This is a genomic window from Pseudomonas sp. HY13-MNA-CIBAN-0226 (assembly GCF_040310305.1).
Classification (GTDB): Bacteria; Pseudomonadota; Gammaproteobacteria; order Pseudomonadales; family Pseudomonadaceae; genus Aquipseudomonas; species Aquipseudomonas gregormendelii.
On sequence record NZ_JBEOPS010000002.1, the window covers coordinates 170,864 to 286,206 of the forward strand.

At 58.8% G+C, this 115,343-nt stretch carries 94 protein-coding genes and 4 pseudogenes (1 of these 98 cut by a window edge); 66 read left to right on the plus strand and 32 right to left on the minus strand.

The window, feature by feature from the left end; translation table 11 throughout:
* Positions 1-138 precede the first annotated feature (138 nt).
* From AAEZ05_RS02970 to AAEZ05_RS03040, 15 genes are all read left to right on the plus strand, one after another.
* The gene (locus AAEZ05_RS02970; RefSeq protein ID WP_350600492.1) at positions 139-1,038 is read left to right on the plus strand and encodes a LysR substrate-binding domain-containing protein; all 900 of its coding nucleotides are present in this window, start codon (positions 139-141) and stop codon (positions 1,036-1,038) included.
* A gap of 209 nt (positions 1,039-1,247) precedes the next feature.
* Positions 1,248-1,712, plus strand: a complete 465-nt coding sequence (locus AAEZ05_RS02975) for a DUF3429 domain-containing protein (protein ID WP_350646653.1) — start codon at positions 1,248-1,250, stop codon at positions 1,710-1,712.
* Entirely contained in the window at positions 1,709-3,028 is a 1,320-nt protein-coding gene (locus tag AAEZ05_RS02980) for an ABC1 kinase family protein (RefSeq protein ID WP_350646583.1), read from the plus strand. Before AAEZ05_RS02975 ends, AAEZ05_RS02980 begins: the two co-directional genes overlap by 4 nt.
* A gap of 332 nt (positions 3,029-3,360) precedes the next feature.
* Entirely contained in the window at positions 3,361-3,639 is a 279-nt protein-coding gene (locus tag AAEZ05_RS02985; RefSeq protein ID WP_350646584.1) for a hypothetical protein, read from the plus strand.
* Positions 3,640-3,892: 253 nt separating this feature from the next.
* Positions 3,893-5,539, plus strand: coding sequence for a thiamine pyrophosphate-dependent enzyme (locus tag AAEZ05_RS02990; protein WP_350646585.1), 1,647 nt, complete (start codon positions 3,893-3,895; stop codon positions 5,537-5,539).
* Positions 5,540-5,569: 30 nt separating this feature from the next.
* On the plus strand, positions 5,570-7,063 hold the full coding sequence (locus AAEZ05_RS02995; protein ID WP_350646587.1) for an aldehyde dehydrogenase: 1,494 nt from the start codon (positions 5,570-5,572) through the stop codon (positions 7,061-7,063).
* A gap of 171 nt (positions 7,064-7,234) precedes the next feature.
* Positions 7,235-8,527, plus strand: a complete 1,293-nt coding sequence (locus AAEZ05_RS03000; protein ID WP_350600485.1) for an ArgE/DapE family deacylase — start codon at positions 7,235-7,237, stop codon at positions 8,525-8,527.
* Between the two features lie 65 nt (positions 8,528-8,592).
* The gene (locus tag AAEZ05_RS03005; protein ID WP_350600484.1) at positions 8,593-9,936 is read left to right on the plus strand and encodes an OprD family outer membrane porin; all 1,344 of its coding nucleotides are present in this window, start codon (positions 8,593-8,595) and stop codon (positions 9,934-9,936) included.
* A 104-nt stretch (positions 9,937-10,040) separates the two neighbouring features.
* On the plus strand, positions 10,041-11,315 hold the full coding sequence (locus tag AAEZ05_RS03010; RefSeq protein ID WP_350646588.1) for an MFS transporter: 1,275 nt from the start codon (positions 10,041-10,043) through the stop codon (positions 11,313-11,315).
* A 113-nt stretch (positions 11,316-11,428) separates the two neighbouring features.
* Positions 11,429-12,772 carry an amidohydrolase gene (locus tag AAEZ05_RS03015; RefSeq protein ID WP_350646589.1) on the plus strand — a complete coding sequence of 448 codons (1,344 nt, stop codon included), beginning with the start codon at positions 11,429-11,431 and terminating at the stop codon, positions 12,770-12,772.
* The gene (locus tag AAEZ05_RS03020) at positions 12,769-14,373 is read left to right on the plus strand and encodes a flavin monoamine oxidase family protein (RefSeq protein ID WP_350646591.1); all 1,605 of its coding nucleotides are present in this window, start codon (positions 12,769-12,771) and stop codon (positions 14,371-14,373) included. The genes AAEZ05_RS03015 and AAEZ05_RS03020 overlap by 4 nt, the downstream gene beginning before the upstream one ends.
* A 10-nt stretch (positions 14,374-14,383) precedes the next feature.
* Positions 14,384-14,776: a c-type cytochrome gene (locus AAEZ05_RS03025; protein WP_045059528.1), complete on the plus strand. Its 393-nt coding sequence runs from the start codon at positions 14,384-14,386 to the stop codon at positions 14,774-14,776.
* A gap of 26 nt (positions 14,777-14,802) precedes the next feature.
* Complete coding sequence (locus tag AAEZ05_RS03030; RefSeq protein WP_045059529.1) at positions 14,803-15,309, plus strand: RidA family protein; 507 nt, start codon at positions 14,803-14,805, stop codon at positions 15,307-15,309.
* A 50-nt stretch (positions 15,310-15,359) separates the two neighbouring features.
* On the plus strand, positions 15,360-16,268 hold the full coding sequence (locus tag AAEZ05_RS03035; RefSeq protein WP_350646592.1) for a LysR family transcriptional regulator: 909 nt from the start codon (positions 15,360-15,362) through the stop codon (positions 16,266-16,268).
* Positions 16,269-16,621: 353 nt separating this feature from the next.
* Positions 16,622-18,304, plus strand: a complete 1,683-nt coding sequence (locus AAEZ05_RS03040) for an EAL domain-containing protein (RefSeq protein WP_350646593.1) — start codon at positions 16,622-16,624, stop codon at positions 18,302-18,304.
* Positions 18,305-18,660: 356 nt separating this feature from the next.
* Here the strand turns inward: AAEZ05_RS03040 and AAEZ05_RS03045 are convergent.
* From AAEZ05_RS03045 to mhpA, 5 genes and pseudogenes are all read right to left on the minus strand, one after another.
* A pseudogene (locus AAEZ05_RS03045) lies at positions 18,661-19,019 on the minus strand (ExbD/TolR family protein).
* A 67-nt stretch (positions 19,020-19,086) separates the two neighbouring features.
* Positions 19,087-20,304, minus strand: coding sequence for an OprD family porin (locus AAEZ05_RS03050; RefSeq protein WP_502947755.1), 1,218 nt, complete (start codon positions 20,302-20,304; stop codon positions 19,087-19,089).
* 175 nt (positions 20,305-20,479) lie between these two features.
* Positions 20,480-21,853, minus strand: coding sequence for an MFS transporter (locus AAEZ05_RS03055; protein ID WP_350646595.1), 1,374 nt, complete (start codon positions 21,851-21,853; stop codon positions 20,480-20,482).
* Between the two features lie 197 nt (positions 21,854-22,050).
* Positions 22,051-23,052: a fumarylacetoacetate hydrolase family protein gene (locus tag AAEZ05_RS03060; RefSeq protein WP_350646596.1), complete on the minus strand. Its 1,002-nt coding sequence runs from the start codon at positions 23,050-23,052 to the stop codon at positions 22,051-22,053.
* Between the two features lie 44 nt (positions 23,053-23,096).
* A complete protein-coding gene (mhpA, locus tag AAEZ05_RS03065; protein ID WP_045059534.1) occupies positions 23,097-24,575 on the minus strand; it encodes a bifunctional 3-(3-hydroxy-phenyl)propionate/3-hydroxycinnamic acid hydroxylase MhpA in 1,479 nt (492 codons plus the stop codon).
* Positions 24,576-24,660: 85 nt separating this feature from the next.
* Between mhpA and AAEZ05_RS03070 the strand changes: the two genes are divergently transcribed.
* Entirely contained in the window at positions 24,661-25,215 is a 555-nt protein-coding gene (locus AAEZ05_RS03070) for a VOC family protein (protein ID WP_045059535.1), read from the plus strand.
* Between the two features lie 139 nt (positions 25,216-25,354).
* On the opposite strand, the gene AAEZ05_RS03075 is transcribed toward AAEZ05_RS03070, so the two are convergent.
* The gene (locus tag AAEZ05_RS03075; protein WP_045059536.1) at positions 25,355-25,741 is read right to left on the minus strand and encodes a nuclear transport factor 2 family protein; all 387 of its coding nucleotides are present in this window, start codon (positions 25,739-25,741) and stop codon (positions 25,355-25,357) included.
* 167 nt (positions 25,742-25,908) lie between these two features.
* Between AAEZ05_RS03075 and AAEZ05_RS03080 the strand changes: the two genes are divergently transcribed.
* Positions 25,909-26,670 (plus strand): IclR family transcriptional regulator, encoded by a 762-nt coding sequence (locus AAEZ05_RS03080; protein WP_045059537.1) that lies wholly within the window; start codon positions 25,909-25,911, stop codon positions 26,668-26,670.
* A gap of 229 nt (positions 26,671-26,899) precedes the next feature.
* On the opposite strand, the pseudogene AAEZ05_RS03085 reads toward AAEZ05_RS03080, so the two are convergent.
* Positions 26,900-27,175: pseudogene (locus AAEZ05_RS03085) on the minus strand (transposase); the annotation flags it as partial.
* Positions 27,176-27,215: 40 nt separating this feature from the next.
* Between AAEZ05_RS03085 and AAEZ05_RS03090 the strand changes: the two are divergent.
* Positions 27,216-27,494: a hypothetical protein gene (locus AAEZ05_RS03090; protein WP_045059538.1), complete on the plus strand. Its 279-nt coding sequence runs from the start codon at positions 27,216-27,218 to the stop codon at positions 27,492-27,494.
* An 898-nt stretch (positions 27,495-28,392) separates the two neighbouring features.
* Here AAEZ05_RS03090 and AAEZ05_RS03095 read toward each other — a convergent pair.
* Positions 28,393-30,012, minus strand: coding sequence for a methyl-accepting chemotaxis protein (locus tag AAEZ05_RS03095; RefSeq protein WP_045059539.1), 1,620 nt, complete (start codon positions 30,010-30,012; stop codon positions 28,393-28,395).
* Positions 30,013-31,718: 1,706 nt separating this feature from the next.
* Here AAEZ05_RS03095 and AAEZ05_RS03100 point away from each other — a divergent pair.
* The 3 genes and pseudogenes from AAEZ05_RS03100 to AAEZ05_RS03110 form a co-directional block, all read left to right on the plus strand.
* Positions 31,719-31,808, plus strand: a pseudogene (locus AAEZ05_RS03100) (transcriptional regulator); the annotation flags it as partial.
* Positions 31,809-31,985: 177 nt separating this feature from the next.
* On the plus strand, positions 31,986-32,264 hold the full coding sequence (locus AAEZ05_RS03105; RefSeq protein WP_045059540.1) for a hypothetical protein: 279 nt from the start codon (positions 31,986-31,988) through the stop codon (positions 32,262-32,264).
* A gap of 310 nt (positions 32,265-32,574) precedes the next feature.
* Positions 32,575-34,131, plus strand: coding sequence for a methyl-accepting chemotaxis protein (locus AAEZ05_RS03110; RefSeq protein WP_045059541.1), 1,557 nt, complete (start codon positions 32,575-32,577; stop codon positions 34,129-34,131).
* Between the two features lie 220 nt (positions 34,132-34,351).
* Here AAEZ05_RS03110 and AAEZ05_RS03120 read toward each other — a convergent pair whose 3' ends face one another.
* A complete protein-coding gene (locus tag AAEZ05_RS03120; protein WP_152644266.1) occupies positions 34,352-34,705 on the minus strand; it encodes a hypothetical protein in 354 nt (117 codons plus the stop codon).
* Positions 34,706-34,797: 92 nt separating this feature from the next.
* On the opposite strand from AAEZ05_RS03120, the gene AAEZ05_RS03125 reads away from it, so the two are divergent.
* Positions 34,798-36,018: a cyclic di-GMP phosphodiesterase gene (locus tag AAEZ05_RS03125; protein WP_045059543.1), complete on the plus strand. Its 1,221-nt coding sequence runs from the start codon at positions 34,798-34,800 to the stop codon at positions 36,016-36,018.
* 146 nt (positions 36,019-36,164) lie between these two features.
* Positions 36,165-36,284: pseudogene (locus tag AAEZ05_RS03130) on the plus strand (DUF2388 domain-containing protein); the annotation flags it as partial.
* A gap of 75 nt (positions 36,285-36,359) precedes the next feature.
* Here the strand turns inward: AAEZ05_RS03130 and AAEZ05_RS03135 are convergent.
* Positions 36,360-37,526, minus strand: a complete 1,167-nt coding sequence (locus AAEZ05_RS03135; RefSeq protein WP_350646598.1) for an MFS transporter — start codon at positions 37,524-37,526, stop codon at positions 36,360-36,362.
* Positions 37,527-37,620: 94 nt separating this feature from the next.
* Here AAEZ05_RS03135 and AAEZ05_RS03140 point away from each other — a divergent pair, with 94 nt between their 5' ends.
* Positions 37,621-38,514 carry a LysR family transcriptional regulator gene (locus AAEZ05_RS03140; RefSeq protein ID WP_045059545.1) on the plus strand — a complete coding sequence of 298 codons (894 nt, stop codon included), beginning with the start codon at positions 37,621-37,623 and terminating at the stop codon, positions 38,512-38,514.
* Positions 38,515-38,871: 357 nt separating this feature from the next.
* Here the strand turns inward: AAEZ05_RS03140 and AAEZ05_RS03145 are convergent, their stop codons facing one another.
* The 5 genes from AAEZ05_RS03145 to AAEZ05_RS03165 form a co-directional block, all read right to left on the minus strand.
* The gene (locus AAEZ05_RS03145; RefSeq protein WP_045059546.1) at positions 38,872-39,330 is read right to left on the minus strand and encodes a glycine zipper 2TM domain-containing protein; all 459 of its coding nucleotides are present in this window, start codon (positions 39,328-39,330) and stop codon (positions 38,872-38,874) included.
* 14 nt (positions 39,331-39,344) lie between these two features.
* Entirely contained in the window at positions 39,345-39,770 is a 426-nt protein-coding gene (locus AAEZ05_RS03150; protein ID WP_045059547.1) for a hypothetical protein, read from the minus strand.
* Between the two features lie 62 nt (positions 39,771-39,832).
* Positions 39,833-40,510 (minus strand): DUF3313 domain-containing protein, encoded by a 678-nt coding sequence (locus tag AAEZ05_RS03155; RefSeq protein WP_045059548.1) that lies wholly within the window; start codon positions 40,508-40,510, stop codon positions 39,833-39,835.
* A 42-nt stretch (positions 40,511-40,552) separates the two neighbouring features.
* Complete coding sequence (locus AAEZ05_RS03160; protein ID WP_045059549.1) at positions 40,553-41,821, minus strand: OmpP1/FadL family transporter; 1,269 nt, start codon at positions 41,819-41,821, stop codon at positions 40,553-40,555.
* A gap of 68 nt (positions 41,822-41,889) precedes the next feature.
* Complete coding sequence (locus tag AAEZ05_RS03165) at positions 41,890-43,506, minus strand: arylsulfatase (RefSeq protein WP_350646599.1); 1,617 nt, start codon at positions 43,504-43,506, stop codon at positions 41,890-41,892.
* A 276-nt stretch (positions 43,507-43,782) separates the two neighbouring features.
* Between AAEZ05_RS03165 and AAEZ05_RS03170 the strand changes: the two genes are divergently transcribed.
* The 5 genes from AAEZ05_RS03170 to AAEZ05_RS03190 all read left to right on the plus strand — a co-directional run bounded on the left by AAEZ05_RS03170 (position 43,783) and on the right by AAEZ05_RS03190 (position 48,093).
* A complete protein-coding gene (locus AAEZ05_RS03170) occupies positions 43,783-44,601 on the plus strand; it encodes a DUF2092 domain-containing protein (RefSeq protein WP_045059551.1) in 819 nt (272 codons plus the stop codon).
* A 16-nt stretch (positions 44,602-44,617) separates the two neighbouring features.
* On the plus strand, positions 44,618-45,433 hold the full coding sequence (locus AAEZ05_RS03175) for a hypothetical protein (RefSeq protein ID WP_082069172.1): 816 nt from the start codon (positions 44,618-44,620) through the stop codon (positions 45,431-45,433).
* 52 nt (positions 45,434-45,485) lie between these two features.
* Entirely contained in the window at positions 45,486-46,508 is a 1,023-nt protein-coding gene (locus AAEZ05_RS03180; protein ID WP_236695854.1) for an HAD family hydrolase, read from the plus strand.
* 102 nt (positions 46,509-46,610) lie between these two features.
* Complete coding sequence (locus AAEZ05_RS03185) at positions 46,611-47,189, plus strand: hypothetical protein (protein ID WP_045059611.1); 579 nt, start codon at positions 46,611-46,613, stop codon at positions 47,187-47,189.
* Positions 47,190-47,331: 142 nt separating this feature from the next.
* Entirely contained in the window at positions 47,332-48,093 is a 762-nt protein-coding gene (locus tag AAEZ05_RS03190) for a hypothetical protein (RefSeq protein ID WP_045059612.1), read from the plus strand.
* A 72-nt stretch (positions 48,094-48,165) separates the two neighbouring features.
* On the opposite strand, the gene AAEZ05_RS03195 is transcribed toward AAEZ05_RS03190, so the two are convergent.
* The 6 genes from AAEZ05_RS03195 to AAEZ05_RS03220 all read right to left on the minus strand — a co-directional run bounded on the left by AAEZ05_RS03195 (position 48,166) and on the right by AAEZ05_RS03220 (position 54,882).
* The gene (locus AAEZ05_RS03195; RefSeq protein ID WP_045059554.1) at positions 48,166-48,969 is read right to left on the minus strand and encodes a glycosyltransferase family 2 protein; all 804 of its coding nucleotides are present in this window, start codon (positions 48,967-48,969) and stop codon (positions 48,166-48,168) included.
* Positions 48,970-49,173: 204 nt separating this feature from the next.
* On the minus strand, positions 49,174-50,760 hold the full coding sequence (locus tag AAEZ05_RS03200) for a class I adenylate-forming enzyme family protein (protein WP_045059555.1): 1,587 nt from the start codon (positions 50,758-50,760) through the stop codon (positions 49,174-49,176).
* Between the two features lie 39 nt (positions 50,761-50,799).
* Positions 50,800-51,576: an SDR family NAD(P)-dependent oxidoreductase gene (locus AAEZ05_RS03205; RefSeq protein ID WP_045059556.1), complete on the minus strand. Its 777-nt coding sequence runs from the start codon at positions 51,574-51,576 to the stop codon at positions 50,800-50,802.
* 72 nt (positions 51,577-51,648) lie between these two features.
* Positions 51,649-52,806, minus strand: a complete 1,158-nt coding sequence (locus tag AAEZ05_RS03210; RefSeq protein WP_045059557.1) for an acyl-CoA dehydrogenase family protein — start codon at positions 52,804-52,806, stop codon at positions 51,649-51,651.
* 11 nt (positions 52,807-52,817) lie between these two features.
* A complete protein-coding gene (locus tag AAEZ05_RS03215; protein WP_045059558.1) occupies positions 52,818-54,065 on the minus strand; it encodes a thiolase family protein in 1,248 nt (415 codons plus the stop codon).
* A 31-nt stretch (positions 54,066-54,096) separates the two neighbouring features.
* Positions 54,097-54,882: an enoyl-CoA hydratase/isomerase family protein gene (locus tag AAEZ05_RS03220; RefSeq protein WP_045059559.1), complete on the minus strand. Its 786-nt coding sequence runs from the start codon at positions 54,880-54,882 to the stop codon at positions 54,097-54,099.
* A gap of 318 nt (positions 54,883-55,200) precedes the next feature.
* On the opposite strand from AAEZ05_RS03220, the gene AAEZ05_RS03225 reads away from it, so the two are divergent.
* From AAEZ05_RS03225 to AAEZ05_RS03240, 4 genes are all read left to right on the plus strand, one after another.
* The gene (locus tag AAEZ05_RS03225) at positions 55,201-57,252 is read left to right on the plus strand and encodes an alkyl/aryl-sulfatase (RefSeq protein ID WP_350646600.1); all 2,052 of its coding nucleotides are present in this window, start codon (positions 55,201-55,203) and stop codon (positions 57,250-57,252) included.
* 10 nt (positions 57,253-57,262) lie between these two features.
* Positions 57,263-58,726: a coniferyl aldehyde dehydrogenase gene (locus tag AAEZ05_RS03230; RefSeq protein WP_350646601.1), complete on the plus strand. Its 1,464-nt coding sequence runs from the start codon at positions 57,263-57,265 to the stop codon at positions 58,724-58,726.
* 106 nt (positions 58,727-58,832) lie between these two features.
* Complete coding sequence (locus AAEZ05_RS03235; protein ID WP_350646602.1) at positions 58,833-60,605, plus strand: arylsulfatase; 1,773 nt, start codon at positions 58,833-58,835, stop codon at positions 60,603-60,605.
* Positions 60,606-60,608: 3 nt separating this feature from the next.
* Positions 60,609-61,160: a DUF2889 domain-containing protein gene (locus AAEZ05_RS03240; RefSeq protein WP_045059616.1), complete on the plus strand. Its 552-nt coding sequence runs from the start codon at positions 60,609-60,611 to the stop codon at positions 61,158-61,160.
* Positions 61,161-61,346: 186 nt separating this feature from the next.
* Here AAEZ05_RS03240 and AAEZ05_RS03245 read toward each other — a convergent pair whose 3' ends face one another.
* From AAEZ05_RS03245 to AAEZ05_RS03255, 3 genes are all read right to left on the minus strand, one after another.
* The gene (locus tag AAEZ05_RS03245) at positions 61,347-62,474 is read right to left on the minus strand and encodes a CaiB/BaiF CoA transferase family protein (protein WP_350646603.1); all 1,128 of its coding nucleotides are present in this window, start codon (positions 62,472-62,474) and stop codon (positions 61,347-61,349) included.
* 148 nt (positions 62,475-62,622) lie between these two features.
* On the minus strand, positions 62,623-62,988 hold the full coding sequence (locus AAEZ05_RS03250) for a hypothetical protein (protein ID WP_350646604.1): 366 nt from the start codon (positions 62,986-62,988) through the stop codon (positions 62,623-62,625).
* Entirely contained in the window at positions 62,957-64,618 is a 1,662-nt protein-coding gene (locus AAEZ05_RS03255; RefSeq protein ID WP_350646605.1) for a GMC family oxidoreductase, read from the minus strand. Before AAEZ05_RS03255 ends, AAEZ05_RS03250 begins: the two co-directional genes overlap by 32 nt.
* 210 nt (positions 64,619-64,828) lie before the next feature.
* Between AAEZ05_RS03255 and AAEZ05_RS03260 the strand changes: the two genes are divergently transcribed.
* The 6 genes from AAEZ05_RS03260 (at position 64,829) to AAEZ05_RS03285 (ending at position 74,100) form a co-directional block, all read left to right on the plus strand.
* Positions 64,829-65,878: an AraC family transcriptional regulator gene (locus tag AAEZ05_RS03260; protein ID WP_350646606.1), complete on the plus strand. Its 1,050-nt coding sequence runs from the start codon at positions 64,829-64,831 to the stop codon at positions 65,876-65,878.
* Between the two features lie 215 nt (positions 65,879-66,093).
* Positions 66,094-67,923 carry a DUF1302 domain-containing protein gene (locus AAEZ05_RS03265; protein ID WP_045059564.1) on the plus strand — a complete coding sequence of 610 codons (1,830 nt, stop codon included), beginning with the start codon at positions 66,094-66,096 and terminating at the stop codon, positions 67,921-67,923.
* 31 nt (positions 67,924-67,954) lie between these two features.
* The gene (locus AAEZ05_RS03270) at positions 67,955-69,319 is read left to right on the plus strand and encodes a DUF1329 domain-containing protein (protein ID WP_350646607.1); all 1,365 of its coding nucleotides are present in this window, start codon (positions 67,955-67,957) and stop codon (positions 69,317-69,319) included.
* Positions 69,320-69,446: 127 nt separating this feature from the next.
* Positions 69,447-70,523, plus strand: a complete 1,077-nt coding sequence (locus tag AAEZ05_RS03275) for a WD40/YVTN/BNR-like repeat-containing protein (protein WP_350646608.1) — start codon at positions 69,447-69,449, stop codon at positions 70,521-70,523.
* A gap of 27 nt (positions 70,524-70,550) precedes the next feature.
* Complete coding sequence (locus AAEZ05_RS03280; RefSeq protein WP_350646654.1) at positions 70,551-72,992, plus strand: efflux RND transporter permease subunit; 2,442 nt, start codon at positions 70,551-70,553, stop codon at positions 72,990-72,992.
* Positions 72,993-73,164: 172 nt separating this feature from the next.
* Positions 73,165-74,100, plus strand: a complete 936-nt coding sequence (locus tag AAEZ05_RS03285; RefSeq protein WP_350646609.1) for a LysR family transcriptional regulator — start codon at positions 73,165-73,167, stop codon at positions 74,098-74,100.
* Here the strand turns inward: AAEZ05_RS03285 and AAEZ05_RS03290 are convergent.
* Positions 74,085-74,531, minus strand: coding sequence for a GlcG/HbpS family heme-binding protein (locus tag AAEZ05_RS03290; RefSeq protein WP_045059570.1), 447 nt, complete (start codon positions 74,529-74,531; stop codon positions 74,085-74,087). The genes AAEZ05_RS03285 and AAEZ05_RS03290 overlap by 16 nt on opposite strands.
* A gap of 11 nt (positions 74,532-74,542) precedes the next feature.
* Positions 74,543-75,892: a metal-dependent hydrolase family protein gene (locus AAEZ05_RS03295; protein ID WP_350646610.1), complete on the minus strand. Its 1,350-nt coding sequence runs from the start codon at positions 75,890-75,892 to the stop codon at positions 74,543-74,545.
* Positions 75,893-76,158: 266 nt separating this feature from the next.
* Here AAEZ05_RS03295 and AAEZ05_RS03300 point away from each other — a divergent pair, with 266 nt between their 5' ends.
* Positions 76,159-76,530 carry a nuclear transport factor 2 family protein gene (locus AAEZ05_RS03300; protein WP_442963625.1) on the plus strand — a complete coding sequence of 124 codons (372 nt, stop codon included), beginning with the start codon at positions 76,159-76,161 and terminating at the stop codon, positions 76,528-76,530.
* 128 nt (positions 76,531-76,658) lie between these two features.
* Here the strand turns inward: AAEZ05_RS03300 and AAEZ05_RS03305 are convergent, their stop codons facing one another.
* Positions 76,659-77,816: an alpha/beta hydrolase family protein gene (locus AAEZ05_RS03305; protein ID WP_350646611.1), complete on the minus strand. Its 1,158-nt coding sequence runs from the start codon at positions 77,814-77,816 to the stop codon at positions 76,659-76,661.
* A 59-nt stretch (positions 77,817-77,875) separates the two neighbouring features.
* Positions 77,876-78,838, minus strand: a complete 963-nt coding sequence (locus AAEZ05_RS03310; RefSeq protein ID WP_350646612.1) for a LysR family transcriptional regulator — start codon at positions 78,836-78,838, stop codon at positions 77,876-77,878.
* Between the two features lie 276 nt (positions 78,839-79,114).
* Between AAEZ05_RS03310 and AAEZ05_RS03315 the strand changes: the two genes are divergently transcribed.
* The 15 genes from AAEZ05_RS03315 to AAEZ05_RS03385 all read left to right on the plus strand — a co-directional run bounded on the left by AAEZ05_RS03315 (position 79,115) and on the right by AAEZ05_RS03385 (position 99,347).
* A complete protein-coding gene (locus AAEZ05_RS03315; RefSeq protein WP_350646613.1) occupies positions 79,115-80,056 on the plus strand; it encodes a VOC family protein in 942 nt (313 codons plus the stop codon).
* A gap of 15 nt (positions 80,057-80,071) precedes the next feature.
* Positions 80,072-80,425, plus strand: a complete 354-nt coding sequence (locus AAEZ05_RS03320; protein ID WP_350646614.1) for a Rieske (2Fe-2S) protein — start codon at positions 80,072-80,074, stop codon at positions 80,423-80,425.
* A gap of 144 nt (positions 80,426-80,569) precedes the next feature.
* Entirely contained in the window at positions 80,570-81,694 is a 1,125-nt protein-coding gene (locus AAEZ05_RS03325) for an FAD-dependent oxidoreductase (protein ID WP_045059577.1), read from the plus strand.
* A gap of 57 nt (positions 81,695-81,751) precedes the next feature.
* Positions 81,752-83,449: a DUF1302 domain-containing protein gene (locus AAEZ05_RS03330; protein WP_045059578.1), complete on the plus strand. Its 1,698-nt coding sequence runs from the start codon at positions 81,752-81,754 to the stop codon at positions 83,447-83,449.
* Positions 83,450-83,461: 12 nt separating this feature from the next.
* Complete coding sequence (locus tag AAEZ05_RS03335; RefSeq protein WP_350646615.1) at positions 83,462-84,850, plus strand: DUF1329 domain-containing protein; 1,389 nt, start codon at positions 83,462-83,464, stop codon at positions 84,848-84,850.
* 61 nt (positions 84,851-84,911) lie between these two features.
* Positions 84,912-86,006, plus strand: a complete 1,095-nt coding sequence (locus AAEZ05_RS03340) for a WD40/YVTN/BNR-like repeat-containing protein (protein ID WP_350646616.1) — start codon at positions 84,912-84,914, stop codon at positions 86,004-86,006.
* Between the two features lie 4 nt (positions 86,007-86,010).
* Entirely contained in the window at positions 86,011-88,473 is a 2,463-nt protein-coding gene (locus tag AAEZ05_RS03345; protein ID WP_350646617.1) for an efflux RND transporter permease subunit, read from the plus strand.
* Positions 88,463-89,722: an MFS transporter gene (locus tag AAEZ05_RS03350; RefSeq protein WP_350646618.1), complete on the plus strand. Its 1,260-nt coding sequence runs from the start codon at positions 88,463-88,465 to the stop codon at positions 89,720-89,722. The genes AAEZ05_RS03345 and AAEZ05_RS03350 overlap by 11 nt, the downstream gene beginning before the upstream one ends.
* Positions 89,723-89,735: 13 nt before the next feature.
* Positions 89,736-90,317, plus strand: a complete 582-nt coding sequence (locus tag AAEZ05_RS03355) for a cupin domain-containing protein (RefSeq protein WP_350646619.1) — start codon at positions 89,736-89,738, stop codon at positions 90,315-90,317.
* Positions 90,314-91,297: a fumarylacetoacetate hydrolase family protein gene (locus tag AAEZ05_RS03360; protein ID WP_350646620.1), complete on the plus strand. Its 984-nt coding sequence runs from the start codon at positions 90,314-90,316 to the stop codon at positions 91,295-91,297. The genes AAEZ05_RS03355 and AAEZ05_RS03360 overlap by 4 nt, the downstream gene beginning before the upstream one ends.
* 10 nt (positions 91,298-91,307) lie before the next feature.
* Complete coding sequence (locus AAEZ05_RS03365) at positions 91,308-92,297, plus strand: NAD-dependent epimerase/dehydratase family protein (protein ID WP_045059585.1); 990 nt, start codon at positions 91,308-91,310, stop codon at positions 92,295-92,297.
* Positions 92,287-93,069: a cyclase family protein gene (locus AAEZ05_RS03370; RefSeq protein ID WP_045059586.1), complete on the plus strand. Its 783-nt coding sequence runs from the start codon at positions 92,287-92,289 to the stop codon at positions 93,067-93,069. The genes AAEZ05_RS03365 and AAEZ05_RS03370 overlap by 11 nt, the downstream gene beginning before the upstream one ends.
* Positions 93,070-93,115: 46 nt before the next feature.
* Entirely contained in the window at positions 93,116-94,765 is a 1,650-nt protein-coding gene (locus tag AAEZ05_RS03375; RefSeq protein WP_350646621.1) for an arylsulfatase, read from the plus strand.
* Positions 94,766-94,951: 186 nt separating this feature from the next.
* Positions 94,952-97,849: a bifunctional diguanylate cyclase/phosphodiesterase gene (locus tag AAEZ05_RS03380; RefSeq protein WP_350646622.1), complete on the plus strand. Its 2,898-nt coding sequence runs from the start codon at positions 94,952-94,954 to the stop codon at positions 97,847-97,849.
* A gap of 160 nt (positions 97,850-98,009) precedes the next feature.
* A complete protein-coding gene (locus AAEZ05_RS03385; RefSeq protein WP_350646623.1) occupies positions 98,010-99,347 on the plus strand; it encodes an MFS transporter in 1,338 nt (445 codons plus the stop codon).
* A gap of 54 nt (positions 99,348-99,401) precedes the next feature.
* Here AAEZ05_RS03385 and AAEZ05_RS03390 read toward each other — a convergent pair whose 3' ends face one another.
* Entirely contained in the window at positions 99,402-100,739 is a 1,338-nt protein-coding gene (locus tag AAEZ05_RS03390; protein WP_350646624.1) for an MFS transporter, read from the minus strand.
* Positions 100,740-100,834: 95 nt separating this feature from the next.
* Positions 100,835-103,639 (minus strand): EAL domain-containing protein, encoded by a 2,805-nt coding sequence (locus AAEZ05_RS03395; protein ID WP_350646625.1) that lies wholly within the window; start codon positions 103,637-103,639, stop codon positions 100,835-100,837.
* A 381-nt stretch (positions 103,640-104,020) separates the two neighbouring features.
* Here AAEZ05_RS03395 and AAEZ05_RS03400 point away from each other — a divergent pair, with 381 nt between their 5' ends.
* From AAEZ05_RS03400 to madM, 11 genes are all read left to right on the plus strand, one after another.
* Entirely contained in the window at positions 104,021-104,716 is a 696-nt protein-coding gene (locus AAEZ05_RS03400) for a tRNA (adenine(22)-N(1))-methyltransferase (RefSeq protein ID WP_330218105.1), read from the plus strand.
* Between the two features lie 121 nt (positions 104,717-104,837).
* Positions 104,838-105,275, plus strand: coding sequence for a tryptophan-rich sensory protein TspO (gene tspO, locus AAEZ05_RS03405; RefSeq protein WP_045059591.1), 438 nt, complete (start codon positions 104,838-104,840; stop codon positions 105,273-105,275).
* Between the two features lie 118 nt (positions 105,276-105,393).
* Complete coding sequence (gene mdcA / locus AAEZ05_RS03410) at positions 105,394-107,064, plus strand: malonate decarboxylase subunit alpha (protein ID WP_350646626.1); 1,671 nt, start codon at positions 105,394-105,396, stop codon at positions 107,062-107,064.
* Complete coding sequence (locus tag AAEZ05_RS03415; RefSeq protein ID WP_350646627.1) at positions 107,064-107,939, plus strand: triphosphoribosyl-dephospho-CoA synthase; 876 nt, start codon at positions 107,064-107,066, stop codon at positions 107,937-107,939. The genes mdcA and AAEZ05_RS03415 overlap by 1 nt, the downstream gene beginning before the upstream one ends.
* Positions 107,939-108,238 (plus strand): malonate decarboxylase subunit delta, encoded by a 300-nt coding sequence (locus AAEZ05_RS03420; RefSeq protein ID WP_350646628.1) that lies wholly within the window; start codon positions 107,939-107,941, stop codon positions 108,236-108,238. Before AAEZ05_RS03415 ends, AAEZ05_RS03420 begins: the two co-directional genes overlap by 1 nt.
* Positions 108,231-109,082: a biotin-independent malonate decarboxylase subunit beta gene (locus AAEZ05_RS03425; protein ID WP_045059595.1), complete on the plus strand. Its 852-nt coding sequence runs from the start codon at positions 108,231-108,233 to the stop codon at positions 109,080-109,082. Before AAEZ05_RS03420 ends, AAEZ05_RS03425 begins: the two co-directional genes overlap by 8 nt.
* Positions 109,079-109,882 carry a biotin-independent malonate decarboxylase subunit gamma gene (gene mdcE, locus AAEZ05_RS03430; RefSeq protein ID WP_350646629.1) on the plus strand — a complete coding sequence of 268 codons (804 nt, stop codon included), beginning with the start codon at positions 109,079-109,081 and terminating at the stop codon, positions 109,880-109,882. The genes AAEZ05_RS03425 and mdcE overlap by 4 nt, the downstream gene beginning before the upstream one ends.
* A complete protein-coding gene (locus AAEZ05_RS03435) occupies positions 109,876-110,559 on the plus strand; it encodes a malonate decarboxylase holo-ACP synthase (protein WP_350646630.1) in 684 nt (227 codons plus the stop codon). Before mdcE ends, AAEZ05_RS03435 begins: the two co-directional genes overlap by 7 nt.
* A complete protein-coding gene (gene mdcH, locus AAEZ05_RS03440) occupies positions 110,556-111,467 on the plus strand; it encodes a malonate decarboxylase subunit epsilon (RefSeq protein ID WP_350646631.1) in 912 nt (303 codons plus the stop codon). Before AAEZ05_RS03435 ends, mdcH begins: the two co-directional genes overlap by 4 nt.
* A gap of 64 nt (positions 111,468-111,531) precedes the next feature.
* Entirely contained in the window at positions 111,532-111,948 is a 417-nt protein-coding gene (gene madL / locus AAEZ05_RS03445) for a malonate transporter subunit MadL (protein WP_045059599.1), read from the plus strand.
* 1 nt (position 111,949) lies between these two features.
* Complete coding sequence (gene madM, locus AAEZ05_RS03450; RefSeq protein ID WP_045059600.1) at positions 111,950-112,714, plus strand: malonate transporter subunit MadM; 765 nt, start codon at positions 111,950-111,952, stop codon at positions 112,712-112,714.
* A gap of 156 nt (positions 112,715-112,870) precedes the next feature.
* On the opposite strand, the gene AAEZ05_RS03455 is transcribed toward madM, so the two are convergent.
* The gene (locus AAEZ05_RS03455) at positions 112,871-114,133 is read right to left on the minus strand and encodes a hypothetical protein (protein WP_350646632.1); all 1,263 of its coding nucleotides are present in this window, start codon (positions 114,131-114,133) and stop codon (positions 112,871-112,873) included.
* A gap of 504 nt (positions 114,134-114,637) precedes the next feature.
* Positions 114,638-115,343, minus strand: the 3' portion of a protein-coding gene (locus tag AAEZ05_RS03460; RefSeq protein WP_350600465.1) for a multinuclear nonheme iron-dependent oxidase. 158 nt of this gene lie beyond the right edge of the window; the window shows 706 of its 864 coding nt (coding positions 159-864); its start codon lies off the right edge, out of view; its stop codon occupies positions 114,638-114,640.

Here is a 115,343-nt window from a genome sequence, read left to right on the forward strand (position 1 = left end):
AATGGCTGTCATAGGGGGGCGCTCTTTGAATTGTTGTTTTGGCTCAGCTACCCCCCAATTGTTATTATTGCCGAGCCGTCAAACAATCTATATAAACTGCCAAATAAAATGACAATAAAACTAAACGGTTGAGCCCCTATGTCCTTTCCACCGTTGCATGCATTTCGAGTATTTGAATGCGTTGCGCGCCTCGGCCATGTCGGTGCGGCTGCTGCTGAACTCCATGTGACCCCTGGTGCCGTCAGTCAGCAGCTCAGGACGTTGCAGGGCTCGTTAGGTATTGACCTGTTTTACAAACAAGGTCGCCACCTCGTGCTGACGCAAAGCGGGCTAGCGTTGCAACGCTCGGTGGCTCGTGGCATTCACGAAATAACTGAAGGCGTGCGCCAGATAGCGCAGGAGCACTTCAAAGAACCACCAGCAAAGGTGCTGACGATTTCTACCGAACCAATTTTTGGCGCAACCTGGCTGATGCCCAGGCTTTTCGCATTCCGGGCGGAGCATCCTCATATTCAGCTTCGGGTGATTAGCGCCGACGATCTTGGTGATGTGGACTGGCGCAGAGCAGATATCGCGGTGCTCTATGACGCTCCGATCTGGGAAGGGTTCTGGTGGCGCCCCCTTCAACCCTTGCACATGTTTCCAGTCTGTTGCCCACAGTTGTTGCGAGGTCCGCATGGTTTGCGACAACCGTCGGATCTGATTCATCACCGGCTATTGCACGAAGACGACGGCACACAATGGCGGCGCTGGCTGCTGGAAGCCCGTTTGCCGTATCCGGGGGACGCGGACGTCCATTTCGAGGACTTTGGTATCGCACTACAGGCTGCGCGGGATGGGTATGGTGTAGCGTTGAGTGATGAAATCAACTCATCGCGGGACCTGGCAGAGGGGCGGCTGGTGCAGCCTTTCTCAATGAAAGTTCCAGCCGCCATGGATTACTACTGCATTTGCAATGAAGAAAGTCGCGGCGTCCCTGAGGTCGTGTTACTGATCGACTGGCTCATTGAGAAAGCGAGGGCCACTCCATCGAATTAACGATCAACATCCAGATGTTTTTCGAAGGCGTTTTTGAATGGCTGCTTGTGTCTGTGGATTCAACCGGCCTGTCGCAAAGCGCTGCAATCGACCAAAACGGCCGGTCAATCAAGGAAAGGATTAAACCACTGTACCAGTGCAAAGCATTGGCATCAGGCCGCAGCTTTTGGGTCTACAGTCTTGTATATCCGGCACTGGAAGAAACTGAAATGAACCTGTCGTCTTCGATCTCGCCGCCAAGGCATATCATCCTGCTGGGCTATGGCGGTTTGCTACCGTTTTTGGGTCTCGCGCTACTCATCCTCACTTCTCAAGAATATCGACCGTTTTGGGCTGAGGCGCTGGTCAACTATGGCGCTGTCATCCTGAGCTTCATCGGCGCCTTGCACTGGGGCTTCGGTATGTCAGTGCAAAACATGAGTGCCGAACTGCGCCGCGACCGGCTTATATGGAGCGTCATCCCGGCTCTTATCGGTTGGCTCAGCACGTTGCTGCCGGTGCCATTGGGTTGCTTGCTGTTGATCGTCGGATTTGTCGTCCACTTCTGGCAAGACAGACAGTTGGTTCGGGTGGTGAGCCTGCAAGCCTGGTACCTGCCATTGCGATTGCGCCTGACTGCTGTGGCTAGCGTTTGCCTGCTTATTGGCGCAATCGCTTTAGTTGTTTATTCGTGAAACCGCGCCTGCCCGAATCGTCTGCAGTGCCGGGCAGTCGCTTGTCGCGGCTGATGCGTTTTGGCAGTTTGGCCTCGGGCGTGGTGGGCGGCATGCTGGCCGAAGGTGCGCGGCAGTTGGCTCAAGGTAAACGTCCGGCGTTCAGTGACCTGCTGTTGACGCCGGGTAATGCGCAACGGGTGGCCGAGCAACTGTCGCAATTGCGTGGTGCGGCCATGAAAGTCGGACAGTTGTTATCCATGGATGCGGGGGATTTGTTACCGAGCGAGCTTAGCGACATTCTTTCTCGCCTGCGTTCCGACGCGCATCCGATGCCCATGAGCCAGTTGGTAAAGGTCCTTAACGAAAGCTGGGGTAAGGGCTGGGAAGGGCGCTTCGAACGGTTTTCCTTCACGCCATTTGCGGCAGCCTCCATCGGCCAGGTTCATGCTGCGCAAGGCAAAGACGGCCAGCGTCTGGCAATCAAAGTGCAATATCCAGGTGTGCGCGAAAGTATCTCCAGCGATGTGGATAACGTCGCTGCTTTGCTGCGCATGTCCGGGCTGCTGCCTCACGGCATGGACGTCGCACCGCTGCTCCAGGAGGCCAAGCTTCAACTGCAAAATGAAGCGGATTACCTGAAAGAAGCCATGCACTTACAGCGCTTTCACCAACTGTTAGCCGACAGTCCGGATTTTCTGGTTCCTCGCCAGTATGTCGAGTTCAGTACGCCGAACATTCTGGTGATGTCCTTCGTCGACGGCGGCCCACTGGAGACCCTTGAACACGCGCCACAGGCAGAGCGCGACCGCATCATGACATTGCTGTTCGGCCTGCTTCTGCGCGAGGTGTTTGAGTTTCAATGCGTCCAGACCGACCCCAACTTTGCCAACTACCGTTACCAGCCAGAAACCGGGCAGTTAGTGTTGCTCGACTTCGGTGCCACGCGCCTTTATAGCCGCAACAGCACCGAGGCATTTCGCAAACTGCTCGTTGCAGGCCTGCGTGAAGACCGCGCCGCCATCACCGAGGCAGCGCTGGCTGTCGGCTACTTTCAGCCTGAAACCCTGCCCAGGCATCGGTTATTGCTGACTGACCTCATCTGCCAGGCCTGCGAGCCACTGCGGCATCAAGGTGCCTATGACTTTGCGATGTCCGACCTCGCAGGACGCTTGCGCGATGCAGGGTGGCAACTGGGTGCCGATCGCGATTTCTGGCACACGCCACCGGTGGATGTCCTGTTTCTGCATCGCAAGGTAGGTGGGTTGTATATGCTGGCTGCGAAACTGAAGGCGAGGGTGAATGTGCGATGCCTGTTCGAGCCTTACGTAATTTGAGCGTTTCCCGAACAAGTGAAAGGGCTTGGTTGAGCACCCCTTGATTGGGCCTGACCTTGCCCGCTGTTCCGATGAAGCTTGTAGTCCGCAGCGTCGCCCACAATGGCTATTCAGGTTTGGCGACTTGATTACAGACAATGCGATGCCTATGCGCTTTGTTCGCAGGGGCCATCGCACCCGCAAAGCCGCTTTTTTTATGGCGGCTGTGCGCGGGAGACCTTCGGGTCTGCCGGTGTTCTCTGTGCCGGTTCGCCAACCTGCGCACAGCTGCCACCCAATCGTTTGGCGACGACTGAGTGACGGCATTGAGCCAATCAAACAGAGATCTTCAAATGAATCGATACGCCCCCCTTTCCGGAATCGACGCGATTCCGGCCGCACTGCTCATCGACACTCAAGCCCCACTCGACGTCCTCCAAACCATGGCCGATTACCGCATCCGCACGGTCACGCAGGTGCTGGAAAACATCGCCTTCCGCGCCGAGATTGGTTGCGACACTGTCGTGCTGGCGGACTTTTCCAAACTGCTGGCCATTCCGCTGCGTGATGGTTGTGACCTGCTGGAAGTGGTTGGTAAACGGTTACGGGCGCAGGCGTCGGCGGCGGCGTAAATCAAAACGGGCATCTTGAAGGTGCCCGTTTTTTTGTGGAACTGACACCCTGTCCTTTTTTAGCCGGCGTTCGGTGATTTTCAAGCCCAAGAGGATAAGCATCAGCTGTTTATCAGTGCTTATGGGTATGCGCAAAAAGCATTGAAACTAAAAACATTCAGCATTAGACGACATTGTTCGCGATCCTTAGTCTTCGCCACATTCCTGAGGCGCCTAACGCGCCCGGCATCTCAAAACAATCGAGGAATGGGCGATGTTTAAACGCACTGGTGGTCAGCTTGTCGTTGACCAGTTAACTCACGAAGGTGTGCAGACAGTGTTTTGCGTTCCGGGTGAAAGTTATCTGGAAGTGCTGGATGCATTACACGATTCACCGATCAAGCTGGTGGTTTGTCGTCAGGAGGGTGGCGCGGGTTACATGGCCGACGCCCACGCTCGAATCACCGGGAACACTGGCGTGTTCATGGTGACCCGAGGTCCAGGTGCGGCGAACGCCATGGTTGCCATGCACACCGCCTGGCAGGACAGCGTGCCTTTGGTACTGTTTGTCGGGCTCATTCCTCGCGCGGAAACTTACCGCGAGTCCTTCCAGGAGTTCGATCTGGATGGCTGGTTCGGTACTACCAGCAAAGGTGTGTTCCAGATTGAGCACGCCGAACGTATTCCTGAGATCGTATCTCGCGCCTTTGCGCTGGCGCGCACAGGTCGGCCCGGGCCGGTGGTGATCGGGCTGCCGGAAGACATGTTGCGTGATCGAGTGCAGGCGCAGGCCGTCCAGCCCATCCGCTCCCTGCAAGCTGTGGCCGGCCCGGATGCCATTGCCGAGCTGGAAAGTCTGTTGGCCGGTGCTCTGAAACCTTTGGTGATACTGGGTGGTGGGGGCTGGACGCCGCTGGCGACCCGACAGGTCCAGCAGTGGGCCGAGCGCTACGAGTTGCCGGTTGCCGTGGACTTCAATTGCATGGATCTGATCGACCATCGTTCGCCGTCTTTTGTCGGGTCGCTTGGCTATGGACGTTCAAGCGCCATGGCCGATGCCTTGCGTGACGCGGACCTGGTGATTGGCATTGGTTCACCGTTGGGCGACATCGTTACAGATAGCTGGGCGCTGCTCCCTGTGCAATGGAATACAGCCACACTGGTGACGGTATTACCCGATACGGACTGCCTGGGTGCCGCGCATCCCCAAGCATTGCGGATCATCTCGCAAATGCCTGGATTTGCTCGCGCACTCGAGACCTTGACTCCCGCTTCGCCGCTGCCTTGGGGTGAGCGTACTCGAGCGTTGCGTCAGGACGGCGAACGCTATCGTCGGCCACCGCCACTGGGCGGGCGCATCGACCTCAATGTCATTTTCGAGCACTTGCAACAGTCCTTGCCAGAAGATGCGATCGGCACCTGGGGCGCGGGTAACCATGCCGGATGGGCCGGGCGCTACCTGCGGTTCAACGGTTATCCAGCGCAATTGTCGCCACGCAACGGTTCCATGGGCTACGGCGTTCCAGCTGCTATCGCGGCTGCCCTTGCACATCCGCAGCGGCAAGTGGTTTCGGTGGCTGGCGATGGCTGCTTCATGATGAACGGCCAGGAGTTGGCGGTTGCCCGAGGCTTGGGATTGAAGCCGTTGATCATCGTATTGAACAACGGCATGTACGGAACCATTCGAACCCATCAGGAAATTCATCACCCCCGACGCATCAGTGGTACCGATCTGGTCAACCCGGATTTCGCCGCCTACGCCCGCGCGTTTGGTGGTCACGGTGAAACGGTGACCGAGACTGAACAATTCGCCAGCGCACTTGATCGTGCTCTGTCCAGCGACACCTTCAGCATCATCGAAATACGCATCCCTCAGGACCTGCTGGGGCCAGATATGCGCATGAGCGATCTGCACCGCTGATTGTCTTCTCTCTCTCGCTAAGGAATTCCCATGGCTCAATTGACCCATGCTCAATGGCAGCAACGTGCGCTGTCGCTGTCGATTGAAACTCGAGCATTTATCGACGGGCGTTACACCGCGGCGTCGAAGGGTGCCACGTTCGAATGTGTGAGTCCGGTGGATGGCCGCGTACTGGGTCAGGTGGCAAGTTGTGATGCCGATGACGCGCAACTTGCCGTGGCGGTTGCACGCAAGGCATTTGAATCCGGGCACTGGTCACGCAAGGCACCCGTTGCCCGCAAGCAAATCATGTTGCGTTTCGCGGCGCTGATCGAGCAACACAGTGAAGAACTGGCGTTGCTGGAGACCCTGGACATGGGCAAACCCATTGCCCATGCCCTGGGTATGGACCTGGTGGCGACGGTCGACGCGATTCGCTGGAGCGGCGAGGCAATCGACAAGATCTACGACGAAGTGGCTGCCACGCCCCATGATCAATTAGGCCTGGTAACGCGTGAGCCGATAGGTGTGGTCGCGGCGATTGTGCCGTGGAATTTCCCGCTGATGATGAGTGCGTGGAAGCTCGGCCCGGCGCTTGCCACCGGCAACTCGGTGATTCTGAAACCTTCCGAGCGCTCGCCGCTCAGCGCGATTCGTCTGGCTCAACTGGCGCTGGACGCGGGCATTCCTGCGGGGGTGTTCAACGTTTTACCGGGTTACGGGCACACCGTCGGCAAGGCATTGGCGCTGCACATGGACGTCGACACGCTGGTGTTTACCGGGTCCACAGGTATCGCCAAACAATTGCTGGTATATGCCGGTGAGTCGAACATGAAACGTGTCTGGCTGGAGGCGGGTGGCAAGAGCGCCAACATCGTCTGTGCTGATGCTCCGGACCTGAAGGTGGCGGCGCAAGCCGCAGCAGCGGCCATTGCGTTCAATCAGGGAGAGGTCTGCACGGCGGGTTCTAGGCTGCTGGTGGAGCGAAGCATCAAAGAAGATTTTGTTGCCATGGTCATTGAAGCATTGCGGGCATGGGTACCTGGACATCCGCTAGACCCGCTAAGCATGGCGGGTGCCGTCGTCGACCACCAGCACCTGCAAAGTGTCTTGGCGCATATCGATAGAGCGCAAAGACAGGGCGCGATCTTACGTGGTGGTGGTCGGCAAGTGCGTGCAGAAAGTGGTGGTGCCTATGTCGAGCCAACGCTGTTTGATGGGGTCGACAACGCCATGGATATCGCACGTGAAGAGGTGTTCGGCCCTGTGCTCTCAGTTATCTCTTTCGACTCCCTGGAGCAAGCGATTGAGATCGCCAACGACAGTCCTTACGGGCTTGCAGCAGCAGTCTGGACTCGGGATCTGTCGAGGGCGCACCTGGCCGCAAAAGCTCTGCGTGCCGGTAGTGTCTGGGTCAACCAGTACAGTGGGGGTGACATGACTGCACCGTTTGGAGGTTTCAAGCAGTCAGGTAACGGTCGCGACAAGTCGCTGCATGCTTTCGACAAATATACCGAGCTTAAAGCCACCTGGATTCAGCTGTAGCGGATTGTGGTGGCCCGCTCGATGCAGTCCGGCTCGAGCGGGTTTGCAACTCAATTTTTGCTGGCCAATACCATGCTTTCAAAGCATAGATAGTCCAACAAATCAGCATTGGACGGCATGGTTAGCTGAATTTACGATCCTCCCACATCCAGCTACCTGTGGACCTGAATAATGAAAAAAATAAGCATTAGTGCGCTTGAGAAAGACATCGTTGCCGCGGTCGAGACGCTGCGCGACGAGTCGATCGCCTTGCTCAGCGAGCTGGTATCCCACGCCTCTCTGCTGGGTGAAGAACAATCGGCGCAGAGCGTAATGGAAAGAGTGTTTGCCGATGAGCTCGAACTTGAAGTTCAGGCGCTGACGATCGACGAAAGCCAAATCAAGGATCACCCAGGATACTCGCCATCGCTGGTTTCCTACGATGGTCGAGTCAACGTGATCGGCACGCATCGGCCATCAGTGGTGCAGGGCAAGTCGATTATTTTCAATGGCCATATAGACGTGGTTCCAGTAGGGGATGAGCGACTATGGACCCGGCCGCCTTTCCAGCCATGGGTCGACGGCGACAAGCTGATTGGCCGCGGCGCTTCGGACATGAAAGCCGGCATCGTCAGCTACATCATGGCGTTCAAGGCCTTAAAACGACTGGGCTACGAGCCTGCAGCCAAGGTCATTCTGCAGTCGGTGATTGAAGAAGAATGCACGGGGAACGGCGCGTTAGCCTGCCTGGTCGCCGGACACACTGCCGACGCTGCCATTATTACCGAGCCGACCGCAGGTTTGATGACGTGCCAGATGGGCGTGCTCTGGTTGTCCCTGGAAATTAGCGGCAAACCAGCACATGCGGCCCAAGCGACGCAGGGCAGTAGCGCGGTAGATTTTGCATTGGCGATGTTCGCCGGCCTCAAAACACTTGAAAGCGAGTGGAACGAGCCTGCGAACCGGCATCACTGCTACAACCACCATCCTAAACCGATCAACTTCAACTTAGGCAAGATCCAGGGTGGTGAATGGACGTCTTCAGTACCGTCGATGTGCCGTCTGGATATCCGCATTGGGTTTTATCCGGAAAAAACCGTGGAGCAGATCAAGGCTGAGGTCGAAGCTCGACTCGAAGCATTGTTCCTGGCGCATCCGGCTCATCTCTCTGCTCAGTACCACGTCACTTATGGCGGATTTCAGGCGCAGGGTTGTGAGATCGATATGAACCAGCCTGTGATCACCTCGCTACAAAAAACCTATGCCGATGTGATCGGTGAAGCAGTACCCCTGGTGACGTTCGAGGGCGCCACCGACGCGCGGTTTTTCAACTTGTACGGTGGGATTCCCGCAACGTGTTACGGCCCTGTCGGCGGCTCCATTCACGGCATTGACGAATGGGTTTCGATCGACAGCATGATGGATGTCACAAAGGTTCTAGCCGTGTTCATCGCACGCTGGTGCGGCCTCAACCACGCCCAATAAAAAAACAAAAAACGCTTAAGTCCAAGTTTCTGCCTGCCATCACAAAAATTATAAGGCGTTCAGTTATGCATAAGGTTCGTTCGGCACCTCAGGTGGCCGGGTCGCTCGCGGCCGCTCTTTTTCTAGCTTCTATGGGAGTTCAAGCCAAGGAAACCGGCTTTGTCGAGGACAGTTCGCTGATGCTCAATACCCGAATGTGGTACTCGCACGAAATCGGCAGAAAGGACACCTACTTTTCCGCGCAGACCTCTGAAGGACGCAGGCCCGTTAGGGACCGGACAGCTTGGCTGGAAGGCTTCAAGCTCGACTATGTGTCCGGGTTCACCCAAGGCATGCTCGGTTTTGGCATTGATCTGTCGGCCTATTCTGCGATTGCGCTGGAGCGAAGCAAACTGGCGACCGCAGGTGGCAGCAATCGTTTGCTGGTCGACAAGGATGGCAATGTAGTTGATGACTGGAGCAAGGTCGGTGTCGCGGCGTTGAAGTTCAAGGTGTCCGACACGGTGCTTAAAGTCGGCAGACATCAGGTCAAGACTCCCGTAATGGGTTATTCCGATACCCGAACTCTGCCTGCGGCCTTCGACGGGGTCTCGTTGGAAAGTCATGACATTGAAGGCTTGACGATCAAATCCGGATACTTTGACCAGGCAACCCCGCGAACCGGTGCAGGCAGCCAGGACTTGACTCCCAGTTTCGGCTCACGTCTGGTCACCAGCGACTGGGTGGCCTACGCCGGTGCCGACTATCTGGTCAGCAATGGGTGGCGCGCCAGTGCGTATGCCTCGCGTTTCGAGGACATCTGGGATCGGCAATACCTGGGGCTGGGGCAGAAATTCAAGTGGGATGAGATCACCACAGATGTCCAGTTCGACTTCTACAACACCCAGTCCAGCGGCCGGGAAGTGGCGGGAACCATCGACCAGCAGGCGTATGGCCTGAGCATCACCCCGACCTACAAGAACCATACGTTGAAAGTCGGACTGCAGCAGATCAAGGGGGATGAATATTTCGACTATGTGGCCGAATCCAATGCGATCAATCTGCCGAACACAATGCTCTCGTATTACAACGGGCCAAATGAACGCTCATTCCAAGTCAACTACAGCAACGATTTCACGGCGTACGGCGTCCCGGGTTTCAAGACCATTCTCTGGTACATCAAGGGGTGGGGCATTGATGGCACTGACTATGATGGCGGCCGCAACGGCATCTATTCCTCCGTCCTCAAGCAGAGTGATGAAAGCCACTACGAAGTTGGAACCTTCGTCAGTTATGTCGTCCAGTCCGGACAGCTGAAAGGGGTCAACCTACTCAGCGGATACGCCTGGCATCGCGCGAGTGAAAATCAGATCGAAGGCAACCTTGAAGAATTTCGCCTGATCGTCAACGTACCATTCAAAATTTTCTGAAGCGACGCCGCTCGAAAAAACCTATAACAGCTAAGAAAAACGGAGTACGAATGAAATCCACCACACTCCCTGTGAGATCGACTGACGAGCCGGGATCTGTCCCGGTGAGTCTCGATGCGGCGCAGACACGCAAAATCGTGATCGCTGCCTATATCGGTACTGCCCTGGAGTGGTACGACTTTTTTCTGTTCGGCACCGTGGCGGCGATCGTATTCGCGCCGCTGTTTTTCCCTGGTGACGTCCCGGCTATCTCGATCATGGGAGCATTCTTAAGTTTCGGTGTTGGTTTTGCTGCCCGCCCCCTGGGAGCAGTGATTTTTGGGCATATCGGTGACAAATATGGGCGTCGCAGCGCATTGGTCATCACCGTGATGATGATGGGACTGGCCACGACCATGATCGGCTTTTTGCCGACCTACGCCACGGCCGGTATCGTCGCCCCGATTTTGCTGACTATCCTGCGTGCCGTACAAGGTATTGCTGCAGGTGGTGAATGGGGCGGTGCAACATTGCTGGCGATCGAATATGCGCCACCGAAAAAGCGCGGCCTGTACGCTGCCATTGTGCAGCTGGGTTCGCCGACGGGCACCTTGCTGTCGTCGGGTGCCGTCGCCCTGGCCGCTTCTTTGCCGGGCGACGCGTTCCTGGAATGGGCGTGGCGGGTGCCATTTGCGGTGTCCATCGTGCTGGTTGGCGTAGCACTGTGGTTGCGCTGGAAAGTCGAAGAGACTCCGGCTTTTCAACGCCTGGCCAGTGAGAACAAAACCGAGAAAATGCCGGTGCTCGAACTATTCCGCCAAGTTCCTGGACGGCTCGTGCTGGGCATCGCCACCTATCTGTATTGCAATGCCGGTTTCTTCATCATCACCGCGTTCATGATCAGCTATGTCACCAAGACGCTGAACTTGCCTAGCCACGTCATTCTCACGGCGTTGACCTGTGGAGCGGTCATGCAAATGATCACCCTCGTGGTGTCCGGCAAGCTGGCTGATCGGATTGGCTCGACGCAAACGGTGATCATCGGCTACATCATTACCCTGGCCCTGGCTTTCCCGATCTTCTGGCTGGTTGATACCCGTGAACCCATGTACATCAACCTTGCAATGATCCTCGGCCTTGGGTTGTCAACCGTGGCCTACGCCCCCATCGGCAATGTCCTGACTCGGCTGTTTCCCGCGCACTTGCATTACAGCGGTCTGGGGTTGTCGGCCAACCTTTCCGGCCTGATCGCAGGGTTCATGCCGGCTCTGGCCACTGGGTTCCTGATGTTGTCGGATGGCAAGTCATGGGGGCCTGCGCTGCTCCTCAGCCTGATCGCCGCCATCTCGCTGAGCGCTACGGTCATTACGTTATTCGTAACTCGCCATCAGCCTGACTGAGTTTCCCTCAGGGTGATTGGCTATACGGCAATCACCCTTTTTTCAACACGTATGGCTTCTCCTGGTTTCGCCAAGGGCAGGAGAGGTGTGCCTGTTCGTTAAAGAGAGTTCCAATGAAATCCATCTATCCGCTGCTGTTCGTTTCAATGCTGGCCGCTGGACTCACCAGCGCTGCACAAGCCAGCGTGCCCGATGACTGGGTCAAGGCCGCCGCCTTGCTGGAAGAGCCGGCGGTCATCGCGCTGCGGCACAAAATCCACCAGCACCCCGAGCTCGGCAACCAGGAGTTTAAGACTTCCAAGCTGGTCGCTGATCGCCTCCAGTCGCTTGGCATTGATGTCCGGACTGGCGTCGCTAACACCGGAGTTATTGGTGTTCTCAAAGGTGGCAAGCCAGGACCGGTAATGGCCTTGCGCGCGGACATGGACGCATTGCCAGTACAAGAACCTGCAGGTCTGGCCTTCGCGAGCACGGCACGAGCGCAATATCAGAGCAAAGAAGTCCCAGTGATGCATGCCTGTGGGCACGATGCCCATACCGCAATGTTACTGGGGGCGGCGAAGCTGTTGGCCGATCACCGGGAGCAGATTGCGGGTACCGTGGTGTTCGTGTTTCAGCCCGCGGAGGAGGGTGGCGCGAACATCGACAACTTCACCCAGGGCGCCGAAATCGGCGCACGAAAAATGATCGCCGAGGGCGTGCTGGACAATCCGAAAGTCGACGCCATCTTTGGTTTGCACGTCATGGCCGGGCTGCCGAGCGGACACATCCGCTACAAACCGGGGCCGACCCTGAACAGTGCTGATGGCCTGCGCATTACCGTAACAGGACGCCAGGTGCATGGATCGATGCCTTGGAAAGGCGCGGATCCGGTAGTGGCCGGTGCGCAAATGATCACTGCCATGCAGACGCTCATCAGCCGTCGCGCAGACCTGAGTCAAGGCATGGGCGTCGTTACCATTGGTGCAATCAACGGCGGGACGGTCGGCAATATCATCCCGGAAACCTTGTCAATGCTGGGCACGGTGCGCACCAACAACAATGAGATCCGCGACGGCATCCTCAGTCAATTGCCGCCGATGATCGAACATGTTGCCCAGGCTAATGGGGTTACCGCCAAAGTCGAACTCGCGGAGTACGCGCCGGTGCTGATGAACGATAAGCGCCTGACTCGCATGATGGCGGCTTCGATGAAAAAGGCCGCTGATGGCAACGCTAAACTCACCCCGAACTTCTCTCCCGCGAGTGAGGACTTCGCCCATTACGCGAACAAGGTCCCTGCGCTGTTCGTGTTCCTCGGAGCAACTTCTCCGGACCAGGACATGCTCAAAGCACCCGTCAACCACAGCCCGTTTTTTACCGTTGACGATGCCACGCTCAAAACCGGTGTGCGCGCCCATGTCGAGTTCATTCTCAACTATCCGCTGATCGCGGGTTTGGGGGGCAAGTCGTCATGATCGATCAAGCCAAAGTGACACGCCGCACGCTGCTGCGGTGGATAGGCAACACGGCCGGTGCTGCCGCAATGTACCAGGCCATGAGCGCCTTGAGCTTTGCCGGCGAGTCGACCTACGCGGGGGATTTTAAGCTGAGCCAGGCACCGAAAGGTTCGACAGTGCTGGTCCTGGGTGCTGGTCTCGCGGGCATGACGGCTGCGTATGAGCTGCGCCAGGCCGGTTACAAGGTCAAAGTCCTGGAATATAACGCCAAGGCCGGAGGCCGTTGCTGGACCTTGCGTGGCGGTGATCGCTTCACCGAATTGGGGGGTGCCGTCCAGGAGTGCAGGTTCGATCCGGGCCTGTATTTCAACCCGGGGCCTTGGCGAATTCCCTACCATCACTACGCCATTCTGGATTACTGCAAAAAATTCGAGGTCAAGCTCGAGCCCTTCGTGCAGGTGAACCACAATGCGCTCGTGCACAACAGCCAGGCGTTCGCTGGAAAGCCCAAGCGCTACCGCGAAGTCCAGGCCGATTACCAGGGCCATATTGCCGAGTTGCTGAGCAAGGCCGTCAACCAGGGCGCGCTGGATCAGGAAGTTACGGCCGAAGATCGGCAAAAACTCCTGGAAAGCCTTCGGGTCTGGGCTGGCCTTGATGCCGATAATCAGTACCGCCAGTCAACGACCAGCAGCCTGCGTCGCGGCTTTGCCGTGGATGCCGGTGGCGGCCTGATGCCGGCAGCCCAGCCCTCGCCAATCATCGAGCGCCAGGCGCTGCTGCAGTCAGGCATGTGGCTGTACCTGATGGTCGGTCAGTTGCATGAATTCCAGACCACCCTGTTCCAGCCAGTAGGAGGGATGGACATGATTGCCCAGGCGTTCGCCCGCCAACTGCAGGGGGTAATCCAGTTCAATTCCAAGATTACCCGCATCCAGCAGAACGCCCAGGGTGTGAGCGTCACCTGGGAAAGCAGCGAGGGTGGCCAACCCCGGCAGGAGCAGGCGGATTGGTGCGTTTGCACGTTGCCGCTGTCGATCCTGAGCCAGATCCCGATCGACTGCGGCGCGTCGATGCAGGCAGCCATTCGCGCGGTGCCATACAACGCCTCGGTGAAAATCGGCTTGCAGTTCAAACGACGGTTCTGGGAACAGGACGAACATATCTACGGCGGTGTGAGTTACACGGACTCACCCATGCAGCAGATCGGTTACCCCAATTGCGATTACGGCAGTCGTGGCAAAGGCGTGTTGCTGGGTGGCTATCTCTGGGAGAACAACAACGCTTTCGAATTTACTGCCATGACACCTGAAGAGCGCATCAGAAAAGCTGTCGAATACGGCGCTCAAGTTCACCCGCAATACCCAGCCGAGTTTGACAACGGCATCGCCGTCGGCTGGCATCGTGTGCCTTGGAGCAACGGGTGTTATGGAGCGTGGACCGAGGCATCGCGGGAAGCTCACTACAACAATCTGTGTCAGATCGATGGTCGCCTGGTACTGGCCGGGGAGCATGTCTCGCACCTGCCGGCCTGGCAGGAAGGCGCCATCCTTTCAGCACAGGATGCGATCACCCGTCTGCATGCGCACATTGTCGCCCATGCAAGCGCGAAGGTCTGAGGAGCAGTAAATGAAACGACGTTATTCAGCCTTACTGTTGATCTTGTTGGCGAGTGGGCACGCGCATGCGCTGGACCCGCAAGTGTCCGCTCCCGGCAAACATTTTGAGCAACGAGAGGGCGAGGGCCTGTTCAAGGCCATCTGTCAGGGGTGTCACATGGCAAAGGGTCAAGGTGCGCAGGGTGCTGGAGCCTATCCGGCTTTGGCAAACAATCCGCGGCTGTCTGCGGACGCTTACCCGGTGTTCATGGTGGCTCAAGGGCAGGGCGGCATGCCTGCCTTCAAGAGCTTCCTCGACGACGAACAGATCGCTGCGGTAGTGACCTACATCCGCACGCACAACGGCAATGCATTCAATGAACCGGTAAACATGGCAACGGTAAAAGCGCTGACAGGCCGCTGAACTGACCACAAAATTGAGGGAAAACGATGCTTATTAACTCCATCCATCAGGCGCTTGGCGCTACTCTGGGACTATTTATGCTGCTCGCTCAGGCCAATGCCGGTGAATTGATCCGCCACAAAATTCCCAATACCGATTTTCCGGTCGCATTGGCAATTGAGATTCCGGCAAACTCCACGTTGGTGAATTTCAGTGGCGCGGTGCCCGCGATTATCCATGCCGATCAGGATAAAAACACCGTCGCCGCCTATGGCGATACCCAGGCGCAAACGGTAAATGTACTGCAGGGTATCGAAACGTCGCTGAAGCGCCTTGGTCTGGGCATGGCTGACGTCGTGAAAATGCAGGTGTACCTGGTGGGGGATCCGGCGAAGCAAGGCAAAATGGATTTTGCCGGTTTTATGAAGGGCTACACCGGCTTTTTCGGCACTGCACAACAACCGCTCCTGCCGACTCGTTCCGTGTTTCAGGTGGCCGGTCTTGCCAACCCGGGGTATCTGGTTGAAATAGAAGTCACCGCGGTTCGTCCCTGAACGAGTGATACGCTGAGAGCGCGGTCATCAAGCTGCGCTTCATTTCTCGAATGCACAATGGTACAGGTGCCATGAACTTACGCCGTGTCGAGTGTTTTCTCGCCGTAGTCGATTTTGGTACGGTTACCGCTGCCGCCCCGCAATTGCATATGGCCCAGCCGGCCCTAAGTCGTCAGATACAGAGTTTCGAAGGCGAACTAGGCTTCAAGCTGTTCGATAATCAACGCAACCGCCTGCGACTGACACCCGCTGGCCGTGAGCTGGTGCCTTTGGCGCGACAACTGTTGAGCAACGCACGGTCGGTAAAAGCTGCGGCACAGAGCTGGTCGAAGGGGCATATCCAGCGCCTGCATCTGGGCGCTACCTATGCCACGATCGCCGGTCTGATCGCGCCTTTTATCAGCATGTTGAAAGCCGAGGACCCATTGATCCTCACCCATGAGTCGTCGCATTTCGGTTTGCACGAACTGCTGCATAGCGGGATGGACATGGTGGTCTCGCCCATCACTCCGCAGCAAGATTGCGCCACTTTGCAATTAGGCCTGGTGCTGCTTCGAGCCTATGTGAACAGCGACCATCCTTGGGCCATTAAAAAGATGAGCAGGGTTACGCTTGCTGAATTGGCGGATCAGCCCCTGTTGTTGCCTAGCAGCTCCAGTGTCAGTCGGATTGAGCTGGATCTGGCCATGACACGCGAAGGTTTGCGGTATTCGTCGGTCGAAGAGTGTGACCAATCACCCATCATCCAGGCACTGGCGGCTAATGGACGGGGAGTGGGTGTTGTCACGGATTTGCCGCGCTACGGGCTACATGGTGTGCTGATCCAGGCATCGGCACGGACACCGGAGGTGAATCTTGGGGTGACTCTGCATGCCGCATGGGATCGTCAGCATTACAGCACTCTGACGCTGGAAAGCCTGGCGCAGCGCCTTAAGGCTTTCTTGCACAGCATCCATTAGCTCGTTGTAGGCTCTTCCCGAGTGGTCGGCATCAGAACCATTGCGTCGCACCCTCGGACGAAGGTTCTGTGCATGACGCTTCGTGATCTGGTTGTTTGCTCACCGGTATGACCAAGCCAAGCTTCACCGGCCACGCTTTTAGGAAGTCCCAAAATTTAAATGGATACCTGCAACTCCGGGCGTTGAGCTTGACCAGAGCAAAGCGCGGGCTCTGGCGGTGTGATCACTCTGCTTTAATGTGTTGGTCATACGCTTCCAGTTGGCGGAATTGGTCTCGTTAAGAAAAGCGCCCAAAGGACACCCCTCAATGTCATAACAATTTCGATGCTTGACATAACCAGGATGGCGAATCTATGAGCGCACAGACAATTAGCGAAGATGGGAATGAACACCTACGCCTACTTTTCCAGCACACACCTGGATTCATGTGTGTACTTCGCGGCCGGCAGCACATCTTTGAGCTCGCAAACGACGCTTACTATCAGCTGATTGGTCACCGTCAGATTCTAGGCTCCGCGTTAGCTGACGCTCTCCCCGAAGTAATAGAGCAGGGTTATCTGGATAAGCTAGACCACGTCTTTGCTACGGGCGAACCTTTCATAGGGCGCGCTCTGCCGATTCAATTACAATGTGTGTTAGATGGTCCACTGACGCAGTGCTATATCGACCTGATTTACCAACCAATTCGAGCTTCTAGCGGTCAGATATCCGGAATATTTGTTCAAGGCCACGATGTCACAGAAGCGCATAACCTCGCCCAGGATATTTCTTACCAGGCCGCTCACGATTCTTTGACAGGACTGTACAACCGTCGAGAGTTTGATAAAAAAAGTCACGAACTCGACAGGTTTTCTGGCACTCACGCCTTGTTGTACATGGATTTGGACCATTTCAAAATAATCAATGATCGTGGTGGCCATGATGCAGGCGATGCTTTGTTGCGGAAGGTGGCTGCAATTCTAAAACAGCATGTAAGACATACCGATCTCCTGGCGCGCCTCGGCGGTGACGAGTTTGCCCTGATCTTGCGTGACTGCTCTGAAACAGATGCCATAGAACTGGCACACACGTTGCGCAGTAAAATTCGTGACATTCCTTTTTTTTGGAACGAACGGCGTTATAGCGTGACCCTCAGCGTCGGTCTTGTGGGATTTGGTACTCTTCAGTTCCTTCCATTCAGTGAGGCTTTGAGTCTAGCCGATATCGCTTGCTTTCTAGCCAAAGAAAAAGGTCGAGACCGAGTCCAAGTTAGCCACGCCGACGATTTGGAAATCACTGAACGGCAGCGTGACATGGACTGGGTCAATCATATCAAGGATTGCATTAGGGACGATCGAGTCGTACTTTATGGACAACGCTTCACCGCCATGCTGGTGCAGGACCACGGTTCAGTCGAGTGTCGTGAAGTACTGGCCCGTTTGTTGGATACTGAAGGTAATTTGATTTACCCGGGATCGTTTATACCCCCAGCCGAACGCTTTGGCCTTATTGACGAACTAGATCGCCATATTATTCGCAAAGCGTTCTCGAACCTGCAAAGTTTGCCGGTACATCAACGGGCCAAAACTCGCTATTTTATTAATGTATCGGGTGTCACCTTAAGTACCCCTGGTTTTTCTGCATACATTGCACGGATGCTAGCTGACTACGTGGATGTGCAGCCGTGCCAGGTATGCTTCGAAGTGACAGAAACAGCGGCCATCTGGAGCTTGCCGCACACCGCTGCAGTTATCCAACAGCTCGTCGATCAAGGGTTCAGTTTTGCGCTGGATGATTTTGGCAGCGGGATGTCTTCCTTTTCTTATCTTCAGCAACTGCCCGTCCAGTACGTCAAAATAGACGGCGAATTTATCAAAGGGATTCTGACCCATTCGGCAGGTGCCTCTATCGTAGAAGCCGTTGTGAAGGTCGCTCGTGCGATGAATATTTTAACGGTCGCCGAGTCGGTTGAATTTCCCGAGTTCCTGCCCCTATTGCTAGAGATCGGTGTTGACTACGGCCAAGGATACGCGCTGCATCGGCCAGAGCCACTGTAGGTCAGTACTCGTAGAGGGGAAACGCAAGCCAAGAATCATCTGCGAGGCTGATGTTCTAAAACCCGCACCATGTAAAATGTAAAAAAGCCGTTTTGAAGTAAGCGGCCCACAAAACAGCAACTGTCCTGACGCCCCAATATTTAAAAGTGTGCCGTCATTGGTGCGGGCTTACGAGGTGATTACCAAAGCAGTATGTTCATCCGACACTGGGAGTGTTTGCTGCATGTCGTGAAATAGCCAGCGCGGGATGTCGTGCAGGAGGGTTAGGTAGAAGACCCAACGGATACCGTGCGAAGATACACTCTACTTGACCACCTGTTTTATTAACGCGGAATAATTACCGACAACTTGGTAATTCATGCGCGCTTGATCGATGCTATGCCCCGCGCGACTTCGCCGTAATTCCCCGTCATCCGTCGGCAATTGCACGCGTACTTCCGGGTCCTTGGCCTTGGCCGACTTTAGGTTGAAACTCCAGCAGATCGGGCTGGATTTCATCTTGTTGAGAAACAGTTTGCCGGGGCCGTTGATGCTTACCACCAGCGGATCCTTCTGCTCTACCGGCGCCACGGTTTCGGTCTTGGGCACGTTGATCGGAATGGCGCTGGTTAGCACTGCGGCGGTCACGATAAACACCACCAGCATCACATCCACACAGGGGTGTCACCTTGATTTCGCTCAGCACCTCATCACTGTATTGCACAGAGATGACCATATGAGGCCGCCTGCTTCATTTTCTGCGTACCGTCCTGAGCCGTAACAGCGGTGGCGCCAGACAGGGATCACCATAGTGCCAAGGTGTAACCGAGGATTATTCGGTTCTCATCGACAGCGGTGGTCAAGCCATTGCCTGAGCGAAACGTCACGTTGCGCCACCGTATGCTCACGTCCTTTAATACGCCGCTCTGGATGACATACGCGATATCGGTGTCGCGTTCGCGCTCTATGCCATTATCGAGGCTGGCGGTCTTGGCGTGACGGCCGTTGGTGTAACGGGTCATAAAGGTTAGGCCGGGAATGCCTTGGGCTGCGAAGTCATAGTCGTAGCGCAGTTGCCAGGAGTCCTCGTCGGCGCGAGTGTAGGTGTTGTAGGTCACCAGGTTGACCACGTAGGGATCGCCACCGTTGAGAAACGGGAAGGCGCTGGCTCCGGACAACTGCTGCCAGGTGGCGCTGACTTTGTGCGCGCCCTTAACCAACGTGAACATGCTGTTGAAGTTGCGGTTGTCAATGCGCCCGGCGCGTTCGGCGCCGTCGCCGCGGCTGTCGAAGTAGCGCAGGTCGCTGCGCACGCTGAAGCCATTGCCCAAAGGCTGGGTGTGCACCAGACCGACGAAATGCTGGCGATAGATCTGATCGAGCTTACCGTAGTAGTAGCTTAGGTTCAGTTGCGGGTTGAAGGCGTAGCTGCCACCGGCAAAATCGAAGTGATCGCTGCTGGCGATGCCATAACCGATGTCGTCATTGCTCGACGAGTCGCGCAGATTGGTTTTGGTCAGACGTCCGGTATTGACCGTCAGGCCGCTAATTTCCTGGCTGGTCAGCAAGCCGCCCTGGAAAGTGGAGGCCAGCATACGGTTGTCATTATAGGTCGCCACTGGTAGCAGCGGTTGTAGGGTACCGATTTTCAGTACGCTTTTGGATGCGCGTAATTTGCCGGTCAAGCCCAGCGTGCTGAACTCGTCGGCCGGTTCGTGACTGTCGGGGCCATATGGCAGCAGACCGGTTCCCCGCCGGTCAGGGCTGGAGTCGAGCTTGACCCCCAATTTCCCGAGGGCATCAAGGCCAAAGCCGAACGTGCCATTGGTGTAGCCAGACTCGATTCGCGCCGTGAAGCTCTGGGCCCATTCAGCGGCGATGGATTGCGGGGCATTGTCCTGACGGAAATCGCGGTTGAGGTAGAAGTTACGCATTTCAATTCGGGCCTTACTGTCATCGATAAAGTCAGCCTTAGCGGGGGGAGAGAGCGCGGGTGCGCTAATTATGATCATGACCAACATCAGTTTTTTACGGGCGTGAATGTATGCGGGATTCATTATTTTTATTCCCTTGAAGCAGGCTGTTTTTCATTCAGGAAGGTGGTGAGCCAGTTTCCGGCTCACCTCGATTCTTCGGAGCGAACCTTTAATGGTCGCCCTTCGGGTATTAATTTAAAAACGGCGCCACCTCTCTTCTCTAGTGCGCATTGGCAGTAGCCAAGCGAGCGGAGCTTTTCTTGCCAGGTAGGTGACTGCGTACTAGCAACAACGCGATGACGGCGGCGGCCATGCCGGCGCCGAGCATTACCAGGAAGCCTGAGAGGCCGCCAAAAGTAATTACAGCCGCTCCAATGAAGGCACTCAAAATGCCCCCCATCCTGCCGAATGCCAGGGCTGTAGCCATGCCAGTTGCACGAACCTCTGTCGGATAGACATGGGCGCACAAGCCATAGAGCGAGGTCTGTACGGCGTTAACAAAGAAACCGTGGACGCCAAAGCCGGCAATGACTAAACCCGCGTTATGACTGATATCGAGGCCCAACATCGCAAAAGCGCTCAGGGCGGCTAGGGACCCACAGATCAACAAAGGAACGCGTGACCCAAATCTGGTGATGGCATAGGCGCAAAATAGCGAACCTAGCACCCCCCCCAAGTTATGGGCGGCCAGGGCCTGACTGGCCAACGCCATTGACAGGCCTTCGGCCGATAGTACGGCCGGTAGCCAGTTGAAAGCGCTATACAGTGATAGCACGACGCTGAAAAATGCCAGACATATGGCGATAGTGTCCCGCGCGAAAGCCGCCTGAAACAGAGCTTTAAAGCCTAACCTCTTAGGTGATGGACGTTCTGCACTGTCGGCAAACTCAGAACTCTCTGAGATCGTGTGCCCCATGCGTTTTAGAATATGGATAAGTTCGGGCCAGCGTCGTTGGTGGCGCGCCAAATAGCGAGGGGACTCGGGCAGAAACACGAAGAGCAGCAAACTTAACAATATGGGCATTGAACCGCCAACCCAAAACAACCACTGCCAACCATGGCGAGATAGAACCCAAGCAGCAAAAAGTCCGGCGATCATCCCGCCGAGAGGGAAGCATACGATGGTCAGGGTTATAGCCATTGTGCGCTGACGAGCAGGGGTGTATTCGGCGGTGAGAGTGGCAGCGCAAGGCAATGCTGCGCCAATGCCCAAACCTGCTATAAAACGCAAAATCGTGACGCCCTCAACGTTCGAGGCAAAGCCGATTAGGATAGTAGCCGTTCCAAATAGCAAACAGCTGGTCGCTAGCACTCTACTTCGTCCAATGCGGTCTGCCAGACAACCACCGCAAGCCATGCCTATAGCCATACCAATAAGGCCAGCTGCTAATACCGAGCTAAACGCGGCGCGGGAAACACCCCATTCTTCCATCAATTGGGGGATGGCGAACCCGATCAGCTGTGAGTCGAAACCATCAAGAATTATCGCCATTGCGGTCATGAAAATGACTAATTTCTGCATGCCCAATAAGGGGCTGCTATCGAGAAACATGCCAATATCAATTTTTTGAATTGGCGCGCTTGTAGAGTTCATACTTTGCCCTCCACCGTTTTAAAAACGTTAGTTCGGCAAATATTTGAATGGTCTAAGGGCGTGACTTGAGAAACGCTGCATAGCATCATGTCTGCGACTCCTGAGCGATAATTGTTTTTATTAGGGCGTATCTAAACGTTAAAAAGCCGCTGCTGGGCATGCCCAGTAGCGGCTTGCTGCCTGGCATAGCAGGGGGGTTATGCGTTCTTAACTGGCCCTTGGTACTGAACCACGGTCTGCTCTATCGCACCGAACACGGATTGGCCATCAGCATCCAGCATTTCTACTCGCACGCGGTCACCAAACTGGAGATGAGGTGTATGCATCTCACCGGTCGCTAGTTTCTCCAGCATCCTCTTTTCCTGAATGCAGGCTGTGCCCACCGAAGTGTCACGGTTCGATACTGTGCCGGAGCCGATAATGGTTCCGGCTCGCAGTTCGCGAGTTTGTGCGGCATGGGCGATCAGGCGAGGGAAGTCAAAGTAGCAGTCAACACCTGCATCTGGCTTGCCCAGGAGGCTGTCATTGACGTGGCAGATCAAGGGAAGAAGCACCTTGCCGCCATCCCAGGCTCCACCCAGCTCTTCAGGGGTTATGGCAACCGGAGAAAATGCGGTAGAAGGCTTCGAGACGAGGAAGCCAAAGCCCTTTGCCAACTCGGCTGGCATGATATTGCGCAGGCTTACGTCATTCAGAATCATGACCAGCTTGATGTGCTTGCTTGCTTCCTCGACGGAAACGCCCATGGGTACGTCGTCGGTCACGATGGCGACCTCACCCTCCAGGTCAATTCCCCATTCAGATTTGGCTACCAGGATTGGGTCGCGAGGTCCGATAAAGGAATCCGATGCGCCCTGATAAAGCATGGGGTCGTGATAGAGCTGTTCTGGCATCTCCGCGTTGCGCGCTTTACGTACCAACTCTGCATGATTGAGATATGCAGAGCCATCGCACCACTGGAAAGTACGTGGCAGAGGCGACTCCAGCTGGCATTGCTCAAAATCAAAAGCGCCGAGCGCCTGGCCGGCGTTGAGCTTATCGGAGAGTGCTTTCAGCTGTGGTTGTACTTTTGGCCACTCTTCAAGTGCTTCGAGCAACGTCGCTGCAATTCCCTCTGCTGGAACGGCCTTTTTGAGGTCACTCGAAACTAGAACTAGTGCACCGTCGCGACGGCCATTTTTTAGTGATGCAAACTTCATATTATTTTCCTTACTAAGGGTTGCGGAGAGAGCTGCTTCGAGCCTCAGGGTTTAATCCAAGCGGCCAGATGCTCCAGCGTGAGAGGTAAATCGGCGAGGTTGGCTAGGCCGTCGAAGACATACCTGTCAGGGCGCAGCAGCACCGCTGCGAGATTGTTGTCCTTTAACCATTGCTGAGATCTCAGACCTCCATCGCGAATAACCTTGACGCCGAGGACTTCCAGCAGTCCTCCGGTCTCCGCTGTCAGCTGATGGGCTTGAGTTGCTTCGATCACTAAGCAGAAGTGTGGACCGACCAGGTCATCCAGCCAGTGGCCGTCGGGCAGCACGGATTGGAAGCCGATCTTGCCGACGATTCCTTCTGTTCCCATATGCACGCCGGGGCCTAAAGTTGGGCGGGGGAAAGGAAAACAAAGGCCCTTACTCTTAAGCTCGGTATTGCGCACGGATGCCGCCTGGGGGCACGTCTCCTGAATGATCCCGCCTAGCTGTACGGCAAGGTCGACGAATTCACGGGCGTGTGGTTTACGCTCAGGCTCGTAGGTGTTCAGGATCCCAGCGCTATCAGGATGGGCTATGGCCTGCGCAAGTTTCCATGACAGATTGGCTGCGTCACGCGCAGCGGCGCACAGTCCTTGGCCGAGGAACGGCGGCGTCTGGTGGGCCGCGTCTCCGGCGATAAACAGGCGACCCTTTTGCCATTCCTGACTGATCAAGGAGTGGAACATATAGGTGGCCGCACGCTCCAGCTTGCCTTGAGAAGGCCTTACCCAAGGCGCCAATAGTTCCCAGACTTTCTCCGGGTGAGTGATTTCGGTCTGGTCGTCGCTGTCCAGCAGCATGATTTCCCAGCGCCTGCGAAGTGGCGTGATGTAGTTCGAAGTGGCTGGGCGGGACGGGTTGCAGTGCTGCACGGTGTGCTCAGGGAGGTCCAGTGGTCGATACAACTGCACATCGACGACTAACCACGCTTGGTGCAGGCCGAGATCCTCGTGGCTTTCGCCTATCCACTGGCGAACGATCGAGCGGGCTCCGTCACAACCCACTACATAGCGAGCTTCAATTTGCTCACTCTGACCTGTTTGGCCATTCAGTACACTCAGAGTGACCCCTACATCATCTTGACGAAAATCCGTCACCTGTACGCCTTCACGCAACTCTACATGGGGGAAACGGGAGAGGCCGGCACGAACTGCCTTTTCAAGGTCGGGTTGATGGAAGTAGTAGTCGTTATGCCATCCCTGGTCACCCAGACCCTGTTGGCCCTCCCGTACCACCAGGGTTTCTCCCTCGGCATCCACCCAGTGCATGCCATGCCCAGGGCGGCTTAATGCCAGCACTTCATTAGCCATACCAGCCGCTTGGATGATGCGCATGGTTTCCCCGTCGATATGAACTGCACGGGGTATCTCCAGCACTCCAGCTGCTCGCTCAAGCACCAGCGTGCTTACGCCCAATTCCCCCAGAAGATTGGCGAGGAGGGCGCCGGTGGGCCCGCAGCCGATGATAACGACGTCTTTCATTTTTATTCCGCCTTGTTTGTCACAATATGAGAATAATGGTATTTATAGGTGGCGGTGTCAAAGAAAAAATTGAGAGGAAATCACAATGAGCAAAAATACTGGATTGAAGTTCAGCCACATGGGCATCTTCGCCCGGGATGTCGAGGCGCTAGGAGCCTTCTACTCTGAGGTTCTGGGTTTCACCATTACGGATAGGGGGAGCTTGGAGGGGCCGAACGGGCGCATCGACTTGGTATTCACCAGTCGCGATCCGGATGTGCACCATCAGATAGTTTTGGTCTCGGGACGCCCGGAGCATCTCGACTTCAATGTCGTCAATCAAATCTCGATGACGGCAGACTCGATAGAAACGCTTCAGGCGTTTCACCAGCGGCTCAAGGAGGCTCCGGTCACGGAGTTGGCGCCAGTTACTCACGGCAATGCGCTATCACTGTATTTCCGCGACCCGGAGGGCAACCGTATCGAAATCTATGTCGATACACCTTGGTACGTTAGCCAGCCGATGCGAGTGCCAATGCCGATTGAGTTACCGCCAGACGAGTTACTGGCCTGGGCTGAAGTCCATGCACGAAAGCTTCCAGGCTTCCGTCCCCGTAGTGAATGGCGGACAGAAATGGCCAGGCTCATGGGTGTGGATTGATCACACCAGGGCATAAGGTCGCGGGGCTTAGCTATGCGCCCCGCACTCGTAGCGGAATGAAGTTTCTCGCCGAAAAGAGACGGAATTTAGCGCGCCTAGAGCCGATAGGTTGTCGCGGACCGCTATTGGTGGTCGGCTTTTAAACCTTGGGACAGCCTTGGTGGGCGAATAGCCTCCAGCGCCGTCCACCGGCCAGCTCTTCGTTCGCCCATACAGTCATAAACAGGCTACTCACCGCCTTCTCCTGACCTGCCTTGAGCACCTTTGCGGTCATCAGCCCTGTCACTATCAGACTGTCATCGGATGCTTGGGCACCGATCTGGGAAAATTCGAGAGACAGATATTTCAGGCTCCCATCCGCTAGCTTGGTCAAAAAACTGTTCTTGTTATCTCTGACACCGGTGGAGTGCATATAGACCAGCTTGGGTGATAGCAGCAAATCTAACTCGGCTTGATCTGATTTTAAAAGAGCTTCGCATCGGCGTCGCTCTAGGCAGGAGGCGAGGTGTACGTGGGCGTTCAACACGACAGAAATTCCTTAGAGAGAGATTATACTGAACCATAGATAATGGTATAAATTATCATATTGCGATAATTCTCGGTACGAATCTTGCGTTTAGGATGCGTCCTTGTTATTGCCTAGCCGCACATCGTTATTTTGTTATTAGCGCTTTAGGATCCTGCAGAATCCCCATGATAGAAAAATCCGATTCAAGCCTTTCCCGCATGCTTAGCGTACTGGATCTGTTCACTGACAATCAGCTGAGTTGGTCTGCTGACGCCATCTCAGACGCATTGCAGGTGTCATTACCAACCGGCTACCGCTACGTGAGAATGCTCACCGAAGCAGGCCTGCTGCAACGCTCTGCCGACTCGATGTACACCCTGGGGCCGAGAGTCATGGTCCTGGACCATTACATACGTAAGGCCGATCCTGTGTTGCAGCATGCCTTGCCGCTTATGCAGGAGTTGGTGGCGCAGACCGGCTTCAACTGTATCGTCTCGGGACTTTTTGGTAGCCAGATCCTTGACACACACCATGAACTGAGCTCCACGCCGACTAATCTTAGTTATGGCCGGGGACGGATCCGGCCACTGTTTAAAGGCGCGGCGCCGAAGATCATTCTGGCAAGCTTCACCACATCACAGTTGCACAAAGTCTTTGATTCCAACCAGAAGGAGATATCAGAGGCTGATTTGCCGACGGGATGGGCGACTTTTAGAAAGTATTACAGCGATATTCGCAAAGCTGGCTTCTATCTCTCCGTCGGGGAAGTGGATGAAGATGTGGCAGCCGTATCGGTGGCGCTCCAGCCACTTCAGGGGCCGGTTCAGGGAGCGCTAAGTTTAGTTAGCTCGGTTGATCGTATGAATCTGGTTAACCAGACGAAATTGATTCAGCTCTTGCAGCGGACTGCCCAGGAAATAATGACCCGAGTGTCACCTGCAAATTGATCTTTGAGGGCCTATTTACACAGGTCACAAGATGGCTGACTCGATGGGTTCCCACGGATGACTGCTTTTGACCCAGAGTGTGTGAAAACGCGCGGATGCGCTGTTGGCGCGCAGCGCTGACGGTTGTTAGCTGAGTAATTGCTCACAACAAGGCCTGCGGATCATCACGAGGGTCTGGGAGCCACCAGCGCCGCTTCTACTTTGCCGGGTGGCCAAACTACAGATCTCTTCAGGCCGACATCGCCATCATTAACAAACCGCTGGTGCCGAGAATTTTCATGACCCGCTTCAAGTTGTAGGCGAGGACGTTCAAACTCATCTCCGCACTTACTCCGTTTAGCTTTCGTATCAGGAAGTGCGTCGCGCCCATCCATTGTTTGAGTGTACCGAAGGGATGCTCGACCGTCCGCTTGCGGACTCGCATCATGTCCGGCGCGTTGCTCAGTCTGTTCTGCATATTCTCCAGTATGGCGTCATGCTCCCAGCGTCGAACCCGCCGTTCCCGTTTGAATCGGGTCAAACTTTGCTTGATCGGAGTTCTACCTATGGACAGATACACCCCCCTTTCCGGACTCGACGAGATTCCGGCCGCACTGCTCATCGACACACAAGCCCCACTCGACGTCCTCCTGGCCATGGCCGATTACCGCATCCGCACGGTCACGCAGGTGCTGGAAAACATCGCCTTCCGCGCCGAAATTGGTTGCGACACTGTCGTGCTGGCGGACTTTTCCAAACTGCTGGCCATTCCGCTGCGTGATGGTTGTGACCTGCTGGAAGTGGTTGGTAAACGGTTACGGGCGCAGGCGTCGGCGTCGGCGTAAATCAAACGGGCACCTTGAAGGTACCCGTTTTTTTGTGGGCTTTGACGCCGAACGTTAATCCGCTTTCACGTCCAGGACGCATTCCATCGCACCGCTCTGCAGCGGGCGCTGTTTTCTCAGGACAACTTCAAGCGCGCGGCCTGTAATCAAGCGGGCGGGAGATAACCTGTGAGCAAAACAGCCCTTCTGGAAACTTGCGAGAGGGGAGGGGGCGTTTAGCTCGAAGACCGGATCCAACCGTGGGCTCTCGGGCGCAAGAACTGGCTTTTCACCGGGTAGCTAACGGCTGATTTTCGTCTGTCGGAACAGGCTGGGATCGACCCAGAGTTTGAAAAAACGCTTCGCCAAAATTGAAGTGTCCGCGTCTACGTTGTATCTGAAATTTATCGGCACGTCTGCAGATGTGGATTTCGCCTAGAAACGCGATGTCCAGTCCGGTTTGAGCACCTGACGCGCTCAAAAACGTTTTTACACAGCCTCGACCCATAGCGGTCAGTCGATACTTTGTCTTTTCTGCGTTTCTCAAGTACAGCATTGCCGCGGAAAAAGTACGTAAACCAGCCGCAATCGAAATGAGTTACAGATCTCTCTACGGAAGCACTCGCGGCTTCTTGAGGCTATCCAGCGCATCTAACCCTCGATCTTACTGGACTTGTTGGTAAGCGCTGCATCAGCACATCTTTGAGAAAGGCGCGCCGAAATCAGCATGCGTTTGGGCAAGTCATTTATCGAGGCGCGGTGTGCCGTAAGCACAATTACGCTCAGCGCATCACATTTTTTCTGGCTATCCTTGCGATGCGACAACTGGAGCATTTTTGAATACGAGGTGTCGGCGCTGATTGAAAACTGACCCACCCTGCCGATCAGAAGCTCGTCACAAGCTCAAAAAAGCCTTTTTTCACACCACGAATCGGTTAACCAACTGATTCAAATTAACTGCCAGTTTTGACATTTCACCGCACGCACTAGCTGTCTGGCTTGCTCCGGCAGCACTCTGTGTTGCCAGCTCGCGAATACTGACCAGATTACGGTCAACCTCCCGCGCAACATGCGACTGCTCTTCAGATGCAGTAGCGATCATGAGATTTCGCTCATTGATCTGAACAATGGCCGTTGATATTTGATCCAGCGAGGTACTGGCCTCCTGGGCGACACCAAGTGATTCGGTCGCAAGGTCTCTGCTCGTATTCATCGCCTTCACGGCCAGATCAGAATCGTTCTGGATGGCAGCGATCATCTGCTCGATTTCTTGAGTCGAGACCTGAGTGCGATGGGCCAAAGCTCTTACTTCGTCAGCAACTACCGCAAACCCACGGCCTTGCTCGCCTGCGCGTGCGGCCTCGATAGCAGCGTTTAAAGCCAACAGGTTGGTTTGCTCTGCAATCGCCCGAATCACATCGACAACTTTAGTGATGCTTTGGGCACGATCCGACAACCCTTGAATCTGTTCGCTCGTGTTTTCAACGTTACCGCTCAGCTTTTGAATTGACTTCAATGTCTGAGCCACTCGCGCCAAACCTATCTCGGCATAGCCCTGGGTACGCGTTGATTCTTCAGAAGCTGACTGCGCGTTACGAGCGACCTCATCAACGGCCGCGCTCATTTCAGTGACCGCGGTGGCAGCTTGATTGACCTCGTCATTTTGTGCGACAAGACCCCGACTAGACTCCTCGGTGACCGCTGTCATCTCTTCTGACGTAGACGCCAGTTGGGTAGACGAATCGGATATTTGCATAATCGTAGTGCGCAGGTTTGCCTGCATTTGTGCGAGTGCTTTCAACAGTCGCCCAGCTTCATCAGTCCCACTGACCAATATTTCCTTGGAGAGGTCACTGGCTGCGATACGCTCCGCAACCGACAAGGCATCGTTGATAGGAGACGTAATACTTTTCGTCAGCAGCGATGCCAGCCCAACCGTCAGGACGACAACGCCAGAAATTAGGCCGACAACCAGCCAAAATCCATTGTTATAGAGATCGGTTGCGTTTTGCCCAGCCTGCGCTGCGCCTTCGTTGTTAAAATTGATCAAGTCTTTGATCTGCCCCTCCATCTTATTTGTCAGAGGGCGGATGCTGGTAGTCACTAGGCTAGACGCAGCAGCTATGTCACCCTGCCTCATCAGCGGTTCGAGACGCTCCAACTGTTTGGAGTACTCATCGACGCTGGTTTTCACCAATGTGAATAACGTGGCCTCCTTCTCGTTCGATACGAGGGAGGCGTAATTAGCCACCACATCGGTGAGCGCCTTGCGGTACGCAGGGAAGCTATCAATCGTCTTTTGAATGGATTGGGGTTCAGCAAGGCCTCGCTGTGTTTCTAGCCTCAAGCGAAGGACTGTAGCGTTCATCAGTGCCGCTTGTTGGATGCTAGCCATCCAGTTGAGTTCGACGTCTTTCTCGGCGTCCCTCAGCTCCCGCATCTGCATCACTGCGAATGTGCCAAGCGCAAAGACCAAAGCGATAATTAACGTGAAAAATAGGGCCGCGCGTTGAGCCACATTGAGGTTTCTAAAGAGCATACGAAATTCCAGTGTTAGAACGTGGTTGATTTTTTAACAGGCCATCGACTCGAAGGTTATGGTGCTGCGCAGATCACCCTTAACGATGGCTTCATTAACCCGATATATGTCGGTCAACGGGGTGACGATATTTTTGATAAACAGCAAAGCGAGTACAAAAGTCCCCAGTGTGGCTGCCAATTATGATAATAATTACAGACATCAGGCAGCTTTGATTGGTGTTCTAGAATAGCTTGCCCGCATTACCACCCTCGCCGATTTTTTTTGGACAAGCCTATCTACCGCATCTGAGAGAAGCCCGCTTATAGGCTTGATGTCTGAATTTGCATAATCCTGTGCATCCCTCTGTGCATAATGGTTGTCGAGTGCTGTGAGTTGATCAAGCGCTGCAAATAATTTGCACCATTACTTGAAATGACCGTGAACAATCAAGCCGCTATCCCGCTCACTACAAAGGATGCGTGGGCTTTGGCTTTGAGTGTGCTGGATTGCTTGCGAGTCGGCCTGATATATCAGTCGCCGCTTTTCCAATCGTAGCCGCATTAATCACGTATGCAACGAGAATGCTTTACAATTGGTCGTTTTCCAACTCCCTGGAGGTCTCTTGGATTTACCCCCTTTAACAGGGCTTACACCGCCCTGTGCAACCAATCACAGGGCCATTAGGGTACCGCTGAGTGTACTGCGCACCGATACCCTAAAATTTCTCATTCTCGCCGATGACAGAATTACCTTCCAATTCGTTATCGGCCAGTGCAAGCGAAGCATGAGCACTTTATCAGTGAAAACCTTAATTAATCTATGGGTGAGGTTTGAGGCGATACCTGAGTGCAATCCAAGCAATTCATGCGCCGGTCTGGGCGCCATTAGATTAATTTGGAATATAAACCAGTCTCGACTGCATGAAATAGCCGCTCAATAACGCTAGAATCAGTTCCCAGTCAGATTTAAGCAATCAGCTTCCTTGTCTTGTCGAGGTTATGTGGATCCAGAGGCAGCTTTTTCGAAGAAATATGTTGTTGGTATGGAAGAACGTAGAAGGCTACTAACCTAAGAATTCTGATGAGCCGCTGTTGCATTTTTATTTTTTACAGAGAAATACATGTAAATGGATTAGTTTATGGTTAGTTGAATACAAGTCATTCCGACAATCCAAAACAAACGAAATTAGTTGGTCGTCGCAACATTCCGATTTGCTTCTGACTCAGAGTGTGAAAAAACGCTTCGCCAAAATTGAAGTGTCCGCGGCTACGTTAAATCTGAAATTCATCGGCACGTCTGCAGATGTGGATTTCGCGTAGAAACGCGATTTCCAGTCTACACAGCCTCGGCCGATTGCTGCCTGTAGCGAAGCGCTCCAATCGTCACAAAAAAGACGGCCGGCCCTATCCGGAAATGCTCGATCTCGCTCCCTCAAACGCGTCCCATTTGATACGTGGCATGGTTCTCCGATGCCAAATTCGCCCGCCGCGAAAGCAATTTTTCTCAATGCATTATTCAGGGTTCCCGATTCAGCGAGTCGAAACCGGGCAGCGCTTGTCGATCCGATACCAACGTTACGCAGTGTGGGTTACCAATCCTGATGAACACACTGTGTGCCCATTCTCCGTCGATTTGCTTTAAGTGCTTCAGACCTTATCCATTGCTTGAGCGGCCAGGTGTTCAGAAGTCTGGTGCTCCAACACCTAAACCATGGTTCAGTCTCCCTGGACATTCATCAGGCTCTGGGTTCGCCCTCGCTTTTCGCCATTGGCTCGTCTACTGACCATCCGGAATACCTCGCTGACCGAAACGTTTAATGAGGCGCAGGCGGTGGTTTTGCGTAAAAGGGCCTGGTTGAGGGGCCCTTGATTGGACCTGACCTTGCCCGCTGTTCCGATGAAGCTTATAGTCCGCACCGTCGCCCACAATGGCGACTCAGGTTTGGCGACCTGATCGATCGGGTCAACCTTTGCTTGATCGGAGTTTTACCTATGGACAGATACACCCCCCTTTCCGGACTCGACGAGATTCCGGCCGCACTGCTCATCGACACTCAAGCCCCACTCGACGCCCTCCTGGCCATGGCCGATTACCGAATCCGCACGGTCACGCAGGTGCTGGAAAACATCGCCTTCCGCGCCGAGATTGGTTGCGACACTGTCGTGCTGGCGGACTTTTCCAAACTGCTGGCCATTCCGCTGCGTGATGGTTGTGACCTGCTGGAAGTGATCGGTAAACGGTTACGGGCGCAGGCGCAGGCGTCGGCGTAAATCAAAACGGGCACCTTGAAGGTGCCCGTTTTTTGTGGACTTTGACGCCGAACGTTAATCCGCTTTCACGTCCAGGACGCATTCCATCGCACCGCTCTGCAGCGTGCGCTGTGTTCTGAGCACAACTTCAAGCGAGCGGCTTGTAATCAAGCGGGCGGGAGATGACCTGTGAACAAGGCAGTTTCCTCTCAACCCTACCTTACATTCCGACGAAGTGTGGAAAAACTAGCTAATGCATATCGAAGAGACGCCGATAGGCATCTGTGGTCTATCCTCTGGTTAAACGCAGTCTGCAGCTTTGGAGTATAAAATGTTTGGTTGGATCAGCAATATCCGTGTCAGCGCCAAACTCGGTCTTGGATTCGGCTTGGTATTAGGGCTGACTTTTCTCCTTGCACTAACCGGCTGGACAGCAATCAATATTCTTGCTGAGCGCAGCGTCAAAGTACAGGACATCGCTCGTGTCAGCGAGATGACCAAGGACCTGCGAATTCATCGCTTGCAGATGGAGCTCAACCCTAAGGGGGACGGTGCCCGGATGATCCTCCAGACCCTCGACGAACTGGCTGGGTATTTGAATACTGCTCGTGTCCAATTGACTGTGTCCAGCGATAAGGCGCTGATTGACCAGCAGATAGCTGCGGTCAAGGTGTACCGCGATGCCCTGAGCGACTTAAGCCAGGCGGGAGCCGATCTGACTCCGGTGTTCGCCCGAATGGGTGTGCAAGGAGATATCCTGCTCAGTAACACCCAGCAGTTGGTAGCGTCGCAATCCGCCAAGCGCGATGCCGATTCGTCTTTTGCTAAAAACTTGCTTGCTATCATCGCTGCGCTGGCATTGCTGCTCGGTGCCGTCGCGGCCTGGATCATTACCCGGCAAATCGTTACACCGTTGCAGCATATCCTCAAGAACGTCGATCGTATTGCCTCCGGCGATTTGAGTCAGCATCAGGAGGTCAATCGCCGCGATGAGGTAGGGCAATTGCAGAGAAGCCTACAACAGATGACCATCGGCCTGCGCGAACTGATTGGCGGTATCGGCGCTAGCGTCATCCAGATTTCTAGCGCTGCCGAAGAGTTGTCAGCCGTCACCGAGCAGACCAGTGCTGGTGTGAACAGCCAGAGAGTCGAAACCGATCAAGTTGCTACTGCCATGAACGAAATGACCTCCACCGTGCAAGAGGTAGCGCGTAATGCTGAAGAAGCCTCTGATGCCGCGGCCGCCGCAGATCAGCAGGCTCGCGAAGGTGACAAAGTTGTTGGCGAGGCCGTGGCTCAAATCGAACGCCTGGCTTTCGAAGTCGGTAACTCCACCGTAGCTATGAGTAATCTCAGAGAGGAAAGCAACAAAATCGGCGGTGTGCTCGATGTTATTAAGGCGGTAGCACAACAAACCAACCTACTCGCTCTCAATGCCGCCATTGAGGCCGCGCGAGCTGGTGAAGCTGGAAGAGGTTTTGCGGTAGTTGCCGATGAAGTTCGTAGCCTGGCGAAGCGTACCCAGCAATCCACCGAAGAAATTGAAAAGCTAATCTCCAGCTTGCAAAGCGGCACTCGAGAGGTATCCGCCGTTATGGAGAGCAGTCGTATATTGACTGACAGCAGTGTTGAATTAACTCGTCGTGCCGGAACCTCTTTGGCAAATATCACCCGCACGGTGTCTACGATCCAGTTGATGAATCAGCAGATAGCCTCAGCCGCTGAACAGCAGAGCGCAGTGGCTGAAGAGATCAACCGGAGCGTGCTCAACGTGCGTGATATCTCTGAACAAACTGCTGGCGCTAGTGATGAGACAGCTGCCTCAAGTATAGAGTTGGCACGCTTAGGTCATGAACTTGACGGTTTGGTTAAGCGCTTTCGACTATAGGGCTGGCCTAAAGCGCTCCCCAGTCTGAAAGCCGACATAGTGATAGATTGAAAATGTGGACACCAGGGTGGATACCTGATCGTCGCAGAATATTTAACAGATGCTACCTACTCAGCCTCAAAGGCGACTTTCATCCCCAAGGCGACAGCTGCTTTGTGGGCCTTGCCTCGATTTCCTTTTTTTGCGCCGGACAACCTGATAGGTGGTGAATTGGTCGAGCTCATGCTGGCGAGCCCTCATCAACCAACTGAGTGAGCATGGGCTGGATTGCATCAGCGCTCATGTCCAAGCGGTCGCACAAGGCGCTGTTGAGGTACTTAAACTTACCGATGGATGAGCGTGCGCAGAGATTTTTTGCATAAATTCCAGTAGCCAAGCGCCCCATAGGTGCTTGGACGCAGGCGTTCAGCGGGTGGGTTGAGTGATCAGCGTCCAACATCACAGCACGATTTTGCGCGGTGAGTCCAAACTTCATCCAGGTCAGCACATCCATCATCAGCTCTTGAGTGGAGTGCAGTGAAAAGGCCGGTAATAAGACATTTCCTCGTTTGGTTAAAAGCGTCTGCCCAATCACTTCGCCAACCCACGCGGTGGATGGTTGTACGCTCAGTGATGAGCGACAGCAACGCAGAGCATTGAAATACCAACTGAATATAGGTTCCCAACATGCTGAAATGTATAAGCACCACCGAGCTCTGCCTGGGCATGCATATCAGCGAATTATGTGGCTCCTGGATGGACTACCCCTTCTGGAGAAATCGATTCACCCTGACTAAGGAACACGATCTGGAGCAGATCCTGCACTCGTCCATCACCCAGGTCTGGATCGACACGGACAAGGGGCTCGATGTACTTGAGGGGCGTGCGAGCCTGTCGGTCGAAGAGGTCGAACGGACAGTCGAAGTTCGTCTGCTGGCTATTGGCGAAAAGCAGTCGTTAGCTCATGCCAGCATGAAAGAGGAGGTCGCTGCGGCATTCAGGATCTGTGCTCGCTCCAAGTCGGCGGTGGAGCAGATGTTCAATCATGCACGCATGGGGGCGGTGATCGAACTGGAGCAGATCGTCACTCTGGTTGACGATATCTCCAATTCGATCCTGCGCCATCCCAATGCCTTGATCAGCCTGGCACGCCTGAAGAATGCCGACGAATATACCTACATGCATTCGGTGGCCGTGTGTGCGCTGATGATTGCTCTGGCGCGTCAGCTGGGGCTGGACGAGGCGCAGGTGCACGAAGCCGGTATCGCCGGGCTGCTGCATGACATCGGCAAGGTGACCATCTCCGACACTATTCTCAACAAGCCGGGGAAACTCACCGATAGCGAATACGCAACGGTCTGCCATCACCCGCAGGCCGGTGCGGCGATCCTGGTATCCTGCCGGCATGTCAGCGCCCTCGCGGTGGATGTGTGCCTGCATCACCACGAAAAAGTCGACGGCAGCGGTTACCCCTTTGGTCTCAATGGTGAACAGATCAGCCTGTTTGCCCGCATGGCGGCAGTCTGCGATGTCTACGATGCGATTACTTCGGACCGAGCTTACAAAAAGGGCTGGGGGCCGGCGGAGTCGATCCAGAAAATGGCCCAGTGGCACGGTCATTTCGATAAAAAAGTATTCGACGCGTTTGTCAGGACCGTCGGAATTTATCCGGTGGGGTCTCTGGTGCGACTGCAAAGCGGGGGGCTGGCGGTGGTGATCGAACAACATGAAAAGTCGTTGTTGACGCCCAAAGTGAAGGTGTTTTTTTTGGCCAAGGGGCGCACCTCCATTTTGCCTAGGGTGGTCAACCTGGCCAAGTTAGTGGGCGTGGACAAGATCGTCGCACGAGAGTCGGCCGAAGCCTGGGGATTTACCTGCCTCGATGAGTTATGGGCAGGCAGGCGCTAAAGTGGGCGTTTATCTGCTCCAGGGTTAGCGACCGCTTGGGTGCATCTTCCACGCGTTTTTTCACGACCACCGGAGTCTCTACGTAGCTAACAAGGAACCCAAACGCCCTCAGCGCAGCAAAGCCTGACGCATAGGCGTTCGTAGGGTCCGATGGCAATGTCCGTGGAACGTATTTTGAGCAGGCGCTGGTGCGTTTGCGCGGTGGTGCAAACATGGCTCACGCCAGTGATGCGCCGATCGCCGAGGCCGTGACTGCGCTTAAGTGACGGCACATTGAGCGACCGCTTTTGGCCGCTAGTCGTCATTCATCAAGGGTGACGAACAGCCCCCTCACATCATCGTCACACCACCGCAGCTGCAATCGATTTGGAACGCCAAGCAAACGCCAACACCATCAGCAGCCCCAGACCCGCCATTGCCGCTCCGGCCAGGGAAATCGCCGGATAACCCAGCCCGGCATTGATCACCGCGCCCCCGAGCGCCGCACCGATCGCGTTGCCGAAATTGAAGGCACCGATGTTCATCGCCGAGGCCAGGTTGGGCGCGTCCTTGGCAGCCTCCATGACGCGCATCTGCAGCGGCGGCACCAGGGCGAAGCTGGCGATACCCCATATCAGGATGGCAACGGCGGTCGGCAGCGGCCAACGCATCAGTACGGTGAACGCCAGCAAGACGAGAATCAGCACGCTCAGCGAAACGATCAGGGTGCGATCTATCGAGCGGTCAGCGGCCTTGCCGCCCCACATGTTGCCCAGCGTCAACCCTACACCGAATAGCACCAGCATGGCGGTGATGTAGGCGGTGGACGCATGGGTCTCGCTGCTGAGGATCGGCGCGATGTAGGTGAAGACGGTAAACATTGCACTCGAGCCGACTACGGTCAGGGCCAACGCCCCCAGCACCGGGCCACGGCCCAGTACCCGAATCTCGGCCAATACACTGACGCCTCGCGGCGCCTGCAGGTTGGGCAAGGCGAACCACAAGGCGGCCATGGCCACCACGCCGAGACCGGTAATACCCCAGAATGCGGTGCGCCAGCCGAACAGTTCGCCAAACCAGGCGGCCAGCGGCACACCGCCGATGGTCGCCAAGGTCAGGCCCATGAACATTGCCGCAACCGCCCCGGCACGTTTCTCCGGGGCGACTACGCTGGCGGCGACAATGGCACCAACGCCAAAGAACGCACCGTGGTTCAGTGAGGTCACCACTCTGGCGACCATGAGGCTGTAGTAATCGGTGGCCAGGGCTGACATCAGATTGCCCAGGGTGAAAATCGCCATGAGTCCGATCAGCAGATAGCGCCGGGGAATTCTGCCGGTGGTCAGGGTCATCAGCGGCGCTCCGAGCAATACACCCAAGGCGTAAGCACTGACCAACAGACCTGCGGCGGGAATGGAAACGCCGAGATCCGCAGCGATGCCCGGCAACATGCCCATGGGGGCGAACTCGGTAACGCCAATGCCAAAGGCACCAATGGCGAGTGCGACAAGTGGTGGATTGATACGCATGGAAGGCTCCTTATCTATGCCGCCAATGCTACGATCCAAGCTTTTAAGGCGCTAGACGTCATTTCTGGCAATAACCTTTGCTTAAGGAGCACAAATGGACTTCAGCGGCAGGTCAGGAGAAATGGACGTGTTCGCCACCGTGGCGCAGGAAGGCAGCCTATCGGCCGCCGCGCGGGCCTTGGGGCTCACACCTTCGGCAGTCAGTCGGATCATCGCGCGTACCGAGCAACGTCTTGGCACCCGCCTGCTGTTGCGCACCACCCGAGCGATCACCTTCACCGCCGAGGGCGAGGCTTTCCTGCGCGGCGCCCGACGTATCCTGGCCGACATGGCCGAGGTCGAAGAAGCCATCGCCGATCAGGGCGTACCCAGGGGGCGATTGCGGGTCAGTGCCGCCCTTGGCCATGGGAGGCTGGCCATCGTTCCCTTGGTGGCAGCATTCAGTGCCCGTTACCCGAACATCGTCGTCGACCTCACCCTCGGCGACGAAGTGGTCGACATTCTCGGCGGGCAGGCCGACGTCGCGGTGCGCTTTGGCCATCTGCCCGACAGCCCGCTGACCGCGCGCAGGATCGGCGACACCGGCCAGGTAGTGGTGGCATCGCCCGAGTATCTGCAGCGCCATGGCATCCCCCAGGAACCGGAAGACCTGCTACAGCACAACTGCCTGCGCTTCAACTTCCGGCGTGCCGAACCCAACTGGCCGTTCATCCGCGATGGGAAAGAGTTTTCCCTAAAAGTCAGCGGCAACATCGAATGCAGCAGTGGTGAAGCGTTGGCACAACTCGCGCGAGTAGGTGCCGGCATTGCGCGTATCGGCGAGTTCAGCGTAAGCGAGGATCTGCAGCACGGTGATCTGATACCGCTGCTGGAAGCCTGGAACCCCGGCGACCAGGAACCGATTCATGCGGTGTTCGTAGGTGGCTCGGCAATGCCGGCGCGGGTGCGGTTGTTCGTGGACTTCTTGCTGGAACATCACCGGATGTAAGCGGAGGGGTAAGCTGATATTTCCGGGTACTTGGATTACGGCGAATCGGATGTTGGAACAGATTGAGCCGCGGTAATTTGATGTCGGATCGAAAGATCGCAGCCTCGTTGCACTCGACAGCTCCTACAGGGGCTGGGTTGGACGCATTTGTCCGATCGCTCGCCAGCCCAGATATCAGCGATATATCTACGTCGGGTCTCACGCAGCTCAAGTATTGTAGCGTCCTGGCATGGCTCTCCCTGTTCAAGACCACCGCCGGGAAGTCCCAGTAATTACCGGGCTTCGCCGGGCGAAGGAGCTTTGCTTCGAAGCGCGATTTCACATCGACTTTTGTCACGGCAACCCTCCGTGTGAACCCTAGCCACCTTGCGGTACCACCCGCGCGTCATTACCCGACCCCTGGATGTACACCTTCATGCCTTTGCTCAAGGACGAATTGATCGGCTGAGTCACCGATACCAGCACGCCGCTTCTTACCCGCACGATGATCTGCTGCGCCTCTACCGGCTGATCGTATTTTTTCTTCTCGGCGTAATTACCGCCGACCGCACCGGCAAGCGCGCCGGCTACCATGGCGACATCGCGGCCGGTACCGCGACCGATCAGGCTGCCTATGCCCAGACCGCCAAGGCCGCCAAGTACGGCGCCGACACCGCTGTCGTGGTTGGTCTGCATCTGCGTCAAGGAAATCTGCTCGATGGTCCCCGAGCGAATCTCGACCTCACCGGCACCACCGTCGGTGGAGCTCACGGCGGAGCAGGCACTGATGAGCACTGCCATTAACGTCAGCGTCAGCCAGGAATGGATTGCTTTCATTTGCGTGCACCTCGTTATTGATAGCGTATGGCAATCGCTTTGAGCTTGCGGCCCTGGATCGTTTCGATGTCGCGGCTCCACAGGGGGCCTGACACGTAAGCTGCGACGGGCTGGATATTGTCGTACACGACGACTGCCGCGTTTGCGCCGAGGGTGGCGGCTTGTTCACGCAGTTTCTGTTCGACCTGGGTGATGGGCGGCGCAGGGTCGACACTGGCATCGATCATGATTTCGCCCAGGCGCACATGTGGCCGGGTGGGCTCGGTACGCAGTACCTGAACTTCGCTGGCCAGCGTCGGTGCCGGGTGCTCCACGCCGACATAAGCCGTGGTTTGCGCATCGACGGTGGCGCACGCCGTGAGAGCGAGCGCGCAGGCGATCAATGCTGCGCCCAAGAGGGGGCGGTATACGCTGGACAATCCTGGTGATGGAGGCAGCATGTCGAATGTCCTCTGATTGAAAGGGATTCAATCACCAACCGAAGTCGGTGATTGCGCACTGGCTAGCTGCGGATGAAGGCCCATAGATCGGCGCTGACTTTGTCGATCGCTGCCTTGAAGTCCTTGGCGGTGATTTGCTGGCTGGCATTGGACAGTTGGCTGCCGGCCACCTTACGCACCACTTTGGCCACCGTCTGATTGTTGCTTGGGTCGATGAACTCGGCTTCGATGAACAGGTTGGTGTCCTGGTCGCGATGGCCGGTCGCCGCTTGCGCCGCCCCGACCACGGCGGCTACCGGAACGACTTCATACCACTTCATCCCTTCATTGGAAGCGCTTACCCCGGTAATGGCCGCACGCAGAATCAGGGGTTTTGAGCCGCGAGGGGCTTTGGCCTCGCTGGACACCACACGGTATTTCTGGCCCAGCACTCCACTGGCTTTGTCGCTCATGTAGTTGCGGATGTCATTGAGCGTCTGCTGGTTGACTCGCTCATCGGGTTTCGGTGCCGGATAGAGCTCCAACCCGTTGAACACGACCGTGTCGTAAGCATTGGCATTCCACGAAGGACTCACCCAGCGCATCGCTTTCTCACCGGTGGTGGTGGTCACTTGCTGCAGGTTGTTGTAGTTGGACAGGTAACCGGAATACTGCTCGCGCTCGGTAACCTGGGACGTGCAACCGCTGAGCAGGACAACGCTCAGTGCGCTGCCGATCAGCATTTTTTGTGAAAAATTCATGGTGCGGTGCTCCGTGGATTAAGTCGTTTTTTATATGGGCAATCAGAAACGCCAAGTCATGTTTCCGGTCACGGCTTGAATCCAGGCGCTGTCGAATTGACCGGAGATTCGATCACCTGAGAGGGATTTGGTCTGGTCCACCGGCATGTCGCCCAGCCAGACCAAGGCCCAGCTGAGGTTGATGTCAGTATCTTTGTTCAGCGCATAGGTGGCCCCCGTCGCCAGGCGCCAGGATTCGGCCATGGGTACGGTGACGGTGCGGTCATTATCCGAAACCGCGCTGCTGTCGTAAGCCACGCCCAGATTCCACAACAGTTGCTCGGTGGCCTGGTACTGCGCGCCGAGTGCCAGTTGCCAGGTGTCTTTGTAGTTGGCGTCGATGGTGGTCGATTGCGTACCGGCTACCGCCGTGTCGACCTGAACGCCGACATCGCCGAACTCGGACCAGTCCTGCCAATTGACCGAAGCGAGCAGGGCCCACTGCCGGTCCAGTTGCTGGAACAGGCTCAGGGTGACGGTTTGCGGCACCGTCATGTCGAGTTGGGTATTGAGGCCATTCAAGCGATTCAGCGCGAGGCCGTTGCCTTTGACGTCCAGCCCGTCCTCGAAGTCCAGGTCGACCTTGCTGGTGTAGGTTACGCCGATGCGCGTGCCGGGTTGCGGGGCGTAGATCACACCGACATTGGCGCCGAAACCCCAGTCCTCATCCTTGTATTTGAACTGGCCGTCGCCACGGTCGGTGAGGCCCAACGGTGAGCGGTCGATCGCAGTCTGCGCCTGAATCTTGCCGTACATGGCTTTGACGCCGACACCTACCGACCATTGCTCATCGAAGCGATACGCCACGCTGGGCACCATCGATAAGCCGAGCAGGCTGGAATTTTGCGCGAAGTAGCGTCCGGACCAATCATTGTCGTAGTTGACGGCAAGGCCGAAGTCGCCGTACTGGCCAAAGCCCACGCTCCAGTGGTCGTCGAGTTGATGGGTGATGAAGAAGCTGCCGCCGGGAATGGGGTCGAGGCCATTGCCACTGCCGCTGCCGGCGACATTAGTGTCGTTGTCGCGATCAAATTTGAGATTGCCGTACAGCACCTGCAAACCGCCGGTGATCTGCGTGCCTGGCAGGTAACTCATGCCTGCCGGGTTGCTGGCAATCGTTGAAGGGCCCTGGGCCCGGGCGGCGGCACCGGCGTTGGCCAGGCCGGCGTTATCGGTGCCGATTTCGTAAAGCATGATGCCGCCGCCAAAAGCCTGCTGGCAGCACAGCACCAGCAAGGGGAGGGCGGAAACCACTGCGGGTTTTATCTGCATGGACTTTTCCCTATGACTGTCAGGAAAACGGGTGGCTCATGACAGCCACCCGCGATCAGCCTGAAGAGCTACTTGCCCATGGCCGCCCGAGCGGCCTCAATCTTGGCCTTGACCGCCTCGAGGTTGAAGCTCGCGCCTTTTTGCATCGGCGGATATTCAACCGCGGTCATTGCCAGCTTGCCGACTTGATCCTGCACGAACACGAAGCGCCAGAACTGGTACTTGAACCATTCGAAGTAGGACAGCGAGCCGTTGGCCGTCAGGTTCTCGGACCAGCCCATGCGCTCGAACGGATCGAGCCGCAGATTGGTCAGCACCGGCATGTCTGGTTGTTCCTTGGCGCCGAGCCAACCGCCAGGCTGATTGATAAAGCGGTACTTGAAGTCATCGATGCGGATCGCGCCGAGAGTACTTTCACCAAAGTAGAAAATCTCATGGCGATTCGACGGACCTTTGCCGGTAATCATGGGCGTCTGGTCATAACCGTCCAGGTGAACCTTATAGGTGGTGTCGCCCAGTTGTTTGCCCTTGAGCAGCTCTTGCGCGATGTTCGGGTTGCCCGCCGCCGCGACGAAGGTCGGGAACCAGTCCATCCCCGACATGATGCCGTTGCCGATCGTGTTGGCCGGCACCTGACCAGGCCAGCGAACAATGGCCGGAACCCGGAAGCCACCTTCCATCACTGTGCCTTTGCCCATGGCGAACGGGGTCGTGCCGCCGTCTGGCCAGGTGAAGTTTTCCGCGCCGTTGTCGGTAGTGAAGACCACAATGGTGTTGTCATCCATGCCTTCTTTTTTCAGTTTGGCCATGACTTCGCCGACGATATCGTCCAGCTGCGCCATGCCGGCTTCCTGCTCGGACCAGCCGTTTTCCGAATTACGCAGTTTTTCGTATTTTTCGGAAAGGTGCGTGACGATATGCATCCTGGTCGGGTTGAGCCACAGGAAGAAGGGTTTGTTGTCTTGCTTGGCCTTGTCGACGAAGGCAAAGGCCTTGTCGCGGATTTCGTCGTCGACGGTTTTCATCCGTTCCGGATAGAGCGTACCGGCGTCTTCGATCTTCTGTTTACCGACCTTGCCCCAGCGCGGCATCTCGGTGGCGTCATCCGTGGTGGTGGCCCAGCTGTGGACCATGTTGCGCGGGCCGAATTTTTCCAGTTGATCCTGCGGGTAGTTGGGGTGCGCTGGGTCTTCCATGGCATCGAGGTGATAGAGGTAGCCAAAGAACTCGTCAAAGCCGTGAACGGTAGGCAGGAACTGGTTGAGGTCACCCAGGTGATTCTTGCCGAACTGGCCGGTGGCGTACCCCATGGATTTGAGGGCGGTGGCGATGGTGACCGCTTCTTTGGGAATCCCGATCGGTGAACCCGCCTGGCCCACTGTGGTCATGCCAGTACGGATCGGCAGCTCGCCGGTAATGAAGTTGGCGCGACCCGCCGTGCAACTGGCCTCGGCGTAGTAGTCGGTAAAACGCATGCCTTCAGCGGCAAGCTGGTCGAGGTTCGGCGTCCGACCGGCCATCATGCCCTGGTTGTAGACGCCGATGTTGGACCAGCCAATGTCATCGCCCATGATCACGACAATGTTCGGAGGTGGCTTGTCGGCTGCCTGCGTCACGGCCGGTAGAATCATTGCAGACAACAGTAAGGGAATAGCGAACATCAAGGATAGCTTCGTCCGGTTCATGTCGAAATCCTGCGAACTTGCGTTAGCACCATTAGGACAGCCCCCCGGCCATCCAGAAAATTGGGATCCCCCGCGAAAGAGCGTAGGTATGAATTTTGAAATATCCAGTAATTAATTGGCCGTCGGATGTCCGTTGTTTCACAGGGTTTACAGAGGCGTCAGCGATTCGAATGGCGATCGTCATAAAACCGGAATCTGCTGCTTAATTTAGTCCGCTTGCTGCTAAATCCGTTGCTACGCTTTAAAACCTGACTGGCTCTCTGCGGAGAACAAAAGATGTCGCACCTATTGCAGCGTGTCCGATTGTTCTCTCTTAGTTTGATCATGGGAGCGATTGCCGTTCCCTTGCAGGCGGCCCAACCCGCTGCCGTTGATGCGCCGACCAATCAGTTGGAGCCCAAGGCACTGGAGATTCTGAAGGCCATGAGCGTCAAGCTGGCCGGCACCCAGGGTATGAGCTTCACCGCCATTACTACCTATGAGAAACCCAGTCGACTCGGGCCACCCTTGGCTTACAACACGGTAGCGCTGGTCAATGTGCAGCGGCCCGACCGCCTGCGCGTGCTGACCTCGGGCGATGGTCCGGCGACCGAGTTTTACTATGACGGCAAGCAGGCCTATGCCTTCGAGCCCAAGCAAAATCTGCTGGCGCAGGCAGACGCGCCGCCTACCATAGATGCAACCCTTGAGGCCGCGTACCAACGTGCAGCCATCTACTTTCCCTTTACCGATGTGATCGTCACCGATCCCTATAAGGATCTGGCGCGGGACATGCGACTGGCGTTTTTCATTGGTCAGTCGACGGTGGTCGGCGATACGACTACGGATGTGATTGCCTACGCCAACGACGTCGTATTCGTCCAGGCCTGGATCGGCACACAGGACAAGTTGCCCCGCATGCTGCGTGCGGTGTTCCGTGATGACCCGACCCAGTCCCGGCATCAGGTCGCCTTCAGTGACTGGAAACTTGAATCTGCGCTGACGGCGGACTTCTTCAAACCCGAGCATGCCGAGACGGCGCACCGGATCGAGTTTTCTCCACCGCCGGACCTGCGAGCCCCGGACGGGGTTAAAGAACCGGTGACAAAACCCTGAGCGAGGAGGCTGAACCATGAACAGATCTATCGTGACGTTCGCAGGCCTGTTGGTCGCGTTGCTCAGTTGTAATCAAGCGGTGGCCTGGTCGCATGCTTCCAGCTTCGGGCGCTCATCCGGCGGTGGCGGCTCGTGGAGCCACTCCGGAGAGTACGGCTCTGCTTCAGGCGGTGGTGGCAGCTGGAGTGGCGAAAGCAATCGCGGCGGATCGGCTTCAGGCGGTGGCGGCAGCTGGAGCGGCTCAGGTTATCGCGGCGGCTCGGCTTCCGGTGGCGGGGGCAGCTGGAGTGGCAAGGCTGAAAACGGCGGAACAGCCTCCGGCGGCGAGGGATCATGGCATGGGACTGGCGCCGAAGGCGGCACGGCTTCCGGTGGGGGAGGTGCATGGCACGCCCAAGGCGAATATGGCGCAAGCGCCAGCGGCTATCACGCGGACGGGTATGGCACCACGGCCTACCATCCAGCGACGTACGGCACCAGCTACTACCATCCACCGACCGCCGTTTATGCCAGCAGCGGCTGCTACAACTGTGGTTATAACAATGACGTGAATCCCGCCGCCGCGGCAGCTGTAGGGATGGTGGCCGGTGCCGCTATCGCGACAGCGGCCAATAACAATGCCACCAACAATGCCTACGGCGCAGGTTACAACGCAGGGATGACGGCGTCCGCGCCGTCGACAATGCCCATGGGGACAACCTTTGTCAGTCTTCCCACGGGATGCGGGCTCAGAACCGTGTCTAGCCGTACTTACTATCAATGTGGAAATTCGTGGGTAAAACCTGCGTACGGTGCCAATGGTGTGTTCTATACCGTGGTGCCAATGCCGTAGGAGAAGCCGGATACGGCGCTATGGTTCCTTTACCTCCATGAGAGGATTCAGCATGACTGTAACTGCAGTGTTTGCTCGCTTACGCCATACCTGTCTGATCGGGGTGCTGCTGTTCGCGGGCGCTGGTGTCCATGCCGAACCGTTGCCTTCCTGGAATGAGGGGGCCGCCAAGCAAGCAATCATCCACTTCGTGAAGGTCACAACAACCGAAGGTGGCGCAGAGTTTGTACCAGTGTCAGAACGCATCGCGACGTTCGATCAGGATGGCACCTTGTGGGTTGAACAACCGGTTTACTCATTGCTGATGTATTGCCTCGAACAGGTGCCCGCGCTGGTCAAGGCCAAGCCTGCGCTAGCAGAGGTGGAACCCTTCAAAACAGTCATGTCCGGCAACCGTGAAGCGCTTACCAAACTCACGTTGCCCGACATCGTCAAAATTGCCGCTGCTACGCTGACGGGAATGTCCGAGGACGCGTTTGAGGCGCAGGCCAAAGAATGGTTGGCGAAAGCGCGCGATCCCCGTTGGAAGCGTCCGTACACCGAACTTGCTTACCTGCCGATGCAGGAAGTACTGAGTTATCTGCGCGAGAACGGCTACAAAACCTACATCGTGACCGGGGGCGGACAGGATTTTACTCGCGTCTATTCGGAGCAGGTATATGGCATTCCCCCGGAGCAGGTTATCGGCACAGCCGGCACCACCTCCTACGGGTACGATGCGAATGGCAAACCCCAACTGATCAAGGAACCCAAGTTGCTCCTCAACAACAATGACGTCGGAAAACCCGAAGGTATCCATTTGATGATCGGGCGCCGCCCTCAGGCAGCATTCGGCAACTCCACAGGCGATCAGCAAATGCTGGAGTACGCCAGCGCGGGTAAGGGGGCTCGCCTGGCCATGTTGCTGCTGCACGACGATAAGGAGCGAGAGTACGCCTATGGGCCCGCGCAGGGATTACCGGACAGCAAAGTAGGCACGTTCCCCCAGTCCCTGTATGACCAGGCAGAAAAGCAGGGTTGGACGATCATAAAAATGAAAACTGACTGGAAGCGTGTCTTCGCGTTCGAGCCTTGATGGATAACGGCGCGGGAACACTATCGATTCGTTGGTCAATACTCCAGCGAAATGGATTGCAAGTGTGCAATCCGCCTGGACTTTATAGATAGGGGAAAGCCGGTGAAACTACACTTACTGACTAAAGCAATTACGCTGACTACCTTGCTGTCGGTCGCCAGCTTCAGCGCCATTGCCGCGGATATTCCGTTAGCCGCCGAGGTGCTGAAGGATCGGATGGTGACCAAGGTCCTGGCGGTTGATGCTGCCAAACATCAGGTCGTCCTTGAAGGCCCCGAAGGTAGGCAGGTCCATGTACAACTGACAGATAGGGCCAAAGACCTGGGCAACCTCAAGGTAGGTGACAGTGTCAGCGTCGAAGTTACTCATGCGGTAGCGGCTTACCTCGACACAGATGTGGACAAGGGGCTGCCAGAGAATAGCGAAACCGTCGGCGATATTCGCGCCACCCCAAACAATCCGAATCCCGGAGGCGAGGCTTACCGCCAGGTGCGGGTCCAGTTAAAAATTACCCACATCGACCTCGATAAAAAACAGTTGACCTTCGAAAACCCTGCCGGACAGTCCAAGGTCATTGATATCGAAAGACCTGAAATCCAGGCGAAATTGAAGGACCTGAAGGTAGGTCAGAGTATCCGGGTTACCTACACCGATATTCTCAAAGTCACTAGCCAGCATTAAAGTTTCTGGTTAAGCGGTTATCGCGAGGTGCCCTCACACAAGAGGGCACTGATCGATAGCGGTTGATTCCATCGGGAGTTGAAGCATGCTGGTGCATCAACCGAAATACCTTCTGCTCAGTTGCAGTCTGTGCCTGGCTCCGATGGGACTGGCCCTCGCCGAGGATTCTGCTGAGCTGGCCAAAAAGGCGCTCAATCCGATTGCCGCGATGTACAGCCTGCCGATCCAGTACACCTGGGACCAGAAGATGGGGCCGACGGGTGAGGGCATGCACAGCGTGACCAACATTCAGCCGGTGTTGCCCTTCGAACTGAACAGTGAATGGAACCTGATTTCACGGACGATTTTGCCGGTGATTGACCAACATGGCCTGGCGCCGAATGGCGTAGCGGACAAATCCGGCATCGGCGACGTTACCCAGAGCTTTTTCTTCTCGCCCAAGGCGCCTACGGCCAGTGGCTGGATTCTGGGCGGCGGACCGGCGCTGCTGATTCCCACCGGCAGCGATGCACTGCTGAGCAGTCGCCAATGGGGATTGGGGCCCACGGTTGTGGCCTTGAAGCAATCCAACGGCTGGACCCGAGGCATCCTGGCCAATCATATCTGGAGTCTGGACGGAGAGGGCTCCAATGGCGCGCAAAAGGTCAACCAGACGTTCCTGCAACCGTTCCTGTCGTACACCACGTCCACCTACACCACCTTCGGGGTCAACACCGAGTCGGTTTACAACTGGCAGTCCCGGGAGTGGGCCGTGCCGGTGAATGTGACGGTCACTCAACTGCTGAAGGTCGCAGGGCAGCCACTGACCCTTCAGGTCGGCCCACGTTACTGGGCCGAAAGCCCGGAAGACGGCGCCAGAGGCTGGGGCGTACGGGCGGCTGTGACGTTTCTGTTTCCCAAGTGACCCACAAGCTTGAGTGGGGCGACTTGAGTCAGGTCCTCCCGAAGTGCGCACGTTGATGAGGTTGGTCTGTGCTTATTGCGCAAAGCCGGTTTTGCCGATGCGTTTGAGCATGTCGTTATACATTTTGCTGCGGCGGTGGGTGTTTTCGTAGCCGCCGGCGGCAGCGACTGTGCCGGCCTGGATGTGGTCCAGGTACTTGAATATCGTTCCGGGCGAAATGAATTCGACGGTGTATCCCATCTCGACCATGCGGTCTTGCAGCGTGTACCCAGGCACACGATCATCCAGCTGGAAATGCAGATCATGCTGCTTCATCAGCCCACAGTTCCACAGGGTGCAAAAACTCTTCAGGTGGACTTCACGCCAAGGCTTCGGGTCTTTGGAGCGCAGCCCCAAGGTTTGTTTCAGGCGGCGGTAATGGTGTTTGTACAGCCGCGAAGCATAACGCCATGAAGACCTGATCACCCCGCGATCCAGTTGCTCGACACAGCCTGCGGCCGCGACCTGCGGATTGTTGATGCATTTGCTCAACATCATGTCGAACACGGATTCATCGTAGATGAAGGTGTCGGTGTGCAGCAGGAACAGGTAGTCGGTTGTAACGCTGGCCAGGGCCATGTCGAGCGCTCTGCCATGCGCCATATGGCCCGCTTCCGGGCCGGCTGACTTGCGTTCGATCAGGTTGATCCAGTTCAGCGAGCGCAGGTACTGGACGCTCTCATCTGCGGAGTCGTTGTCAACGACCCAGACCGGGATATTTCGGTGCCCCACGTGTTTATATAAAAGGTCGAGGCAGGCTTTGGTGATGTCGAGTGTTTTGTAATTAACCAGAACAATGCTGAAAGGTGGGTTCGTGCTGTCCGAAAAATGCTTCATAACCTGAATGCCCAGTTATTGTTTGCGCTTGGTTTGTGCAGCGGTGTGAGTGGGCGCGAGAGTAATTAAGCGACCTTAAGTGAAACTTAATCTCGCCGGGTTCCAGCCAAAAACGCCGGCATGCGCTGATGTTGGAACCTGGTTGAGGGGGGTGAAACAGGCGGTGCAACCGGCAGAGGACCGCCTGCCGGCGCACGCCGGCTATCAGCTGATCTTGCGCGTAGACCCCTCCCAGTATTTCTCCCGTACCTGGCGACGCAGGACCTTGCCGACAACGGACGTTGGCAGCTCTTCAACAAACACCAGGGATTTGGGCGCCTTGTAGCCCCCCAGTCGAGCGCGGGTCTGCGCGATCAGCTCTTCGCAAGTAACCGTTTCCCCTTGGCGCAAGATCACTTCGGCATGCACCGCTTCGCCCCATTCAGGGTGTGGAATGCCAATGACGGCGGCCATCAGCACCGACGGGTGCGCCGCCAGCGCAGCTTCGACCTCCACCGCATACACGTTGAAGCCGCCGCTGATGATCATGTCCTTCAGACGGTCAACGATGTACAGGTAGCCACTAGCATCGATGTAGCCCAGGTCACCGGACTTCCATGCACCATCGTCAAACTCGGCCGCCGTGGCCTCCGGATTCTCGTAGTAACCCTTGATGATGGCTTTGCAGCGAATGCGAATTTCGCCGGTCTCACCAACGGGCAGCGGATTGCCATCCGGGTCGGCGATAAACACTTCCACACCGGGGGTCGGCTGGCCAGCGGATGACAAGTGTTGCAGGGCGGCGGCATCACCGGGTTGATGAGCAGCCTTGCCGAGGGCAGCGATGATCATCGGCGATTCGGTGGCGGCGTAACCCTGGACGAAGATCTGCCCGAAGCAGGCGACCAGTTCACCAAGCTTGTCCGGGCTCATCGGCGCAGCGCCGTATATCAGCGTGGTCAGCGACGAGAAGTCTTTCGGATCTGCCCGCTGCAGTTCCAACAAGCGATACAGCACGGTCGGTACCAGGAACGAGTGGGTGACGCGCTCGCTTTCGACTATTTGACGCCAGTTTTCCATGTCCAGCTGGTTCAGGGTGATGTTGGTGCCACCACCGAAAACGGTGGGGAAGAACAGCATCAGTGTGCCGTGGGACAACGGCGAGACGTGCAGCAGCCGCGTCATGCTCGACAGGCCCAGATCCGTATTGATAAACGCCGCGTCGCGACAGGCCATCCAGTTGTCGATCGAATACATCGCGCACTTGCCCTTGCCGGTGGTGCCACCGGTAAAGCGCAACATGCAAATGTGTTGGTCGGTATCGAGCGTCACGTCGTTATCGAGATCCGACGCCGCTTCTACCAGTGGCCAGAAGGTGTGCACGCCGGGCAGGGTAGCTTGCTCGTCGGTGGGCAGGTCCATCACCACGATCTCGCAATTGCGGCTGCGCAGCATGCCGTAGTAGCTATCCAGCAAGCGGGTTTCCAGAAACACCACCCGTGGTTTGACGAGGTCGATCTGCCGCGCGTGCTCGTCGAGCGGGTCGCGCAGGTTGGTCATGACCACCGTGCCTTCCTGCTTGAAGGTGCTGGGAAACATCATCAGGCTGAGGTTGTCGTTTTCCAGGATCAGCATGAAGCGCTCGCCCGCCCGCATTTCGAACTTCGAGCGCAGGACATCGGCGATGCGGTTGGTCAGCAGGTGATATTGATCGTAGGTGTACCGCCGATTGCGCTCGACGTTGACGATCGCCTCATGATCGCGGTGGCGCAGCGCGAGCAAGCGCATGATCCGGCAAAAATTCATTTTCATGGTGAGTTGCTCTAGTGGCTCAAGAAGACCGCAACGCGTTTAGCGGGCACGCATGCGCGAGGCGGCATCGAGACGGATGGTCTCGCCGTTGACGTAGGCGTTTTCAATCAGGAAGGCGCAGCAATGAGCGAACTCGCGCATGTCACCCAGGCGTTTGGGCGCTTCCATTTGCTCCTTGAGCGAGTTCAGGACTTTCTCGTCCAGGCCCGCGACCATGGTGGTCAGGAACAGGCCCGGTGCGATGGCGTTGACCCGCACCCCGATGGCGCCCAATTCACGCGCGGCGGGCATGTTCATGCCGATCACGCCAGCCTTGGTGGCCGCGTACGCACACTGGCCGACCTGGCCTTCGTAGGCGGCGCCGGACGACACGTTGATCACCACGCCGCGCTCTTCGCCGGCTTCTGCTTCGTTGTTGGCCATGTGCTCGGCGCACTTGGACATGACGTTGAATACACCATTGAGGTTGATCGAGGTGGCCAGGGCGAATTTCGACAGCGGCGCTGCCTTGCCTTCCTTGCCCAGCACCTTGAAGCCGTTCGGTACGGCAGCGCCGTTGATGCAGACGTGAATAGCGCCGAACTTCGCGACCACAGCATTGACCGCGTTTTGTACCGAGGTTTCATCGCTGACATCGGTTTGCACGAACATCGCCCGGTCCGCGCCAATCTCGGCCACGGCCTTTTCGCCGGCTTCGATGTTCAGGTCGAAAATCGCCACTTTGGCGGCTTTTTCGCCCGCCATGTAATGCGCCGTAGCCAGGCCCAGGCCTGAAGCGCCGCCGGTGATCACGATGACTTTGTCTTGAATACGCATGAGTGTGTCCTTGTTCGCTGCCCGGCTCGACGGAGCCGGGTTGTTATTGTTAGAGATGGAACAGGCGGCTGATCAGAACGCATTGACCCCGGTCAGGGCGCGGCCAATGATCAGTTGCTGGATCTGCGTGGTGCCTTCCGGAATCGGCACGATGATCGCTTCTCGGGCGAGTTTCTCGACCAGGAAGTCGGTGGTGACACCCGCGCCGCCGTGAATCTGTACCGCCTGGCGGGCAATGGTCACCGCGGCTTCACAGGCGAAATACTTGGCCATGGCGGCTTCCATTTCGGCCGGGATACCGGCACCGATCATCTCGGCGGCGCGGTAGGTCAGCAGGCGGGCGGCGTCGACGTTGGTGGCCATCTCGGCGAGCATTGCGGAGATCAACTGGTGGCCGGCGATCAACTTGCCGTGTTGCTTGCGTTCCTTAGCATAACGCACCGCTTCTTCCAGCGCGCGACGGCCGATGCCCAGGCCTTGAGCCGCTACAAACACCCGCGAACGCTCGAAGAACGACAGGGTGTTTTTCAGTGCCTGGCCTTCGCCGCCGATGATGTTGCTGGCCGGAACGCGCACGTCGTTGAGGAAGATCTGCGCGGTGGACTGGCTGTTCCAGGCCATCTTGTGGATGTTCTGCACTTCATACGGGTGTTCTTTGCGGTCGAGCAGGAAGTGGGTCAGGCCCTTGCGCGGGTCATCGCCAGTGCGGCAGGTGCAGATCAAAAAGTCTGAGTAAGAGCCGTTGCTGATCCAGGTTTTCTCGCCGGTGATGATGTAGTCATCACCGTCGCGGCGTGCGCGGGTCTTGATTTCCAGCACATTGGAGCCGACGTCCGGTTCCGAGATGCCGACGCTGACGAACGAGTCGCCGCTGATCAGGCCCGGCAAATAACGCTCGCGCAGGTGATCGGGGGCGAGCTTTTCCAGCATCTGCGCGCCGAAGGAGTTGATCACCACGGGTGTCGACAGGTCTACGGAGCAGGCCGCGACCTCTTCGAACAACATGGTCATGGTAGGCCAGTCCAGGCCCAGGCCGCCGTTGGCTTCGCTGACCGCGCCGGAGACCATGCCGAACTCGGAGAGCTGGCGCATGATCTCGGCCATTTTCTCTTTGGGCATGAATTTATCGCGGTATTCCTTGTTGAATACCGGGTCGATCTTGTCGGCCAGGAAACGACGGAAACTCTCGACCGCTTCGAGTTGTTCCGGGGTGCGCATGACGTGTCCCATGAGGGTTCTCCTTAAATTTTCTTGTTGGCGAGAATGTTGACGGCGACCACGGCTTCTTCGATGCCGAACAGCCCGCCGCCGTTTTCCTGGATGGCGATGCGCGCACCTTCGACCTGGCGCTTGCCGGCCTCACCGCGCAGTTGCGTGACCAGCTCATGGATTTGCCCTAGACCGGTAGCGCCGATTGGGTGGCCCTTGGATTCGAGGCCGCCGGACGGGTTGATTGGCATGCGGCCACCGACGGTGAAATCACCGCGCTCGGCCGCCGGGCCGCCTTCGCCAAAGGGCACCAGCATCAGCGATTCGGCGTTGAGGATTTCGCCGATGGCAGAGGCGTCGTGTACTTCGGCGACGTCCACGTCCGATGGGGCGATGCCGGCGTGGGCATAGGCTTTTTTTGCCGCCAGGTGCGCGACGATTTTTTCCGGCTCATCCAGGCGTCGGTCGGTGCCGGTCTGCACCACGCTGGCCAGCACGCGAACGGCGCGGTCGCCGGCGTTTTTCAGGCGCTTGAGGCCCTCGGCGTTGCACAGCAGCACAGCGGCGGCGCCGTCGCTGATCGGCGAGCACATGAGGGTGGTCAGCGGGTAACAGATAGGGGGCGAGGCCAGTACCTCGTCAATGCTGAATGCCTGCCGGAACTGCGAGAGGGGGTTGTGCACCGAATGCTGGTGGTTTTTCGCCGCGACGGCGGCGATCTGCCGCTGCGTAGTGCCGTAACGCATCATGTGGTTGCGACAAATCGCGGCATACACGTCCATGAAAATGCTATACGGACGCTCGGAGACGGTGCCTGGCGGCGGTTCGATGCCTTCGCCCATGGCCAGCAGCAGGTGCTTGTTGGCCTCTACGGTAGAGACGTCCCAGCCGCCGTCGAACACGGCGAACATTTTGGCTTTGTCCGGGACATTCATCTTCTCGGCACCGACTGCCAGGGCGATATCGCACTGACCTGCGCGTAACGCCAGCGTGGCGAGGTTGAACGCCGAGGAACCGGAGGCGCAGGCGTTTTCCACCGAAAATACCGGTACGCCTTCAATGCCGAGGCGGCGCATGGCGATCGGGCCGGGGATGCCGGTCTGGCCCTGCAACATGCCGTTGGTCATGGTGCTGTAGTACACCGAGCCGATGTCGGCGTTGGTCGCGCCAGCGTCCTGCAATGCCAGGCCGACTGCTTCGCCGACCATGTCGTACACGCTGCGCTCCAGCAAGCGGCCAAACGGCGTCATGCCGACGCCCACTACGTAAATATCGTTCATTGTCTGTTCCTGATAGAAACGCAATTGGGGCCTAGCGGCCCTTGAAATTCGGCGCGCGTTTTTCGCCGAAGGCTTGCAGGCCTTCCTGGAAATCGGCGGTGCGCAGGTGTTGACGCAGCATCACCTGCTCGTGCTGCAGGGCGTCGTCCCGGGACTTGTCTGCCGAGGCACGGGCCACTTCCTTCATGCGGCGCAGGGCAATCGGGCTTTTCTTCGCGATCTGATTGGCCAGTATCAGGGCCGCATCGGCGAGTTCGGCGTCGGCGTGAACTTCGCACACCAGGCCGTAGCCCTTCATTTCCTTGGCCGAGAGGGATTTTCCGGTCATCAGCAAGTACATCGCGATGTTCAATGGAATCAGGCGTGGCAACACTGCCGCGCCGCCGGCACCGGGGTAGACGCCGAAATTGGCGTGGGCATCGGCGAGGGTCGCGGTGTGCGCCGCCACCACTATGTCCGCGCACATCGCCAGTTCCAGACCACCGGCCATGGTCACGCCATTCAGGGCGGCTATGACTGGTTTGGGGAAGTTGCGCAGTTGACCGAACACCAGGTTGGCACGGTCAAGAAAGTCTGCTTCGCCGGCGGGCAGGCTGCTGCCGGCCAGGACTTCTTTTAAATCGGCGCCGGCGCAGAAGGCCGGGCCATTGCCGGTTAGGATCACCACCCGCAGTTCGTCGTTGCCGGCGATGTCGTTGAGGCAGCGCTCGAGCTCGGCGAGGGTCGCCAGGTTCAGCGCGTTCATGGCCCGTGGCCGGTTGAGCGTGAGGCGCGCCACCGGGCCGACGATTTCATACAGCAGGACATCTTCACTCATCACAACTCCCCTTTATTGTTAGTCGCGTAGTTGGCGTAGTCGATGAGCCGATAGTAGGAATGCGCACGGGGCGGTCGCAGGTCATTGCAACGAAAGCGGTGGTCCGCAGGGTAGGGGGAGGCGCAAACCAAGCCCCCCCCTGTAGGAGCTGCCGCAGGCTGCGATCTTTTGATCTTAAAAAAAAGGAATCGTATAGCCTGCGTCGGCGCCTGCAGGCCTGTGAAGACAGATGAATTGATTGAGAAGACCGGCACGCCGGGCGCTCTTGCTTGCACCATCGAAACGGTATTCGAATAACAATCAATGAGAGACCGTGCGATGAAGAAAATCCGTGTAGTGCTGACAGTGTCAGTGCTGGCCGCCAGCATTGTCGGGGCGCTGCAATGGTCGCGAGGGCAAACCGGGGTTCAGGTGCAAGCCGCCGAAACCAGCGCCGGGCAGGGGGGGGCGAAAGTGGCGACGGCAGCGACCATCGCCGTCAACGCCAATACGGCGCACAACATGCCCCCCGTCGACCACGATGTGGAAGCCGATATCCAGCACGGCTTCATTGCCAGCCTCCCCGATGCCGAAACCACCGCTGCCGATGGTCACGTCGTCTACAGCCTCAAAGGCTATGAATTCCTCGACAACCCCGATGCGCCTGCAACGGTCAACCCGAGCCTGTGGCAGCAGGCACGAAAAAGCATGGCCAACGGCCTGTTCAAGGTCACCGACGGCTTTTATCAGGTGCGCGGCCTGGACCTGACCAACATGACCATCATCGAAGGCGAGACCGGCCTGATTATTGTCGACTGCAACCTGGCCACCGAGGTGGCGCGTGCCTCCCTTGAGCTGTATTACCAGCATCGGCCCCGCAAACCCGTGGTGGCAGTGCTCTACAACCACAGCCATGTCGATCACTTCGCGGGGATTCGCGGCATCGTCGATGAGGCGGATGTGAAGTCGGGCAAAGTGCAGATCATCGCCCCGGCAGGCTTCATGGCAACGGCGGTCGCCGAGAACGTCATGGCCGGCAACGCCATGAGCCGCCGCGCCGAGTACCAGTTCGGTACGACCTTGCCGCGCAGCGCCCAGGGCCAGATCGACCTGGGTGGCGCCAAGGCGCTGTCCAACGGCACCATCACCTTGATCCCGCCGACCATCGAGCTCAGTCAACCGGTGCAGACGCTGACCATCGATGGCGTGGAAATCGTCAACATGCTCGCACCGGGCACCGAGGCGCCGGCCGAGTTCATCCACTATTTTCCGCAATTCAAGGTGCTCGATACGGGCGAACTGGCGCTGCCGACCCAGCATCAATTGCTGACGTTGCGCGGCGCAACCATTCGCGATGGCCTGGCCTGGTCGAAGTACCTGAACGAAGCACTGCATCAGTTCGCGCCAGGTGCCGACATCCTGGTGGGGCAGCACGGTTGGCCGGTGTTCGGGCATGAGCGCGTGGTTAACTATCTGTCCAAACAGCGGGATATGTACAAGTGGCTGCACGACCAGTCGTTGCGGCTGATCAACAAAGGCTACAAGCCGGTCGAGATCGCCGAGTACATGCGCAGTCACGTCCCGGCAAGCCTTGCCAATGAAACCTTCACCCATGGTTTCTATGGTTCGGTGCAGCGCAACTCCAAGGCGGTGTACCAGCAATACATGGGTTGGTATGACGCCAATCCGGCGAATATGGATGCCTTGTCCGACGTAGATTACGGCAAGAAGTTCGTGGCCTATGGCGGCGGTGCCGACGCTGTTCTGGCCCGTGCGCGCAACGATTTCGCCCAGGGTGAATACCGTTGGGTGGCGCAGGCGATGAGTCATCTGGTTTTCGCCGAACCAGACAACAGCGCGGCGCGTGAACTGGCCGCTGATGCCCTGGAGCAGTTGGGATACCAGGCCGAATCGGCGGTTGAGCGCAATAGCTACCTGGCGGCCGCCATGGAGCACCGCAGCGGTGGCAAGACGCTCGCCTCGCCGTTGCGCACGGCCAGCCCCGACATGCTTCGGGCGCTGACCCTCGACAATATTTTCGATTACCTGGGTGTGCGCCTGAAGGCCGCGGATGTCGAGGGCAAGCACATTGTCCTCAACTGGAACTTCACGGACGTCGGCCCCTCGGGCACGCGCTACATGCTCAACCTGGAAAACTCGGCGCTGACCTACATCGCCGATTACAACGCCGAAAAAGCCGATGCCACCCTGACCCTGACGCGCGAGACGCTCAACGCGATCCTGGCGGAGACAGTGTCGCCGATCGAGGCGGTGTTCAAAGGCGACCTTAAGATCGACGGCAGCAAGATCGCGGTCTACCAGGTGCTGGGCGCGCTGGACAAATTCTCTCCGGACTTTGAGCTGGTCGGGCCCAATCCGCCTGCACAATAGGAGCCGTACCATGCACTCTGCGTTGCACGACAACGAAAACGACACCCAGACCACGGCCAATGCCGCGATTGACGGCGTCCGAGCGGTGCTGGCCCGGCAGCAGGCGGCATCCCGGATTGAGGGGCCGCCTTCGGCCGAGTTGCGAATCGAGCGCATCAACCGGGTCATCAAATTGTTGGTCGATCACCAGCAGCGACTGTGTGAAGCGCTGGCCCAGGACTTTACCTGGCGCAGCCATGACCAATCGCTGATGGCCGATGTGTTGTTGCCGATCCGCGGGCTCCAATATGCCCGTGATCATGTTCGCCGCTGGATGCGCCCAGAGCGCCGCAAAGCCGAACTGGGCGGTGGCTGGCTGGGCGCGAGGGCGCACATTCACTATCAGCCCCTGGGCACCATCGGCATCATTTCACCGTGGAATTTCCCGATAGCGATCGCTCTGGGGCCACTGGCCGAAGCGCTGGCGGCGGGGAATCGCGCCATCATCCTGTTCTCCGACCAGTCACCGGCCACCGCGGGTCTGTTGATCGAATTGCTCGCCGAGCAGTTCGATGACAGCGAAGTGGCGGGGTTTGTCGGCGGTGCCGAGTTGGGCGCGGGGTTTTCCGCGATGCCGCTCGATCATCTGGTGTTTACCGGCAGCCCACGGGTCGGGCGGTTGGTGATGCGCGCTGCGGCGCAAAACCTGACGCCGCTGACTCTTGAGCTGGGCGGCAAGTCGCCGACCATCATCGGGCGCGGTGCCAACCTGGAAAACGCCGCCCGACGAATCTGGGGTGGCAAGGGTGTCAGCGCCGGCCAGGCCTGCATCGCGCCGGACTATGTGTTTGTGCATGAAGATGACTGTGAACGCCTGTTGAGCTGCATGCAGGTCGAACTGCGGCGGATGTTCCCCACGCTGCTGGACAATCCGGACTACACGGCGATGGCGACGCCGGCGCAGTACCGGCGCATGCAAGCCTGCCTGCAAGATGCCCGTGAGCGATGCGTGCGCGTGATCGAGGTCAATCCGGGGGGAGAGGACTTGAGCGCTTCGCGCAAGATCGCGCCGACTCTGCTGGTTGATCCGCCGGACACCTCGCTGGCGATGCAGGAAGAAGTGTTCGGCCCGTTGCTGCCGATTCGCGGTTATCGCCACATCAATGAGGTGCTCGACTACATCAATGCTCATCCCCGGCCATTGGCGTTGTACTACTTCGGCGCAGACCGCGCCGAAGCCCGGCATGTGCTGGAGCGCACCCATTCCGGTGGTGCCTGCATCAACGAAGTCATGCAGCACCTGTTCCAGACTGATTTGCCCTTTGGAGGCTGTGGCCACTCGGGCTTCGGTCGGTATCGCGGCGGGTATGGATTCAAGGCGTTCAGTCTGGAGCGTTCGGTATTCACGCCGCCGCGCTGGGATGTCATGGGGCTGCTGCGGCCGCCATATGGCAGGCTTTTTCGCCGGGTGGTCGGCGCTCTGTTGAAACCTTGAATCAAGGGATCGCAGCCTGCGGCAGCTCCTACATGGAATGCGATCCCCTGTAGGAGCGGCCGAAGGCTGCGATCTCTTGATCTTCACCGCACAAAGGATTTCGTGAATGATCCCGTTGAAACCGCTTGTTCTGGCGATGGTGTGTTTCGCCTTCGGCACCCATGCTTTCGCCGCCCCCAAACCCCCGAACATCGTCGTACTGGTCGCCGACGACTGGGGCTATAGCGATGTCGGCGCCTTCGGCAGTGAAATCTCCACGCCGAATATCGACACCCTGGCGCGTGAGGGCGTGCGCTTTTCCGACTTCCATGTCACCGCCTCGTGCTCGCCGACGCGCTCGATGCTGCTGACTGGCGTCGACAATCATCGCAACGGCGTCGGCAACATGCCGGAAACCATGCCTGACGAACACCTGGGCAAACCCGGCTACAGCGGCGTTCTCAACGACAACGCAATCACCGTCGCCAGCCTGCTCAAGGACGGCGGTTATCACACCTATATCACCGGCAAATGGCATCTGGGTAAAACCCCGGACACCTTGCCTGGCAACCGTGGCTTCGAGCGATCATTCATCCAGGCCGACAGCGGCTCGGACAATTGGCAAGAACGGCCCTATGTGCCGCTCTACGACAAGGCCGCCTGGTTCGAGAATGGCCAGCCAGCCCATCTGCCCAAGGACTATTATTCCTCGACGTTCATCGTCGACAAGGCAATGGACTACATCGCCGCAGACCGCCACGACGGCAAACCGTTTTTCGCCTACCTGGGTTTTCAGGCCAATCACGTGCCGGTCCAGGCACCCATCGAGGTCATCGACAAATACCGCGGTCGCTATGATGAAGGCTGGACGGCGTTGCGCACCGCGCGTCGCGACCGGGCGGTGGAGCTGGGGCTGATTCCAGCGGGCGTCGGCCTGCAGACCATGGCCAGCACCGCGGACTGGAATGCGCTGGACGAACAGGAAAAACGCTACGAAGCGCGGCGCATGGAGGTCTATGCCGGCATGGCCGAAACCATGGACCAGGAAATCGGCCGTTTCATTGCCCACCTCAAAGCCAACGGCGAGTACGACAACACGGTATTCGTATTCCTGTCCGATAACGGCAGCGAGCCGACTGATCCTTACGCGATACCGGCCATCCGCTTGTGGCTGGAGATGAACTACACCCGCCAGCTGGAGCGTCTGGGCAGCAAGGGCGCGTTCACCAGCATCGGCCCGAGTTGGGCCAGCGCCGCCGCTTCGCCGCTCAGCGGTTACAAGTTCTTTGCCGGCGAAGGCGGGTTGCGCACGCCGTTAATCGTTGCTGGCGTGCCCGGCATGCAGGCCAACCACATCGCCAAAGCCTTCACCCATGTCACCGACATAGTCCCGACCTTGTTGGAGGTGGCCGGCGTTTCGGCGCACAACGGTGAGTACAAGGGGCAAGCCGTGGAGCCGATGATTGGCAGCAGCCTGGTGCCTGTGCTGCAAGGCATGGCTGAGCGCGTGCATCCAGCTGACCAGGCCATCGGTTATGAGCTCTCAGGCAGCGCAGCCCTGTTCAAGGGTGACTACAAACTGGTGAAAAGCCTGAAACCGGTGGGTGACGAACAGTGGCACCTCTTCAACATAGTTGCCGACCCCGGCGAAACGGTCGATTTGCAGGCCCAGATGCCGGAGCGCTTCCAAAGCATGCAGGCCGACTACGCCGAGTACGCCCGCGCCAACGGTGTGCTGCCGATGCCCGTCGGTTATGACTACATGCACCAGGGGCAGATGTATGCCCTCAAACACGTGGTGATCCCCAAGCTTAAAGCGGTCGCACCGCCAGCCGGGGTGATCGTCGGGTTGCTGGTCGGTGTGTGGGTATGGCGCCGTCGGCGCAAGAGGGGGGCTTGAGTGATGATTGATGAAGTGGACGAGTGGGGTCGTCGCCTGATCCACCGGCGCACGGTGCAATGCCAGGGTTTTTTGCGTGCCGACGGATTGTGGGATATCGAAGGCCGGCTCAGCGACAGCAAGACGCACCCGGTGACTTTGGCTGAAGGGCGGACAGTAGCGGCGGGGCAGATCTATCACGGCATGTTGATTCGTCTGACCCTGGACGATGATTTTTTTGTGCGTGAGGTGCAAGTGGGCATGCCGGACGTTCCCACCAGCGAATGCCGTGGCGCGGCAGCGGCTTATCAGCAACTGCTCGGCGAGCAAATCGGTCCGGGGTTCTCGCGACGCATCAAGACCCTGTTTGGCGGAATCGGCGGCTGCGTGCATTTGACCGAATTGCTGCTGCCGATCGCCACCACAGCGTTCCAGACCATTCCAATGGCACGTGCGATGGTAGCGCCGCGCACGGCGCAGGATACCGAGGCGTATCGCAACGCCACCGGCAAACTGATCAATACCTGTCATGCGTTGCGCGAAGACAGCCCCGTTGCCATTTTCCTGAAAAAATAGGTATTCAAAAGCAAGATCAAAAGATCGCAGCCTTCGGCAGCTCCTACCTTGGATGGTGTTTGTGTCGGGGCTGTGTCGGCGTTGTGTAGGAGCTGCGTAGGAGCTGTCGAGTGAAACGAGGCTGCGATCTTTTCAATCGCATTTGAATCCCACGCAAAAGATCACAGCTCCTGCACGCGTTGTTGTTCAAGCATGAGTCAGTCGTTCAACCTGCGCGTCGCTCAATCCGGTTTTTTGCAGGATCTGTAAGGTGTGTTCCCCCCGCTTGGGTACCGCGCCGGCTGAAGAGGGCGTTGACGAGAAGCGTGGCGCCGGTGCCGCTTGCAGCACGCCTCCTTCGCGCGAATACACGCCACGCTCGAGCATGTGCGGGTGGGTCAGCGCTTCGGCGGGTGTCAGCACCGGGGCGAAGCAGGCATCGCTGCCTTCCAGGAGATCGACCCAATGCTGGCGCGGTTGGCTGGCAAATACCGCGGCCAGGCGTTCACGCAGGGCGCCCCACAATCGCGGATCGTATGGGCTTTTGAAATCCACGTCTTCACCCAGGCCAAGCTTGTTGAACAGCAACGCGTTGAACTGCGGTTCAAGGGCTTGCACGCAGATGAACAGCCCGTCGGCGCACGCATAGGTACGCGCCCAATGCGCGCCATCGAGCAACCCGCAACCACGCTCCAGCGGCTGTTGCCCGGCCGAGTGCGCCGACAGCAAGAGGTTCATCAGGTTGGCGCTGCCATCGACGATCGCCGCATCCACGACCTGACCGATGCCGTTGGTACCGGCACTGATGATCCCGGCCAGAATGCCCATCGCCAGGTACAGCGCGCCACCGCCCAGATCGCCCACCAGGGTTGGCGGCGCCATCGGAGGCTGGCCAGCCTCGCCGCTGAACCACAGGGCGCCGGACAGCGCGATGTAATTGAGATCGTGGCCGGCTGCTTGCGCCAATGGCCCGTGCTGGCCCCAACCCGTCATGCGTCCGTAAACCAGCCTTGGGTTGCGCGCCAGACAGACCTCGGGACCCAGGCCCAGGCGCTCCATGACGCCCGGGCGCATGCCTTCGATCAGCGCGTCGGCGCCTTCTATCAGGCGCAGCACCGCGTCGACGGCGTCAGGGTCCTTCAGATCGAGGGCTATCGACTGTTTGCCACGATTGACGATGGCGTGCTTGCCAAGGTCAAGCAAGTCGCCGCCCTTGGTGCCGGCACGTTCGACCAGAATCACCTCGGCGCCCATGTCGGCCAGCAACATGCCGCAGAACGGCCCCGGGCCGATGCCAGCAATTTCGACGATGCGAACGCCGTCCAGTACACCCATGTGAGTACTCCTTTGGATCAACAGAAATGAGGGGGAAGGTCAAAAGATCGCCGCCTTCGGCAGCTCCTGCGGAGGGGGCGGGGCATCCACGTTGTCGAAGCGTGGACGAATCCGTGCAGAAGCTGGCGAAGACCGCCATTTTTTGCGGTTAACGTCGCAACAACAGGCCCGCCATCACGGCATGCAAAACCACGGCGGGCCACAGCAACAACCCAGTGCTGACAAACACGCCGATATACGCCAGGTACAACGCTATGGCCCCGTTGTAGAACTGCATCGAGCGCATGGCGGCAGTGCTTTGCGGCCGCGGCCGCGGCCAGCAGGCAATGCCGAGGCCGATGAGGGCCAGGCCGAAGAACCGTGCAAACAGGTTGGTCATTTCGGTTGCCACAATGCCCAACAACAGATGGCTGAACAGACCGGGAGTGAGCAGCAAGGCCACGCCGGTGGCAATTTCCACTACGACGCAAACCGTCAGCAGCTTATGCGGGGTGATGACGCGCGCTTGATTCATGATCGTCCTCCAATGATTCAGCGGCGCTGGCGGCACGCGCGTGCCGAATGAATTCGGCGGCTTTTTCACCGATCATCACGGTGGCCGCCGTGGTGCTGCATCCAATGATAGTCGGCATGATCGAGGCGTCGACCACACGCAGGCCCTCGAGGCCGTGGACCTTCAGGCGGGCATCGACGACCGCCAGGTCATCGCTGCCCATCTTGCAGGTGCCAACCGGGTGATAAAGGGTGTCGGAGCGGTTGCGCAGGACCTGTTCGATTTCGGCGTCGGTATTCATCGGTGTTTCAATCACGTCTCGAGGATTGAACGCCTTGAAGGCCTTGGTCGCCATGACTTTTGCAATCACCCGATAGCCCTTGATCAACGTCTTGATGTCGTCAGGATGGGTCAGGAATGCCGGGTCGATCAGCGGTGGAACCAGCGGGTCAGCGCTCGCCAGTTTCAGTTGGCCAACGCTTTTGGGGTGCAGCAGGCAGGCATGCACGCTCAGGCCGTGGCCGCGATACAGGGTGCGGCCATGGTCAGCAAACATGGCGATGGTCAGCGCCAGTTCAATGTCCGCCTGGGCCAGTTCCGGCGATGTCTTGACGAAGGCACATGCTTCGGCAAAGTTGCTGGTCAGCGGCCCCGTGCGCCGACGCCAGTAGCTGAACGCGGCTTTGGTGATGTCCCAGACGCCCGCCAGAGACAGGCCGATCAGGCGGCGTGAATTGACCCGGTAGGAGTGCACGTAGTCAATGTGGTCCACCAGGTTGCGGCCCACTCCGGGCAATTCATGCACCACCGGGATATCGAGTTTGAGCAAGTCGTCGCTGGGCCCCACCCCGGACAGCAACAGCAGCTGGGGAGAGTTGAACGCACCAGAGCTCAGAATCACCTCATGGCGCGCCTGCACGCTGCGTTTCACCCCGTTTTGCACGAAATCGATGCCCACTGCGCGTTTGCCGTCGAACACTATCCGTGTGGCGTGGGCATGGGTTTCGATGTGCAGGTTCGTCCGGTGGCGATTTGGCGTCAGATAGGCTTTGGCCGCGCTGCAACGCTGCCCATCTTTTTGCATCACCTGCACACGACCGAAACCTTCCATGGTCGCACCGTTCTGATCGGGACAGGGCGGGTAGCCCGCCTGTACGCCGGCTTCGACGAAGGTTTCGCCAAACGGATTGGGCGAGGAGTGGAAGCGCACGTTGAGCGGGCCGTTCTGCCCGTGCAGCTCATCCTTGAAGTGTTCGTTGTGCTCGGCGCGCTTGAAGAACGGCAGTACGTCCTGATAGCTCCACCCGTGGTTGCCCAGTGCCGCCCAGCGATTGAAGTCTTCGGGATGACCGCGGTGATAGGCCATGGCATTGATTGAAGAGCTGCCGCCGAGGGTCTTGCCCCGCGGCTGATATCCGATACGGCCGTTCAGACCCGCTTGCGGCACTGTCTGGTACTGCCAGTTATTGATCGAGGTGGGCACCATGGCCGCGACACCGGCGGGCATGTGCACCAGCACATGGGTGTCAGGACCGCCAGCTTCCAGCAGGCACACCGAAACGTCCGGATCTTCCGACAGGCGACTGGCAACCACGCAGCCGGCAGCGCCAGCGCCAACTACGATGTAATCGAATAGCGTGTTCTCGTTCATGCGTTCTTCTCTTTGTTCGATGCACAACTTCAATGCATTGTGGGGAGAAGAGCGCAGCGCCACTGGTCAATAGAATCAATTCGACGGTCACTGCGACAGGTGACTATCGCGCCAAGCACCGGAACATCAGGCACGAGCCCCCTGTCGGTGATTGACCTGATACCGAACACAGAGCGAGTATCGCCACTCTCAACCCTAACAGGCAGGCCCATGTCAGGTTCGAAAACGGATACGCCCGGCCACTCGGTATCATCGAGTGAAGAGACTCTGCAGCCCACGACCATCGGCAGCTACACAGTAGCCATTGCCCGGGCGCTGGAGGCCAGTGGTGTGGACAGCAAACGGATCTTCACCGCGATGGGTATTGCGCTGGATGTCTCGACCGATCCGATGAACCGGGTGCCCGCCGCGACGATGACGCGCCTGTTCCGAGCCTGCGTCGATGTGACCAACAACCCGTATTTCGGGCTCACCGTGGCCAAGCACATACACCTGACTCACCTGCACGCCCTGGGCTATTCCCTGGCAGCCAGCGGCACGCTGATGGATTTCTGTCGGCGGCTGGAGCGCTACTTCCGCCTGGTGTCCCAAGTCGCCCACGCCAGTGTCACCCAGGCTGACGATCAGGTCTCGATGCGCTTTGATCACTTGGTCGGGCTAAGCAGCGAAACCGAAGATGCATTCTTCGGCTTTCTGATTCGCACCATGCGCCTGCTCTACAAGCAGGAGTTCAAGCCCGTACGAGTGGAGTTGTGCCGCCCGATGCCTCATGAAGGGTCGGGTCCTTATGAGGCGTTGTTCCGGGCTCCTGTGCTGTTCGGCCAGGCTTCGAGCCTGCTGGTGTTCAACAAGGATGATCTGGCGCAAACACTCAGCGGCTCCTGCCCGGAACTGGCACAGGTCAACGACAACATCATCATCAGTTACCTGGCGCGCCTGGATAAAAGCGATGTGATCACCGGCGTGACCCAGAAGATCATCGAGTTCCTCCCGGACGGTGATTGCACTCGGGACAAGGTGGCCAGTGCCTTGTGCATGAGCCCGACCAAGCTGCAACTGAAGCTGTCCCAACGCGGCACCAATTTCCAGCAATTGCTCGATGATACCCGCAAGGAACTGGCCTGCAGCTACCTCAGCCAGGCATCCCGACCGGTCACGGAAATCACCTTCCTGCTGGGCTTCAGCGACACCAGCAACTTCACCCGCGCCTTCAAACGCTGGACCGGTTTGTCCCCGACGGATTTTCGTCAGCAAGGTTAAACGTGTCGCAACGGCCTCGCAACATGAGCACTTTGTCGTGCTCACGTTGCGCTGACCGATGATTTGGCGCAATTGACCGGCGACCTCCCCACCCCTCGCGATACAACAGCCTCGACCGATTCGGTCCTTGCTCTTCCGGAGCAGGGTGCGGTGCCGTAGTCGGCATTTTTCCTGAATGACTTTTCGTGAAACCACAGAGAAGGCGAGCACGCTAGATGAATAACAACAATAAGATCTGCCATCCAAATCTGCGGCGTGGGCTGCTGGCATCAGCCGTGCTTGCCGGGCTGGGACTGTCGCCTGTACAGGCGCTGGAGCTGGATACCGGCAACGAGGACTTGTCAGTACGCCTGGACAACACCTTCAAGTTCAACTACGCCCAGCGGGTCGAAGCGCCCAACAGCAAGCTGGCGAATTCGTGGAACAACAACGACGGTAATCGTAATTTTTCCTCTGGCAGCCCGGTTACCCAGCGCCTGGATGTGATGTCTGAGCTGGACGTGGTGTACCGCAAACAGATGGGTTTTCGCGTCAGCGCCAACAGTTGGTACGACCACGCCTACGATGATGTCGGCAGCGAAAACTCCGCGACCAACCAACTGAACAATGGCCAGCCCGATTCGCGTCACCTGAGCGGCTATGCCGATCGCTACTACAACGGACCGTCTTCGGAGATCCTCGACGCCTTCGTGTTCGGCAGTGTCGAAATAGGTGATGAATCGCTGCTGAGCGCCAAGGCCGGCAAGCACACCCTCTACTGGGGCGAAAGTGTGCTGGCGTTCGCCCATGGCAACAGCTACGGCCAGTCGGGGCTGGATTTGTCCAAGGCGCTCGCGGTTCCTGGCACCGAAGCCAAAGAGCTGTTCATTCCGCGCAACCAGTTGTCCAGCAGCTTCACGGTCAATCAGGAGCTGACCCTGGCGGCACAGTATTTCCTCGACTGGGACGCTGCACGCCTGCCGGAGTCCGGTACGTATCTGGGCTTCAACGACGGCATCCAGAATGGCGGTCACAACCTGTCTCTGATCGCTGCGCGTAATCCTCTGTTCGGTGTTCCGGGCCCGGCCGGTGCCAATCAGTTCCTGCGTCTCTCCAATGGTCACACCTCCACCCCTGATAACAGCGGCGACTTCGGGCTCATGGCCAAGTGGAGTCCTGCCTGGCTCGATGGCACCCTGGGCCTGTACTACCGCAAAACCTCGGACATCCTGCCCAACCTGGTGCTGCAACCGGTGGCAGTCGGATTACCGCAGTTGATTTCGGGCAACGTCGGCAGCTACAACCAGTTCTACGTGGATGACATCGACGTCTACGGTTTCAGCCTGTCGAAAAACGTCGCAGGCGTGAGCGTCGGTTTTGACCTCAACTATCGCCACAACATGCCGCTGTCCAGCGTTCCGGCCACCGTCAACCCGACACTGGGTGCGGCGAAGGCTCCCGGTTTTATCGCCAGCTTCAACGGCGAAAACGGCGTGGCGCGCGGCAACACCGTGCACGCGGTACTCAACGGCCTGACGACTTTTGGCGACACGCCCCTGTGGGATTCCTCCTCATTGCTGGTCGAGCTCGGCTACAGCCGCTGGCTGGACGTGACCGAGAACAAGCAACTGTTCAAGGGGGAGGATTGGTACAACGGGGTCGACAAGGTCTCCAAGGACAACTACATCCTGGGGATGAACTTCAACCCGACCTGGTATCAGGTGTTTCCCGGCATCGATATGTTCATGCCGGTCAGCTACAACGTCGGCCTCGCTGGCCAATCCTCCGTGCAATTGGGCGGCAACAAGGGCACCGGCAGCTATTCGGTCGGCGTCGGCATGGACGTGCGCAGCCAGTATCGCTTCGACCTCAAGTATGTCGACAACTTCGGCGATTTCGATACCTGCGACTCTGCCGGCAGCGCCGGCGCGCCAGGCGATGGTGCCGCACCGGGCGCAAACGGTCAGTACAACTGCGTTCCGGGCCAGACCACTGCGTTTGCCGGCACCGTGGCCCAGCTCAAGGATCGCGGCATGGTCACTTTCACTTTCAAAACCACCCTCTGATCCTCGAGCCGTGCGTTAACAGGAGACACCCATGAATTTCATTCAATCCGTATTGGCCAGCGCCCTGGCGTTGGCGGTTGCAAGCTCCGCCCACGCAGCGGTCAGCGCCGACCAGGCGGCCAAACTCGGCACCAGCCTGACGGCAGTCGGCGCTGACAAGGCGGCTAACGCCGATGGCAGCATTCCAGCCTACACCGGCGGCCTGACCACGATCCCTGGCGCATTCAAAGCCGGCGACTCGTTCCGTCCCGACCCGTTCGATGCAGAAAAGCCGCGCCTGGTGATCACCGCGCAAAACCTCGCCCAGCAGAAAGACAAACTTACCGCCACCTCCCAGGCGTTGCTCACTCGCTACCCGAGCTATCGACTCGACGTGTACCCAACCCATCGCACCGTTGCCCTGCCGCAAGCAGTACTGGACAACACCGCGAAAAACGCCTTGACCGCCAAGACCACTGACGGTGGCCTGGGCCTGGAAAACGCCTTGCCGGGCGTGCCGTTTCCGATCCCTGCCGACGGTAACGAAGCGATGTGGAACCACCTGCTGCGCTATCAAGGGCAGGCGATGACGAACAAGTACGACTCCTGGAACGTTGATTCCTCCGGTGCGGCGTCGTTGAGCTCCACGGGCGTTTTCAACATCGAATACCCGCTATACGCGCCCGGGCGTCCGGCAGGGCCGGTCGCAGCGGATGAAACCTTCTACAAGATCAAGCTGACTTACACCGGGCCGGCCCGGCGTGCCGGTGAAGCGCTGCTGCTGCTGGACTCGGTCAATCCGCTGAAGCAGCCACGGCGGGCCTGGCAATACCTGCCGGGGCAGCGTCGGGTGAAACTCGCGCCGGACCTGGCGTATGACACGCCGAACCCAGGCACTGTGGGTGCCGCAACCTACGACGACGCTTTTCTGTTCAACGGTGCGATGGACCGCTACGACTTCAAGCTGGCCGGCAAGAAAGAACTCTACGTGCCGTACAACACCTACAAGTTGAGCTACCACAAGGAAGCGGCCGACGTGATGAAAGCCAACCACGTCAATCCTGACCTGCTGCGCTGGGAGTTGCATCGGGTCTGGGTGGTGGAAGCCACGCTCAAGCCAGGCAAACGCCACATCTACAGCAAGCGCACCTTCTACCTCGACGAAGACAGCTGGATTGTCCTGGCTTCCGATGAATACGACGGCCGTGGCCAGCTGTACCGCGGTGGTTTCTCGCACCTGACCTACAGCTATGACGTACAGGCGCCGGACACTATCAACCACATGCTCTATGACCTGATATCCGGCGCCTACAACGTGAACGGTTTCTACGGCCCTTACGGCGGCCTGAAATACATCGCGCCACTGTCGAAGGCGCAATGGTCTTCCGAGTCGCTTGCGGGAACCGGTATCCGCTAAACCCCTACGCCCCTGTTGGAGCTGCCGCAGGCTGCGATCTTTTGATGTTGCACCATTAAAAGATCGCAGCCTCGCTTCACTCGGCAGCTCCGACAGGGGGCTGTGGTGTGCATACGAGATAATAATAATGACGATGATCAAGTGGTTCCTGCTGGTGGCACTGTCAGCGGCAATGGCGGTGCCGTTTACCCGTCCGGTGATTGCCGGCGACTTTGTCGATGTCCTCGATACGCCAGCGCTGCGTAGTGAATTGGCGGCGCACTCCCAGATGACCGGTCTGACCCGAGCCGGCGAGCGCCTGGTTGCCGTCGGCCAGCGTGGGCACATTCTGTATTCCGATGACGCCGGCCAGCATTGGCAGCAGGCCAAGGTACCGGTCAGTTCCGACCTGGTGGCCGTGCACTTTCCAGTCCCGCAGCAAGGCTGGGCGGTTGGGCATGATGGCGTGGTCCTGCACAGCAGCGATGCAGGCCAAACCTGGGTCCGCCAACTGGACGGACGCCAGGTCGGCCCGATCATGCTCGACTACTACCGCCAGCAGCTCGCCAGCCAACCGGAGGACGCCGACCTGCAGGCAAAGGTCGCAGAAGCGCAGCGCATGGTCGAGGAGGGCGCCGACAAGCCGTTCCTGGATGTGTGGTTTGCCAGCGAGCAGGTGGGTTACATCGTCGGTGCGTTCAATCTGATCTTCCGTACCGACGATGGTGGACTGCACTGGACGCCGTTGCTCGACCGTACCGATAACCCCGGCGCATTAAATCTCTACGCCGTGCGCCCTGCCGGTGATGACTTGTACATCGTCGGCGAGCAAGGCCTGGTGATGAAGCTGGATCGCGGCAGCGATCGTTTCATGGCGACTCGTACGCCTTACAACGGCAGCCTGTTCGGCGTCACCGGTAAACCCGGTATGGCGCTGGTGTTTGGTTTGCGCGGCAACGTTTTTCGCAGCACCGACGGCGGGACGAACTGGACCAGGATCGAGCTCGGCCTGCCCCTGAGTATCACCGCCAGCAGCGTCACCAGCGACGGCCGCAACCTGCTGGTCAGCCAGGCCGGCCATGTGCTGGTGAGCGCTGATGAGGGTCGCAGTTTTCAACTCCAGGCCAACACCGTGCTGGCTCCGGTGGCCGCCGCGCAGGTGGACAGTGGAGGCTCACTGGTACTGGCAGGCACTCGCGGCCTGCGTCAACTGCCCCTCGAATAAGCCTGGCACTAATAAGAGAACAACATGATGGGTCACTACGAACTCGAAACAATGCCGGTGGTGCGCGAGCTCAAGGGCTTTGACCCGCGCTCCGGGAACCTGCTGGAGCGGCTGATTTTCAACAACCGCCTGTGGGTGGTGCTGGCTTGCCTGCTGGTCACGGTAGTCCTGGGTTACTTCGCTGCCACGCGGCTGACGCTCAACGCCAGCTTTGAAAAAATGCTTCCGCAGAGCCAGCCCTTCATCCAGAACTACCTGGCGAATCGTCAGGCCCTGCGTGGCCTGGGCAACGCGGTGCGGGTGGTGGTGGAGAGCAGCGACGGCGATATTTTCGACCCGCACTATCTGGATGCGCTGAAGGAAATCAACGACGAATTATTCGTGACCCCGGGCGTTGACCGGGCATGGATGAAGTCGCTGTGGACTCCGGCCGTGCGCTGGACCGAAGTCACCGAGGAAGGCTTTCAGGGCGGGCCGGTGATGCCCGACTCCTATGACGGGTCAGCGCAGGGCGTGCAGCAACTGCGGCAGAACATCGCCCGTTCTGGGATCGTCGGCAGCCTGATTGGCAACAACTTCAAATCGAGCATGATTTTCGTACCGCTGCTGGAGAAAGACCCGGTTACCGGGCAGGCCATCGACTACCACCAGTTTTCGAAAGTCCTGGAAGAGAAACTGCGCGACAAGTACGAGTTTGCAGGCGGCGCCCGTGTGACGGGGGAAGAGGGCAAGGGGCCGCTGAAGATCCGCGTGATCGGCTTCGCCAAACTGGTGGGCGACCTGATCGATGGTCTTGTGCAAGTGATGCTGTACTTCGGCGTCGCTGCGGTGATCGCCACCTTGATCATCTTCTATTTCACCCGCTGCGTGCGCAGCACCGCGCTGGTGATCATGTGTTCGGTGATTGCGGTGGTCTGGCAGCTGGGCCTGGTTGCGTTGTGCGGTTTTGCCCTGGACCCGTTTTCGATTCTGGTGCCGTTCCTGGTGTTCGCCATCGGCGTGTCTCACGGCGCACAGAAGATGAACGGAATCATGCAGGATGTCGGACGCGGCACTCATCAGTTGGTCGCTGCCCGTTACACCTTCCGCCGTTTGTTCCTCGCCGGCCTGACCGCGTTGCTGGCCGATGCGGTGGGTTTTGCCGTGCTGATGCTGATCGATATTCCGGTCATCCAGGACCTCGCGATCACTGCCAGCCTTGGCGTAGCGGTTCTGATCTTCACCAACCTGGTGCTGCTGCCTGTGTTGCTGTCTTACTGGGGAGTGAGTCGCAAGGCCGCCGAACGCAGTTTGCGTGCAGAGAACAAGGAACTGCGCGGCAAAGGCATGGGTGCCCTGTGGAGCTTTCTCGACAGGTTCACCGAGCGTCGCTGGGCGACCGGCGCCGTTGTGGTGTCCGGCTTGCTGGCGGTGGGCGGGATAGTCGTCAGCCATCACCTGAAGATCGGTGACCTTGATCCCGGCGCGCCTGAGCTGCGTTCGGACTCGCGCTACAACCGCGACAATGCCTATATTACGGCCAACTATTCGCTGTCCAGCGACCAATTCGCAATCATGCTCAAGACGCCCACGGAAGGCTGTCTGAAATACGAAAGCCTGGTGGAGGCCGATCGCCTGGGCTGGCTCTTGCAGCAGCAACCAGGCGTGCAAACCACCGTTTCGCTGGTCAATGCGGTGCGGCAGATCACGGCGGGTTCCTATGAAGGAAACCCGAAAATGCTGACCATCGCCCGCAATCAGAATGTCCTGAACTACGGCGCACAACAGGCCTCCGTGAGCAGCCCGGACCTGTTCAATAACGATTGTTCGATGATGCCGATCGTGGCGTACCTGTCGGACCACAAGGCCGAGACTCTCGACCGTGTGGTCCAGGTGGCCGAAACCTTCGCCCGCGAGCACAGCAATGGCGAACGCCAGTTCATGCTGGCCGCTGGCAGTGCCGGCATCGAGGCTGCGACCAATATCGTGGTGCGCGACGCCAACCGCACCATGTTGCTTTACGTCTACGCCGCAGTGATCGTGCTGTGCTTCGTCACCTTCCGCAGTTGGCGGGCGGTAGTGGTGGCGGTGGTGCCGTTGATGCTGACCTCGATCCTCTGCGAAGCCTTGATGGTCTGGCTGGGCATGGGTGTGAAAGTGGCGACCTTGCCGGTCATAGCACTGGGGGTGGGCATCGGCGTGGATTACGCGTTGTACCTGCTGAGCGTGCAACTGGCGCAGCAGCGTGCCGGCCTGTCCCTGACCGAGGCCTACCGCAATGCCGTGGCGTTCACCGGCAAGGTGGTGGCACTGGTCGGCATTACCCTGGCCGCTGGCGTGATTACCTGGGCCTGGTCCCCAATCAAGTTCCAGGCCGATATGGGCATCCTGCTGACGTTCATGTTTATCTGGAATATGGTCGGGGCGTTGATCCTGATTCCTGCTCTTTCGCATTTTCTCTTGAGGAATCTGGGTGACAGAGCGAGTTGAGGCTATCGTTGGCTACTACCCAGCCCGCTTTCAGGGCCGGGTAACGTCGCATTCGCGCCTTGGCAGGCGATGTAGTGTTATTCGCGATAGCTTGTAGTGGGGCTCGCGATTGGTCTTCCGGTCGGCGTCTGTTTAAGGTTTCTTCAGGACTTTTCATCTGTAGCGGAACAGCATGCGTTATCGACGTCTCGACCTGAACCTTCTGGTGGCCCTGGACGCCTTGCTCAGCGAATGCAGTGTGAGCCGGGCGGCGGAGCGCTTGTGCCTGGGCCAGTCTGCGGCAAGTTCAGCGCTGGGGCGCCTGCGCGAACACTTCAACGACCCGTTGCTGGTGCAGGTTGGGCGGCGGCTGGAGCCGACAGCGCTGGGCCTGGAGCTGCTGCCGAAAGTGCGTGAGGCCCTGGCGCTGACACGGGACATCGTCGATTCGCCGGTCGGGTTTGACCCGGCCACCTGTACCCGCCAATTCACGTTGGTGGCCTCGGATTATGTGGTGGGAGTACTCCTGCCTGCCGTAAGTCTTGAGTTGGCACGAGTTGCTCCCGGGGTGCGATTGAGCCTGCGCGACCTGCCTGCACCGCGCGACGGTGACGTGGTCAGCGAGGCGCTGGATTACCGTCGCAGTGATGCCGTGATAGTGCCGCAGCGCCGCTTGAATCCGGCGTATCCCCACGTGGCGCTGCTCAACGATGAGTTGTGCTGCATCGTCTGCGCGGGGCAGGCGCAGTTTGCCGATGGCCTGAGCCTGGCCAGCTACTGTGCGGCGGAACATGTGGTGCGCGAATTCTCCGACGGGCGAAACCTGGCGATGGATGCCGTGCACCTGCAGGAGCTTGGCGTGCAACGGCGAGTCGCGGTGGCCGTGGAAAGCTTTGCGCTGATTCCGGAGTTTGTGATGGGTACCGCTCGTATCGCTACGGTGTTTCGCCGTCAGGCCCAGGGTTTTGCCCGGCGTTACCCGCTGCGCATCCACCCCGCACCGCTGGCGTTTCCCGCCTCGACCCAGGTGCTGCAGTGGCACCCTTACCAGGAACATGATCCGGCGATGCGCTGGTTGCGCCGACTGCTGGTAGAGCAGGCGGCGATGCTCGATCAGCCTGGAGGTTGATCGCCGGTGTCCGCTATCAAGCCGACCTGATCGATGGCCTGCACTGCACAGCGTTCGTCGTTGTCCGAGGTATCGCCACTGATGCCGATGGCGCCGATGAGTTGCCCCTGGGCATTACGAATCAGTACACCGCCTGCCACGGGAATCACTTCGCCGCCGGTCAAACTGTTGATCGCATCAAAAAATGCCGGCATCGCTTGCGCACGCCTCGCCAGTTCACGTCCGCCGAAACCCATGCCCAGGCAGCCGCGAGCCTTGCCAGTGGCGATTTGCGGGCGCAGGAAACTGGCGTGTTCATCGCGCAGTACGGCCAGTGGATGACCAGCGGTGTCCAGTACGGCTGCGGCCATGGGCTTGAAGCCCGCTTGACGGGCGAGGCGAATGGCACGGCTCGCCAGGTCTGTGGCGGTGAGCAGATCGAGTTGTTGCATGTCAGCAGTCCTCATAAGGCCCACTTGCCCAACTGGGCTACGCGGTCGCGAGTGTACAGATCGGTCCATTTCAAAGAGTTGAAGTCGCTGACCTGCTTGGGGTTGTAGGGGCTGCGCTCCATGCTTACCGGCTGGCCGCCCTTGTACACGGCTTTCAGGCGAGAGCGATCCTGCAGCAGACGGATGTCCTGTAATGGCGAGCCGTCGAGCAGCAGGAAGTCGGCCTGTTTCCCTACTTCCAGAGTGCCCAGGGTCTCGCCCCGTGGCATGCAGCGCGCGCCGACGTTGGTGGCTGCATGCAGGGCTTCGGCCGGGGTAAAGCCCAGCCGCGTCACCAGCAATTCCAACTCGCGGGCGTGCCACTCGCCGTATGGCGTCACCGCAAAGCCGCTGTCACTGCCGCAGGCGAACGGGATGCCGGCCGCTTTCGCGCGTTTGAGCACGGCCGAGCCGATCTCCAGGGTTCGAGCGCAGTATCCGGCGTAACCGGTGGTGATGGCCGGGTCGTGGGGCTGGCAGAAATCCACGGTGTTCTGCGGAAACGTCATGGTGGGGGCCAGGATGCTGCCGGCTTCGAGCAAGGCTTCGATGCACGCGTCGTCCATGTAGAACGCGTGGAAGACCAGATCGACGCCGGCGCGCGCGGCGTACATCACCGCCTCGCGACCGTAGGCATGGGTGGCGACCTTGCAGCCCAGGCGATGGGCCTCGGCCACCATTTCGTAAGTTTCTTCGGCGGTGAACGCCGCGATGATCTCACCGTCGGGGCGGCGATGGGTGCCGTCCATGGCAATTTTGATCAGGTCGACGCCATCCTTGGCTTGTTTGCGGATTTCCGCCAAGGCATCGCTGCGGCTGGTCACCAGGCATGCGGTGAAAAATTCCGGGGCACCCATGCGGCTCGGGAACCAGTCGTTGAGGCTCTGCCGATTGGTGATGACCCGGCTGCTGGCGGCAATTCGCGGCCCTTCGAACAACCCGGCGCCGATGGCGTTGCGCACGGCGATGCTGAGCTGGCCACTGTCGCCGGGGCACACCATGCTGGTGACGCCGGCCGCTAGCACATGCTGGGCGAAGAACATGCCGCGCAGGGCGCGGAACTCGTCGCTGGTCCAGATATCGATGTCTTCTTCGCTCTGTGCATTGCCGAATGCCAGATGGGTGTGCACATCCACCAGGCCTGGCATGACAAAGTTGTCACCGGCATCCACCACGGTGTCGCCGGGTCGAGGTGCAGGCGCGGACAAGGTCGGGCCGACGTAACTCAGCAGACCGTTTTCTACCACCAGGGTTTGTTGCTGACGGGTGTCGAGGCCGGTGCCGTCGAACAGTGTCTGGCATTTCAGGTGCAGGCTAGGCATGGGGTTTTTCGCTTGGCTGATTGTTATGCGAAAAGAGGCTAGGGGCGCGGGCAGGTTCAACACCAACAGATTGCATCGATGGCGACGTATTGACCGGGTCAATAGGTCTGCAAGCCTTGGTTTACTGGGCTTGTGGACGATGGATGGTGTCGGAGGGAGAGTATCGCGAGTCACGATGGCAGGCATCTTCATCGACGATTTTTACTGCGCAGGTGCGGCGTTTATGGTGCGCGCTTGTCAATCCACCGAGAGTCAGGAAGATGCCTGTGAAAACCCAACTGCTGCAATTGGAAACCGAACGCCGCCGGGCGCTGGTCGAAGAGGATTATGCGCGAGTCGCCGAGCTGTTCGCCGATGACCTGGTGTACGTACACACCACCGGCCTGGTGCAAGGCAAGGCCGACTACCTGGACTACGCCCGGAGCGCGGTGCAATACCTGGCCATCGAACGAGGCGAATTGCAGATTCGCTTTTATGGCGAGCGCCTGGCGGTCATGACCGGACCACAGTGCAACACCTTGCAGAAGCGTGGCGGCGACCAGCTGATTCGAGGTGAAGGGTTTGCCACACAGGTGTGGGCCTTGGGGGAGAATGGTTGGCAGATCAGCTCGTTCCACGCTACCCGCCTATTCAGTTAAGGCTTTTTGCAGGAGCGAGCTTGCTCGCGAAGAACTCATAGGCAGCGCGTTTTCCCAGGTTTCCCGCGTTGTCTTTGACGTTTATCGCGAGCAAGCTCGCTGCTACACGTCCGGGGCTTTAAAATCTGTCAGCCAACGTGACCACCCAAGTTTTCAGCCACCCAGTCTGCAATGTACTGTCCGGCGTTAATGCTGTTATCAAAGCTTGAATGCTGCACCCCACCTTCGCGCTCAGTGAATATTTTCAGCTCGCGCTTGGGGCTGTTGACCAGTTGCTCATAGGTGCGATGCGCCCACTTCAATGGAATCTGTGAATCCTTTTCCCCGTGGGTCACCAGGAACGGCACCTTGATCCGGTCCAGCACGCCGTCCAGGTGGACGTTCTCGGCGATGCTCATGAACTCGTCGACATCGTTCGCGCCCCACACCCAGCACACGTGCGACCAGTAATGCGGTACCGGGAAGCTGCCTTCTTTTTCCAGGCGACGTTTTTGCACATCTCGCCAGTCGTGGTTCGCGCCCCATACCACGCCGCAAGCGAAGCGCGGTTCGAAGGCCACGGCGCGCGGGCAGTAATAACCGCCCAGCGAGACACCTTCCATGCCGATACGCCGGGCATCTACATCGCTGCGGGTTTCCAGCCAGTCGACGACGCGGCTGGCCCAGTGCTCGCTGTCGTAACGGGCAATCAGGTTGTGCAGGCGCAAGGCTTCACCGGTGCCCGGTTGGTCGATGATCAGCGAAGACACTCCGCGTTTGGCCAGCCAGGCGGGGAGGCCGACGCGGTATTTCATTTCCTTGGTCGAATCCAGTCCGTTGACCTGCACCAGGATCGGCGCCGGCCCGCTCACGCCTTCGGCGCGGACCAGCAAGCCGGAAACATGTGCGCCCTCGTAGGGGATTTCCACTCGCTCGCAGTTCTCCCGGGACAGTTCGATGCCGCGTTTGAACGTCTGCAGGAAGCGCTGGTACAGCTCGGTACGACCCGCTGCGCCATGGGCCTGCAGGCGCTCGCAGGTGAGGTAGTAGGTGGCGGCGCGGTTGTATTTTTCACCCGCTGACAACAGCCGGCCCGACGTTTCGTCTTCCTCGGCCAGGCCGCAGAGTTTGTCGGCCATTTTCGCCCAGGTCTCGCGGAAGGCTTTTGTACCGGCGGCGTCGGGTTGGCGGGCAGCCTCCTGCAGCGGCGCGCACATCTCTTCGATTTCGCCCATGCGGGCGCCCATCTCGATGGCCAGGTCGACAGAAAGATTCCACACGTAGTTGGTTGGGAAATAGCGGAACATGGTTTTTGTTGTCCTTATGGTTGCCTTGGCGTTAACACGGCACGTTAAGGACGACCCAACTATTTGGCCAATCGTGACGCGGGATGGGAGGTATCGCGAGCGGCGATAGGATGCTCCTCAAGGTGCTGGATGAATTCGCTGATGCGATCGCGCAGCCAGCGATGCATGGGGTCGCCGTCCACGCTGCGGTGCCACAGCATCACTTCACGCATCACCGGTATCTTCACCGGCGGCTGCAGGATCCGCAGCGGCAGATGCTCGGCGTACAACCGCGCCAGCCGCTGGTGCATGGTCGCGATGCGCTGGGTGCCGACGACCAGCTGCGGCAGGGTGTTGAAGTCGTTGGTAATCACTTCCAGCCGGCGATTGAAGCCGTACTGGTTCATGAACCATTCCTCGATACTCATGTGCCGGGTGCGCCCGAAACCGACTGAGACGTGGCCCATTTCCATGTACTGCTCAAGCGTCAGGCTGTCCCCCACTTGCGTATTGCCCTGCCATACCACGCACACGTGTTCTTCCTCGAACAGCAGCTTGGAAGGGTGGCCGTCGAGGGTGTAGCGCTCCGGCACGATCATCAGGTCGACCTCGCCGCGAACCAGCAACTCGCCGGAGTTATCGCTGGGGCCGAGCATCTCGAAGGTGATGTTGGGCGCTTCCTGGTGGATTTTCTGAATCACCTGGGCGAACAGCACGCTGATCAGATAGTCCGAGGTCACCAGCCGAAAGTGGCGCTTGCTGGTGGTGGGGTCGAACACCGGTTTGGCGGTGATGGACGACTGGATGGTCAGCAGCACTTCACGTACCGGCTTGGCCAGTTCCAGCGCGTAGTTGGTGGGCTGCATCTTGCGCCCCACCTGCACCAGCAACTCGTCTTCGAAATAGCTGCGCAGGCGTCCCAATACGCCGCTGGTTGCGGACTGTGTCATGTGCAGACGTTCGGCGGCGCGGGTGATGTTCTGCTCTTCGAGCAATACATCGAGCGCCACCAGCAGGTTCAGGTCCAGGTGATTGAAACGCATCAGGCACGTCCATTGTTGTATTTATTTTCGCGATACATTCGGACGAATACAGTGCCGCGTCAAGCCTGCCTCAAGTCAATCTGCCGTTGCATCAGGTATCGCGTTTGCTGATAGGTCGCATCCCGACATGCGATTAGTCAGCTGCCCAGGCTCCAGTCAATCTTCGCCGCAGTCGGGCCTTGAGCCGACACCACCACCGGGTTCGTTGCCAGGCTGATCCTGACGCTGAGCGTTCAGCTGCCGTTCCCGGATCATAATTTCAATGGAGTGGTTGCCATGAACATCATTGGCCTTGATGCCCTGATTTTTGGCGTCGATGACATCCAAGCCTGTACCGATTGCCTGCGTGACTACGGCCTTGAGCCGATTGCCGTGAGCAGTGAGGGCGGGCGGTTTGAAGCACTGGACGGCACTGCCGTGATCATTCGCCGAGCCGACGACCCCGGGCTGCCGGCGGCCATCGGCCCGGCGCCGTCAATTCGCGAAACCGTATACGGTGTCGCCAGCAGCGCTGACCTCGACGCGATCGAAGACGAACTGGCCCGGGATCGCCAGGTCAGCCGCAGCCCCGATGGCGTGCTGCACAGTGTCGATGACATGGGCTTTGCCATCGCCTTCCAGGTCACGGTGCGCAGGGCGTATACCGCCCCGGACGACCTGACCAATGCCGCCGGCCACGCGCCGCAGCGACCTCTCAACCAGCCGGGGATCACCCTCGACATGAGCGCGGCGCCGCGCACGTTGTCCCATGTGGTGTATTTCGTTCCGGACGCGGCCAAGGCCGAGGCGTTCTACGCCGAGCGCCTGGGTTTCAAGACCACCGACACCTTCATCGGTGCCGGGCCGTTCATGCGCCCGGCCGGTTCTGATGATCATCATTGCCTGTTCATGATCCAGACCCCGCCGCACATGAAAGGCTGCGAACACTTCACCTTCCACATGGGCAGCGGCACCGAAGTGCTGTTGGCCGGCACCCGCTTCGAGCAAAAAGGCTGGACCAGTTTCTGGGGCCCGGGCCGGCACCTGTTTGGCTCCAACTGGTTCTGGTACTTCAACAGCCCGCTGGGTTGCCACATCGAATACGACGCCGACATGGACAAGCACGATGACGCCTGGGAGGCGCGCCGCGCGCCGCTGTCGGCGGATAACTCGCAGTTGTTCCTGTTCAACTCGAAAGAGAAATGGGCGCCCGGTGGCCCGCCACCCAAGCTCGGTTGAAGGCGGGTTTGAGCGATGAACCAGCGCGCGATTGGGTTATGCCGCGCGGATGAACTGGAGGAAGGGCAGGCGCGCGGGTTTGATCCATGGCAGTGCGGCAAGGACAGCGTGTTCGCCGTGCGGCATCAGGGACAGCTGCGGGTTTATCGCAACAGTTGTCCGCATCTGGACGTGCGCATGGAGTACCGCAAAGACCGCTTTCTCAGTGCCGACGGCCAGTTGATCGTGTGTTACGCCCACGGCGCGCAGTTTCTTCCGCAGACCGGCGAATGCGTCTACGGACCGTGCCTGGGCCAGAAACTGGAGGCACTAGCGTGCAGTGTGGAGGAGGGCTGGCTGGTGTTGAAAACACCAGGCTGCACAGCGTAGCGGGGACAGATCGAGGTATCGCGTACGGCGATACATCGCATCCTTACTCGCGATTAGTCAAATCCCTGGTTTGCCGGGAAGCTGGACCCAACGACGCAGTGCCCGACGCTGCATCGAATCACAAGAATAAGAAGTGAGAATGCCATGAGTGCAGTGAACAACGTTCTGATCGTGGGCGGTGGTATAGGCGGTTTGTGTACGGCCATCGCGCTGCGCCGCAAAGGGATTGCCGTGGATTTGATCGAACTCAAATCCGAGTGGACGGTGTACGGCGTCGGGATTATCCAGCAGAGCAACGTGGTCCGCGAGATGGCCAAGTTGGGGGTGCTGGACGGCTACCTCGATGCGGCTTTTGCTTTCGAAGATGTGGCCATCTACGGCCCGGCCGGCCAGCAGCTGGCGCGCATTCCGGGCCAGCGCCTGGCGGGGCCGCAATACCCGGCCAACGTTGGTATCTCGCGCCTAGCGCTGCACAAGGTGCTCAGTGAAACCGCCCTTGAGCTTGGCGCCAAGGTGCGCCTGGGGCTCAGCGTGGAGTCCCTGGAGGATCAGGGTGACCACGTAGAGGTGCTGTTTACCGACGACAGTCGCGGGGTTTATGACCTGGTAGTCGGCGCCGACGGCCTGTTCTCCAAGGTGCGCCAGCTGGTGTTTGGCGACACCTACACGCCGCGTTTTACCGGTCAGGCGGTGTGGCGCTACAACTTTCCGCGCGACCCGCAGATCGATCACCTGGCCAACTACCAGAGTGCCGCCGGCAATGCCGGGCTGGTGCCGCTGGCGGGCAACCTGATGTACATGTTCCTGACCTCTCACGAGCCGTCCAATCCATGGATGGCGCCCGCCACCATGGCCGAGCAGATGCGTGAGCGCCTCAAGGGTTTCACCGGGCTGATCGGCGAGCTGCGCGAGCAGATCACCGACAGCAGCCAGGTGGTCTACAAACCCATGGAAGTGGTCTTCGTCAACGAGCCCTGGTATCGCGGTCGAGTGCTGCTGATCGGTGACGCTGCCCACGCCACCACGCCGCACCTGGGCCAGGGCGCGGGCATGGCGATCGAAGACGCCATCGTGCTCAGTGAAGAGCTGACCACCGATGCAGGCGTCGAGCAGCAGCTGCAGCGCTTCATGCAACGCCGGTTCGAGCGCTGCAAGTACATCAGCGAAAGCTCGGTGCTGGCCGGCGACAAAGAGATGCAGCACGACCGCGAGTTCGATCGCATCGGCCTGGTCAAGCAGATGCTCTCGCGAACGGCCGAGCCGATCTGATTCCATCCAGCCGTTCTTCCACAGCAGTTACCACTATAAAAACAAGAGGTTAACGCGATGGTTAGTTCCAAGACTGCGGCGCTCGCGCGCCGCCAGGTCAGCTCGTCTGCACCCTTTGGTTTCAGTTTGGCCGCGGCCCTGGTGCTGTGCAGCCAGGCGGCGCATGCCTTTCAGGTCGACACCGGCAATCCCGATTTCAAATTGCGCTGGGATAATACGGTCAAGTACAGCGCAGCATGGCGCACCCAGAACCCCAGCAGCAAGCTGACCCAAGGCCAGGTTGCGCTCAATCAGGACGATGGCGACCGGGCGTTCAACAAGGGCCTGATCTCCAACCGGACCGACATTCTTTCCGAGCTGGACCTGTCCTTCCAGAGTTTCGGCGCACGGTTGAGTGGCGCGGCGTGGTACGACACCGAGTACCAGCACGACAATGACAACGATGACCCGGCGCGTGCCAACCAGCGCTCGGTAGCGTACGACGAGTTCACCGATGACACCCGGCACCTGCATGGCGGCGACGGCGAATTGCTCGATGCGTTTGTGTACTGGAACGGCGAAGTCGCCGAGCGCGCCACCTCCGTGCGGGCCGGTCGTCACGGGCTGATCTGGGGTGAGAGCCTGTTCTTCGGCGCCAACGGTATTGCCGGCGGTATGGCCCCGGTGGACGTGGTGAAAGCGCAGTCGGTGCCCAACACCCAGTTCAAGGAAATCACCCGCCCGGTCAACCAGCTGTCGGGGACTTTCCAGCTGACCGACGACGTGTCGCTCGGCGCCTTCTACCAGCTCGAATGGGAGCAGACGCGCCTGCCCGGAGCCGGCAGCTACTTCTCCACCAGTGACACCATTGGCGAAGGCAATGAACGCCTGATCGTCGGCGCGCCGTTCCCCGCATTCCTGGGTGGGAATCCCAGCAGTCCGGCGGCGTTTTTCCACGGCAATGACAAGGAAGCGCGCAGTTCGGGGCAGGGCGGCCTGCAGTTGAAATACAGCGCCGAAACCGTTGAATACGGCCTGTACGCGATCCAGTACCACGACAAGACGCCCAAGCTGTATCTCAAGCCATCCACCGGCGCACCGAATTTCGCCACCGGGCAAATCGGTGAGTACTACTGGGTCTACCCCGAAGATATTCGCGCCCTGGGGGCGAGTTTCTCCACCACCATGGATGAATACAGCTTCGCCGGTGAAGCGTCGATGCGCTGGAACATGCCGCTGGTGTCCAACGGGCAAACCGTGCTGCCGGGTGTGGTGGCTGACAACGATGACGACGCGCTGTACGCCGTTGGACGCACCGCCCACGTCAACCTCAACGTGCTGGCTTCGTTCGGGCCGAACTTCCTGGCGCGGGAGTCGGGGTTTGTCGGCGAAATCGCCTGGAATCGCCTGCTCAATGTCACGAAAAACCGCGCCGCCCTGGACCCGAATGCCACGGATGACGGGCTTGGATTCAAGATGGTCTACACCCCGACCTATCGCCAACTGTTCTCCGGCATCGATATCAGCATTCCGCTGGGCGTCAGCTACTTCCCCCTGGGCAAGTCGGCGGTGGTCAGCTCGTTTGGCCCGGACAACGGCGGCGACATCAACATCGGCATCACCGCCACTTACCTGGATCGCGTCACTGCGGGTCTGACCTACACGCATTACTACGGCGCCGAGGACACCAACCTCAATGCGCTCAGCCAGTTCAATTACAAGCAATCGCTGAAGGATCGGGATTACCTGGCCTTTTCCGTCAAGACCACGTTTTAAGAGGACTTGCGCATGACCTCCAACAAAAACAATCCGGCATTCAAGCTCAAGGCCCTGTGTTTCGCGCTGCTTGGCAGCCTGGCTATCTGCAGCCAGTGCGCCGTGGCCGCCACGGCCGATGAAGCGGCCAAATTGGGCACGACCCTGACGCCCATGGGTGCAGAACGGGCCGGCAACGCCGATGGCACCATTCCGGCCTGGGACGGCGGTTACACCAAGGTCGATCCTTCGTACAAACCCGGTGGTAAACGCAGCGATCCCTTTGCCGCGGACAAACCGGTGTTCAGCATCACCTCCAAGAACCTTGCGCAATACGCCGGCAAGCTCACCGACGGCACCAAGGAAATGTTCAAGCGTTTCCCCGACACCTATCGCGTCGACGTCTACCCGACTCGCCGGTCGGCAGCAGCCCCGCAGTGGGTGTATGACAACACGCTGAAAAATGCGACCCGCGCCAAGCTGGTACAGAGCAGCGCCGGGCCGGTGCCTGAAGGCGCTTTTGGCGGCATCCCGTTCCCTGTGCCACACAACGGCGCAGAGGCCATGTGGAACCACTTGCTCAACTGGCGCGGCACCTCGTTGTCGATGCATTTTCGTCACTACCTGATGACCGCCGACGGCAAGCAGGTGATGACCACCGACGGCCAGGCGATCCAGGAGATGCCGTACTACTACCAGGACGGTTCGCCTGAAACTTTCGCCGGCGACTATTGGCTGTTTCGCCTGCTCAACGTCGGGCCACCGTTGCGTGCCGGCGAGCAAATCATGGGGCGCACCAACATCAACGGCGACAAGTCCCAGGCCCACGTCTACCTGACGGGCCAGCGTCGGGTGCGCAAGCTGCCCAATGCCTGCTGCGATACGCCGACACCGGCGACTGCCGGGGTCATGTCGTTCGACGAACTGAGCGTGTTCCAGGGCCGCATGGACCGTTTTGACTGGAAGCTGGTGGGCAAGCAGGAGATGTACATCCCCTACAACACCAACAAGGTACAAACCGCAGCCAAACCGGAGGACCTGTTTCTTGCTCACCACATGAACCCCGACTTCGTGCGCTGGGAACTGCACCGGGTGTGGGTGGTTGAAGCCGATCTGGCACCGGGCAAGCGTCACCAGTTGCCCAAGGGCCGCTATTACCTCGATGAAGACACCTGGCAAGCGATGCTGGGCGATCGCTGGGACGCCAATGGCCAACTGGCCAAGACGCTTTGGTCGCTGCCCGCCGTGCTCCCGGATTTGCCGGCGCAGGCGCAACTGTCCTCGGGTTTCTACGACCTGACCTCCGGCGCCTGGTTCATCCAGAACGTCTACACCGGCCTGCCGCAACAGTACGGCTTGGTGGATCGCTACAAGGCTTCGGAGTTTTCGCCAGCGGCAATGGCGGGTGCCGGGGTTCGCTGAGTCAGACCGGATCACGGTGGGGTCAACCGTGATCCGGTTCACAGGTTTTTCGAGGTCAGTGATGAATAGAATCGGTAGGTTGATGTGCCTTCTGGCGCTGCCGTGTCTGTGTCCGTTGGGCCAGGTGCAGGCCGCTACGGTGGGCGACACCTTGAGCACCCCGGCGATGCGTTCGCCCCAGGCACAGCACGCCGTGCTGTTGGACCTGGCCCGGGCGGGCGAGCGCCTGGTGGCGGTCGGCGAGCGGGGCATCGTGCTGCTTTCCGATGACAACGGCGGCAGCTGGCGTCAGGCCGAAGTACCGGTCTCGGTGAGCCTCACGGCGGTGCAGTTCGCCGATACCAGTAACGGCTGGGCGGTAGGGCATGCCGGTGTCGTGCTGGTTTCCCATGACGGTGGCGAGCACTGGGCGGTGCAACTGGACGGGCGCCGTGCCGCGCAACTTGAGGTGCGAGCGGCCCGCGACGACCTGCCCGGTGCAACCGACCAGGACGCCGCTGCTGCAAGAGTGCAAACGGCAGAACGCCTGGTGAGTGACGGGCCGGACAAACCGTTCCTGGCCCTCAATGTCGTCGATCAACAGCACGTCGTGATCGTCGGCGCCTATGGCCTGGCTTTTGCGACTCGTGACGGTGGGCGCAGCTGGCAGTCGCTGGTCGGCCACATCGACAATCCGATGGGCGCGCACCTCTACGCCATTGCACGCCAGGGCGAGCGCTGGCTGATCGCCGGGGAGCAGGGTTACCTGGCGCGCTCGGACGATGGCGGCAACACCTTCGCCGCCCTGGACAGCCCGTACCCCGGGAGTTTTTTCGCCCTGCAAATCAGCCAGGACGGCACTGCGCTGGCGGCCGGGCTCAAGGGTAACGCGTTCATCTCGACCGACTTCGGCGACAGCTTCCAACCTGCGCCCGCGCCAATGCCGGTTTCTTTCAGCGATGCGATTCGCACCGCCGATGGCCAGTTGCTGCTGGTGAATCAGGGCGGCGCGCTGTTTCGCACCGGTGCCCGGCCAGGTGCGCCGCTGGTGCCTTATGGCAAGCCACTGGGCAAACCGGTCGCCAGCGTGGTCCAGGCTGCTGACGGCAGCCTGGTGCTGGCAGGTTTCACCGGTTTGACTCGCGTATCGCCACCATCTGCCATTGCTTCGGAGTGAGGTTATGAAGTCTTTCGACAACGCCACGGCAAGCCTGGCGAATTTCGATCCGCGCTCCGGCTCGATGGTGGAACGCGCCTTGTTCAACCATCGGTTGTGGGTGCTGCTGGTGTGTGTGGTCACCACGCTGGTCTTGGGTTATCAGGCCACGCGTATCGAGTTGAACGCCAGCTTCGAAAAAATGATCCCGACCGAGCAGCCGTACATTGCCAATTACCTTGAGCACCAGAAACAGCTCAGTGGCCTGGGCAATGCGCTGCGCATCGTCGTGGCCAACCGTCAGGGCGATATCTACAACGCCGAGTACCTCAAGACCCTGCAGGCCTTGAGCGACAAGCTCTACCTGCTGCCAGGTGTCGACCGTGCGTACATGAAGTCCTTATGGACGCCGGCCACTCGCTGGGTGGCGGTCACTGAGGACGGCCTGGATGGCGGGCCAGTGATTCCTGATGACTACAGTGGCACGCAAGCCAACCTTGAAGCACTGCGGCGCAACGTGCAGCGCTCCAATGAACTGGGGCAACTGGTGGCCCTGGACCAGACCTCCAGCATCATTTACGTGCCCTTGTTGGCCAACACCAGCGACGGTCAGGCGCTCAATTACTCGACCCTGTCCGAGCAGCTGGAGTCGCTGCGCAGCACTTACCAAAGCGATAGCATCGACATCCATATCACCGGTTTCGCGAAAAAAGTCGGCGACCTGATTGCCGGCCTGAAGCAGATTTTGCTGTTCTTTGCCGTCGCCATCCTCATCACCACTGCCGTGTTGTTCTGGTACACCCGCTGCCTGCGCAGCACCTTGCTGGTGGTGTTGTGCTCCCTGGTGGCGGTGGTCTGGCAGCTAGGCTTGCTGCCGCTGCTGAACTACCAGTTGGACCCTTACTCGGTGCTGGTGCCGTTTCTGGTGTTCGCCATCGGCATGAGCCATGGCGCGCAGAAAATGAACGGGATCATGCAGGACATCGGCCGCGGCATGCACCGGGTGGTGGCGGCGCGGTTCACCTTTCGACGCCTGTTCCTGGCAGGGCTGACCGCGCTGCTGTGCGATGCGGTGGGGTTTGCGGTGCTGATGCTGATCAAGATCCAGGTCATCCAGGACCTGGCGGTAATCGCCAGCATCGGCGTGGCCGTGCTGATCTTCACCAACCTGATCCTGCTACCGGTGTTGCTGTCGTATGTCGGCGTCACGCCCCGGGCGGCGCAGCTGAGCCTCAAAAGTGAACAAGCCGAACAGGCTGGCCAGCGTCGCCATGCCTTCTGGCGCTTTCTCGACCTGTTCACCCGGCGCCGCTGGGCGACCCTGTGCATCGCCATCAGCCTGGCCCTGGCAGCAGTGGGTTTTCTGGTCAGCCTGCAGCTGAAGATTGGCGACCTTGATGCAGGTGCGCCGGAGCTGCGGGCCGACTCGCGGTACAACCAGGACGACGCCTTTCTCACCCGGCACTACGGCGCCAGCAGTGATCTGTTTGCAGTCATGGTGAAAACGCCCGCCGGCCAATGTGCGCGCTACGACATCCTCGCCAAGGTCGATGCCCTGGACTGGCAATTGCGCGCGTTGCCAGGGGTGGATTCGACCAACTCGCTGGCCTTGCTCAACCGCCGCATGCTGGTGGGCCTGAGTGAAGGCAGCCCGAAGTGGTATGAGCTGCAGAACAACCAGGCGATGCTCAACATGATCACCGCCAGCGCGCCCCGTGGCCTGTACAACGAAGACTGCAGCCTGCTGACCCTGTATGCCTACCTCACCGACCACAAGGCGGAGACGCTCACGCGCCTGGTTGAGCATGTGGAGGCATTTGCCGCCGCCAATAACACCGATGAGGTGCAGTTCCTGCTGGCCGCAGGTAACGCCGGCATCGAGGCCGCCACCAATATCGTGGTCAAGCAGGCCAATCGCGAAATGCTGTTCTGGGTGTACGGCGCGGTGATCGTGTTGTGCCTGATTACCTTCCGCTCCTGGCGTGCGACGGTGTGCGCGGTGATCCCGTTGATGGTGACCTCGATTCTCTGCGAGGCGTTGATGGTCTGGCTGAACATCGGCGTCAAGGTCGCCACGTTGCCTGTGATCGCCTTGGGTGTCGGCATTGGCGTGGACTACGCGTTGTATGTGATGAGCATTCTGCTGGGTCACCTGCGCCAGGGCGCGAGCTTGTCCGAAGCCTATTACCGGGCACTGGTTTCCACCGGCAAGGTGGTGATGTTGACCGGTATCACCCTGGCCATTGGCGTGGCCACCTGGATTTTTTCCCCGATCAAGTTCCAGGCCGACATGGGCGTGCTGTTGGCCTTCATGTTTGTCTGGAACATGGTGGGGGCCCTGGTGTTGTTGCCGGCGCTGGCGTACTTCCTGTTGCCCGCGCGCAGCGCTGCGGCCACAGCTGGCGTGCCGGTGAGTAAGAGCGCCGCGAAACTTCCAGTGGCTGACGTTAATCACCTGCGCGCCGAGGAGCCTTGCCATGGTCGCTGAACATTGTGTCTCCAACAGCCCTCGGCACGCCGGCTTGCCGCAATCCTTGCTCCTGCTGCTGGGCAGCTGCCTGCCCGTATTGGGGGCGGTGTTGCTGGCCCCGGTGCTGCCGCGCATGCAGGCGCACTTTGCCGACGTGGCGGGCAGCGCTGTCATGGTGCCGATCGTGCTGACGTTGCCGGCGCTGATGATCGCCCTGTTGGCACCGTTTGCCGGCCTGCTCGCTGACCGCCTGGGGCGCAAGCCACTGCTGTTGGTCAGTATGGCGCTGTACGTGATATGCGGGGTGCTGCCGCTGTGGCTCGAGTCGTTGCCCGCCATTGTGGCCAGTCGCGCCGGTATCGGCCTGGCCGAAGCGGGCATCATGACCTGCTGCACCACGCTGATGGGCGACTACTACAGCGGGGCCAGGCGCGAGCGCCTGTTTGCCTTGCAGATGGTCGCCACGTCGCTGTCCGCTGCGGTGTTTATCGCCCTGGGTGGCTTCCTCGGGCAGAACGATTGGCGCACCCCATTCGCGCTGTATGCCGTGGGCTTGATCTTTCTGCCGTTGATGGCGTGGAAACTCTGGGAGCCCCAAGCTCAAGCCCAACCCCTGGCGCGCACCGAGCAAGCCCAGGCGAGCATCGTCCCGGGCAAGTTCCCATGGCGTGCCCTCACGCCCATGTATGCCCTGGCGCTGCTGGCCGGTCTCAGCCTGTTTATCGTACCGGTACAGGCCGGGTATCTGCTCAACCTGCTGCACGTCGACGCCCCGCAGCAAATCGGCATGACCATGGGCGCCAATCAGCTGGGCGTACTGGTCGGTGCGCTGAGCTTTCGTTTATTCAGCGGCGTGCGCAGCCAGCATTTGCTGCTGATTGCCTATGTGCTGGCGGGTGTCGGCGGCTTGCTGATGGCGAACGCCGGCAGCCATGCGCAGGTGGTGGTGGCGGTGCTGGTCAATGGCCTGGGAATCGGCCTGATGCTGCCCACCCTCATCACCTGGATCATGGCCCAGGTCGGGTTTGATCAACGTGGCCGCGCGGCCGGCTGTTTTACCGCGGCAATTTTCGCCGGTGAATTCATCAGCCCGTTGGCGGTGCTGGGCATTACCGCTGGCGACAGCTCAGCGTTACCCCTGGCACTGGCCATCGTCGGTTGGCTGCAGATTCTGATCGCGCTGTTTTGCCTGGCGGTGCCCAGGTTGGGTGGCCTGTTGGCCAGCGCCAACGCGGACGTGCGCAACACCATTGGCAACGGCCATTGAACGAGGATTTTCCATGCAAGCGCTTCCCCACTTCAAACGCGTGGTCACCGGCCACGCAGCAGACGGCCAGGCCATCGTGGTCAGCAACGGGCCTACGCCCAGTGTCTTCCCGCTGCTGGCCGTGCCCGGCACGGTGTTTCATGAACTGTGGAACAGCAGCGCCAGCCCGGCGTTGCTGGATAACGCCGACGACCCCACGAGCAAGCCGCTGCAACTGAGTCCCGACCCGCACGGCAGCGTGATCCGCGTGGTAGACATCCCGCCGGACAGCGTGCAGAACCAGGTCAGCGATGAAAACGCGGCGGCAGTGTTTGCCGAAATCGGTGAGTCCCACGCAGGCACTGGCCAGGCCAATGCCCGGCACAAACTGATGCACCGCACCGAAACCCTCGACTACGGCATCGTGACCGAGGGGGAGGTGTGGCTGGTGCTGGACGAGGAAGAAGTGCACCTCAAGCGCGGCGATGTCGTGGTGCAACGAGGCACCAACCACGCCTGGAGCAACCGTACCAACGCCATGGCTCGCATGGTCTTCATTCTTCTTGACGGGCGCTTCGCTGCAGAACTGCGCAACGGCCCGGAGGCTTCTGCATGAGACTCGCCACCCTGAAAAACGGCAGCCGCGACGGGCAACTGGTTGTGGTCTCGCAGGATCACCAATGGGCACTGGACGCCAGCTGCGTCGCGCACACCTTGCAGCAGGCCATGGAGAACTGGGACAGCGTCGAACCCCGCCTGCAGGCGCTGGCCCGTCAGCTTGAGCAAGGTGAACGCAGTACCGCGGTCGCCTTCGACCCCGCCCAGGCCATGGCGCCGCTGCCCCGCGCCTACCAGTGGTGCGACGGCTCGGCGTTCCTGAGCCACGGCGAGCTGATGCAGAAGGCGTTCAACCTCGAGCCCATCGACGGCGCCGACCGCACGCCCCTGATGTACCAGGGGGCCGGTGACGATTTCATTGGCGGGCGCGACGATATTCCGTTGCCGAGCGAGAGCCAGGGTATCGACTTCGAAGGCGAGTTTGTGGTGCTGGTGGACGATGTGCCGATGGGGTGCGGGGCGGGTCAGGCGCTTACGCATGTAAAGCTGATTCTGCAGATCAACGATGTCAGCCTGCGGGCCCTGGCCCCACGGGAAATGCGCACTGGTTTCGGCTTTCTGCAGGCCAAGCCGTCCTCCAGCTTCGCGCCACTGGCCATTACCCCGGACGAGCTGGGTGAGGCCTGGTGCGAGGGTCGCGTACAGCTGCCGCTGCACGTGCTGTGGAACGGCCAGTGGTTTGGCCACCCCCACGGCGGACAGATGAACTTCAACTTCGGCGAGTTGATCGCCCATGCCGCACTCACTCGACGGCTGCGCGCCGGCACGCTGATCGGCTCGGGGACGGTATCCAATGCCGAGCGCAGTGCCGGTTCGGCCTGCATTGCCGAGCGTCGCGCGATCGAGATGATCGAGCACGGCGCTGCGCGAACCGGCTTCATGCGCTTTGGTGACCGCGTGCGCATGGACGTCCTGGGAAGTGAAGGTCAGTCGTTGTTCGGTGCGATCGACCAGCGCGTCATTGAAGCCCAGGGTTGAGGAGCGCCATATGCGTGTGTTGATTACCGGAGCCAATGGCTTCGTCGGCCGCGAGCTGGTGCGTTGCCTGCTGGCGCGGGGCAGTCTGCGGGGGCGGGTCATCCGTTCCCTGTTGGTGCTGGATACCGATCTGCAGGGCTTGCCGGATGATTCGCGGCTGCGCCGTCATGTCGGCAGTATCACGCAAGCGGCGTTGATCCGCCGTGTGCTGGCCGACGGCATCGATGTGGTGTTTCACCTGGCGAGCATTCCGGGTGGGGCGGCGGAAGATCAGTACGAGTTGGGCTATCAGGTCAACCTGCTGGCGAGTCTGGAGTTGCTCAACCAGCTGCGCAACAAGGCCGTGCCGCCGGTGCTGGTGTATGCCAGCAGTGTCGCGGTGTACGGCGGCCATTTGCCGGCAAAGATGAACGAGCAGGCCGAGTTGCGCCCGCAATTGTCCTACGGCACGCATAAGGCGATGGTCGAGCGTGTGGTCAGCGACCTCGGCCGGCGTGGCGAAGTGGACGGTCGGGTGCTGCGCCTGCCCGGAATCGTGGCGCGCCCGCGGGAGCCCAACGGTTTGCGCTCGGCGTTCATGAGCGATCTGCTGCGCGCATTTGCCGACGGTGCAGCCTACGAGTGTCCGGTATCGCCCGAGGCGACGGCCTGGTGGATGTCGGCCCGTTGTTGCGTGAACAACCTGATCCACGCGGCCGAAATCGATGGCCCGTTGCTGAGTCAGCGGGTGTGGCAGTTACCGGTGTTGCACCTGTCCATCGCCCAGGTGGTTGACGCCCTGGCGGCCAGTTATGGGCAAGAACGCCGCGAACTTGTTTCCTACGCCGCCGACGCCCGGCTGGAAGCTTTATTCGGGCGCCTGCCGCCGCTGAAAACCCCGCTCGCCCGTGCTGCCGGTTTCAACCATGACGGCAACGCAGCAGCGCTCATTCGCAATTCCCTCAATCCAGCGCCTCCCAGGCACTTACCGCTCACCGGAGAGACCCTTCATGAAGCCTGAACGTCGCCTCGTCGACCTGTCGGTCACCCTCGACAACAATCCCTACACCGATCCGCCTCCGCTATTGCCCAGGATCGACTACATGGACCATCAACAGGGTTGGCCGGAAATGGCTGCCATGTTCCCCGGATTGCAACTGGAGCAGATGCCCGGCAACGAATCCTGGGCGGCAGAGCGCCTGCAAATCACCACGCACAGCGGCACGCACATGGATGCGCCCTGGCATTACGCATCCACCACCGATGGCGGCCAACCGGCATTTGGCATCGACGAATTACCCCTGGACTGGTGCCTGCAACCGGGTGTGAAGCTGGACTTTCGGCACATGGCCGATGGGCATGTGGTGACGGCCGACGAGGTCGCCGCCGAACTGGCGCGCATTGAGCACTTGCTGCAGCCGCTGGATATCGTGCTGGTCAATACCCGCGCCGGTGCACTGTTCGGCCAGCCGGGTTACCTGGATGCCGGCATCGGCATGGGGCGCGAGGCCACCTTGTATTTGCTGGAGCGCGGAGTGCGGGTGGTCGGCACCGATGCCTGGAGCTGGGATGCGCCGTTCAAATACACTCGCGAGCGCTTCGCAGCCGACGGCGACGCGGCCATCATCTGGGAAGGGCACAAGGCCGGGCGAGACATCGGTTACGGGCAAATGGAAAAACTCGCCAACCTGGAAACCCTGCCGAACAAGGGTTTTGTGGTGTCTTGCTTCCCCTACAAGATCCGGCACGCCTCGGCAGGATTCGTGCGGGCGGTGGCGATTTTCGAAGAGTAAGCCGCGGTATCAATCAACGTTGGTCAAACACGATAAGAGAGGATTTATGGGTCTTTTGCGGATGCCGCCGGCGGCACTTTTTTGCGCGCTGTCACTGGGTAGCGGCCTGGCCATGGCGGCCACGGGTGAGGCAAGGCAACCCAATATCCTGCTGATTCTGGCCGACGACCTGGGTTATTCCGACCTGGGCAGTTATGGCGGCGATATCCAGACCCCGACGCTGGATCAGTTGGCCAGTCAAGGCCTGCAGTTCACCAGCATGTACGCCGCGCCGACCTGTTCGATCACGCGCTCCATGCTCATGTCGGGCACCGATAACCACCTGGCCGGGCTCGGTACCATGGCCGAAGCCCTGCAACCGTTCCAACGGGGCAAGCCAGGCTACGAGGGCTACCTGAACCAGCGGGCGTATTCGGTTGCCGAATTGCTCAAGACCGGCGGCTACAACACGCTGATGGTCGGCAAATGGCACCTGGGTCTGGAAGCGGATCAGGGCCCGGACCAGCGCGGCTTCGAGCAATCTTTCACCTTGTTGGAGGGCGGCGCGACGCACTTCAAGCCTGCGACGACCAACCCAGGCAAAATCGAGCAGGTGCATTACCGTGAAAATGGCCAGCCAGTGGAGCTGCCGGCGAACTTCTATTCCACGGACTTCTACACCGACAAGCTGATCAGCTACCTGCAAAACAGCCAGAAGGACGGCAAGCCGTTTTTCGCCTACGCCGCCTACACCGCGCCACACTGGCCGTTGCAAGCGCCTAAAGAGTACCTGGACAAATACCGCGGACGTTTTGACCAAGGCTACGACAGTGTCCGCCTGTCGCGTCTGGAGCGTATGAAAAAACTCGGTGTGCTCGCCAGTGAGGTCCAGCCAGCACCGCCGCTACCGGTCAACCCGAAGCTGCCGGGGTGGGACCAGTTGACCCCGGAACAACAGAAGGTCGAAGCGCGCAAGATGGAAATCTACGCCGCCATGGTCGATAACCTCGATCACAACATTGGTCGCCTGGTGCAATACCTGCGTCAAAGCGGCCAGTACGACAACACCCTGATCGTGTTCATGTCCGACAACGGCGCGGCAGCGGAGAATCACGCGCAGTTTTATCCGCCTGGAGCGCACACCGATAACAGCTTCGCCAACCTGGGGCAGCCGGGCTCGCAGATTGACTACGGCCTGCGTTGGGCTGAAGTCAGTGCCGCTCCGTTTCACCTGTTCAAAGGCACCACCGCCGAAGGAGGCATCAGTGTTCCGGCAATTGTCCAGTTGCCCAAGGGCCTGGCCCGCCAGGGAATCGAGCGCGGTGTGGCGCGGGTGGACGACCTGGCGCCGACCTTCCTGGCGCTGGCGGGCATCGCGCTGCCGGAGCAGGCAGAGGCGAGCAGGCATCCGATCACTGGCAAGTCACTGGTGCCCATGCTCGCGGGCAAGGGCAGCCCTCACCTCAACGATAACCTGGCAGGCGAACTGTTCGGCAATGCTTACTACCGCGAAGGCAACTTGAAGTTATTGGGTATGCGGCCCCAGGCAGGTTTCGGCGACAACCGGCTACCACCGCAATGGCAACTGTTCGATGTGGCTAAGGATCGCGGCGAAACCACGGACCTGGCGGCCAGCCAACCCGAGACGGTGCAGCGTCTGAAGGCGGCCTGGTTGCAGTATGCCGAGCGCGTGGGAGTCGTATTCGCACCGCGATAGTGGCGAAAGATTCGTCGCTGGGTTGAAGCGCTGGAGTACTTCCAGGACCGGGAAAGGTCGAACTTGAGCGCAAAGCGAATAAATCGGTTGAAAAAAACTCCTAAACGCCTTAAACGGGATGCTCGCCGGCACGTTGTTCGCAATCCGTAGGTGGGTATCGCCAGGTTTCTGGCCCAGGGAGCGTTAATGAGTTTTGATCCGTTGCACGGCTCCCCGCAGCCATCGAGCGAACGCGCAGCCGATGCCGCTCAGCCGCCACGCCCCGCAGACCCGCTCAGCCGGGCTCCGGCGGGCGGGCATGACGCGATAGAACGACTGCTCGATTCGGCGCGCAGCGCTGCCCACACCCGCCATTGGGCGGTTTACCGCGCCGGCGAGCAACTGCATCTGGTCGGGCAGGGCGAGCCGCAGGAACATTGGCCGGCCATCGTTGCCAACGAAGACTTCGAAGCGTTCTGCCTGAACAGGCGCCTGCACCGCTGGTCAACCGGCCGGGGCGAAACGGTGCTGGGGTGGGTACTGGCGCCCCAGGATGATGCCGCCGACCCGACGCTGGACGAGTTTGCCCAGCGCCTGGGCACCGAGGTGCAGACCAACACCCTGGCGCGCGCGCAGATTACCCAGCGAGTGCTCTATGAAATCACCTACCTGGCCAGTTCGACCCGCGACCGCTTCGTGTTCCTGGTGGGGGTGCACCGGCTGCTGGCCAGCCTGATCGACGCCGAGAACTTCTATCTCGCGCTGTACGACCCGCACACGGGCAAGATCGACTACCCGTACTACGTCGACATCATCGATGTGGATGCCGTGGAGGCTGAACACTACGAGTACCTGGACCCCGCGCACCTGTCGTTGACCGGGCAAGTGTTGACCAGTGGCCAGCCGCTGCTGATCGACGCGGCCGGCATGCTCGCGGCCCAGGAGGAAGGTCGCTTCTACTGCGTGGGAGACCGTCCGGAGTTCTGGATGGGCGCGCCGCTGAAAAATGCCTCTGATGAAGTGTTCGGCATGCTGGCCATGCAGGTCTACGAGGTGTCCCGCACCTACAGCGCTGAGGACCGCGCGCTGTTCCTGGTGGTGGCCCGTCACGTGGCCATGGCGCTGGACCGCATTCTGCACCGTGAGGACCTGGAAGCGACGGTGATGCGCCGGACCCTTGAGCTGTCGGCACTCAACGACGCGCTGCGCCAGGAAGTGGCGGATCGCGAACGCGCCGAACACCTGCAGAGCGCGCTGTTCCAGATCGCCGAACTGTCGAGCCGGCCGGGGGACATGACCGAGCTGTTCGAGACCTTGCATGGCATCGTCGGTGAGCTGCTGTTCGCCCACAACTTCTACATCGCACTGTTCGACGACGCCAACGGCGAAGTCACCTTTCCCTATTATGTCGATGAGCGCCAGACCACCCGCCCGCTGGCACGCCGTGGGCGCCGGGGCTTGACCGAGTATGTGATCCGCCAGCGGCGACCATGCCTGGTGGATTCGGCCGAGGCCGAGCGCCTGTCCGCCACCCATGAAACCGAACTCGCCGAGGCGCATATGCGTTCCTACTCGTGGCTCGGTATTCCGTTGTTCGATGGCGATGTGGTACGGGGTGTGCTCGCGGTGCAAAGCTATACCTCGCAGGTGCGCTATACCCTGCGCGATCAGGAGCTGCTGACGTTCGTCTCGCGGCATATCGACACGGCGTTGTCGCGTCGTACGGCAGCCGAGGCGATCCATGCCGCCAACCTCAAGCTTGAAGCCCGGGTACAGAACCGTACCCGTGAGCTTGATCACGCCAATGCCAAGCTGCAGCACGAGAACCTGCACGACGCGCTGACCGGGCTGCCCAACCGTACTTGCCTGCAGCAGCGTCTTGGCGTGGCCTGGTCGCGGTTCGGCAGCGAAGGCGGGCATCTGGCGGTGATGTTCATCGACCTCGACCGGTTCAAGATGGTCAATGACAGCCTCGGCCATCACTTCGGCGACCTGCTGTTGATGCAGGCCGCGCAACGCCTGCGGGGTTGCCTGCGGGAAACTGACCTGCTGGCGCGCCTGGGCGGCGACGAGTTTTCGGTGCTGGCACCGGACGCGCCGCTGGAAGTGGTGATCGACATCGCCGAGCGGATCCTGGTGGCGTTCGACCTGCCGTTTTTCATCAACGGCCTTGAGGTGTTTTCATCCTGCAGCATCGGTATCGTCAGCGCCGACAGTCAGTTCCATCACGAGCCGGCGGACTTGCTGCGCGATGCCGATGCGGCTATGTACCGGGTCAAGAGTGCCGGGCGCGACAGCTTTGCGGTGTTCAACCAGGAAGTGCGCCGTGAAGTCTCGGACCAGGTCGAGCGCGAAGGGGCGCTACGCAACGCGCTCAAGCGCACCGATGAGTTGCTGCCGTATTTCCAGCCGATCGTCAGCGTCGCAACCGGCGAACTGCTGGCGCTTGAAGCGCTGATTCGCTGGCATCAGCCTGGGGGCCGGGTAATCGGGCCGGGCGAGTTCCTGCCGGATGTCGAGGGCTTGCGCCTGATCGGTCGCCTGGACCTGTACATGCTCAATTGCATTGCGGTGATCCTCGCCCAACCGGAGCACGCCAACTGGCCGCCGGTGCACGTTAACTGCTCCAGCTACAGCATGACGCGTCCGGAATTCGCCAGTGATGTCCTGGCCCTGCTGGCCCGCCACCAGGTCGCGCCTTCGCGCATCTGCCTGGAGCTGACCGAAGGCGCGCTGGTGGCGGAGCCGGCGATAGCCCGACTGACCATGCAGCAATTGGCCGACAACGGCATGTCGGTGGTGCTCGATGACTTCGGCGCCGGTTTCTCCTCCCTGAGCTATGTGCACCAGTACCGATTCAGCGGCTTGAAGATTGATAAGTCGTTCATCCTCGAACTCACCTCCAGCCCGCGCAGCCGGGCGATCGTGCGGGCGATTGTGCGCATGGCCGAATCGCTGGACCTGAGCGTGGTGGCCGAAGGCGTCGAGGACCAGGCGACGCTGGACTTGCTGCGCGAAATGGGAGCGACGCAAGCCCAGGGGTATTATTTTGCCAAACCGATGAGTTTGGAGGCGCTGCTGGAGACACTGCCGGTCAGTGTGTAGGGCCGTTTCTAAGACAAACCTGCTGGCGTGCCATACCTGGCAGGTATCGAACGCCACCCAATCGATATTAGACCCTGGCCGCACGGCGACTTAGCCTGTGATTCGGCAGGCTCTGCTTGCGCGAAAAAAACTATAAAAATGCCCTTCGATTGGAACCGCCATGAGCACTCACTATTCGATTCCCGACCTAATCGACAGCCATCGCCTCAGCCCCTTCCAATGGCGAGTCTTTGCCTTGTGTTTTTTCGTCGCCATTCTCGACGGGTTCGACACCCAGGCGATTGCATTTACCGGACCCACCATCATCCAGGCTTTTGGCCTTAGCGCGGGCGCGTTGGCGCCGATCCTGACCGCAGGCATCGTCGGCATGGTGCTGGGTGCCATGGGATTGGGGCTGATGGGCGATAAATTTGGTCGCCGGCCGACCATCATCGGTTCAGTCGCCTTGTTTGGTGTCGCCTCCCTGGCCACCGCGTTCGCCCAGACCACTGAGCAGATTCTACTGCTGCGATTTATCGCAGGTCTGGGAATGGGCGGAGCGACGCCCGTCGTCCTGTCGCTCGCGGCCGAGTACGGGAGTGCCAGGCATCGCGGCACGATCATGACCACCGTGCTGCTGGGCCTGCCTGCAGGTGCCATTCTGGGAGGTTTGCTGGCTGCGAAAATGCTGCCCTCGATCGGCTGGCAGGGCATTTTTGCAGTTGGCGGTATTGTGCCGCTGATATTGCTGGTGGTGTTGCTGTTCGCACTGCCGGAGTCGCTGTATTTCCTGACACGGCGTCGGGCAGATGGCAGTCGGGGGAAAATCAACCGCATCGTGGGGAAAATCACCGGGCGTCAACCGGCTGCGGACACGACTTACAGTGTTCCGGAAATGGACGTGAAAACCCGTGTCACCTCGCTGTTCGCCAGCGGGCTAGCGCGCAATACCCTGGGGATATGGACAATCTACCTGTTTAACTGGATTGCCTGGTTCATGTTCCTGTCTTGGTTACCTACCGTGCTCAAAGCCACCGGGCTGCCAGCCGACCAGGCGCCCATGGGGACCGTCGCGGTCAACGCGGTGTTTGTTGTTTGCGCCATACCGTTGTCGATCATTCTGCCGAAGATCAACACCCGGCTACTGCTCCTGATGCTGTTTGTCTTCGGCATTGTGCTGTGCCTGGGGCTGGCCAATAGCGCCAGCAACTGGACTCTGGTATTCATCCTTGCCGGCTGCGCAGGCCTGGGCATCGGCGGGCAGCAGATCGTATTGAACTACATGGTTGCCCAGGCCTACCCCACGGCATTGCGAGCAACGGCGACCGGCTGGGCAATTGCCTTGGGCCGGGTGGGCGCGATCATCGGCTCGGCAAGCGGTGGCTGGTTTCTCGAACACGGAGGGCCTTCCGGTTATTACCTGGCGTTGGCAGTGCCGTTGGTGATTGCCGCAGCCGGCTTGATGATCATTCGCCCGCAAGCCGATACGGTGCAGGGGCGACCCCTGTCAGTACACTGAAGGCGTGTCTGCCACACCGTACCTCGCGCTCGGCAACCTGCGGTGTGGCCAACCTCAAGCGGGCGCAATCAGGGTGGACGTCTTCTCATTCGCTGGCACATCATGCAGCGAAATCCTTGAAGTCTCGCGCAGGGCCAGGCCGCCGGCGAGCGCCAGCAAGGCAATGGCGATCAGGTAGAACGCCGGCGAGAGATTGCTGCCGGTGGTGCTGATCAGCCAGGTCGCCATCAGCGGCGCGGTGCCGCCGAACAGGGTGTAGGCCATGTTGTAGGTGATCGCCGACGCGGTGTAGCGAGTGCGGGTCGGGAAGGTTTCCGAGAGCAATGCCGCGGTGACCACGTTGCACAAGACTGCGCCAATCGCCAGCAGCAACACGCCCAGGATAGACGCGGCAAACGACCCGGAACTGGCCATCAGAAACGCCGGGTACACCACCACAATCAACAGCACGCAGGCGCTCGCTACGGTCATCCGTCGCCCCACCCGGTCTGAGTACAACCCGGCCAGCGGGCAAATCAGCGCGGCAAAAATCAGGGCGATCAGCGACACCAGCAACGCTGTTGCCCGACTCAGGCCGCCGGCAACTTGCAGGTACGTCGCAAAATAGGTGGTGAACATGTAGAACGACAGGGCCGTCAGCGAGATGAAGGCGCCCAGGCAGCAGATGGCTTTGCCGTGGTCGCGAAACGTGTCCCTGAGCGGGGAGTGTGCCACCGCATGCTGTTGGGTCACGGCCTGGAAAGCCGGCGTTTCATCCAGCCTCCAGCGCAGATACAGGCCTACCAGCCCCAGTGGCGCGGCAATCAGGAACGGCAGGCGCCAGCCCCAACTGCCCATGGCTTCAGCGGACAAGGACGCTTCGAGCGCGTAAGCCACCACCGCCGCCGAGGCGAACGCCGCGAAGGTCGACACCGGAATGAAACTGCCATACCAGGCCCGTCTGTCATCAGGCGCATGCTCCATCAGATAGGCGCAGGCACCCGCATACTCACCGCCGGCGGAAAACCCTTGGGCGCAGCGGATCAGGCTCAACAGCACCGGGGCCATGACACCAATCGCCGCGTACGTGGGTAACAAACCGATCAGGGTCGTCGCGCCGGCCATCAGCAGGATTGTCATCGCCAGGGTGCGCTTGCGCCCAATCCGGTCCCCCAGCATGCCAAAGAAAATCCCGCCCAGGGGCCGAAACGCAAAGGCCACGGCGAACACGGCGAAGGTTTTCAGCAGTGCGACGCTCGCATCGCCACTGGGGAAAAATTGCTGGGCGATGGTCGTTGCCAGAAAGCCGTAGACGGCAAAATCAAACCACTCGACAAAATTGCCGATAGCGGCGGCGACTATCACTTTTCTCAGGGTCTTCGGGCTGACCTGCTCTGCGGCGGCGCTTGTCATGCTGAACCTCGACGTTTCATCCGTTAGCCTGCGATTATCCGGGCAACGGCTGAAACGTCTCAGCTCAAAAGTGTCGTTGACGTATTCAGGACCGACTACTGTCGTCCATTCAGCCAGGCCTCATAATCTGCGGCAGGCATTGGCCGGCCATACAGGTACCCCTGTGCCTGATCGCAGCCTGTCTGCTTGAGAAAGCTGTGTTGCGCTTCGGTTTCCACGCCTTCGGCAATGATCTTGAAGCCCAGGGCATGCCCCAATTCCACGATGGTTTTGGTGATCGCCACATCGCGCGAATCGTTGGGTAGATCGGAAATAAAGCTGCGATCGATTTTCAGATGGTCAATGGGTAAGAGCTTGAGGTACGCCAGCGATGAGTAGCCTGTGCCAAAGTCGTCGATGGAAGTGGTTACGCCAAGTCCTTGCAACGTGCCGAGGACTTCCCTGGAATGCTCGGGACTGGCCATCATCAGGCTTTCAGTAACTTCTACCTCCAGCACATGCGCGGGCAAGTCGAAGGCTCGCAAGGCACTTTTGAGGGTTTCGACGAAATCGCTGCGGTCGATTTGCAGAGGCGCCACATTGATGGCGATGACACCGTGCACTATCTGCAGATCAGCCCAGCGCCTGATATCCCTGCAGACCATTTCGATCACTTGCTCGCCGATCTGAATGATCAAACCGGTGTTTTCCGCCAAAGGTATGAATTCGCCGGGGAAAATCAGGCCCTGTAAAGGATCGCGCCAGCGAACGAGCGCCTCGGCTCCTGCAACTGTATTGTCCAGCAGGTTGATTTTTGGTTGATACCACACTTCAAATTCATGGTTGAGCACTGCACGCCTCAAGAAGCGCTCGCCATTGAGTCTTTCCTGGGCTCGCAAGGTCATTTCAGGCTGGTAAAAACGGTAGTCGTTGCGTCCCCCCTCCTTGGCGCCGTACATGGCCGTATCCGCTTGCCTGAGTAATTGCTCAGGCGTCTCGGCGTCGTGGGGCGCCACTGATATGCCGATGCTTGCCGTCACCAAGGTGGAAGTGCCTTTTAAATCGAAGGGTTCCTGAAGTGATACCAGGAGTTTTTTTGCAACGATGATGGCGTCGGTGGGGTGGGCAAGATTGTTCAGTATCAGCGCAAACTCATCACCTCCCAGACGGGACACCGTGTCCTCGGAACGCACACACGCCAGGAACCTGGACGATGCCAGTTGCAGAAGCAGGTCACCAAGGGAGTGACCCAGGCTGTCATTCACTGTTTTAAAGCCATCAAGATCCAGCACCACCACTGCCAGGAACTGGTTATAGCTCAGCGACAAATCGAGGGAATGCTGCAGCCGTTCATTGAACAAGGCTCGATTGGGCAGGGCGGTCACCGGGTCGTAATGGGACATTCGCTCCAGATCGGATTGCGATTGGTTGATCGCTGAAATGTCCGAAAAGACCGCAACGTAGTTATTGACGTTGCCATCTTCATTGTAAACAGCGTTGATGGTCAGCCATTCCGGAAAAAGCTCGCCGTTTTTTCGCCGGTTCCATAGCTCGCCGCGCCACAAACCGCTGGTCTTCAGGCTTTTGAGAATCTGCCGGTAAAAGGCGTTGTCTTGCTTGTCAGTGATGAGTATGTTCGGCTTCAAGCCTATGGACTCCTCGGCACTGAAGCCTGAAATCTTCATGTAGGCTGCGTTGACCGAGAGTATATGTCCGCGTGCATTGGTGATGATCACACCGTCAGCGGTGTTGTCCAGAACGATTCCCGCAAGACGCAGCTGATCGGTGCGTTGTTTGATTTCGGTGATGTCGGTGGAAATCCCCAACACCCCTGAAGCCTGCCCACTTGGCCCTTTCAAAATGCACTTGGTCGTCAGGTAGGTGCGCGTCATACCCTGTTTTTTGACCTGATCCTCAAAACGTAAACTGCCGCCGCTCGAAATCACGTGTTGGTCGTTTTCGCGCAGGGTTTTGGCCTCGATAAAGGGCAGATAACTTTCGCGGGTTTTGCCCTCCATTTCCTCGAAAGTAAGACCAGCAGCTTGTTCGAACATGCGGTTGCACAGTCGAAGTTTGCCCTCAGTGTCGTAGACGTAAATGAGTGATGGGGCGTTGTCGACGATGTCGAGCAACAGGGCTTTCTGCGTCCGCCGTTCTTCAACCTCGTGGGCTAATTGAGCATGGCGTTGGCGAACCAGCAGATGGCTCTTGCTCAGTTGCGCGGCGAAAAAGGTGAACAAGCCGGTGCAGGTGAGGGCCACCAGAAACAGCGGCGATTTGAACAGGGAACTCGCCGGCCAGCCCTGCTGCGGCAGCGCCGCGAGCTCCCATTGGCCACCTGGAACATCAACTAACGTGGTGACTGCGTCACCCTCGAATATTTCAGGCGCACCGTAGATCATCGCGCCGCTTGCACCTGTTCCATCTTCTCCGCGAAGGGCCAGTTGCAAGTTTTTATTGTCAACGATACCGCTGGCAGTGAGCAGTTGAAGCACATCTGCGACGACTGAAGCATTGCCCCAGTAAGTTTCTTCGCCGCCAGAGTGGCTGATGAAAACGGGTCGACGATGGATAAATTCCAGGCCGCCCTGAACCAAATGTACGGGCCCAGCCAAAAGCGCTTCTTTTTGTTCGCGAGATCGTTCGATCGCCCGGTATTGCTCAGGAATCTTGCGATAGTCCAGCCCCAGGACTTTGCGGTTTCCTTCCAGCGGAAAGATATTGCGCACGACGTCGTCAGGCGCCAGCGCAATGTGGCGAATATGCGGCTGGGATGAAATCGCCTGCCGGGCCATTCCGTCGAAATGAGCAGATGAAATTTCACCATCTACTCTCACCAGCTGGCCAATGCCTTCAGTCACATCAAACGTTGAGCGCACTTCGCTCTCAAGGTGCGCCCTGATATTGGCCAGCGTGGACATTACCTGGGCTCTCGCCGCCTGGGATTCTTCTCGTGAATCCAGGGTGCCAAGGGTGACGGAGAGGACGACTCCGGTCAGGAAAATGCTGCCTGGCAGTGCGAATGTCCGCCACGATCGTGGTTGGGCAGTAACCGGGCCATCACTTGTGTCGTTCGCCGTGCCAGCTCGGGTTCTTCTCAAAGCGTCAATCCCTGAAAGTCATCATTGAAATCGAACGGCGTAAACCGGTGGCGATTATGCATATCGATGTTGGATGAATTTGACTCTTCAGTGGTTCCACTGATCCGACGACCGCCGCTTATTGAAATCCATACCATTGGCCGACACAATCGCATCCCGATCCGGCTACGGCCCGGATACCCGTGCAAGAAGGAACCGCAGTTGAACCAACATACACTGTCCATGCGTCTTGAGCGCGTTGCGGCGCAAGTGCCGGCCGGGGCGCGCCTGGCGGATATCGGCTCGGATCACGGCTACCTGCCGGTGGCCTTGATGCGCCGTGGGGTGATTGCGGCCGCGGTCGCGGGTGAGGTGGCGCTGACGCCGTTCCTCTCGGCTGAGCGCACCGTGCGTGAAAGTGATCTGGATCAGCACATCACCGTGCGCCTGGCCAATGGCCTGGCAGCGATCGAGCCGGGTGACGGGATTACGGCCATCAGCATCTGCGGCATGGGCGGCGAGACCATTCGCGACATTCTCGAAGACGGCAAGGCGCACCTCGGCGGTCACGAGCGCCTGATCCTGCAACCCAACGGCGGCGAGCCGCCATTGCGCCAATGGCTGATGGACAACGGTTACCGCATCCTCTGCGAGGAGCTGCTGCAGGAAAACCGCTTCTATTACGAAATCATCGTGGCCGAACGGGATGTACCGGTGCAGTATTCTGCCCAGGAGTTGTACTTCGGCCCGCTGCAGATGCAGGCCCGCAGCCCGTTGTTCCTGGCCAAGTGGCAGCGTCTGCTACAGCAAAAGCACAAGACCCTGGGCAGCTTCGCCATGGCGCGCAAGGGCGTCGCGGAGCACAAGGTGCAAGACCTGGCCCGTCAGGCCCGGTGGATCACCGCGTTGCTGGGGTGAGCCAGGCCGGTGAAAAACAATTGCCCCCCGCAGACTTTTTCGCTTCCCCGGGTTGTCCAACCCTGAGACTGCCGTCACGGCTTTTCCAAACCAGATAGCTGGCCTCAGCTAAGGACAGATGATGACCTTTCTAATATTTCTCATAGCCTGCGGTGCTGCGGCGAGCACCGGGATCATTTTCAAACCCGGGCAATGGTACGAAGAACTCAATAAACCCAGCTTCACGCCGCCAAAATGGCTGTTTCCTGTGGCCTGGTCGATTATCTATCTGTTGCTCGCCTGGGCGGGGTATCGCTTGAGCCTGATGCCCGGAAGCCAGGTGGTACTGGCCCTGTGGGCGGCACAAATTGCCTTGAATACGCTTTGGACTCCGGTGTTCTTTGGCGCCCACCGGATCTTCGCCGGGATGGTGATCATCTCGCTGCTGTGGCTGGTGGTCGCGGCGATGGTCGTGCTGGCTTTGCGCCTTGACCTAATCACCGGCTTGATTCTGTTTCCGTATCTCATCTGGCTGTGCGTAGCCAGTGCGCTGAACTTTTCGATACTGCGCCACAACTGAGTGCCTGGTTCAGCGGTGAATCGTTACGCTAACCGTAACGGTTCGTCGCTGTGCTTGATTGATGCACCCCCGCAACACTCCTAAGGTGAGACCACGACAGCGAACCTCTGGAGTGGTCATGACAACAACAATATCCCCCGACCCGCGATGGACGCGGCGACGCAGCGAGAAGCAGCGGCGTCTGGAGCTGGTCAAGGATTTAGCCGACGGCGCGGTGCTGCCCACCGAGAAGATCGTCCAAGCCCTGCAAGCGTTGATCCTGCCCGGCGATCGCGTGGTTCTGGAAGGCAATAACCAAAAGCAGGCGGATTTCCTCTCCCGCTCCCTGGCCCAGGCCGATCCGGCGAAACTGCATGATTTGCACATGATCATGCCCAGCGTGGGGCGGTCCGAGCACCTGGACCTCTTCGAACGCGGCATCGCCCGCAAGCTCGACTTCTCGTTTGCCGGCACCCAGAGCCTGCGCATCAGCCAGTTGCTGGAAGACGGCCTGCTGGAAATCGGCGCGATCCACACCTACATCGAGCTCTATGCGCGGCTGGTGGTGGACTTGATCCCCAACGTCGTGCTCTCGGCCGGTTTCATGGCCGACCGTGCCGGTAATATCTACACCGGGCCCAGCACTGAAGACACGCCCGCCCTGATCGAGCCTGCCGCGTTCCGCGACGGCATTGTGATCGTCCAGGTCAATCAACTGGTGGATGACGTCAGCGAGTTGCCGCGCGTCGACATCCCGGCGTCCTGGGTCGATTTCGTTGTAGTCGCCGACAAGCCGTTCTATATCGAGCCGCTGTTCACCCGTGATCCACGGCATATCAAACCGGTGCACGTGCTGATGGCGATGATGGCGATTCGCGGCATCTACGAAAAACACAACGTGCAGTCGCTCAATCACGGCATCGGTTTCAACACGGCCGCCATTGAATTGATCCTGCCGACCTACGGCGAGTCCCTTGGCCTCAAGGGCAAGATCTGCCGCAACTGGACCCTCAATCCGCACCCGACCCTGATCCCTGCGATCGAAAGCGGCTGGGTGGAAAGCGTGCACTGCTTCGGCACCGAACTGGGCATGGAACACTACATCGCTGCGCGGCCGGACGTGTTTTTCACCGGGCGCGACGGCTCCCTGCGCTCCAACCGGATGTTTTGCCAACTGGCCGGGCAATACGCCGTGGACCTGTTCATCGGCGCGACCCTGCAGGTGGATGGTGACGGGCATTCCTCGACCGTGACCCGCGGGCGCCTGGCCGGTTTTGGTGGCGCGCCGAACATGGGCCACGACCCCCGCGGGCGTCGTCATGACACCCCGGCCTGGCTCGACATGCGTCACGGCGATGCGCCCGAAGCCATGCTCGAACGCGGCAAGAAGCTCGTGGTGCAAATGGTTGAAACCTTCCAGGAGGGTGGCAAGCCCACGTTCGTCGAAACCCTCGACGCAGTGGAAGTGGCCAGGAAGAGCAGTATGCCGCTGGCGCCGATCATGATCTACGGCGACGACGTCACGCACCTGCTGACCGAAGAAGGCATCGCCTATCTGTACAAGGCGCGTTCCCTGGAAGAGCGCCAGGCGATGATCGCCGCCGTCGCCGGGGTGACTGCCATCGGCCTGCGGCACAATCCCAAGGACACTGCGCGCATGCGCCGTGAAGGTCTGATCGCCTTGCCTGAAGACCTCGGCATCCGTCGCACCGACGCCACTCGCCAACTGCTCGCGGCCAAAAGTGTCGCGGACCTGGTGGATTGGTCCGGTGGCCTCTACAACCCGCCCGCCAAGTTCAGGAGCTGGTAATGCACGCATTCAACCTGCAAGCCAAACCCGTGACCCTGGCCGAGCGGCTGGCGGACCTGGCCGTCGAGGCGTTGATCGATGAAGCGGACCTGTCGCCCAAACCCGCTCTGGTCGACCGTCGCGGTAACGGCGCTCACACCGACCTGCACCTGGGGCTGATGCACGCCTCGGCGCTGACCCTGTGGCCGGCCTTCAAGGAAATGGCCGAAGCCGCTATCGAATTCGGCGAAGTGGGCTTGCCCCTGCGCGAAGCGATTGGCCGCATTGGTAGGGAAGGCGAGCGAGCGATGCTCGCCACCACGGGCGGAATCAATACTCATCGAGGCGGGATTTGGGCCTTGGGATTGCTGGTCACGTCCGCAGCACTGGCGCCGCAATCCCGGGCGGCCCATGCGGTGGCGGCACGTGCGGCGCGGCTGGCGCTGCTGGATGACGGTGATGCACCGCGTGTGCCCAGCCACGGCGCCCAAGTGGCGCAACGTTACGGTGCTCGCGGTGCGCGGGAAGAGGCACAGGCGGGTTTCCCGGCAGTGATCCAGCGGGCTTTGCCGCAGCTGCAACGCAGTCGCGACGCCGGCCATGGTGAGCAGAATGCCCGGCTCGACGCGTTGCTGGCGATCATGGCGCAACTGGCCGACACCTGCGTGCTCTATCGCGCCGGCGAACCGGGTTTACACGCCATGCAGCAGGGCGCTCGGGCGGTGCTCGACGCTGGTGGCAGCGCCAGTCTTGCCGGGCGTCGCCGTCTGCACGAACTCGACCAACAACTCATCGCATTGAATGCCTCGCCCGGCGGCGCCGCGGACTTGCTCGCAGCCTGCCTGCTGCTCGACCGTATCGAATCTGGCGACGGCATGATTCAGGGAGCGTTCTGATGGAAACCTTATCGTTTGAATTCCCCGCCGGGCAGCCGTCTCGCGGCCGTACCCTGGTGGGCTGTGTCGGCTCCGGGGACCTTGAAGTGCTGATCGAGCCGGGTCAGGCCGGCAAACTGACCATCGCCGTGCAAACCTCGGTCAATGGCAGTGAACAGCGTTGGCAGCACCTGTTTGCCCGGATGTTCGAGGGGCAGGCCTACCCGGCAATGGCCATCGAAATACATGATTTCGGCGCCACTCCCGGCGTGGTGCGCTTGCGCCTGGAACAGGGCTTCGAGGAGATCGGCCATGACTGACTTAACCACGTTGGCCAACTCATGCAGCCTGGTCGAACTGGGTGCCCGGCAAAGGGCCCAAGCGTTGCTCGATACCGGCACGTTTCGCGAATTGCTCGACCCGTTCCAGCGAGTCATGTCGCCGTGGCTGGCGCGCCAGGGTGTGGTGCCTCAGGCCGATGACGGCGTGGTCATCGCCAAGGGCCTTCTCAACGGTTTGCCGGTGGTGATTGCCGCCATCGAGGGCGCTTTCCAGGGCGGCAGCCTGGGTGAAGTCGGCGGCGCAAAAATGGCCGGCGCCCTGGAGCTGGCCGCAGAGGACAACCGTAACGGGGTGCCGACCCGCGCCGTGCTGCTCCTGGAAACCGGCGGTGTAAGGCTTCAGGAAGCCAACCTGGGCCTGGCGGCGATCGCCGATATCCACGCAGCGATTGTCGATCTTCAGCAGTACCAGCCGGTGGTGGGCGTGGTGGCGGGCAGCGTCGGTTGTTTTGGCGGGATGTCGATCGCGGCCGGGTTGTGCAGTTATCTGGTGGTTACGCGCGAAGCACGTCTGGGCTTGAACGGCCCGCAAGTGATCGAGCAGGAAGCCGGACTTGAGGAATACGATTCCCGCGATCGGCCCTTCATCTGGAGCCTCACCGGTGGCGAACAACGTTTCGCCAGCGGCCTGGCGGACCGCTATGTCGCCGACGACGTGGTGCAGATCCAGCAGCACATCAGTGAATTACTCCAACAGGGTTTGCCGGCCCGGCGGCGCAGCCAGCAGGCGGCGCTGTTCCTGCACCGTCTGGCGCAACTGGACACCGAACCGCAAATCGAGCCGGCAACGGTTCGCGACCTGTACCGAGGAGAGCGCTCATGAGTTCGTATTCCCTACGCGGCCTGCATTGGTTCCAAGCCTTGAGTGCAGGCGCAAAAATGCTTGAGGGGCTGCCGCCATCGTTGCGAGTTGCAGACGCGGAGCTGGGTGGTAAGGCCGCGCGCTTTATCGCAGTAGTGGCCGATCCGCACAACCGCTTTCCCCGGGCCCGTAACGGCGAAGTGGGGCTGCTGGAGGGTTGGGGCCTGGCGAGTGCCGTGGATGAACTGATCGCAGCCGATCAGGATAAACCTTGCAAGCGCGCGGTGATCGCCATTGTCGATGTCCCAAGCCAGGCCTATGGCCGGCGCGAAGAGGCGCTGGGAATTCACCAGGCATTGGCCGGGGCGGCGGACAGCTACGCCCGCGCCCGTCTGGCTGGTCATGCGGTGATTGGCTTGCTGGTGGGCAAGGCCATGTCCGGGGCTTTTCTGGCCCACGGCTATCAGGCCAACCGCTTGATTGCCCTGCGTGATCCGGGCGTGATGGTGCATGCGATGGGCAAGGCATCGGCCGCCCGGGTGACACTTCGCAGCGTCGAAGAACTGGAAACCCTGGCCGCCAGCGTGCCGCCCATGGCGTATGACATCGACAGCTACGCCAGCCTCGGTCTGCTGTGGGAAACCCTGTCGGTGGAGCAGATCGAGCGGCCCACCGCCAACGATGTGGCGCGGGTGACGGAGTGCCTGGGTCTGGCGGTTGCCGATGTGGCTGGCGGCAGTCGCGACCTGAGCAGTCGTTTGGGTGCGACTAACCGTGAGGCTTCGAGCAAGGTTCGCCAATTGCTGAGGGCTCAGTGGTGAACGGGTACCTGGCCCACGATCTGCTCTGGGGCATGACTGTGCAGCAGCTGCCGGCAGACGCGCCTGAGTGGGTGTTCGATTCGATCCGCGCAGGGCACCCGGTGGTGGTGCGGCGAGCGCTGGGTCCCGCGGGTGAAATACCGGTCGGGGTGCGTGGGCGTTTGCGTGAACAACGCTTTGCCGCGGTCATGCGGGTTGATTCGGTTTGTCAGCGGGTGCAACCCGAATCGCTGTGTCATGTTTCGATCGAGCGCGACCTGCCAGCGCTGCATACCCTGAAGCACCTGCGGCCAATGCTTGATGACTGCGGTTGGGTCTGGGGGGTGAGCGGCAGCGCCGGGTTCGAATTGGCCAGCGTCGGGTTCGAATTGGCCAGCGCCGGGTTCGAACTGGCCCGCGCCGGGTTCCATCTCGCCAGCGCAGCGCTGGCCTTGCACCCGCACAGTGACCTGGACTTGATCCTGCGCACGCCCGAGCCGTTGCCTCGGCTCCAGGCCCGGGAGTTGTTGAAGATTCTGGATAGCGCAGCATGCCCGGTGGATATGCAGTTGCAGACCCCCTTGGGCGCGGTGGCATTGCGCGAATGGGCTGGGCGCTCGGACCGGGTATTGCTCAAACAGGCCTGTGGTGCTTGCCTGACTGCAGATCCATGGAACCAGCGTGAGCAGGCAGCGTGAGCAGTTTGCTGGTGTTTCCGGGGCAGGGCACCCAGCAGCCGGGGATGCTCCAGCGGCTGCCCCGCGAGACTGTACTCGAAGCGAGTGCAGTGCTCGGCGAAGATGTCCTGCTGCTGGATTCAGTGCAGGCCCTGAAGTCGACGCGGGCGGTGCAACTGTGCTTGCTGATCGCTGCAGTTACCGCCTCGCGCCAGTTGGCGACAGCGCCCGATTACGTGGCCGGCTTGTCCATTGGCGCCTATTCCGCTGCGGTTGTGGCCGGTGCCTTGAGCTTTGCCGATGCACTGCATCTGGTCAGCCTGCGCGGTGAACTGATGCAACAGGCCTACCCGGCCGGTTACGGCATGACCGCGATCATCGGGCTCGATCTGGCGCGCTTAGAAACCCTGGTAGCCCAGGTTCACGGAGCCGACTCGCCGGTGTATCTGGCTAACATCAACGCCGATAACCAGGTGGTGATTGCCGGCCGCGATGACGCCATGCAGGCGGTCGCTGTACTGGCGAAGGCTCACGGGGCGGGCCTGGTCAGGCGCCTGGCGGTCAGCGTTCCTTCCCATTGCCCGCTGCTCGACAGGCCTGCGGCAACCCTGGCTGAAGCCTTTGCCAAGGTGCAATTGAACACCCCGAAAACCCGCTATCTCAGTGGCAGCCGCGCACGGCCAATCATCAACACCGAAGCCTTGCGTGATGACCTGGCCTTCAACATGTGCCGCGTCGTCGATTGGCGCGGCACCGTGCAAAGCGCCTATGAGCGCGGGGTGCGCCTGCAGATTGAAATGCCACCCGGTGCGGTGCTGACCGGCCTGGCAAAACGGGTATTTGAACAGGGCACGGTGATTGCCTTCGAGGGTGCGCGCCTCGACACCTTGCAGCTGCTGATGCATGAGGAGGGAAGCCGCCAACCCTAGACCACGCTCAGGCCTTCGAACAACAAAAACAACATTCGACGATGCACATTGAGGAACTACAACAATGATTATTTACGGTGTGGCGTTGCTGGCGATCTGTACGCTGGCAGGGGTGATCATGGGTGACATGCTCGGCGTAATGCTGGGAGTGAAGTCCAACGTGGGTGGTGTGGGTATCGCGATGATCCTGTTGATCTGCGCACGTTTGTGGATGCAAAAACGCGGCGGCATGACCAAGGATTGCGAGATGGGCGTCGGCTTCTGGGGCGCCATGTACATCCCGGTGGTGGTAGCGATGGCAGCCCAACAGAACGTCGTCGCGGCGCTGCACGGTGGCCCGGTGGCGGTGCTGGCGGCGATCGGTTCGGTGGTGATCTGCGGCGCAACGATTGCCTTGATCAGCCGGACTCATAAAGGTGAGCCCTTGCCCGACGAGCCCGAGGCCCTGAGCCCGGTCGGCACGCCAGTGGGAGGTCGCTGATATGTGGGACCTCATCGAGAAAGGCCTTGAGCATAACGGACTGATTACCGCCTTTGCGTTTGTTGGCGTGATCATGTGGGTGTCGGTGGTGTTGTCCAAGCGCCTGACGTTTGGGCGGATCCATGGTTCGGCGATTGCCATCGTCATCGGGCTGGTACTGGCGTGGGTCGGAGGCACCCTCACAGGGGGGCAGAAAGGCCTGGCGGATCTTGCATTGTTCTCCGGTATCGGTTTGATGGGTGGCGCGATGTTGCGTGACTTTGCAATCGTCGCGACGGCGTTTGAAGTGCAAGCCACCGAGGCAAAAAAAGCCGGGCTGATCGGGGTGATTGCGTTGTTGCTGGGCACGATCCTGCCGTTCATCGTCGGGGCGAGCATTGCCTGGGCTTTTGGGTATCGCGATGCGGTGAGCATGACCACCATCGGCGCCGGTGCAGTCACCTACATCGTCGGGCCGGTCACCGGCGCGGCCATTGGGGCGAGCTCGGATGTGGTGGCGCTGTCGATTGCAACCGGCCTGATCAAGGCGATCCTGGTGATGGTCGGCACCCCCATGGCAGCGCGCTGGATGGGCCTGGATAACCCGCGCTCAGCCATGGTCTTCGGCGGGCTGGCCGGCACGGTCAGCGGCGTGACGGCAGGGTTGGCTGCGACTGATCGGCGGCTGGTGCCTTATGGGGCGCTGACGGCGACTTTCCACACCGGGCTTGGGTGCCTGCTTGGGCCTTCGTTGCTGTACTTCATTGTTCGGGGGATTGTCGGGTAGATTCTCGGAGCTTGTTAACGCCCGTCTCCACATTCACCGGTCCATGAGCTGCTCGGTGAAATGTGGAGTTACACAGATCTAACCTTCACAAAGGTGGAGTAGGCTTGGATTGGCGGGGCTGAAATTTTATGGGAAAGTTAAAATTCTTGTTCGATGTCATTTGGAAGTTTTTGCTGTGGCTCGAATAAGAGTTATGGCTAGGCAATATGCCGTCATTAGAGCAACTAAGCTATAACTTAGGCCCTCAATTATCCTCTCAGGATTAAAAATTAGGCTGCTCGCAGTGATGATGAGGATGAGGGTTAATGTTGTGGCAAGTTCGCTGACAAGAAAAAAAGATACTGCATCGCTATCGCTCGCGTTATGGAGGACTTCATTTGATGTTAGGCGGGTAAATATCGTACCGATCACCACGCCTAATAAACAAAACAACGCCAGCGATAAAAAGAAAGCAATGTCCTTGCTTGTAAGTGCCAGCAGTAGAGAAGTGATAACAGTTGCAATCAAGCAGGAGGATGAGAGTTTGATGTTGGATCTGCTGATGATAAATCTGGATATCGCAAGCCTCCCTAATATAGTAGATGCCAAAAATACGATGTACGCAATCAGTGAGCTCCCTAACCAAGAAAATTGCTGGGCTAAGCCCAAGAGGTCACTATGCCGATAAAGCAAACCTATTGCGTACATAAATATCAACGATTCAAATACGTTTCCCGCAACATAGCCTGTTATTTGCACTGGGTATTTCGTCGTAATAGTGAAATGCTTAAGATATGCGTGATGTCCTGAATGTAAAATAGTTCTACTTGCGTTGATGGGTCGAAGGTCGCTGTTCGATATGTATATTTGCGTTGATCTCAGTAGTAGTAGCATCGACATTATTGTTGTTGTGGCATAAAAATAGGACGTAGCATTTATTAGAAGGGAGGCCGTCAGTAATAAAACCAATGGGGTTCCAATGCGAATGTATAGAAGATGGTTGAATGCTTTGATGTAATCAGCGGCTTTGCCAGTCATTTTTATATGTAAGGTGTTATAAGCTGGTCGGAAAGATGCTTTTAAACAGCCTGTTCCTGCTGAGTCGCACACGAAAGCCATCAGAATCAAGCTCCAGCCTGTGTACCAATATCCAAGCAATGATGCCCAAAATCCCAGCATCAGGAAAAAAGCGCATGCCAGTTTGAATATAAAACCATAGATGGTGGTATTGGCAGTGCCCAATCTACATACAAAGTAGTGACCAATGTAAAATTCCACAAATAAGGAGATGATTAACTGCGTTGCAAGCGAGAATTCCAACGAAAACTGGCCTAAACTTGGGCTGCTTGCAATTAGTGCTAGTTCGAGAATGGTTGCTCCCATTGCAACGCCACCATACAAGGCATCTGATCTAGCGACGAGTGTGTGTGCACTTTTCATTCGTTTGCTCTATAAGTTATACCGGGCTCTAGAGTAAGGTTTTTATATAGGGTGGACGGCGCGTAAGCGCGACCGTAAAACATCAGTGTCGTATATATTGAGTCCAGATCGTAAGGGATTAGTGTGAATTTCTCAAAAGGTTGCTTCGTGGTATACACTGGAGTTCCAACTTTGCCATTTCTAAAGTCTTCGTAAAGTAATAACTCGAAATCAGTATTTGAGTTCTTGGTGGTATCGTTAAAAAAAATACCGCAGGCAGCATCGTTGAGATTTCTATAGGTGCTCCCAGCCGTGTGCATTTGTTCAAATACGTTGGTTAAAATATTATCTCCATAGATTGATTGTAGATATCTGATAGTATAAGGCCATCTTCTATTCAAATGCCTGGATATGTCTAGATATCGTCTGACACAGTCAAAAGTGAAATGTTTATCATATGCAGAGGTCGGGTGGGTGAGAATATTTTTAGATTTATATATTTCAGTGAAGATCAAGTCGATAGCGTCAGTGTTTTTTATTGTCATTTTCTGAGACCTCTGCGAGCGTTTTTTTTACGAGGTTGATGTTGTATTGCTCAACTTCAATGGAAGCCCCTTCCATTTCCAGCAAAATGTTGTCTGTATTGTACGCCTGGATGATAGTTGGCTTGAAAGCTTCCATCAGTTCAATATTGTAGGGGTCGGAGTGCTGGTCGAGCCACACGGGAATGCCATTCCACATCCAGGATTTTATTCCTGAAATATGCAACGTTTTGATGAAGCTCCATATTTCATGTTTTCCGTCAGGAATGGAGAAATCAAGATCTTTGCTTTTGCAATAGCCCAAGTAATGTCCGATGTCAAAAGCCATGGAGCAACCAGACTGAAAGCATAGCTCTAAATAGAAGTCCCAAAACGGTATGCTTCCGAACTCGCTGTATACGGGTGGATTCTCTAATAGTAGGGGCAGTTCAAGAAAATTCTTTACCATATTGGCGTTAATTATTGTTGTTTGTAACGATTTTTTGTTTAAGGGTGGATTTGTTTGATGGGCGCCGAGAAAAAGATTCTCATTTCTCCATATGCCTATGTCTTCTTCGATGTATCTTACGGGGAGAATGTCAGTTATTTTTTTGAGATTTGCTAACTCTGACATATCGATCACTCCAGAGAAATTTATATCTACTGGGTGAACGGAAATAGTGAAGTCAGCAGTCGCGCAAACATCAATT

Excerpts from the sequence above, each read along its gene's own strand:
- AAEZ05_RS02970 (WP_350600492.1), top strand. The coding sequence starts at position 139 with ATGTCCTTTCCACCGTTGCATGCATTTCGAGTATTTGAATGCGTTGCG.
- AAEZ05_RS02975 (WP_350646653.1), top strand. The coding sequence starts at position 1,248 with ATGAACCTGTCGTCTTCGATCTCGCCGCCAAGGCATATCATCCTGCTG.
- AAEZ05_RS02985 (WP_350646584.1), top strand. The coding sequence starts at position 3,361 with ATGAATCGATACGCCCCCCTTTCCGGAATCGACGCGATTCCGGCCGCA.
- AAEZ05_RS02990 (WP_350646585.1), top strand. The coding sequence starts at position 3,893 with ATGTTTAAACGCACTGGTGGTCAGCTTGTCGTTGACCAGTTAACTCAC.
- AAEZ05_RS02995 (WP_350646587.1), top strand. The coding sequence starts at position 5,570 with ATGGCTCAATTGACCCATGCTCAATGGCAGCAACGTGCGCTGTCGCTG.
- AAEZ05_RS03000 (WP_350600485.1), top strand. The coding sequence starts at position 7,235 with ATGAAAAAAATAAGCATTAGTGCGCTTGAGAAAGACATCGTTGCCGCG.
- AAEZ05_RS03005 (WP_350600484.1), top strand. The coding sequence starts at position 8,593 with ATGCATAAGGTTCGTTCGGCACCTCAGGTGGCCGGGTCGCTCGCGGCC.
- AAEZ05_RS03015 (WP_350646589.1), top strand. The coding sequence starts at position 11,429 with ATGAAATCCATCTATCCGCTGCTGTTCGTTTCAATGCTGGCCGCTGGA.
- AAEZ05_RS03020 (WP_350646591.1), top strand. The coding sequence starts at position 12,769 with ATGATCGATCAAGCCAAAGTGACACGCCGCACGCTGCTGCGGTGGATA.
- AAEZ05_RS03025 (WP_045059528.1), top strand. The coding sequence starts at position 14,384 with ATGAAACGACGTTATTCAGCCTTACTGTTGATCTTGTTGGCGAGTGGG.
- AAEZ05_RS03030 (WP_045059529.1), top strand. The coding sequence starts at position 14,803 with ATGCTTATTAACTCCATCCATCAGGCGCTTGGCGCTACTCTGGGACTA.
- AAEZ05_RS03035 (WP_350646592.1), top strand. The coding sequence starts at position 15,360 with ATGCACAATGGTACAGGTGCCATGAACTTACGCCGTGTCGAGTGTTTT.
- AAEZ05_RS03040 (WP_350646593.1), top strand. The coding sequence starts at position 16,622 with ATGAGCGCACAGACAATTAGCGAAGATGGGAATGAACACCTACGCCTA.
- AAEZ05_RS03050 (WP_502947755.1), bottom strand. The coding sequence starts at position 20,304 with ATGTTGGTCATGATCATAATTAGCGCACCCGCGCTCTCTCCCCCCGCT.
- AAEZ05_RS03055 (WP_350646595.1), bottom strand. The coding sequence starts at position 21,853 with ATGAACTCTACAAGCGCGCCAATTCAAAAAATTGATATTGGCATGTTT.
- AAEZ05_RS03060 (WP_350646596.1), bottom strand. The coding sequence starts at position 23,052 with ATGAAGTTTGCATCACTAAAAAATGGCCGTCGCGACGGTGCACTAGTT.
- mhpA (WP_045059534.1), bottom strand. The coding sequence starts at position 24,575 with ATGAAAGACGTCGTTATCATCGGCTGCGGGCCCACCGGCGCCCTCCTC.
- AAEZ05_RS03070 (WP_045059535.1), top strand. The coding sequence starts at position 24,661 with ATGAGCAAAAATACTGGATTGAAGTTCAGCCACATGGGCATCTTCGCC.
- AAEZ05_RS03080 (WP_045059537.1), top strand. The coding sequence starts at position 25,909 with ATGATAGAAAAATCCGATTCAAGCCTTTCCCGCATGCTTAGCGTACTG.
- AAEZ05_RS03090 (WP_045059538.1), top strand. The coding sequence starts at position 27,216 with ATGGACAGATACACCCCCCTTTCCGGACTCGACGAGATTCCGGCCGCA.
- AAEZ05_RS03095 (WP_045059539.1), bottom strand. The coding sequence starts at position 30,012 with ATGCTCTTTAGAAACCTCAATGTGGCTCAACGCGCGGCCCTATTTTTC.
- AAEZ05_RS03105 (WP_045059540.1), top strand. The coding sequence starts at position 31,986 with ATGGACAGATACACCCCCCTTTCCGGACTCGACGAGATTCCGGCCGCA.
- AAEZ05_RS03110 (WP_045059541.1), top strand. The coding sequence starts at position 32,575 with ATGTTTGGTTGGATCAGCAATATCCGTGTCAGCGCCAAACTCGGTCTT.
- AAEZ05_RS03125 (WP_045059543.1), top strand. The coding sequence starts at position 34,798 with ATGCTGAAATGTATAAGCACCACCGAGCTCTGCCTGGGCATGCATATC.
- AAEZ05_RS03135 (WP_350646598.1), bottom strand. The coding sequence starts at position 37,526 with ATGCGTATCAATCCACCACTTGTCGCACTCGCCATTGGTGCCTTTGGC.
- AAEZ05_RS03140 (WP_045059545.1), top strand. The coding sequence starts at position 37,621 with ATGGACTTCAGCGGCAGGTCAGGAGAAATGGACGTGTTCGCCACCGTG.
- AAEZ05_RS03145 (WP_045059546.1), bottom strand. The coding sequence starts at position 39,330 with ATGAAAGCAATCCATTCCTGGCTGACGCTGACGTTAATGGCAGTGCTC.
- AAEZ05_RS03150 (WP_045059547.1), bottom strand. The coding sequence starts at position 39,770 with ATGCTGCCTCCATCACCAGGATTGTCCAGCGTATACCGCCCCCTCTTG.
- AAEZ05_RS03155 (WP_045059548.1), bottom strand. The coding sequence starts at position 40,510 with ATGAATTTTTCACAAAAAATGCTGATCGGCAGCGCACTGAGCGTTGTC.
- AAEZ05_RS03160 (WP_045059549.1), bottom strand. The coding sequence starts at position 41,821 with ATGCAGATAAAACCCGCAGTGGTTTCCGCCCTCCCCTTGCTGGTGCTG.
- AAEZ05_RS03165 (WP_350646599.1), bottom strand. The coding sequence starts at position 43,506 with ATGAACCGGACGAAGCTATCCTTGATGTTCGCTATTCCCTTACTGTTG.
- AAEZ05_RS03170 (WP_045059551.1), top strand. The coding sequence starts at position 43,783 with ATGTCGCACCTATTGCAGCGTGTCCGATTGTTCTCTCTTAGTTTGATC.
- AAEZ05_RS03175 (WP_082069172.1), top strand. The coding sequence starts at position 44,618 with ATGAACAGATCTATCGTGACGTTCGCAGGCCTGTTGGTCGCGTTGCTC.
- AAEZ05_RS03180 (WP_236695854.1), top strand. The coding sequence starts at position 45,486 with ATGACTGTAACTGCAGTGTTTGCTCGCTTACGCCATACCTGTCTGATC.
- AAEZ05_RS03190 (WP_045059612.1), top strand. The coding sequence starts at position 47,332 with ATGGGACTGGCCCTCGCCGAGGATTCTGCTGAGCTGGCCAAAAAGGCG.
- AAEZ05_RS03195 (WP_045059554.1), bottom strand. The coding sequence starts at position 48,969 with ATGAAGCATTTTTCGGACAGCACGAACCCACCTTTCAGCATTGTTCTG.
- AAEZ05_RS03200 (WP_045059555.1), bottom strand. The coding sequence starts at position 50,760 with ATGAAAATGAATTTTTGCCGGATCATGCGCTTGCTCGCGCTGCGCCAC.
- AAEZ05_RS03205 (WP_045059556.1), bottom strand. The coding sequence starts at position 51,576 with ATGCGTATTCAAGACAAAGTCATCGTGATCACCGGCGGCGCTTCAGGC.
- AAEZ05_RS03210 (WP_045059557.1), bottom strand. The coding sequence starts at position 52,806 with ATGGGACACGTCATGCGCACCCCGGAACAACTCGAAGCGGTCGAGAGT.
- AAEZ05_RS03215 (WP_045059558.1), bottom strand. The coding sequence starts at position 54,065 with ATGAACGATATTTACGTAGTGGGCGTCGGCATGACGCCGTTTGGCCGC.
- AAEZ05_RS03220 (WP_045059559.1), bottom strand. The coding sequence starts at position 54,882 with ATGAGTGAAGATGTCCTGCTGTATGAAATCGTCGGCCCGGTGGCGCGC.
- AAEZ05_RS03225 (WP_350646600.1), top strand. The coding sequence starts at position 55,201 with ATGAAGAAAATCCGTGTAGTGCTGACAGTGTCAGTGCTGGCCGCCAGC.
- AAEZ05_RS03230 (WP_350646601.1), top strand. The coding sequence starts at position 57,263 with ATGCACTCTGCGTTGCACGACAACGAAAACGACACCCAGACCACGGCC.
- AAEZ05_RS03235 (WP_350646602.1), top strand. The coding sequence starts at position 58,833 with ATGATCCCGTTGAAACCGCTTGTTCTGGCGATGGTGTGTTTCGCCTTC.
- AAEZ05_RS03240 (WP_045059616.1), top strand. The coding sequence starts at position 60,609 with ATGATTGATGAAGTGGACGAGTGGGGTCGTCGCCTGATCCACCGGCGC.
- AAEZ05_RS03245 (WP_350646603.1), bottom strand. The coding sequence starts at position 62,474 with ATGGGTGTACTGGACGGCGTTCGCATCGTCGAAATTGCTGGCATCGGC.
- AAEZ05_RS03250 (WP_350646604.1), bottom strand. The coding sequence starts at position 62,988 with ATGAATCAAGCGCGCGTCATCACCCCGCATAAGCTGCTGACGGTTTGC.
- AAEZ05_RS03255 (WP_350646605.1), bottom strand. The coding sequence starts at position 64,618 with ATGAACGAGAACACGCTATTCGATTACATCGTAGTTGGCGCTGGCGCT.
- AAEZ05_RS03260 (WP_350646606.1), top strand. The coding sequence starts at position 64,829 with ATGTCAGGTTCGAAAACGGATACGCCCGGCCACTCGGTATCATCGAGT.
- AAEZ05_RS03265 (WP_045059564.1), top strand. The coding sequence starts at position 66,094 with ATGAATAACAACAATAAGATCTGCCATCCAAATCTGCGGCGTGGGCTG.
- AAEZ05_RS03270 (WP_350646607.1), top strand. The coding sequence starts at position 67,955 with ATGAATTTCATTCAATCCGTATTGGCCAGCGCCCTGGCGTTGGCGGTT.
- AAEZ05_RS03275 (WP_350646608.1), top strand. The coding sequence starts at position 69,447 with ATGACGATGATCAAGTGGTTCCTGCTGGTGGCACTGTCAGCGGCAATG.
- AAEZ05_RS03280 (WP_350646654.1), top strand. The coding sequence starts at position 70,551 with ATGGGTCACTACGAACTCGAAACAATGCCGGTGGTGCGCGAGCTCAAG.
- AAEZ05_RS03285 (WP_350646609.1), top strand. The coding sequence starts at position 73,165 with ATGCGTTATCGACGTCTCGACCTGAACCTTCTGGTGGCCCTGGACGCC.
- AAEZ05_RS03290 (WP_045059570.1), bottom strand. The coding sequence starts at position 74,531 with ATGCAACAACTCGATCTGCTCACCGCCACAGACCTGGCGAGCCGTGCC.
- AAEZ05_RS03295 (WP_350646610.1), bottom strand. The coding sequence starts at position 75,892 with ATGCCTAGCCTGCACCTGAAATGCCAGACACTGTTCGACGGCACCGGC.
- AAEZ05_RS03305 (WP_350646611.1), bottom strand. The coding sequence starts at position 77,816 with ATGTTCCGCTATTTCCCAACCAACTACGTGTGGAATCTTTCTGTCGAC.
- AAEZ05_RS03310 (WP_350646612.1), bottom strand. The coding sequence starts at position 78,838 with ATGCGTTTCAATCACCTGGACCTGAACCTGCTGGTGGCGCTCGATGTA.
- AAEZ05_RS03315 (WP_350646613.1), top strand. The coding sequence starts at position 79,115 with ATGAACATCATTGGCCTTGATGCCCTGATTTTTGGCGTCGATGACATC.
- AAEZ05_RS03320 (WP_350646614.1), top strand. The coding sequence starts at position 80,072 with ATGAACCAGCGCGCGATTGGGTTATGCCGCGCGGATGAACTGGAGGAA.
- AAEZ05_RS03325 (WP_045059577.1), top strand. The coding sequence starts at position 80,570 with ATGAGTGCAGTGAACAACGTTCTGATCGTGGGCGGTGGTATAGGCGGT.
- AAEZ05_RS03330 (WP_045059578.1), top strand. The coding sequence starts at position 81,752 with ATGGTTAGTTCCAAGACTGCGGCGCTCGCGCGCCGCCAGGTCAGCTCG.
- AAEZ05_RS03335 (WP_350646615.1), top strand. The coding sequence starts at position 83,462 with ATGACCTCCAACAAAAACAATCCGGCATTCAAGCTCAAGGCCCTGTGT.
- AAEZ05_RS03340 (WP_350646616.1), top strand. The coding sequence starts at position 84,912 with ATGAATAGAATCGGTAGGTTGATGTGCCTTCTGGCGCTGCCGTGTCTG.
- AAEZ05_RS03345 (WP_350646617.1), top strand. The coding sequence starts at position 86,011 with ATGAAGTCTTTCGACAACGCCACGGCAAGCCTGGCGAATTTCGATCCG.
- AAEZ05_RS03350 (WP_350646618.1), top strand. The coding sequence starts at position 88,463 with ATGGTCGCTGAACATTGTGTCTCCAACAGCCCTCGGCACGCCGGCTTG.
- AAEZ05_RS03355 (WP_350646619.1), top strand. The coding sequence starts at position 89,736 with ATGCAAGCGCTTCCCCACTTCAAACGCGTGGTCACCGGCCACGCAGCA.
- AAEZ05_RS03360 (WP_350646620.1), top strand. The coding sequence starts at position 90,314 with ATGAGACTCGCCACCCTGAAAAACGGCAGCCGCGACGGGCAACTGGTT.
- AAEZ05_RS03365 (WP_045059585.1), top strand. The coding sequence starts at position 91,308 with ATGCGTGTGTTGATTACCGGAGCCAATGGCTTCGTCGGCCGCGAGCTG.
- AAEZ05_RS03370 (WP_045059586.1), top strand. The coding sequence starts at position 92,287 with ATGAAGCCTGAACGTCGCCTCGTCGACCTGTCGGTCACCCTCGACAAC.
- AAEZ05_RS03375 (WP_350646621.1), top strand. The coding sequence starts at position 93,116 with ATGGGTCTTTTGCGGATGCCGCCGGCGGCACTTTTTTGCGCGCTGTCA.
- AAEZ05_RS03380 (WP_350646622.1), top strand. The coding sequence starts at position 94,952 with ATGAGTTTTGATCCGTTGCACGGCTCCCCGCAGCCATCGAGCGAACGC.
- AAEZ05_RS03385 (WP_350646623.1), top strand. The coding sequence starts at position 98,010 with ATGAGCACTCACTATTCGATTCCCGACCTAATCGACAGCCATCGCCTC.
- AAEZ05_RS03390 (WP_350646624.1), bottom strand. The coding sequence starts at position 100,739 with ATGACAAGCGCCGCCGCAGAGCAGGTCAGCCCGAAGACCCTGAGAAAA.
- AAEZ05_RS03395 (WP_350646625.1), bottom strand. The coding sequence starts at position 103,639 with ATGTCCACGCTGGCCAATATCAGGGCGCACCTTGAGAGCGAAGTGCGC.
- tspO (WP_045059591.1), top strand. The coding sequence starts at position 104,838 with ATGACCTTTCTAATATTTCTCATAGCCTGCGGTGCTGCGGCGAGCACC.
- mdcA (WP_350646626.1), top strand. The coding sequence starts at position 105,394 with ATGACAACAACAATATCCCCCGACCCGCGATGGACGCGGCGACGCAGC.
- AAEZ05_RS03415 (WP_350646627.1), top strand. The coding sequence starts at position 107,064 with ATGCACGCATTCAACCTGCAAGCCAAACCCGTGACCCTGGCCGAGCGG.
- AAEZ05_RS03420 (WP_350646628.1), top strand. The coding sequence starts at position 107,939 with ATGGAAACCTTATCGTTTGAATTCCCCGCCGGGCAGCCGTCTCGCGGC.
- AAEZ05_RS03425 (WP_045059595.1), top strand. The coding sequence starts at position 108,231 with ATGACTGACTTAACCACGTTGGCCAACTCATGCAGCCTGGTCGAACTG.
- mdcE (WP_350646629.1), top strand. The coding sequence starts at position 109,079 with ATGAGTTCGTATTCCCTACGCGGCCTGCATTGGTTCCAAGCCTTGAGT.
- madL (WP_045059599.1), top strand. The coding sequence starts at position 111,532 with ATGATTATTTACGGTGTGGCGTTGCTGGCGATCTGTACGCTGGCAGGG.
- madM (WP_045059600.1), top strand. The coding sequence starts at position 111,950 with ATGTGGGACCTCATCGAGAAAGGCCTTGAGCATAACGGACTGATTACC.
- AAEZ05_RS03455 (WP_350646632.1), bottom strand. The coding sequence starts at position 114,133 with ATGAAAAGTGCACACACACTCGTCGCTAGATCAGATGCCTTGTATGGT.